This is a genomic window from Pseudochrobactrum sp. Wa41.01b-1, assembly GCF_019464455.1.
In the GTDB taxonomy this organism is placed as follows: domain Bacteria; phylum Pseudomonadota; class Alphaproteobacteria; order Rhizobiales; family Rhizobiaceae; genus Pseudochrobactrum; species Pseudochrobactrum saccharolyticum.
This window is the reverse complement of the sequence record NZ_CP080493.1, coordinates 1,037,003-1,152,345: the sequence shown is the minus strand read 5'-3', so window position 1 is coordinate 1,152,345 and position 115,343 is coordinate 1,037,003. Positions and strand designations below refer to the sequence as shown.

Annotated in this window: 103 protein-coding genes, 1 tRNA gene, 1 other RNA gene and 3 pseudogenes (1 of these 108 cut by a window edge); 60 read left to right on the top strand and 48 right to left on the bottom strand. The window is 51.6% G+C overall.

The features are described from left to right. The first annotated feature begins 76 nt into the window (after positions 1-76). From K1X45_RS05465 to K1X45_RS05435, 7 genes are all read left to right on the top strand, one after another. Entirely contained in the window at positions 77-229 is a 153-nt protein-coding gene (locus K1X45_RS05465) for a hypothetical protein (protein ID WP_213598538.1), read from the top strand. A 353-nt stretch (positions 230-582) separates the two neighbouring features. After that, the gene (locus K1X45_RS05460; protein ID WP_022710120.1) at positions 583-2,451 is read left to right on the top strand and encodes an ABC transporter ATP-binding protein; all 1,869 of its coding nucleotides are present in this window, start codon (positions 583-585) and stop codon (positions 2,449-2,451) included. 214 nt (positions 2,452-2,665) lie between these two features. Continuing rightward, entirely contained in the window at positions 2,666-4,543 is a 1,878-nt protein-coding gene (locus tag K1X45_RS05455; RefSeq protein ID WP_213598536.1) for an ABC transporter ATP-binding protein, read from the top strand. 581 nt (positions 4,544-5,124) lie between these two features. After that, positions 5,125-5,688, top strand: a complete 564-nt coding sequence (gene petA / locus K1X45_RS05450; RefSeq protein ID WP_028233437.1) for a ubiquinol-cytochrome c reductase iron-sulfur subunit — start codon at positions 5,125-5,127, stop codon at positions 5,686-5,688. Positions 5,689-5,708: 20 nt separating this feature from the next. Beyond that, positions 5,709-6,986: a cytochrome b N-terminal domain-containing protein gene (locus tag K1X45_RS05445; protein WP_022710124.1), complete on the top strand. Its 1,278-nt coding sequence runs from the start codon at positions 5,709-5,711 to the stop codon at positions 6,984-6,986. Between the two features lie 29 nt (positions 6,987-7,015). Then, positions 7,016-7,876: a cytochrome c1 gene (locus tag K1X45_RS05440; RefSeq protein ID WP_022710125.1), complete on the top strand. Its 861-nt coding sequence runs from the start codon at positions 7,016-7,018 to the stop codon at positions 7,874-7,876. A 203-nt stretch (positions 7,877-8,079) separates the two neighbouring features. Next, the gene (locus tag K1X45_RS05435) at positions 8,080-8,625 is read left to right on the top strand and encodes an adenine phosphoribosyltransferase (protein WP_116087828.1); all 546 of its coding nucleotides are present in this window, start codon (positions 8,080-8,082) and stop codon (positions 8,623-8,625) included. A gap of 79 nt (positions 8,626-8,704) precedes the next feature. Here K1X45_RS05435 and K1X45_RS05430 read toward each other — a convergent pair whose 3' ends face one another. The 5 genes and pseudogenes from K1X45_RS05430 to rplY all read right to left on the bottom strand — a co-directional run. Then, positions 8,705-9,190: a MaoC family dehydratase gene (locus K1X45_RS05430; RefSeq protein WP_122093919.1), complete on the bottom strand. Its 486-nt coding sequence runs from the start codon at positions 9,188-9,190 to the stop codon at positions 8,705-8,707. Positions 9,191-9,192: 2 nt separating this feature from the next. Further along, positions 9,193-9,654, bottom strand: a complete 462-nt coding sequence (locus K1X45_RS05425; protein ID WP_116087827.1) for a MaoC family dehydratase — start codon at positions 9,652-9,654, stop codon at positions 9,193-9,195. Positions 9,655-9,830: 176 nt separating this feature from the next. Beyond that, positions 9,831-10,934: a redox-regulated ATPase YchF gene (gene ychF / locus K1X45_RS05420; protein WP_116087826.1), complete on the bottom strand. Its 1,104-nt coding sequence runs from the start codon at positions 10,932-10,934 to the stop codon at positions 9,831-9,833. Between the two features lie 194 nt (positions 10,935-11,128). Further along, positions 11,129-11,869: an aminoacyl-tRNA hydrolase gene (gene pth, locus K1X45_RS05415; protein ID WP_220160038.1), complete on the bottom strand. Its 741-nt coding sequence runs from the start codon at positions 11,867-11,869 to the stop codon at positions 11,129-11,131. 124 nt (positions 11,870-11,993) lie between these two features. Then, positions 11,994-12,287 (bottom strand): annotated as a pseudogene (rplY, locus tag K1X45_RS05410) (50S ribosomal protein L25); the annotation flags it as partial. Between the two features lie 373 nt (positions 12,288-12,660). On the opposite strand from rplY, the gene K1X45_RS05405 reads away from it, so the two are divergent. After that, positions 12,661-14,175: an ATP-binding protein gene (locus K1X45_RS05405; RefSeq protein ID WP_220160036.1), complete on the top strand. Its 1,515-nt coding sequence runs from the start codon at positions 12,661-12,663 to the stop codon at positions 14,173-14,175. Here K1X45_RS05405 and K1X45_RS05400 read toward each other — a convergent pair whose 3' ends face one another. The 7 genes from K1X45_RS05400 to lgt form a co-directional block, all read right to left on the bottom strand. Further along, positions 14,176-14,796 (bottom strand): glutathione S-transferase family protein, encoded by a 621-nt coding sequence (locus tag K1X45_RS05400; RefSeq protein ID WP_220160035.1) that lies wholly within the window; start codon positions 14,794-14,796, stop codon positions 14,176-14,178. It abuts the gene before it with no gap. A gap of 108 nt (positions 14,797-14,904) precedes the next feature. Beyond that, a complete protein-coding gene (locus tag K1X45_RS05395; RefSeq protein ID WP_075656032.1) occupies positions 14,905-15,837 on the bottom strand; it encodes a ribose-phosphate pyrophosphokinase in 933 nt (310 codons plus the stop codon). 396 nt (positions 15,838-16,233) lie between these two features. Next, positions 16,234-16,824, bottom strand: a complete 591-nt coding sequence (locus K1X45_RS05390; protein ID WP_220160034.1) for a hypothetical protein — start codon at positions 16,822-16,824, stop codon at positions 16,234-16,236. A gap of 15 nt (positions 16,825-16,839) precedes the next feature. Then, complete coding sequence (locus K1X45_RS05385) at positions 16,840-17,991, bottom strand: Xaa-Pro peptidase family protein (protein ID WP_220160033.1); 1,152 nt, start codon at positions 17,989-17,991, stop codon at positions 16,840-16,842. 90 nt (positions 17,992-18,081) lie between these two features. Beyond that, positions 18,082-18,861 (bottom strand): peptidoglycan editing factor PgeF, encoded by a 780-nt coding sequence (pgeF, locus tag K1X45_RS05380; RefSeq protein ID WP_220160032.1) that lies wholly within the window; start codon positions 18,859-18,861, stop codon positions 18,082-18,084. 25 nt (positions 18,862-18,886) lie between these two features. Further along, positions 18,887-19,987 carry a class I SAM-dependent methyltransferase gene (locus K1X45_RS05375; protein ID WP_220160031.1) on the bottom strand — a complete coding sequence of 367 codons (1,101 nt, stop codon included), beginning with the start codon at positions 19,985-19,987 and terminating at the stop codon, positions 18,887-18,889. Positions 19,988-19,990: 3 nt separating this feature from the next. Beyond that, complete coding sequence (lgt, locus tag K1X45_RS05370; RefSeq protein ID WP_220160030.1) at positions 19,991-20,833, bottom strand: prolipoprotein diacylglyceryl transferase; 843 nt, start codon at positions 20,831-20,833, stop codon at positions 19,991-19,993. Positions 20,834-21,097: 264 nt separating this feature from the next. Here lgt and K1X45_RS05365 point away from each other — a divergent pair, with 264 nt between their 5' ends. The 4 genes from K1X45_RS05365 to K1X45_RS05350 all read left to right on the top strand — a co-directional run bounded on the left by K1X45_RS05365 (position 21,098) and on the right by K1X45_RS05350 (position 23,293). Beyond that, a complete protein-coding gene (locus K1X45_RS05365; protein WP_022710141.1) occupies positions 21,098-21,391 on the top strand; it encodes an accessory factor UbiK family protein in 294 nt (97 codons plus the stop codon). 462 nt (positions 21,392-21,853) lie between these two features. Further along, positions 21,854-22,354, top strand: coding sequence for a YbjN domain-containing protein (locus tag K1X45_RS05360; RefSeq protein WP_022710142.1), 501 nt, complete (start codon positions 21,854-21,856; stop codon positions 22,352-22,354). 63 nt (positions 22,355-22,417) lie between these two features. Then, on the top strand, positions 22,418-22,765 hold the full coding sequence (locus K1X45_RS05355) for a tRNA-binding protein (protein WP_220160029.1): 348 nt from the start codon (positions 22,418-22,420) through the stop codon (positions 22,763-22,765). Between the two features lie 129 nt (positions 22,766-22,894). After that, the gene (locus tag K1X45_RS05350) at positions 22,895-23,293 is read left to right on the top strand and encodes a DUF4354 family protein (RefSeq protein WP_220160028.1); all 399 of its coding nucleotides are present in this window, start codon (positions 22,895-22,897) and stop codon (positions 23,291-23,293) included. Positions 23,294-23,376: 83 nt separating this feature from the next. Here K1X45_RS05350 and K1X45_RS05345 read toward each other — a convergent pair whose 3' ends face one another. The 3 genes from K1X45_RS05345 to K1X45_RS05335 all read right to left on the bottom strand — a co-directional run bounded on the left by K1X45_RS05345 (position 23,377) and on the right by K1X45_RS05335 (position 26,130). Continuing rightward, on the bottom strand, positions 23,377-24,672 hold the full coding sequence (locus K1X45_RS05345) for an ATP-binding protein (RefSeq protein ID WP_220160390.1): 1,296 nt from the start codon (positions 24,670-24,672) through the stop codon (positions 23,377-23,379). Between the two features lie 89 nt (positions 24,673-24,761). Then, complete coding sequence (locus K1X45_RS05340) at positions 24,762-25,469, bottom strand: response regulator (RefSeq protein ID WP_022710145.1); 708 nt, start codon at positions 25,467-25,469, stop codon at positions 24,762-24,764. Positions 25,470-25,608: 139 nt separating this feature from the next. Then, on the bottom strand, positions 25,609-26,130 hold the full coding sequence (locus K1X45_RS05335; RefSeq protein WP_220160027.1) for a MarR family winged helix-turn-helix transcriptional regulator: 522 nt from the start codon (positions 26,128-26,130) through the stop codon (positions 25,609-25,611). A gap of 310 nt (positions 26,131-26,440) precedes the next feature. On the opposite strand from K1X45_RS05335, the gene K1X45_RS05330 reads away from it, so the two are divergent. Then, positions 26,441-26,722, top strand: coding sequence for a hypothetical protein (locus tag K1X45_RS05330; RefSeq protein ID WP_022710147.1), 282 nt, complete (start codon positions 26,441-26,443; stop codon positions 26,720-26,722). Positions 26,723-27,032: 310 nt separating this feature from the next. Continuing rightward, positions 27,033-27,674, top strand: coding sequence for an MBL fold metallo-hydrolase (locus tag K1X45_RS05325; protein ID WP_220160026.1), 642 nt, complete (start codon positions 27,033-27,035; stop codon positions 27,672-27,674). Positions 27,675-27,750: 76 nt separating this feature from the next. Here K1X45_RS05325 and K1X45_RS05320 read toward each other — a convergent pair whose 3' ends face one another. The 9 genes and pseudogenes from K1X45_RS05320 to K1X45_RS05285 form a co-directional block, all read right to left on the bottom strand. After that, a complete protein-coding gene (locus K1X45_RS05320) occupies positions 27,751-28,242 on the bottom strand; it encodes a BA14K family protein (protein WP_075656380.1) in 492 nt (163 codons plus the stop codon). A gap of 530 nt (positions 28,243-28,772) precedes the next feature. Continuing rightward, a complete protein-coding gene (locus K1X45_RS05315) occupies positions 28,773-28,988 on the bottom strand; it encodes a cold-shock protein (protein WP_220160025.1) in 216 nt (71 codons plus the stop codon). Then, the gene (locus K1X45_RS05310; protein WP_139316403.1) at positions 28,970-29,305 is read right to left on the bottom strand and encodes a hypothetical protein; all 336 of its coding nucleotides are present in this window, start codon (positions 29,303-29,305) and stop codon (positions 28,970-28,972) included. The genes K1X45_RS05315 and K1X45_RS05310 overlap by 19 nt, the downstream gene beginning before the upstream one ends. A gap of 309 nt (positions 29,306-29,614) precedes the next feature. Beyond that, positions 29,615-30,538, bottom strand: a complete 924-nt coding sequence (locus K1X45_RS05305) for a lytic transglycosylase domain-containing protein (RefSeq protein ID WP_220160024.1) — start codon at positions 30,536-30,538, stop codon at positions 29,615-29,617. 239 nt (positions 30,539-30,777) lie between these two features. After that, positions 30,778-30,969, bottom strand: a pseudogene (locus tag K1X45_RS16055) (hypothetical protein); the annotation flags it as partial. Positions 30,970-31,014: 45 nt separating this feature from the next. Then, a pseudogene (gene uvrB, locus K1X45_RS05300) lies at positions 31,015-33,519 on the bottom strand (excinuclease ABC subunit UvrB); the annotation flags it as partial. A gap of 210 nt (positions 33,520-33,729) precedes the next feature. Then, positions 33,730-34,269 (bottom strand): SH3 domain-containing protein, encoded by a 540-nt coding sequence (locus tag K1X45_RS05295; protein WP_075656049.1) that lies wholly within the window; start codon positions 34,267-34,269, stop codon positions 33,730-33,732. Positions 34,270-34,627: 358 nt separating this feature from the next. Further along, positions 34,628-35,803, bottom strand: a complete 1,176-nt coding sequence (locus K1X45_RS05290; RefSeq protein ID WP_022711702.1) for an alpha/beta hydrolase — start codon at positions 35,801-35,803, stop codon at positions 34,628-34,630. Positions 35,804-35,996: 193 nt separating this feature from the next. Beyond that, entirely contained in the window at positions 35,997-36,923 is a 927-nt protein-coding gene (locus tag K1X45_RS05285) for a DMT family transporter (protein WP_220160022.1), read from the bottom strand. Positions 36,924-37,731: 808 nt separating this feature from the next. Between K1X45_RS05285 and greA the strand changes: the two genes are divergently transcribed. Together greA and K1X45_RS05275 are read left to right on the top strand one after the other, a co-directional pair. Beyond that, positions 37,732-38,205, top strand: coding sequence for a transcription elongation factor GreA (gene greA, locus K1X45_RS05280; protein WP_022711704.1), 474 nt, complete (start codon positions 37,732-37,734; stop codon positions 38,203-38,205). 3 nt (positions 38,206-38,208) lie between these two features. Further along, complete coding sequence (locus tag K1X45_RS05275) at positions 38,209-39,288, top strand: glycosyltransferase family 4 protein (protein WP_220160021.1); 1,080 nt, start codon at positions 38,209-38,211, stop codon at positions 39,286-39,288. Between the two features lie 48 nt (positions 39,289-39,336). Here the strand turns inward: K1X45_RS05275 and K1X45_RS05270 are convergent, their stop codons facing one another. Both K1X45_RS05270 and K1X45_RS05265 read right to left on the bottom strand, forming a co-directional pair. Beyond that, a complete protein-coding gene (locus K1X45_RS05270; RefSeq protein WP_022711706.1) occupies positions 39,337-39,807 on the bottom strand; it encodes an Lrp/AsnC family transcriptional regulator in 471 nt (156 codons plus the stop codon). Positions 39,808-40,060: 253 nt separating this feature from the next. Beyond that, positions 40,061-41,461 carry a TrkH family potassium uptake protein gene (locus tag K1X45_RS05265; protein WP_220160389.1) on the bottom strand — a complete coding sequence of 467 codons (1,401 nt, stop codon included), beginning with the start codon at positions 41,459-41,461 and terminating at the stop codon, positions 40,061-40,063. A 378-nt stretch (positions 41,462-41,839) separates the two neighbouring features. Between K1X45_RS05265 and trxB the strand changes: the two genes are divergently transcribed. Continuing rightward, complete coding sequence (gene trxB / locus K1X45_RS05260; protein WP_116087810.1) at positions 41,840-42,799, top strand: thioredoxin-disulfide reductase; 960 nt, start codon at positions 41,840-41,842, stop codon at positions 42,797-42,799. 340 nt (positions 42,800-43,139) lie between these two features. Continuing rightward, a complete protein-coding gene (locus K1X45_RS05255) occupies positions 43,140-44,045 on the top strand; it encodes a LysR family transcriptional regulator (RefSeq protein ID WP_022711710.1) in 906 nt (301 codons plus the stop codon). Between the two features lie 417 nt (positions 44,046-44,462). Here the strand turns inward: K1X45_RS05255 and K1X45_RS05250 are convergent, their stop codons facing one another. Beyond that, a complete protein-coding gene (locus K1X45_RS05250) occupies positions 44,463-45,665 on the bottom strand; it encodes a pyridoxal phosphate-dependent aminotransferase (RefSeq protein ID WP_220160020.1) in 1,203 nt (400 codons plus the stop codon). Between the two features lie 475 nt (positions 45,666-46,140). Beyond that, entirely contained in the window at positions 46,141-46,350 is a 210-nt protein-coding gene (locus tag K1X45_RS05245; protein WP_022711712.1) for a cold-shock protein, read from the bottom strand. A gap of 70 nt (positions 46,351-46,420) precedes the next feature. Here K1X45_RS05245 and K1X45_RS05240 point away from each other — a divergent pair, with 70 nt between their 5' ends. After that, entirely contained in the window at positions 46,421-46,720 is a 300-nt protein-coding gene (locus K1X45_RS05240; RefSeq protein ID WP_220160019.1) for a hypothetical protein, read from the top strand. Positions 46,721-46,735: 15 nt separating this feature from the next. On the opposite strand, the gene carB is transcribed toward K1X45_RS05240, so the two are convergent. Continuing rightward, entirely contained in the window at positions 46,736-50,227 is a 3,492-nt protein-coding gene (gene carB / locus K1X45_RS05235; protein ID WP_220160018.1) for a carbamoyl-phosphate synthase large subunit, read from the bottom strand. Between the two features lie 322 nt (positions 50,228-50,549). On the opposite strand from carB, the gene K1X45_RS05230 reads away from it, so the two are divergent. After that, complete coding sequence (locus K1X45_RS05230; RefSeq protein ID WP_116087806.1) at positions 50,550-51,461, top strand: neutral zinc metallopeptidase; 912 nt, start codon at positions 50,550-50,552, stop codon at positions 51,459-51,461. Between the two features lie 212 nt (positions 51,462-51,673). Here the strand turns inward: K1X45_RS05230 and carA are convergent, their stop codons facing one another. Next, complete coding sequence (carA, locus tag K1X45_RS05225) at positions 51,674-52,894, bottom strand: glutamine-hydrolyzing carbamoyl-phosphate synthase small subunit (protein WP_220160017.1); 1,221 nt, start codon at positions 52,892-52,894, stop codon at positions 51,674-51,676. 616 nt (positions 52,895-53,510) lie between these two features. Between carA and K1X45_RS05220 the strand changes: the two genes are divergently transcribed. Next, positions 53,511-53,966: a GatB/YqeY domain-containing protein gene (locus K1X45_RS05220; RefSeq protein ID WP_022710976.1), complete on the top strand. Its 456-nt coding sequence runs from the start codon at positions 53,511-53,513 to the stop codon at positions 53,964-53,966. 54 nt (positions 53,967-54,020) lie between these two features. Here K1X45_RS05220 and K1X45_RS05215 read toward each other — a convergent pair whose 3' ends face one another. Continuing rightward, a complete protein-coding gene (locus K1X45_RS05215) occupies positions 54,021-55,697 on the bottom strand; it encodes a Na/Pi cotransporter family protein (protein ID WP_075656065.1) in 1,677 nt (558 codons plus the stop codon). 530 nt (positions 55,698-56,227) lie between these two features. Here K1X45_RS05215 and dnaG point away from each other — a divergent pair. The 6 genes from dnaG to K1X45_RS05185 all read left to right on the top strand — a co-directional run bounded on the left by dnaG (position 56,228) and on the right by K1X45_RS05185 (position 62,395). Continuing rightward, positions 56,228-58,201 carry a DNA primase gene (gene dnaG / locus K1X45_RS05210; protein WP_022710978.1) on the top strand — a complete coding sequence of 658 codons (1,974 nt, stop codon included), beginning with the start codon at positions 56,228-56,230 and terminating at the stop codon, positions 58,199-58,201. Between the two features lie 459 nt (positions 58,202-58,660). Then, positions 58,661-60,682, top strand: a complete 2,022-nt coding sequence (gene rpoD / locus K1X45_RS05205) for an RNA polymerase sigma factor RpoD (RefSeq protein ID WP_220160016.1) — start codon at positions 58,661-58,663, stop codon at positions 60,680-60,682. A 56-nt stretch (positions 60,683-60,738) separates the two neighbouring features. Then, complete coding sequence (locus K1X45_RS05200; protein ID WP_220160015.1) at positions 60,739-61,032, top strand: HlyU family transcriptional regulator; 294 nt, start codon at positions 60,739-60,741, stop codon at positions 61,030-61,032. A gap of 113 nt (positions 61,033-61,145) precedes the next feature. Continuing rightward, positions 61,146-61,592, top strand: coding sequence for a YcgN family cysteine cluster protein (locus K1X45_RS05195; protein WP_051139026.1), 447 nt, complete (start codon positions 61,146-61,148; stop codon positions 61,590-61,592). A 112-nt stretch (positions 61,593-61,704) separates the two neighbouring features. Then, positions 61,705-62,070, top strand: a complete 366-nt coding sequence (locus K1X45_RS05190) for an antifreeze protein (protein WP_220160014.1) — start codon at positions 61,705-61,707, stop codon at positions 62,068-62,070. Positions 62,071-62,318: 248 nt separating this feature from the next. After that, a tRNA-Ile gene (locus K1X45_RS05185) sits at positions 62,319-62,395 on the top strand. 25 nt (positions 62,396-62,420) lie between these two features. On the opposite strand, the gene K1X45_RS05180 is transcribed toward K1X45_RS05185, so the two are convergent. Both K1X45_RS05180 and K1X45_RS05175 read right to left on the bottom strand, forming a co-directional pair. Then, entirely contained in the window at positions 62,421-62,696 is a 276-nt protein-coding gene (locus tag K1X45_RS05180; protein ID WP_220160013.1) for a hypothetical protein, read from the bottom strand. A gap of 15 nt (positions 62,697-62,711) precedes the next feature. Continuing rightward, positions 62,712-62,909, bottom strand: a complete 198-nt coding sequence (locus K1X45_RS05175; RefSeq protein ID WP_220160012.1) for a hypothetical protein — start codon at positions 62,907-62,909, stop codon at positions 62,712-62,714. Positions 62,910-63,034: 125 nt separating this feature from the next. Here K1X45_RS05175 and K1X45_RS05170 point away from each other — a divergent pair, with 125 nt between their 5' ends. Beyond that, the gene (locus K1X45_RS05170; protein ID WP_116087801.1) at positions 63,035-63,394 is read left to right on the top strand and encodes an MmcQ/YjbR family DNA-binding protein; all 360 of its coding nucleotides are present in this window, start codon (positions 63,035-63,037) and stop codon (positions 63,392-63,394) included. 29 nt (positions 63,395-63,423) lie between these two features. Here K1X45_RS05170 and K1X45_RS05165 read toward each other — a convergent pair whose 3' ends face one another. The 6 genes from K1X45_RS05165 to K1X45_RS05140 form a co-directional block, all read right to left on the bottom strand. After that, a complete protein-coding gene (locus K1X45_RS05165) occupies positions 63,424-63,795 on the bottom strand; it encodes a hypothetical protein (protein ID WP_151159828.1) in 372 nt (123 codons plus the stop codon). A 230-nt stretch (positions 63,796-64,025) separates the two neighbouring features. Further along, positions 64,026-64,712, bottom strand: coding sequence for an outer membrane protein (locus tag K1X45_RS05160; RefSeq protein WP_220160011.1), 687 nt, complete (start codon positions 64,710-64,712; stop codon positions 64,026-64,028). A 179-nt stretch (positions 64,713-64,891) separates the two neighbouring features. After that, positions 64,892-66,073, bottom strand: coding sequence for an NAD(P)/FAD-dependent oxidoreductase (locus K1X45_RS05155; RefSeq protein WP_220160010.1), 1,182 nt, complete (start codon positions 66,071-66,073; stop codon positions 64,892-64,894). Between the two features lie 108 nt (positions 66,074-66,181). After that, on the bottom strand, positions 66,182-66,796 hold the full coding sequence (gene pncA / locus K1X45_RS05150) for a bifunctional nicotinamidase/pyrazinamidase (protein WP_022710989.1): 615 nt from the start codon (positions 66,794-66,796) through the stop codon (positions 66,182-66,184). Between the two features lie 67 nt (positions 66,797-66,863). After that, positions 66,864-67,946 (bottom strand): hybrid-cluster NAD(P)-dependent oxidoreductase, encoded by a 1,083-nt coding sequence (locus tag K1X45_RS05145; RefSeq protein ID WP_220160009.1) that lies wholly within the window; start codon positions 67,944-67,946, stop codon positions 66,864-66,866. Between the two features lie 109 nt (positions 67,947-68,055). Beyond that, a complete protein-coding gene (locus K1X45_RS05140; RefSeq protein WP_220160008.1) occupies positions 68,056-69,300 on the bottom strand; it encodes an SRPBCC family protein in 1,245 nt (414 codons plus the stop codon). A 373-nt stretch (positions 69,301-69,673) separates the two neighbouring features. Here K1X45_RS05140 and K1X45_RS05135 point away from each other — a divergent pair, with 373 nt between their 5' ends. Next, positions 69,674-70,363 carry a D-lyxose/D-mannose family sugar isomerase gene (locus K1X45_RS05135; protein ID WP_220160007.1) on the top strand — a complete coding sequence of 230 codons (690 nt, stop codon included), beginning with the start codon at positions 69,674-69,676 and terminating at the stop codon, positions 70,361-70,363. A gap of 7 nt (positions 70,364-70,370) precedes the next feature. Here the strand turns inward: K1X45_RS05135 and K1X45_RS05130 are convergent, their stop codons facing one another. After that, positions 70,371-71,300, bottom strand: a complete 930-nt coding sequence (locus tag K1X45_RS05130; protein WP_220160006.1) for an alpha/beta fold hydrolase — start codon at positions 71,298-71,300, stop codon at positions 70,371-70,373. 259 nt (positions 71,301-71,559) lie between these two features. On the opposite strand from K1X45_RS05130, the gene ettA reads away from it, so the two are divergent. From ettA to K1X45_RS05115, 3 genes are all read left to right on the top strand, one after another. Next, complete coding sequence (gene ettA / locus K1X45_RS05125) at positions 71,560-73,209, top strand: energy-dependent translational throttle protein EttA (protein ID WP_022710994.1); 1,650 nt, start codon at positions 71,560-71,562, stop codon at positions 73,207-73,209. Between the two features lie 179 nt (positions 73,210-73,388). Continuing rightward, positions 73,389-74,162 carry a trans-aconitate 2-methyltransferase gene (gene tam / locus K1X45_RS05120; protein WP_220160005.1) on the top strand — a complete coding sequence of 258 codons (774 nt, stop codon included), beginning with the start codon at positions 73,389-73,391 and terminating at the stop codon, positions 74,160-74,162. Positions 74,163-74,168: 6 nt separating this feature from the next. Then, positions 74,169-74,783 carry an MOSC domain-containing protein gene (locus K1X45_RS05115; RefSeq protein ID WP_220160004.1) on the top strand — a complete coding sequence of 205 codons (615 nt, stop codon included), beginning with the start codon at positions 74,169-74,171 and terminating at the stop codon, positions 74,781-74,783. 39 nt (positions 74,784-74,822) lie between these two features. Here the strand turns inward: K1X45_RS05115 and K1X45_RS05110 are convergent, their stop codons facing one another. From K1X45_RS05110 to K1X45_RS05100, 3 genes are read right to left on the bottom strand one after another with little or no spacing between them, the layout of a single operon-like run. After that, positions 74,823-75,410 carry a hypothetical protein gene (locus K1X45_RS05110; RefSeq protein WP_220160003.1) on the bottom strand — a complete coding sequence of 196 codons (588 nt, stop codon included), beginning with the start codon at positions 75,408-75,410 and terminating at the stop codon, positions 74,823-74,825. Between the two features lie 30 nt (positions 75,411-75,440). Next, positions 75,441-75,962 carry a hypothetical protein gene (locus tag K1X45_RS05105; RefSeq protein ID WP_220160002.1) on the bottom strand — a complete coding sequence of 174 codons (522 nt, stop codon included), beginning with the start codon at positions 75,960-75,962 and terminating at the stop codon, positions 75,441-75,443. Between the two features lie 54 nt (positions 75,963-76,016). Then, a complete protein-coding gene (locus tag K1X45_RS05100; RefSeq protein ID WP_220160001.1) occupies positions 76,017-76,334 on the bottom strand; it encodes a DUF2293 domain-containing protein in 318 nt (105 codons plus the stop codon). 141 nt (positions 76,335-76,475) lie between these two features. Here K1X45_RS05100 and K1X45_RS05095 point away from each other — a divergent pair, with 141 nt between their 5' ends. Both K1X45_RS05095 and metF read left to right on the top strand, forming a co-directional pair. Further along, positions 76,476-77,462 carry a metalloregulator ArsR/SmtB family transcription factor gene (locus K1X45_RS05095; RefSeq protein WP_220160000.1) on the top strand — a complete coding sequence of 329 codons (987 nt, stop codon included), beginning with the start codon at positions 76,476-76,478 and terminating at the stop codon, positions 77,460-77,462. Between the two features lie 175 nt (positions 77,463-77,637). Beyond that, positions 77,638-78,534 carry a methylenetetrahydrofolate reductase [NAD(P)H] gene (gene metF, locus K1X45_RS05090; protein WP_022711001.1) on the top strand — a complete coding sequence of 299 codons (897 nt, stop codon included), beginning with the start codon at positions 77,638-77,640 and terminating at the stop codon, positions 78,532-78,534. 365 nt (positions 78,535-78,899) lie between these two features. On the opposite strand, the gene K1X45_RS05085 is transcribed toward metF, so the two are convergent. The 3 genes from K1X45_RS05085 to K1X45_RS05075 all read right to left on the bottom strand — a co-directional run bounded on the left by K1X45_RS05085 (position 78,900) and on the right by K1X45_RS05075 (position 81,551). Beyond that, a complete protein-coding gene (locus K1X45_RS05085) occupies positions 78,900-79,142 on the bottom strand; it encodes a hypothetical protein (protein WP_220159999.1) in 243 nt (80 codons plus the stop codon). A 148-nt stretch (positions 79,143-79,290) separates the two neighbouring features. Further along, positions 79,291-80,565: a lytic murein transglycosylase gene (locus K1X45_RS05080; protein WP_220159998.1), complete on the bottom strand. Its 1,275-nt coding sequence runs from the start codon at positions 80,563-80,565 to the stop codon at positions 79,291-79,293. Positions 80,566-80,723: 158 nt separating this feature from the next. Further along, positions 80,724-81,551: a GH25 family lysozyme gene (locus K1X45_RS05075; RefSeq protein WP_220159997.1), complete on the bottom strand. Its 828-nt coding sequence runs from the start codon at positions 81,549-81,551 to the stop codon at positions 80,724-80,726. Positions 81,552-81,867: 316 nt separating this feature from the next. On the opposite strand from K1X45_RS05075, the gene K1X45_RS05070 reads away from it, so the two are divergent. From K1X45_RS05070 to K1X45_RS04945, 26 genes are all read left to right on the top strand, one after another. Continuing rightward, positions 81,868-82,293: a hypothetical protein gene (locus K1X45_RS05070; protein WP_220159996.1), complete on the top strand. Its 426-nt coding sequence runs from the start codon at positions 81,868-81,870 to the stop codon at positions 82,291-82,293. Positions 82,294-82,459: 166 nt separating this feature from the next. After that, positions 82,460-83,197: a DnaJ family molecular chaperone gene (locus K1X45_RS05065; protein ID WP_022711008.1), complete on the top strand. Its 738-nt coding sequence runs from the start codon at positions 82,460-82,462 to the stop codon at positions 83,195-83,197. Further along, positions 83,187-84,017 (top strand): N-acetylmuramoyl-L-alanine amidase, encoded by an 831-nt coding sequence (locus tag K1X45_RS05060; protein ID WP_220159995.1) that lies wholly within the window; start codon positions 83,187-83,189, stop codon positions 84,015-84,017. The genes K1X45_RS05065 and K1X45_RS05060 overlap by 11 nt, the downstream gene beginning before the upstream one ends. Positions 84,018-84,260: 243 nt before the next feature. Next, on the top strand, positions 84,261-84,962 hold the full coding sequence (locus K1X45_RS05055) for a lytic transglycosylase domain-containing protein (protein ID WP_220159994.1): 702 nt from the start codon (positions 84,261-84,263) through the stop codon (positions 84,960-84,962). Positions 84,963-85,176: 214 nt separating this feature from the next. Beyond that, positions 85,177-85,589: RNase P RNA component class A (gene rnpB / locus K1X45_RS05050), an RNA gene on the top strand. Positions 85,590-85,983: 394 nt separating this feature from the next. Beyond that, positions 85,984-87,078: a 16S rRNA (cytosine(1402)-N(4))-methyltransferase RsmH gene (gene rsmH, locus K1X45_RS05045; protein WP_255560642.1), complete on the top strand. Its 1,095-nt coding sequence runs from the start codon at positions 85,984-85,986 to the stop codon at positions 87,076-87,078. Continuing rightward, positions 87,075-87,512, top strand: a complete 438-nt coding sequence (locus tag K1X45_RS05040) for a hypothetical protein (RefSeq protein WP_255560640.1) — start codon at positions 87,075-87,077, stop codon at positions 87,510-87,512. Before rsmH ends, K1X45_RS05040 begins: the two co-directional genes overlap by 4 nt. After that, positions 87,509-89,323: a penicillin-binding protein 2 gene (locus K1X45_RS05035; RefSeq protein WP_022711359.1), complete on the top strand. Its 1,815-nt coding sequence runs from the start codon at positions 87,509-87,511 to the stop codon at positions 89,321-89,323. The genes K1X45_RS05040 and K1X45_RS05035 overlap by 4 nt, the downstream gene beginning before the upstream one ends. 87 nt (positions 89,324-89,410) lie before the next feature. Further along, on the top strand, positions 89,411-90,865 hold the full coding sequence (locus K1X45_RS05030; protein WP_220159993.1) for a UDP-N-acetylmuramoyl-L-alanyl-D-glutamate--2,6-diaminopimelate ligase: 1,455 nt from the start codon (positions 89,411-89,413) through the stop codon (positions 90,863-90,865). Continuing rightward, a complete protein-coding gene (locus K1X45_RS05025) occupies positions 90,862-92,301 on the top strand; it encodes a UDP-N-acetylmuramoylalanyl-D-glutamyl-2,6-diaminopimelate--D-alanyl-D-alanine ligase (RefSeq protein ID WP_220159992.1) in 1,440 nt (479 codons plus the stop codon). The genes K1X45_RS05030 and K1X45_RS05025 overlap by 4 nt, the downstream gene beginning before the upstream one ends. Positions 92,302-92,449: 148 nt before the next feature. Continuing rightward, positions 92,450-93,532, top strand: coding sequence for a phospho-N-acetylmuramoyl-pentapeptide-transferase (mraY, locus tag K1X45_RS05020; protein WP_022711362.1), 1,083 nt, complete (start codon positions 92,450-92,452; stop codon positions 93,530-93,532). 126 nt (positions 93,533-93,658) lie between these two features. Beyond that, entirely contained in the window at positions 93,659-95,068 is a 1,410-nt protein-coding gene (murD, locus tag K1X45_RS05015; RefSeq protein WP_220159991.1) for a UDP-N-acetylmuramoyl-L-alanine--D-glutamate ligase, read from the top strand. Then, positions 95,068-96,219 (top strand): putative lipid II flippase FtsW, encoded by a 1,152-nt coding sequence (gene ftsW, locus K1X45_RS05010; protein WP_022711365.1) that lies wholly within the window; start codon positions 95,068-95,070, stop codon positions 96,217-96,219. Before murD ends, ftsW begins: the two co-directional genes overlap by 1 nt. A gap of 69 nt (positions 96,220-96,288) precedes the next feature. Beyond that, a complete protein-coding gene (gene murG / locus K1X45_RS05005) occupies positions 96,289-97,422 on the top strand; it encodes an undecaprenyldiphospho-muramoylpentapeptide beta-N-acetylglucosaminyltransferase (RefSeq protein ID WP_370627076.1) in 1,134 nt (377 codons plus the stop codon). Further along, positions 97,419-98,825: a UDP-N-acetylmuramate--L-alanine ligase gene (gene murC, locus K1X45_RS05000; protein ID WP_220159990.1), complete on the top strand. Its 1,407-nt coding sequence runs from the start codon at positions 97,419-97,421 to the stop codon at positions 98,823-98,825. The genes murG and murC overlap by 4 nt, the downstream gene beginning before the upstream one ends. 291 nt (positions 98,826-99,116) lie before the next feature. Further along, positions 99,117-100,082 carry a UDP-N-acetylmuramate dehydrogenase gene (gene murB / locus K1X45_RS04995; RefSeq protein WP_151159848.1) on the top strand — a complete coding sequence of 322 codons (966 nt, stop codon included), beginning with the start codon at positions 99,117-99,119 and terminating at the stop codon, positions 100,080-100,082. Positions 100,083-100,629: 547 nt separating this feature from the next. Further along, positions 100,630-101,556, top strand: a complete 927-nt coding sequence (locus K1X45_RS04990; RefSeq protein ID WP_220159989.1) for a D-alanine--D-alanine ligase — start codon at positions 100,630-100,632, stop codon at positions 101,554-101,556. After that, positions 101,544-102,482: an FtsQ-type POTRA domain-containing protein gene (locus K1X45_RS04985; RefSeq protein ID WP_370627075.1), complete on the top strand. Its 939-nt coding sequence runs from the start codon at positions 101,544-101,546 to the stop codon at positions 102,480-102,482. Before K1X45_RS04990 ends, K1X45_RS04985 begins: the two co-directional genes overlap by 13 nt. After that, complete coding sequence (gene ftsA / locus K1X45_RS04980) at positions 102,479-103,801, top strand: cell division protein FtsA (protein WP_022711371.1); 1,323 nt, start codon at positions 102,479-102,481, stop codon at positions 103,799-103,801. The genes K1X45_RS04985 and ftsA overlap by 4 nt, the downstream gene beginning before the upstream one ends. A gap of 237 nt (positions 103,802-104,038) precedes the next feature. Continuing rightward, positions 104,039-105,802: a cell division protein FtsZ gene (ftsZ, locus tag K1X45_RS04975; RefSeq protein WP_075656143.1), complete on the top strand. Its 1,764-nt coding sequence runs from the start codon at positions 104,039-104,041 to the stop codon at positions 105,800-105,802. A 157-nt stretch (positions 105,803-105,959) separates the two neighbouring features. Further along, positions 105,960-106,820 carry a UDP-3-O-acyl-N-acetylglucosamine deacetylase gene (gene lpxC / locus K1X45_RS04970; protein WP_220159988.1) on the top strand — a complete coding sequence of 287 codons (861 nt, stop codon included), beginning with the start codon at positions 105,960-105,962 and terminating at the stop codon, positions 106,818-106,820. A gap of 385 nt (positions 106,821-107,205) precedes the next feature. After that, positions 107,206-108,042 (top strand): outer membrane protein assembly factor BamD, encoded by an 837-nt coding sequence (locus K1X45_RS04965; protein WP_051139041.1) that lies wholly within the window; start codon positions 107,206-107,208, stop codon positions 108,040-108,042. Positions 108,043-108,161: 119 nt separating this feature from the next. Then, a complete protein-coding gene (recN, locus tag K1X45_RS04960; RefSeq protein WP_220159987.1) occupies positions 108,162-109,841 on the top strand; it encodes a DNA repair protein RecN in 1,680 nt (559 codons plus the stop codon). Positions 109,842-109,911: 70 nt separating this feature from the next. Further along, positions 109,912-112,065 (top strand): NAD-dependent DNA ligase LigA, encoded by a 2,154-nt coding sequence (gene ligA, locus K1X45_RS04955; RefSeq protein ID WP_220159986.1) that lies wholly within the window; start codon positions 109,912-109,914, stop codon positions 112,063-112,065. A 165-nt stretch (positions 112,066-112,230) separates the two neighbouring features. After that, on the top strand, positions 112,231-113,019 hold the full coding sequence (locus K1X45_RS04950) for an AzlC family ABC transporter permease (RefSeq protein ID WP_255560921.1): 789 nt from the start codon (positions 112,231-112,233) through the stop codon (positions 113,017-113,019). Further along, positions 113,019-113,318, top strand: a complete 300-nt coding sequence (locus tag K1X45_RS04945; RefSeq protein ID WP_022711379.1) for an AzlD family protein — start codon at positions 113,019-113,021, stop codon at positions 113,316-113,318. Before K1X45_RS04950 ends, K1X45_RS04945 begins: the two co-directional genes overlap by 1 nt. A 54-nt stretch (positions 113,319-113,372) precedes the next feature. On the opposite strand, the gene K1X45_RS04940 is transcribed toward K1X45_RS04945, so the two are convergent. Next, the gene (locus K1X45_RS04940) at positions 113,373-115,196 is read right to left on the bottom strand and encodes an aminopeptidase P family protein (protein WP_220159985.1); all 1,824 of its coding nucleotides are present in this window, start codon (positions 115,194-115,196) and stop codon (positions 113,373-113,375) included. 39 nt (positions 115,197-115,235) lie between these two features. Next, on the bottom strand, positions 115,236-115,343 hold the 3' portion of the coding sequence (locus K1X45_RS04935) for a 50S ribosomal protein L11 methyltransferase (protein WP_220159984.1). The gene runs 771 nt beyond the window's last position; 108 of the gene's 879 nt are visible here — the last part of the coding sequence; the start codon falls outside the window, past its right edge; the stop codon is at positions 115,236-115,238.

Below are 115,343 nucleotides of genomic sequence, written 5' to 3'. Positions count from 1 at the left end.
CAGTGACTAGCCGGTAAAATAACATAGTGCTATACGGATCATCCATTTTATCAGATTGACTATGAAGGAGGCTGTGATGAATATTAAGATTTCTTTGAATCTTTGCCCAGTTGCAGCCGCACCTGTATCCGGCGTGATTAACCCCGCTCCGGTAGCTTTCATGGCGGGTACCGCACCAATCGAAGCTGTGGTATCTTTTCCCGAATTGTTTTTGCGGGCGTTGCGCTGAACGGGACTGTTAAAATGAGCGTATATATCAGATTGCTGTAGCAAACCACCTGATAGCCTGAAACCGATGATGAGTTGTGCCGTCGGATCCGCAGGTCAAATACGATTCTTCCATCTATCTTCCGGTTAAGTGTACTCACGCATTTAATCCTCAAACCGCATCTGAGTGTTTCGGGTTCTGTGCCCGTTGATTTTCCGATGCTTTAAAAATGCTGAAATTCTGCCTCATATTCAGTTGCTGAAGTGAATGGCAGAACCCAAATGAATCAAAACTGACCCCTGCCGTCTTCGTTTTACGAAAATGATGCGGGGGAATTGGTTTTCGCACGGGATAGCCCGTATTTGAGGTCGAAAATGTTTCGTTGGTTCGAAAAGAAGCTGAACGCCTATCCGGATGTTCCGCTTGAACAACCGCCGAAGGGCTTGTTCAAATTCTGTATGTATTACAGCCGCGGCGCGTGGGGCTGGATTATTGTGATGGCCTTTCTGACAGCGCTGATCGCAATCTTTGAAGTGTCGCTGTTTGCTTTTCTCGGCAATGTCGTGGACTGGCTGAGTGAGCATAATCGTGAAACCTTCCTGCAGCAGGAGGGCTGGAAACTGGCGCTGATCGGCGGCGTTGTTCTGGTGATTTTGCCATTGATTGTTTTGCTGCAATCTCTGGTTCTGCACCAGACACTGATCGGGAATTTCCCGATGCGCATACGCTGGCTGATGCACCGTTATCTGATCCGTCAGTCGATGACATTCTTTCAGGATGAATTTGCCGGACGCATCTCCACCAAGCTGATGCAGACAGCATTGGCTGTGCGTGAAACGGTTATCAAACTTGCGGATGTGATGGTCTATGTAGCGGTCTATTTTACCGGTACAATTTTCATCGCAGCCACGGCTGACTGGCGCCTGATGATCCCGTTCATTGTCTGGCTGCTGGCCTATGTCGGTCTGCTTCGCTATTTCATTCCGCGCCTGCGGGTGATTTCCGAAGCGCAGGCCGATGCCCGCTCCGAGATGACCGGCCGTATCGTTGACAGCTATACCAATATTGCCACGGTCAAACTGTTCTCGCACACACAGCGCGAGGAAGGGTATGTCCGTGACAGTCTTGAGCAGTTTCAGGGTACAGTAAACCGCCAGATGCGTATGGTGACGCAGTTCTTCGGTTCACTCTATTTCATGAATTCTTTGCTGCTGTTCTCAGTCGGTGCATTGGGTATCATGCTGTGGATGGACAATGTTGCTTCTGTAGGTGCGGTGGCCATCGGTATTGCGCTGTGTTTGCGTCTGAACGGTATGTCCCAGTGGATCATGTGGGAAATGTCGGCACTGTTCGAAAATATCGGCACAGTGGAAGACGGTATGCGTTCGATCGCACAGCCGCGCAAAGTGATCGACCATGAAGGTGCAAAGCCGCTGCATGTGCGTTCCGGTGAGATCACCTTTGACCGCATCGGTTTCCACTATGGCAAGGGCAAAGGCATCATCAATGATCTGTCGCTGAATATCCGTCCGGGTGAGAAGGTTGGTCTTGTCGGCCGCTCCGGCGCGGGTAAGTCCACACTGGTCAATCTGCTGTTGCGTTTCTACGATCTGGAGCAGGGCAAAATCCTGATCGACGGTCAGGACATTTGCAAAGTCACACAGGACAGTCTGCGCGCCAATATAGGTATGGTGACGCAGGACACCTCGCTGCTGCATCGTTCCGTCAGGGATAATGTCGGCTATGGCCGTCCTGATGCAACGGATGAAATGATGCTGGAAGCGGTTGCACAGGCGCAGGCCGATCAGTTCCTGCCGCATCTGACTGACCCGAAAGGCCGTCAGGGCTTTGACGCGCATGTCGGTGAACGTGGTGTGAAACTATCCGGCGGTCAGCGCCAGCGTGTGGCAATTGCCCGTGTGATCCTGAAGGATGCGCCGATCCTTATTCTGGATGAAGCGACATCTGCGCTTGATTCCGAAGTGGAAGCGGCAATTCAGGACAGCCTGTACAGGCTGATGGAAGGCAAGACTGTGATTGCCATTGCCCATCGCCTGTCGACCATTGCCGCGCTTGATCGTCTGATCGTCATGGATCAGGGACGCATTATCGAAGACGGCACCCATGAAGAACTGATTGCGCAGGGCGGCATTTATGCTTCGTTGTGGGCGCGTCAGTCCGGCGGGTTCCTCGGCTTTGATGATGAGGAAGAAAAACAGGCACTGCCTGAGCCTGCTGAATGATTACTGTTCAAGCAGAGAAAAATACCTGCCGCCGTTCTACTCGAGCGGCGGCGGGTACGTTTTCAGTCTTTTAAAGATGACGTCCGGCGTTAATCGCGGACGGAAAGTTTTTTATTTTATATATTAAAAACATCAGCAACTTGCTTGCCGATTCTGTTTTGCATGCGCCTTCCTGCCTGTAATGATTGCGGGATGCTGCGGAAAGGCCTTCCCGATGAATATGATTTACCGTCTGTTTGAAAACTGGATTGATCCGTTGCAGGATTTCGACGGTAAACGCCCGCCGCAAACCACAATGCGGTTTCTCTGGCATTATATTTATCAGGCGCGCTGGCCTTTGCTGCTGGCTCTGATCGTTGGTGGTATTCTGCCGCTTCTGGAAGCAGGCCTGTTCTATTTTACCGGACGCATTGTTGATATTCTTGACCAGAGCGCAATGGAGCGTAGCTGGCACGGTCTTTATATCAGCGCCGGTTATGAATTGCTGGCGATGGGGTTTATCGTGCTGGTGGTGCGGGTGCTGATGACCGCGCTCAGCTCCTTGCTGGATGACCAGACAATCACGCCCGGATTTTACAATCTGATCCGCTGGCAGGCCAATTCCTATGTGTTGCGTCAGTCCTATGCGTTTTTCCAGAATGATTTTTCAGGGCGTATCGCTACCAAAGTCTGGCAGGCAGGGCAGGCGGCCGGTGATCTGATTACCAGTTTCATTCAGGTTGTCTGGTTTATGATTATTTACAGCATCACAACATTGCTGCTGTTCGGTCAGCTCGACTGGCGGCTTGCGGTACTGGTGGTGGTATGGATGGTGCTGTTTGCATGGATCGCACGTCTCTATCTGCCGACTATGCGTAAACAGGCTGAGGCCAGTGCTGAGGCCGGCTCGCTGATCAACGGCCGTATCGTCGATAGTTATACCAATATTCAGACCATCAAGCTGAATACGCCGGATATGGATCAGGCCTATCTGCGGTCAGGCTTTGCCAGCTATATCAAGACCATGCTGCCTTTCATGCGCACGCTCACAGGAATGCGTGTTTCCATGACTGCACTTTCCAGCCTGATGATTGTGCTGGTTGCGGCATTCTCGATTGATTTGTGGACCAAAGGTCAGGCGACAGTGGGTGAGGTGGCTTTTACGCTCGGTCTGGTTCTGCGTCTGAATATGCTGCTTGGCCGTTTGATGATGCAGATGAACGGTATGCTGCGTTCCTATGGTGTGATTGAAAACTCCATGCGGCTGATCTCTGCACCGCTTGGCATGGAAGACAAACGCGATGCCAAACCGCTGCAGGTGACCTCCGGTGCTATTGATATTGAGCATGTGACTTTCCGTTATGGCTCCGAGAATGAAAACAAGATGAAGGCCGGTGTGCTGAGTGATATCAGCCTTGCCATTCGCGGCGGCGAGCGTGTCGGTCTGATCGGTCACTCCGGTGCTGGTAAAACCACGCTGATAAATCTGATGCTGCGGCTCTATGATGTAGATACCGGCTCTGTACGCATTGACGGGCAGGATGTGCGCGATGTGACGCAAAGCTCATTGCGTGCGGCTTTTGCGGTGGTCAGTCAGGAGACGGCACTGCTGCACCGCTCTTTGCGGGACAATATTATGCTGGCAAAAGCCGATGCATCTGAGGAAGAGCTGCGTTTTGCCGCCAGTCAGGCCGAAGCTGAGGAATTTATCGGCGCCTTGGAGGATTACAAAGGTCGTAAAGCCTATGATGCTTTTGTCGGCGAGCGCGGCGTTAAATTGTCTGGCGGACAGCGACAGAGAATCAGTATTGCCCGTGCCGTTTTGAAAAATGCGCCGATTCTTATTCTTGATGAGGCCACATCAGCTCTCGATTCAGAGGTCGAGGCAGCCATTCAGGAAAATCTGGCACGGCTGATGGCGGGTAAAACCGTGATCGCTATTGCGCATCGCCTGTCGACAATTGCACAGCTGGATCGTCTGGTTGTGCTGGATCATGGCCGGATTGCCGAAAGCGGCACACATGACGAGCTGATTGCTTCCGGCGGTATTTATGCCGGTTTATGGGCGCGTCAGTCCGGTGGCTTTCTTGGAGAGGCCGATGAGGAAATCTGAATGGCGGGGAGAATTCTCCCCGCGTGAACTTTGCGCGTGATCAGTCAAAACAGAGTTCTTATGCCGGTTGATGACGGAAATGCAGCGTTTTATGACGTTTTTGTAACTCTTTATGCGGTTGTTGCATCTGCGGCCTGCCGGTTCTTATTTTATATTGCATATCAGTAAACCGGATTTCCTGACTGGTTCGGGCAGAGTGCCGCTTTCTTTTAAAAACTGTTCGCAGGTAATTTTATACAGGCGTGAAACTGCCGTTTGCCTGTTCTGCCCCGTGTGATTTTGCACGAAATGGTCACAGGTGCTTTGCCATTGATACGGGTGAGGAAAGCCGTTTTTTGACCATTGTGCGGCCTTCACTTTGCCGGTTTCCATGCCTGCGACATGGTGCCGTAAGTGCCTCAGATGACTGGACAAGCTTTTTTATCATGCCTAAACCTTGAACAAGGTGGGGGAGTTATGTCCGGTTTGTATCTGTTTTCAGGTCTTACAGCTCTCAGCACAAAACGTCACATAATTACGGACGAATGTGCTCGCGGACAACAGAGGACAGTTCAACATGCAAGTCAAAAAGGAAGTGGTACGTGAGCGCACACGACACAGCTGAGCCGACACGGCGTGATTTTCTGTACATAGCGACGGGAATGGCCGGCGTAGTCGGTGCTGCCGGCTTGGCATGGCCATTTATCGACCAGATGCGGCCGGATGCTTCAACCCTTGCGGCGGCATCCATTGAAGTGGACGTTTCGTCCCTCGCGGAAGGCGGATCGCTGACAGTAAAATGGCGCGGTAAGCCGGTATTTATCCGTAACCGTACGGCTAAAGAAATCGAAGATGCCAAAAACACGCCGATGTCTGCATTGAAGGACCCTCTGGCGCGTAATGCCAATCTGGCAGCAGACGCACCGGCTTCGGATCTGGAACGCACTGCCGGTGAAGGCAAAGAAAACTGGATAGTCATGATCGGCGTGTGCACCCATCTGGGTTGCGTGCCGCTTGGTGAAGCCGGTGAATTCGGCGGATGGTTCTGCCCGTGCCACGGTTCGACTTATGATACGGCTGGCCGTATCCGCAGCGGTCCGGCACCGGAAAACATGCACATTCCGGAATTTGCATTCATTTCCGATACCGTCATTAAAGTCGGTTGAGTGGTCTGAGGAGAAATTTTATGAGCGGCGGACACTCTTCATATACGCCAAAGACCGGTATCGAAAAATGGGTTGACGCAAGGCTGCCTCTGCCGCGCCTCGTCTATGACTCGTTTATTGCTTATCCGGTTCCGCGTAACCTGAACTATATGTATACATTCGGCGGCATTCTGGCCTTCATGCTGATCGCTCAGCTGTTGACCGGTATTGTGCTGGCTATGCATTATGCAGCATCCACCCAGCTGGCTTTCGGCTCGGTTGAAAAGATCATGCGTGATGTCAATTCCGGCTGGTTGCTGCGTTATATGCACTCCAATGGTGCATCCTTCTTCTTTATTGCGGTTTACCTGCATATCGCCCGCGGTATGTATTACGGTTCCTACAAGGCTCCGCGCGAACTGCTGTGGATCCTCGGCGTGGTCATTTTCCTGCTGATGATGGCAACCGCATTCATGGGCTATGTGCTGCCATGGGGACAGATGTCTTTCTGGGGTGCGACCGTTATCACCGGCTTCTTTACGGCGTTTCCGATTATCGGTGAACCGATCCAGCAGCTGCTGCTTGGCGGTTTTGCCGTGGATAATCCGACACTGAACCGTTTCTTCTCGCTGCACTATCTTCTGCCGTTCATGATTGCCGGTGTTGTTGTGCTGCACGTATGGGCACTGCATGTGACCGGTCAGACAAACCCGACCGGCATTGAAGTGAAAACGAAGACAGATACACTGCCATTCACACCTTATGCGACGATCAAAGATGCATTCGGCGCAGTCGTGTTCTTCATCTTCTTCGCCTATTTCGTCTTCTATATGCCGAACTATCTCGGCCATCCGGATAACTATATTGAAGCAAATGCGATGGTAACCCCTGCGCATATCGTTCCTGAATGGTACTTCCTGCCGTTCTATGCGATGCTGCGTGCGATTACCTTCAATATCGGCCCGATCGACTCCAAGCTCGGCGGTGTTCTGGTGATGTTTGGTTCGATTGCTATCCTGTTTGTGCTGCCATGGCTTGATACATCGAAGGTACGTTCGGCGGTTTATCGTCCTTGGTTCAAGATGTTCTTCTGGGTATTTGTCGCCAATGCGATTTTCCTCGGCTGGCTCGGTTCCCGTCCTGCTGAGGGTGTCTATACCCTGATGGCACAGATCGGCACGCTGTATTATTTCGCATTCTTTATCATCATTCTGCCGGTACTCGGTTTGGTTGAAAAGCCGAAGCGTATACCAAACTCCATCACTGAAGCGGTTCTCGGTTCGGATGATGAAGTTGCAAAAGCAGATGCTAAAGCCTGATTGCAGCACCAGATAGGAAGAGTACAGTTATGAAAATGTTCTTTACCGGTCTTGCTGCTTTCGGTCTGGCCACAGCGCTCACACTGGGCGCTGTACAGGCTGAGACTGCGGGCAGTGAAGCAGAACCGGCACATTACCCGATCAAGCATCCGACACAGGAAAGCTGGTCATTCGCAGGGCCTTTCGGCACTTATGACAAGGCACAGTTGCAGCGCGGCCTGAAAATCTACAAGGAAGTCTGCTCTGCCTGTCACTCGATGAAACTGGTACCGTTCCGCACGCTGAGCGATCTTGGTTATAATGATGACCAGATCAAAGCTTTTGCTGCGGAATATGAAGTGCAGGACGGACCGAATGCTGACGGTGAAATGTTCACCCGTGCTGCACGTCCGGGCGATTATTTCCCGTCACCTTTCGCGAATGCGGAAGCCGCGGCCGCTGCCAATAATAATGCAGTTCCGCCGGATTTCTCGCTGATCGCCAAGGCGCGCGGTGTTGAACGTGGTTTCCCGACATTTGTGTTTGATATTTTCACGCAATATGCGGAAGCGGGTCCTGATTATATTCATGCCCTGCTGACCAGCTATGATGAAACACCACCTGCAGGTATGCAGATTCCGGAAGGTACGCATTATAACCCTGCCTTTATCGCCGGTAAGTCGCTTGCTATGGCCAAGCCGCTCAGCGATGGTCAGGTGACCTATGATGACGGTTCGCCGGAAACAGTTGAACAATATTCGCGCGATATTTCTGCGTTCCTGATGTGGGCTGCTGAGCCGCATATGGAAGATCGTAAGAAAACCGGTTTCCGCGTTATCGTGTTCCTGCTGTTGCTGGGTGCAATTGTTTACGCAACGAAACGTCGTGTTTTTGCGGGTATTAAGCACTAATTGGCTTCACACTGATCGTGTGATCCTATAAATAAGAAAAAGGGCGCTTAAGGCGTCCTTTTTTATGTGAAGTTTGATCTGTTTTATCTGCTTACTGTGCGTAGCCGGTAAACAGAGCGCTATAACGCCGGATGGCGATTATCTGTCTCAACAGAGGATTGAACGGATAGAGCCAACCAGAGAGTTACAAATGAGGATTTGCCATGAATGATGAAACCAAAGAGTTTCTGAAGGCTTCGTTGCGTACAATTCCGAATTATCCGCATCCGGGCGTGATGTTTCGTGATGTAACAACTCTGATGGGTAATCCCCAAGCGTTTCGTCGTGCGATTGATGAACTGGTATTTCCTTTTGCCGGTGGCAAGGCTGACAAGATTGCCGGCGTAGAAGCCCGTGGCTTTATTCTCGGCGGCGCAATGGCGCATCAGTTGTCGGCCGGTTTCGTGCCGATCCGTAAAAAAGGCAAGTTGCCTTATGAGACTGTGCGTATTGCCTATAGTCTGGAATATGGCCTTGATGAAATGGAAATGCATAGCGATGCGATCCATCCGGGCGAACGGGTCATCCTCGTTGACGATCTGATTGCAACCGGCGGTACAGCTGTTGCTGCGGTCAATCTGCTGCGTCAGATGAAAGCTGAAATTGTTGCTGCCTGTTTCATTATCGATCTGCCTGATCTTGGCGGACGCAAGAAACTGGAAGAGCTCGGTGTGCAGGTTCGCACCTTGCTGGAATTTGAAGGCGATTAAGTCTGCTTATCTGTGAAATTAATAAGAAGCCTGCCTGAGCAATCAGGCAGGCTTTTTTATATTTCTAATATACTTGTGATCAGGGCAGCTTTACCAGAGCGGCACCGTCAAATTGCATTACGCGCTCGCCATGCTGATTGGTGCCTGTGGAGTGATGGCTGAGCATAGACCAACCCGGCTTCGTCGCCAGCGGGCGAATACCGGTGATCTGTGCGGTATAGGCGATCACATCGCCTGCAAAGACCGGATGCTCCCAGCGCAAATTTTCAAAACCGGGTGAGGGGCCGAAAACCGGCGGTGTTTCTCCGCGCTCCATGCAGGTTTTAACTATACCAATCATGGACTGCACGTTGAGTCGCATCCACACAGCAGTGGTGTGCCAGCCTGAGGCGCAGAGCGCACCGAAAAAACTCTCTTTGGCTGCAACTGGATCGGTATGAAAGACCTGCGGGTCATATTTTTCTGCAAAGCGGATAATTTTCGCCTCGGTAAATTCATAAGAGCCGATGGTAACTGTTTTGCCGATATTCTCTTCAAGAATGGATGGCTTGCTGGTCTTTTCCATCATCACGCCTCCTGAATATTTACGCGCATGAAAATTGAACCCTGTGCTTCACAAACCGGAATATCATTCTGATTGGTGATTTTGTGGTTCAGCCGGATGATGCCGAGTGCAGGCTGCGAGCGAGAGATACGCTTTTCCAGCACTGTTGTGGTTGCGCTGATTGTGTCTCCGGCCAATACAGGTTTCAGCCATTTGACATATTCCACGCCGGGTGCACCCTGACTGTCGGAATTACTGATAAACCGGTCAGCCATCATGCGCATCAGCATGGCACAGGTATGCCAGCCGGAAGCGGAAAGCCCGCCGAGAATTGACGCCTTGCCTGCTTCTTCGCTCATATGAAAAGGCTGCGGGTCAAACTCGCTGGCAAAGGCAATGACTTCTTCCGCAGTTACCAGCTTGGAGCCGAGTTGCAGGCTGTCGCCGACGATAAAATCATTATAGGTGAAATGGGGCTGGCTCAACGGCACTCTCCTCCGTTTATATGACAAGCTGCCGTGCAATAGTGATATGTGGCTGCTTTGCTTTCGGTGTTGTATCCTATGATCTTTTACGTAAACGTCAAATGATGTTTTGTGAAATTGCACAGATACAAAAAAAGCCCTGCAGAGCAGGGCTTTAAATTCGGCGATATATAAAATCAGGTGTTGAACTTGAACAGCATCACATCGCCGTCCTGCACCACATATTCCTTACCTTCATCGCGGGCTTTACCGGCTTCTTTGGCGCCGACTTCACCTTTAAAGGTAACGTAGTCATTAAACGCGATAGTCTGCGCGCGGATGAAGCCGCGTTCAAAATCAGTATGGATCACACCAGCTGCCTGCGGAGCTTTAGCACCGCGATGCACAGTCCATGCACGGGTTTCTTTTGGTCCGGCAGTGAAATAAGTAATCAGATCAAGCAGGCTGTAGCCCGCACGGATCAGACGGTCGAGACCTGGCTCTTCCAGACCCATTTCGCCAAGGAACAGCTGTGCATCTTCGTCAGGCAGCTGCGAAACTTCCGCTTCAATCGCTGCGGAAATGATAACAGTTTCCGCCCCCTGTTCTTTTGCCATTTTGGCGACAGCTTCGGTGTGCTCGTTGCCGTTTGCTGCATCGCTTTCAGCGACATTGCAGACATAAAGCACAGGCTTTGAAGTCAGCAGGTTCAGGCCTTTGAGGATCAGCAGATCATCCGGTGCAATGCCTTTCAGCAGCATGCGAACCGGCTCACCATTCTGAAGCAGCTTCAGGGATTCTTCCATCATCGGCAGAACGGTTGTTGCTTCTTTGTCTTTGCCGGTGGCGCGCTTGCGGATCTGGACGATGCGGCGTTCAAGACTTTCGAGGTCGGAGAGCATCAGTTCGGTTTCAACAGTCTGCGCATCGGAGACCGGATCAATACGGCCTTCAACATGGGTGATGTCATCATCTTCAAAGCAGCGCAGCACATGAACAATGGCATCTACTTCACGGATATTGGCGAGGAACTGGTTGCCCAGACCTTCACCCTTGGAAGCGCCGCGTACCAGACCGGCAATATCAACAAAGTTGATACGGGTCGGGATCAGTTCTTTTGAACCGGCAATATCTGCGATCTGGCGCATGCGGCTGTCCGGTACTGCAACTTCACCGGTATTCGGCTCAATGGTGCAGAAAGGATAGTTTGCAGCCTGTGCGGCAGCTGTTTTGGTCAGTGCGTTGAAGAGGGTGGACTTGCCGACATTTGGCAGGCCAACGATACCGCATTTGAAACCCATGGTAGAACCTTATCCGGTCTGGAGCGAATTTTAAGAACGACCGGCAATGGCGCGGTTCAGCCCTTATCCTTCAGCATGAAACGTAATGAATATTGCTATTGCCTATGCGCTATGGGGCAAGCACAGGTCAAGGGCAGTGGCGTAAATTGCGGGAAAAAGCCGCTGAAAATTGCAGCTTGCAGCGCGTTTTGTGGTTAGTCGCCCTTTTTGCCAAAGAGTTTGGCCAGCATATCGGCCATAGGGCCGGTTGCGGGAACTTTGGGGGCAATTGTATTATTCTGCCGTGCCTGACGGATATGGCTCTGGGCTTTGGGTGCAGCTTTTACCGGTGCCTCTGCTTTGGCATCCTGCTTGCCACCCATGACAAGGGAGAGCTTATTCATGAAGCCGTTATCGTCTTTTTTGACGAGATAGGACAGATTGTCAGCAATGCCGGTAAAGAGCAGATCCAGCCATTCATTATCGGCTTTGGCAAAATCACCCAGCACATAATGATGCACCAGATCTTTCGAACCCGGATGGCCGATGCCAAGGCGCATACGGCGATATTCCTTGGAGTTCAGCAACCCGTGCATATGCTGGTCAATGGACTTGATACCATTATGGCCATTGGCACTGCCACCGGCTTTGACCCGCAATTTGGCAGGGGGCAGATCAAGCTCGTCATAGACTACAATGAGATCGCTGATTGCCAGCTTATAGAAACGCATCGCTTCGCCGACAGACTGACCGGAAAGGTTCATAAAAGTTTGCGGCTTGAGCAGCAGTACCTTTTCACCATCAATCATGCCTTCGGAAATCAAGCCCTGAAACTTTTTCGACCATGGCGAAAAGCGATGGCGGGAATGAATTTCATCCACGGCCATAAAACCGATATTATGACGGTTTCGCGCATATTGCGCACCGGGATTGCCGAGGCCGGTTATCAGCAGCATGGTCGTCTCCGAGAATAAGATATGGCAAGCGTTTTATCAGGCTGTGCTGGTATCACAAACAAAAACATCTCCGGTTTGCACCGGAGATGTTTGATAAATCAGAAGCCTGAAGGCTCGAAATTTATGCTACGCGGATGAAGTCTACGTGCAGAGGCGTGTCTTTAACGCGATCCATCTGGTAGTCTTTAGGCTGAACTTTGATGATCTGGCCGTCAACATCAATGTTGAAAACGGTAGACTTGAAGCCGCCACCATAGATCAGGTAGTAAATGGTTTTATAGTCGATAGCGACCGAAATAGCAGGCTGCTTGTCACCATAGATGACTGCTGGAATCTGACCGTTGTCGCGAAGTGCACGGGAGGACCCCTTACCAGCCCGTTCGCGTTTTACGGCCTTGAGAGTTTTAACTTCGCTCATGGCTTTTCCTTATCAAGTAATTTGGAGTGTTCCGCAAAATCAGGTGAGATTCCGAAACATGATATATCCGCGAAATACGCAGCAAAAACAGCGATGATGCGGGCATATCATTCCGCGTTGCCTCCAAGGGTGTCTACGCGGATGCGCTCTCATAAGCGATAAAACCCGTGAGTGCAAGTTTTTGTGCACAAGACAGGCATTTTTGAACCTTATAGGGCCTGTCGCTGTGTATTCCGCAGCAGCCGTGCTAAATGCGCACGCTTCGTGGCTTGGTGTTATGATACATAGCTGATAGACAAGTTCCATATCCCGAATCTTATTTTATCACACCCGTTCATCAGGGTGTTTTTTCACGTGTATTTCAGGAGGTCATATGAAGGTCGGCATCGACATGGGAGCCACAACGAACGGCACCGCGGCTATGCTCGATCTCGAAGAGCTTCTGGCCACACGTCTGCTGGTTCAGGGTAATTCCGGTTCCGGTAAATCCTATCTGCTGCGCCGCTTGCTGGAGCAGAGCGCGCCGTGGGTGCAGCAGTGCATTATTGATCCTGAAGGCGATTTTGTCACGCTGGCCGATGTTTACGGCCATGTGGTGGTTGATGCTGCACGCACCGAGGCTGAACTGACGCGTATTGCCCAGCGTATCCGCCAGCACCGTGTGTCTGTGGTGGTTAATCTCGAAGGTCTGGATATTGACCAGCAGATGAAAGCCGCTGCCGCATTTCTCAATGGTATGTTCGATGCTGACCGTGATTACTGGTATCCGATGCTGGTGGTTGTCGATGAAGCGCAGCTTTTTGCACCTTCTGTCGGTGGTGAGGTTTCGGATGAGGCGCGTAAAATCTCGCTGAGCGCCATGACCAACCTGATGTGCCGCGGCCGTAAGCGCGGACTGGCCGGTGTGATTGCCACGCAGCGTTTGGCAAAGCTTGCCAAGAACGTGGCGGCTGAAGCTTCCAACTTTCTGATGGGGCGTACATTCCTTGATATTGATATGGCGCGTGCAGCCGATCTGCTGGGTATGGATCGCCGTCAGGCAGAACAGTTCCGTGATTTGCAGCGCGGTCATTTTGTGGCGCTGGGACCTGCTTTGTCGCGCCGCCCATTGTCGGTGAAAATCGGTAAAGTGGAAACATCTGCACGCTCATCCAGCCCGAAGCTGATGCCATTGCCGGATTCTCCGGTTGATGCGGCTGATCTGATTTTTACGCCAAGTGCGGCTGAAGCGAAGATGATTGTGCGTCGTCCGCCACCACCGCCTCCGCCGCCGCGCCCGATTGCTGAAATTCTGGAGCAGGTGGTGAAAGCCAAACCGGAAGCCGAAGTGCCGGATGAGCCGCTGTTTCCGGGCTTGGTGGAAGCCGAACGTGAAGAGCTGCTGGATAAGGTGATGACCGAGATCATTGAAGATCCGGAAGCCGCCTATCGTACTGTTGCGGTGCTGTATCAGGATTTTCTGGTGCGCTGCCGTATTCATCGTGTGCCGGGGGAGCCGCTTGCACTGCCTGCATTCCGTCGTCGTCTTGCTGTGGCGCAGGCCAGCGGCGGGGATGAGCTGATTGATGATGAGAAATGGCAGACTGCACTGCAATTGTCAGAAAGCCTGACCGATGATGTGCAGGGCGTGTTCCTGATTGTGGCGCAGGCTGCGGTCAAAGGTGCGCCATGTCCGTCTGATGCCACATTGGCGCGTGCCTATGGCAGTCACTCCACCAGCCGCGCCCGTCGTCTGCTGACTTATTTTGAAGAGCGCGGCCTGCTGGTTGTGCGAAATGACTTCAAGGGTATGCGTATTGTTGCATTTCCCGATATGGGCTGTGAAACCGCAGCCGGTGATCCGAACGGGCCGGATGAAAGCGCAGACGGCGCTGAGGCTGCAGAATAATCAGGCTTTCATTTTCGCCATGTCGGCATCATCGAGCGCTGTTGCCCGTTGCAGGGCAGGGCGTTCCAGAAGTCTTTGGCTGTAAGCGATAAAGCTCGGGCGTTTTTCAATTGTATTGAACCCCAATCCGAAATTTACTTGCGCACCAACATAGACATCGGCTGCGGTAAAGCGGTCGCCGGTGATGTAGGGTGTTTCTGACAGTGCCTGATCCAGCACATCCATAACGGTTTCATAGGAGCCGTATCCGATAAACCGGCCTTGTTCCTCTGTCGGATTAAAGCCGCTGGCATGGTTGCTGACAGCCGCTTCCACAGGTCCTGCGCCGAAAAACAGCCAGCGATAATATTTTGCCCGCTCGTCTGCGGTTGGCGCCAGTTTGGCATCCGGAAAAACATCAGCCAGATAGGCGATGATAGCAGCGGTTTCGGTGATGATATGATCGTTATGCTGAAGTGCCGGTACTTTGCCCATCGGATTGATTGACCGGTATTCCGTATCTTTCATAACCGGACCGAAAGGGATGAGCTGCGTTGTGTAGGGAGAGCCGGTTTCTTCCAGCATCCAGCGAGCAATACGTCCGCGCGACATCGGATTCGTATAGAGTATGGGGTCTGACATGATGCATTCTCCTCCGTTTGAGAGAAAGAATGCACTGTCTTTGTGAAGAAGAAAACAAAAAAGCCGGATCACTGATCCGGCTTTTTCAATTCATATGACTGACAGTTGTTAGTCAAACAGGCTGGATACGGATTCTTCCGCAGCGGTGCGGGCAATCGCTTCACCGATCAGACCGGAGATCGACAGAACGCGGATATTGTGTGCCTGATCGATTGCAGCAGTTGGCTGAATGGAATCGGTGATAACCAGCTCTTTCAGCTTGGAATTGGTGATACGGGCAATCGCGCCGCCGGAGAGAACACCATGGGTGATATAGGCGGTAACGCTGGTTGCGCCTTTGGCCAGCAGGGCTTCAGCCGCATTGCAGAGGGTGCCGCCGGAATCAACGATATCGTCGAACAGCAGGCAATCTTTGCCGGTCACGTCACCGATAACGTTCATCACTTCCGATTCACCCGGACGATCACGGCGCTTGTCAACGATTGCCAGCTGCGCATCAATGCGCTTGGCCAATGAGCGGGCGCGTACCACACCGCCAACGTCAGGCGAAACCACCATCACATTGGATGTGTCGTAATTGGCTTTAACATCGCGGGCGATAACCGGAACGGCATAAAGATTGTCGGTCGGGATATCGAAGAAGCCCTGAATCTGACCGGCATGAAGATCAAGGGTCAGAACGCGGTTTGCACCGGCTTCAGTGATGAGATTGGCAACCAGCTTGGCGGAAATCGGTGTGCGCGGGCCTGGTTTACGATCCTGACGGGCATAGCCGTAATAAGGCAGCACTGCAGTGATGCGGCGTGCTGAAGAGCGACGGAATGCATCGATCATGATCAGCAGTTCCATCAGGTGGTCATTGGTCGGATAAGAGGTGGACTGCAGAACGAAAACGTCCTCACCACGCACATTTTCCTGAATTTCCACGAAGATTTCCTGATCGGCAAAACGCTTCACAACGGCTTTGCCGAGCGGAATATTCAGATGTTTTGCGACGGATTCTGCTAGGACACGATTGGAGTTGCCCGCGAAAAGTTTCATGCTTTTTTGCCTCTGGCGCTGGTTTGCCTAGCGCATAAACCTTGAATGCATTTTGCATTGGTCATGCGCGGATTCCCTGTATCCGGGTTTGATTGTGAGAGTTCAGGGTCTGCAACCCGTCCGTCTCATAGAATTTCAACTTCAGCAGCTATGCATCATTTCTTCATACAACACTGGCTGGATGAGCGGCCTTTTACAAAGCTTGGCCAGTATTGCAAGGGTACAAAAGCCGCAGGGCAGCATTAATGCCCCGATATTTCACAAAAGCTGCATTTTCATGCTCTCTATAGGCCAAAAAGACACGTTTGTGTGAAGTTTCTGAGAACAGGCTTAACATGACCGGCAGGATCAGGTGAAACTGAGTCTCACCTGATGTTTGATCGCGATTGAAGCTATTTACGGAGCGTTGGACGAGACCCAGCGGAAATAGTCCGCCAGCGTATCATCGGCAATTTTACCCATCACAGTCGCAGGAACGGAAGACCAGCCGTTTTTGCCGGAGACTTTCTCCTGACCTTGCAGGCGATGTACGCGATTGCCCTGCTTATCCATAACATCCCAGACATAAAGCACAGAAGTCTGATTATTCTCGGTGAGGTTAGACAGATAGCCTTTGAGAATATAATCGGCTTCGGTTTCCATATTCGAGGCGAGAGTGATGGATTGTGTTTTTATGATTGTGTCAAAACGCAATGAGAGCGGTGTCACAATCTCCAGCGGTGCGCCGATGATCGGTGCAATATAGAGTTTGTAATTACGCACCTTGGCCATATTCAAAGGTGCCTGAGCAGCCTGTGCGGGCTGACCAAAATCAGAGGTCAGCGGGGCAAGCGCCGCGCTTTTCTCACTGGTCGTCTGCGCGGAGCAGCCAGCCAGCAGAAGGACTGATGCCAGCAACGGTATTGTTGCGGAAGACTTAAAAAGCAACAGCGGTGTTGCTTTCCGTTTTAAAGAAGCATCAACAGAGGCAGATAAAGTAACCGGCATCGGCTTCAGTTCCCGTTAAATAATCACCAGATCAAGACTGCTCTTCGACAGGCTTTCGGCAGGGCCGTTGGTGGTCAGATAGGTCTGGCCTAAGGTCATGGCCGTATTGGTTTCAGAATCCATAATAATCATATGGGCAAACAGCGTCATATCCGGCTCAATACGCTCGGTATTGCCCGCATAGAACATCTGCGGATCCATCCATGACGGTGTGAAGCGCGCACCAACAGAATAGCCGCAGGCATTGAGGCGGTGCCGCGTCAGGGAATGGGCTTCCAGTGCTTTGGCATGGGCTTCAAAAACATCACCGAATGTTGAAGCCGGGGTCAGAGCAGCTTCAACAGCCATCAGGGCTTCATGTGCTGCCTCATACAGTTCCTCATGGCGCTTGGTGGCTTTGCCGGTCAGTACTGTACGCATCATCGGCGCATGGTAATGGCGGTAGACACCGGACCATTCCAGCGTGAGCTGGTCGTTTTTGTGCAGCTGCCTGCGGCCGGATTTATAACGGCAGAGAAGAGCATCGGGGCCGGAGCCGATAATATATTCATTGGCCGGAAAATCGCCGTCGCCGAGGAAGTTTGCTTCCATCATTGCGGCAAGAATATTCGCCTCATTGGCATTGCTGCGTACCTGCTCCAGCGCCGCATCATAAATGGCATCGCTCAAGGCTGCAGCCTTGCGGGCATAATCGGCTTCTGCAGGGCTTTTCAGCAGGCGCAGGCGATCAACCATGCCGGAAGCATCAATCACCTTGGCAAAGCTGTTCAGCTGCTCATCCAGTTTGCGGCCATTGGCTGCAGTCAGTCCGTGGGTCTGGTATTCAACGCCGATGCGGGCACCAAGCAGGTCCATATCATTGAGCAGATTGCGCAGATCAACCGCAGGATTGGCGTTTTCGCGATCTGTCCATTGCACGATATGTTCAATCGTAGAGGTGTGGCGCGCCTGACGCAGGTCGGCGGAGCGTGTCATCAGCACCATGCTGCCGTCCTGTTTGACAACCAGACACTGGAAAAAACAGAAACCGAAAGTGTCATAGCCGGTCAGCCAATACATGCTTTCCTGGGAGAACAGCAGCAATGCATCAAGCTTGTTCTCAGCCATGCAGAGCATCAGCCGGTCACGGCGTGCCGCAAATTCTTCCGGTGCAAAATGAAGTGCCATAATTATCTCCGCATTGAACAAACGACTGTGCCGCTTGCCACTCTGTGAGCAGCTCAGCAAGATCATCTATGTTTTCAGAACCGGAAGCGCTTACTTCCGGATGGCAATCGCGGCGATCTGGCGTCCGTAATCCGGTTCCTTGCGATGGGTGGTGCGGCGATAAGAGAAAAACCGCGCTTCATCGGCATAGGTACAGAGATCAAGAGACGCTGTCTGGATACCGCAGGCTGACAGACGATCAACGATAAAGCTCCAAAGATCAAACATTTTACGTGCCGGATCGCTCGATGGGCGGAAATATTGTTCATAAGTCTGATCGCGGGCAGTGAATTCCGCAACGAATTCAGCGCCGACTTCATAATTGTCCTGACCAATGCACGGCCCCAGAACTGCGCGGATTTTTGACCTTTCACCACCCAGATTAATCATGGCTTCCACGGTGTTTTCCAGAACACCGGCAAGCGCACCACGCCAACCGGCATGTGCGGAGCCGATAATGCCCGCTTCCGGCTCACAAAACAGCACAGGACCACAATCGGCGCTCAATGCCCCCAGAATCAGTCCCGGTACATTGGTCACCATCGCATCGGCTTGCGGCCGTGGCGAAGGCAGGGCTTTAGTGATGGTCAGAACGGTTGGTGAATGCACCTGATAGAGAGTTTGCAGATCTTCCGGCTGGAGGTCGAAATAGGCCGCTACGCGACGGCGGTTTTCTGCAACAGCATCAGGATCATCTTTAGAACCTGCGCCGACATTGAGACTGTCATAAATGCCGGAAGATACGCCGCCGAGACGGGTGAAAAAACCATGTGCGATGCGGTCATTGGTTTCGAGCAAAGGAGAGCGGATCGGATCAGGCATATTGGTCATGATAGTCTCTCTGGAAAATGAAATATCAGATTGTTTTCAGGTCGGGATAAGTGACGCTTAAGACTTTAAACAGGCTGCCCATCTGGTTTGGCGCAGCCAGCCGCTCGACATCATCACGGATTTGCTCCTGCACGCTGGCTGATTTACCGGCACCAAGCTGACCGGCACGGCTGAGCAGCCCCATTCTCAGCAGGAAGTCGCTCTGTTCCTCAGCTTTTGTCGTGCAGCCAAGGCCAGAAGCGATTTGCGCGAGAGCGGCAAAATCCACATGGGTAGTAATGTCGGCCTGACCGGGAGCGATGAACACATCCTGATAGGCATGCTGATAGAGCGCCTGCAAGGTGTCGCCGAAACCGGCTTCATGAGAGCCGTAGTCAATCAGCAGTGCCGCACCTTTGTGCTTGCGGATATGTTCGCTGATTTGCTGCATCAGCGCAGAACGCGCCGGTGAGGCCTCGAAAATTGTGCCTTCCGGTGCTGCTTCATGGCCTTGAGGCAGAAGGGCAGGATCAATGCCGCCGGTTCCGGTGGTAAAGCAGAGTTCCGGTTCTGCCTCATTACAGGTGGCTACCATGCGCTCAACAAAGCGGCCCTCATGTTTGACATATTGATGATCCGGCAGGGCATCGAACAATTCATTGGCGACGAGGATCAGCGTGTTTTGCGGGACTTCCCCGAAGCTTTTATACCAAGCCATGTGAGGCGCGGCACCCTCAAGCTTTTTCTTTTGCACGCCTGTCAGGCGGTCGCTGGTTTCCACCATCGCAATATGGGCGGTACGCAGCAGGTCCGGTGCCAGTTTGCCAGCCGCGCGCAGCAGATCGCTCATCAATGTGCCGCGACCACCGCCAATTTCGCAAATGGTGCAGTTTTCCGGTTTGCCTAAAGCTTCCCAATGGCTGACGACCCAGATACCGATCAGTTCACCGAACATCTGGCTGACTTCCGGTGCAGTAATGAAATCACCTTTCGCCCCGAACGGTTCACGGGTCATGTAATAACCGCCGTCATGATCGGCGAGGCAGTAAGCCATATAATCTGCCACGCTGATCGGCCCGCCATTGGTAATCAAGCGGATCAGACGCTGTTTCAGCTTGTCTGCGGCGGGGATTGTCGTTTCTGCCATTGTTTATGCCTTTGCCGCAGCACGGTTTCCGCGCCACATTGCCCAGACACCAAGCAGCACCATTGGTACGGACAGAACCATGCCCATGGTCATCCAACCGCCGACGAGATAGCCGAGTTGTGCGTCCGGCTCGCGGAAAAACTCCACCAGAATACGCGACAAGCCGTAACCGGCGACAAAGGCACCGGCAATGAAGCCCGGAGCTTTGAGCTTGTTGCCCTTCCAGATCATCAGAGCGAGTACGCAGAACAATACAAAACCTTCGAGCGCTGCTTCATAAAGCTGACTCGGGTGGCGTGGCAGCGGCCCGCCATTCGGGAAATAGACCGCCCATGAAACATCGCTGACACGACCCCAGAGTTCGGAATTGATGAAATTGGCAATGCGCACAACGCCAAGGCCGATCGGTACACCGGCGGCGATAGTGTCGAACATGCTCCAGACAGGAATGCCGCGCTTGCGGGCAAACAGGATCATCGCAACGGTCGTGCCGAGAATGCCGCCATGGAAAGACATGCCGCCGTCCCAGACGGCCGGTATTTCCAGCGGATTGCTGATATAGAAACCGAAATTATAAAACAGCACGTAACCGAGACGGCCGCCGATTACGACACCAAGCGCTGCCCAGAGTACAAAATCATCCAGCGCCAGCGGATCCATTGGCGCATTATTGTTCGGCCACAGACGCGCATTGTTGACGAGCTTTTTACCATACCACCAGGCAAACAGAATGCCGATGACATAGCCGATACCATACCAGTGCACGGAGAGCGGCCCTATGGAAAACAGCACAGGATCAATATTCGGGAAGGGCAGTGCAGCCATCATGATCTGCGGTTCGGTCATTCTTCACTCCGTTATGGCTGCGTCTTCTATCATGCGTTCAGCACTGGTTGATGCTGTTATGCATGAGGCATAGCGAATTTTTGTTCAGGATAAAAGTCCGTTGCTTTTATGGCTTTATTCGGGTTTTAGCCTTAAGCTGGTCTTAAATCTCCGGCAAAGTCGTTTTGTTTTTAAAGCTTCGCAGTCTTGCATCATTTATAATGCGGGCTTATCTCAGCATTAGAGATTTATTTCCGCCTGTGGCGGCTAAAAAGAGGTGATCCAATGAGTAATGCAACCGGTAAAGTTCTTGATGAACTCGCAAAACTCGTCACTGATGCTGCGGGTGCCGCGCAGGGCGTGCGTCGTGAAGTCGAGACAGCAATGCGCTCTCAGGGTGAAAAGCTGCTTAACACTTTGGATGTTGTGCAGCGTGAAGATTTTGAAGCCATGCGTGAAATGGCAGTTAAAACCCGTACCGAAAACAGTGCCCTGACGGTCAAAATTGCCGAGCTCGAAGAGCGTATTGCTAAAATCGAAGCGGCACTGGCAGAAAAACCAGCGAAAAAAGGCGCTTAAGGTCTAAAAATCTCAAAGATTTTTTAACTTTTTATTCACAGGGGCGAATGCCTAAAAGCCCTTATTCCAGAATCGGTTACAGCGGCGCCCACTCGGGCGCCGTTTGTTCTTTCCACATGGTTTCTTAGAGTTTTGACAAAAAGGACTGGTACTCTGACTCAGCATCAATAGACTGAAAACACTGCATGATTCGTAATTGAGTCATGAAGCATGGCAGAAACGGGGAGTGGCAGGACAATAAGTTCAGCCGCACAGATCCGGTTGATGCGTCAGTGTAACAGTCATGTGTTTGCGCGTGTGTTGGAGGCGGGGTTGCAGCGTTTGGCAACATTTGTCTCGGCCTATTAACCAGTGTGTCTTTTTTGTGGCGATTGCTGCGGGGGATACATTCCGGCTGCGTGTTTATGACAGCCGGAATCCGGGTTTTACTCTTGCGGGTAAGCCCAAAAACAGGGAACGAACATGAACCTTCTTGAGCTCGATATCGCTCGCGATGCACATCCGGTGGATGTCATTGAACAGGTTGCGCATGCCAATGACTGGGCTTTTGACCGTACCGGTGACGATGAGATTGCAGTTTCTGTTGTCGGTAACTGGACAGATTATCACCTTTCATTCTCGTGGATGGAAGAGTTTGAAGCGCTGCATCTGGCCTGCGCCTTTGATGTAAAGGTGAGTGAGCCGCGCGTGAATGAAGTCATGCGTCTGCTCTCTTTGATTAATGAGCAGCTGCTTATGGGGCATTTTGATCTGTGGCGTCAGGAAGGGGCGATTATGTATCGTCAGTCCCTGTTGCTGGCGGGCGGCGCTAAGCCAACCAGCCGTCAGGTCGAAGTATTGCTGGCCAGCGCTCTGGAAGCCTGTGAATGCTATTATCAGGCTTTCCAGTTTGTAGTCTGGTCGGGTGTGCCGGCGAAAGAAGCTTTGCAGGGCGTGCTGTTTGAAACAGTAGGCCGAGCTTAAGGTGATAAAACAAGCGCTGCCTGTTTAAAAAGGCAGCGCTATAAGTATGAGCAGGGGGGCGGCGTGTCTGAGCAGCAGGAAATCAGTTTTGCGGATTTTGAAAAAATCGACATCCGCACCGGTACGATTGTTGAAGCGGAAGTTTTCGCCAAAGCCCGCAAGCCTGCCTATAAGCTGAAAATTGATTTCGGTGATGTGATCGGCATTAAAAAATCATCCGCACAGATTACTGTTCATTATACGCCGGAAACGCTGGTCGGCCGTCAGGTTCTGGCCGTTGTCAATTTCCCGCCGCGCCAGATCGGCCCGTTTATGTCTGAAGTACTGACGCTCGGATTTGCTGATGAAAATGGTGATATTGTGTTGGCAGCAACAGAGCGAAATGTTCCGAACGGGCAGAAGCTGATGTAATATTATGGATTCAAATAATATAATTATCACTTTGAACTATATTATTTGATGTTTTTGTTTTTAAATTAGCAATCTTAAATATGACATGAATTTCTTTAATAAATCCGGTGTCTATATCGGAGTTATTTTATGATTAATAAAAAAGTTATTTTATTTTCTGTTTTATGCGCGTCTGTAGCTGGTAGTGCTTATGCTACACCTAAATCATTTAATGAAGCGGATGCAGTTATTGTGAATTCCAAACTGCGCAACCAGTCAGTTATGGCTGTTGGTGACAAACTGCAGTTTTCCAAGACATTCGATGTCATTATTATGAATGGCAGCGCCAAGCCGCTCAATCTTTCGGCCGGATGCTTCAAAGCGGTAATGCCTGACAAAACTGAACTTCCGGTTGATACGATTGAGAAAGTTCTGATGAAAGGCACTCTGAAACATGGCGAGAACCTGAAAGGTTTTGTCAGTTTCTCATCGCCCGATGAAAGCGTTTACAATGCTCAGGCTGTGAAGTTTCTGCCGTCGTGTAAGTAAAGCTGTGCTGCAGATCAGATAGAATTAATTCAGGTGCCGGATACAATTGTGTTCAGTACCTGAATTTATTTGGAGAGTTTCCATCAGGCAGGAATACTGACAATGGCACGCAGGCCGCCTGTCGGGCTGCTGTCCAGTGTGATATCGCCACCGTGATTGCGGGCGATGTCGCGGGCAATCGCTAAGCCCAGACCGGTGCCGCCTGCATCCTGATTGCGGGCTTCATCCAGACGGACAAAGGGTTTGAAAACTTCTTCCCGCTTGTCTTGCGGTATGCCTGCGCCGTCATCATCGACGACAATGGTCAACCAGTCATTCTCATGGGTTGCCGTTAAATGCACGGATTGCGCATAGCGGAAAGCATTGCCGACGAGATTGCTGACCAGCCGTGTGAACGCATTCGGGCGGACGTGAATATTGCTGTTGCCGTGCATTTCGGCGGAGAAACCGCGATTGCGCAGCCGCGCTTCTTCTTCCAGTTTTGTGATGAGGATTTGCAGATCCAGCACACCTTGCTCTTCACTGCCTTCACCGCGTGCAAAAGCCAGATAGCCTTCCAGCATATTCTGCATGTCGGTAATATCCTGATTGAGCGGCACCGTATCAATCTTGCTGCCCGCAATGGCCAGCTGCAGTTTAAAGCGCGTGAGAATGGTGCGCAGATCGTGACTCACGCCGCTGAGCATGGCTGTGCGCTGTTCAATCTGCCGCTCAATTCGTTCGCGCATCTGAATGAAGGCAATGCCCGCCTTGCGCACTTCTTCAGCACCATGAGGCCGGAAACCGGCAGGCATCGGCTGGCCTTTACCAAAGCTTTCAGCCGCTTCTGACAATTGCTGGATCGGTTTGATCTGATTGCGCAGGAAGGCAATCGCAATGGTGAGCAAGACCAGAGCGGTGCCAATCATCCATGTGAGGAAGATCAGCGTATTGGATGCATAAGCCTGACTACGCTTGGCAAAAACACGTAAGACTTTGTCATCCAGCTGAATGCGGATTTCTACCAAGTCAGAATCGCCGACCGTATCAATCCAGAACGGGCGATTGATCTGGCGGGTGATTTCCTCATTGAGAAAATAATCAAGGATGGAGAAAAACGGCTTTGGCCCCGGCGGCGGTAGCGGCGAGGGCGGCAGAACAGATACGTTGAGATCCAGCCGCTGTTGCGCAATGCGGATGATATTCGCGTAATCGGGTTCCTGCGGATAGGTTTCCAGAATATCAATAATAGCAGAAATATCGCGCACGACCGCAGTGGACAGACGCTCTGTCACCATCTGCCAGTGCCGCTCCATAAAAACGAAGGCAATAACCGACTGCAACAGCACCATCGGAGCGATGATGATGATGAGCGAGCGCGCATAAAGCCGCTTGGGCATACGCAATGCCAGCCAGTCGGAAAACCTTTTCCAGAGCAACTGCTATTCTCTCCTGTCCATCAGGATTATGTTATTGGCGACGAGCGCTTTTATTGCTCAATACTCAGCTTGTAGCCGATGCCGCGCACTGTTTGCAGCCAGATCGGATTGGCAGGATCGACTTCAATCTTGCGGCGCAGACGGTTGATCTGCACATCGATTGTTCTTTCTCCGACTTCCCCGTCCTGACCTGTCAGCTCATGACGCGGCACTGTCTCACCGGCGCGTTCAGCGAAGATCGTCATTATATCCTGTTCACGATCCGTCAGTTTGATAACTTCGCCGCCCTGTTTGAGTTCCTTGCGCGGAATGGAAAAAGTGTAAGGGCCGAAAACAATCTGCTCAATAATATGTTGTGTCGGCTGGGCACCGCGGCGCAGAATATTATTGATACGCAGGGTCAGTTCACGCGGATCAAACGGTTTGGAGAGATAGTCATCGGCACCGGCTTCGAGGCCGCTGATGCGGCTGTCAGTTTCTGAAAGCGCGGTAAGCATCAGAATGGGCACATTCTTCTGTTCACGCAATGAGCGGGTCAGCTCCACACCGCTTTCGCCCGGCATCATGACGTCGAGAATAATGAGATCGAAATCAATGCCTTCGAGCTTGCGGCGGGCTTCCTGCGCATTGGCTGCCATTGTGACACGGTAACCGGTGGTGCTCAGATATTGCGAGAGCAGGCTGCGGATACGGGTATCATCATCAACCACCAGCAGGTGCGGGGCATCGTCGGACAGAATTGTGTCTTCGCTGGTCATTGGTTTACCCTTTCAGTACAGAGCTTTTCCTGCCTCAGGCGAGGCGTGTATTCAGCTTGTTATCTCGGCTTCTGCAGTCTGTTTATCTGTGTGCACGGCCTTCGGATATACACACTATGTGAATGAAGGCTGTTTATATTTACCGGCTGAGCGGCAGGCTGTCGATCTGATCGCGCTGGTCGCTGTTGACCATGGCTTTCAGGAAATTCTGGATAATCTTTTTTTCCGCGACATTGCTTTCAGCCAGAGCCGCGGCAATGCGGTTTGACTGTGGCTGTGTCAGCGAAAGAATAAGCTTGCGGCCGGAAACAGTCGGATATAATTCCCGCTGGCGGCGGTCGGTTTCACCGGTCAGCTGGATAATATGGCCGTTATCGACCAGTTGTTTCAGAACACGGGCAAGGCTCTGCTTGGTGATTTTCAAAACATCCAGCAGTTCCGCAACACTCATGCCGGGCTTGCGGTTGACGAAATATAACACACGGTGATGCGCGCGGCCGAAGCCCATGGTTTCAAGCTGCTTATCGGGATCTGCTGTAAAATCGCGATAGGAAAAGAACAGAAGTTCAATGATGCCCAGATCGTTGACCTCATCTTCTGAGAGGGCGGCACGAATAGTAGTATCATTGTGATTGAAACGCACGTCCGGTCTCCGGTTCATTCATATTTCGGCCTGCTAGTTCTATCAGCCTGTTTGTTATGCGGATAGATTATCTGCATCTTACTTTCCATTATCCGCTTTAGAAACAACCATGGCAATATTTTGCGGCGCAACATGCTGCATTTTCACACTATCTGCCGTTTAAATCTGATTCTGTGTGAAATCGCATGATTACGGGCAGCGCCGAGGGATGAAACATGCTGAATTTAACAGGTAATAATTATAAGAATTGACAGTCTCCTTTTTCTTGTCATCATCAAGATGTCAAGGCGTTCTACTTTGATGTTTAACATTAATTGGGGTGACAATTATGGATGCCATTATTCCTATTCTTGTGCAGTTAGTCGCCGGTGCTGTCGGCGGCAATCTGGCCGGCGCAGTTAAGAATCTCAGCCTTGGAACAACAGGCAATACAGTTGCCGGTGGTATCGGCGGTCTGATCCTCGGTCAGCTACTGCCAATGCTGGCCGGTGGCGGTGTCGATTCTGCATTGAGCGGTATTGTCGGACAGTTGATCGGCGGCGGTGCCGGTGGTGCCGTTCTGACAGCCGTAATCGGTCTGATTAAAAACAGCATGGCTAATAAAGCCTGACCATAAAAACTCGGGATTAATTACCTTATGACCGGCAGGGCGGGATGTCGTGCCGGTCTTATAAATATGTTTTTCTTCAAGTGGTGCGTGTTGCACTGCTTTTTTGATTTATCCGGCCTATATAAAGGACAGCTCCGGCTGTCCTTTTTGTTTGCACCAGAGCGTGCCACGCTTAATTATACGCATGGCACTTACTCTGGATCCTTCTATGGTCGCATGTTCGCGGGAGCTCAAATGGATCCATTTGAACCAGACATGTTCCAGTTAAACGAAAACCGGTCAGAGCACGCAAACGATAATCGGGTGATAAATGAGCAAGCTTCAGGCAATCATAGTGGCAGTCACGCCTTTCCGGCAGAATTGTACAATCCTGTTCGATAAGGACAGTAAAAAAGGTGTTGTTGTTGATCCGGGCGGTGATGTTGATGTGCTTAAGGAAGTGATCGAGAACAATCAGCTGAAAATCGAAGAGATCTGGATCACCCACGGTCATGTCGATCATATCGGTGCTGCCGCTGATCTGCGTGATGCTTTGCAGGTGCCGATTATCGGCTCACAGGAAGAAGATGCGTTTCTCTACGATAATGTTGAAGCCTCGGCGGCCAAATTCGGTCTGGGAGAAGGCTTCCGCAATTTTCAGCCGGATCGCTGGCTGAAAGAAGGTGATGTTTTACAGGTTGCCGGTGAGGATTTTGAAGTTCTGCATTGCCCGGGACACTCGCCGGGACATGTGGTTTTCATCAATAAAGCCATGCATTTTGCAATTGTCGGCGATGTTTTGTTCAACGGATCAGTGGGCCGGACGGATTTGCCGGGCGGCGATCATGAAACATTGATCCGCTCCATCAAGGAGAAACTGCTGCCACTTGGCGATGAATTCAGCTTTATCTGCGGCCATGGCGCAGGCAGTCGCTTTGGTGATGAGCGCAGAGGCAATCCGTTTCTGGTGTGAATGAGTTGCCACGGGCACCTAAAACTCTAATAAAAAAACCGCCGGAGTGACCGGCGGTTTTTTCATCTGAACGGGATCAGTTTGCGACGCAGAAGTGATCCTGACCATCATAGCCACGGAATGTACCGGACTGCGCATTGAAGGAGCGGTATTTCTGGGAGCACCAGTTATACCATTCGCGTGTCCATGGCTGGTAAGAGCCACGGTAGTCGCGGCCATAATTTCCGCGTGCCGGCTGGGCCGGGTAGAAAGTCTGTGGTGGCGGTGCATTGTAAATCGGTTCACGATAAACAGGCTGCGGTTGCGGCTGCGACATGGCACCGGCGATAATCGCACCGGCTGCAAGGCCAAGCACGCCTGCGGCTATCGCATTGTTGCGATCACGGCGACGGTCGCGGCGATCCCAGTCTCTGTCACGGTTGCGCCAGCCATTATCATGATTCCAGCCGCCATTGTTCCAGCCCCCGTGGCGGCGTCCCCAGTCATCAGCGGATGCAACTGAAAGATTGCCGGCTATCGTGGCAATGGAGAGGCCTGCGATCAGAGCGGTCTTGGTCAACTTATTCATCATAATCTGTGCCTCCTTACGAAGCTATACGCATTCGATAATACCGGTTTTGGTCTTCTCTCAGCAGCAACTTTATGTGCTGTGATAAGATGATGACCAATCATTAGAGCAGGGCATATGAATGCTTGCTGAACAGAAAATAGGGGGAATGTTCAGCTTTTTAAATATCTCCGTATGTCACGATTAATGACAAGCAGCGTGGATTTGAAAACATGGCTTCATGTGCCTTGAGAGTGTGCGGACACATTGCTTAAACGTAATCAGGCTTCAGCTGTAAGACATTCATGAAAACAACGGGATAGGAGGCTCTCTAATGAAAGGATCAATCCCGTAATGCTCTGCGTGCTGGTTTGAGCCGTCTTTTTTGGTTTTCAGACTGTATCAGAAAGTGAACAGCGAACGCTCACAGGAGCCGCTCTGCAGATAATAAAAAACCCCGGCGGAACCGGGGTTTCTGGATAAAGCACTGCTTGCAATCTGACTTCTGTGAGAATGTCACGCAGAAATCGTATATAGGCAGTTGGTGCTTTTTACTCGGTAATGCTGATGTCTACAGCTTTAGGGCCTTTGCCGCGACGATCCGGTTCAGTTTCGAAAGAAACTTTCTGATTGTCAGCGAGGTTTGTGAGGCCGGAAGCCTGAACAGCAGAGATATGTACGAAAATATCTGGTCCGCCATTATCCGGTTTGATAAAGCCAAAGCCTTTTTCACCATTAAAGAATTTGACTATGCCGGTTTGTGCCATGGGATACGTTCCTTTTCCTTGGCGCCGTCTTGGCCTTTCAGCCGCAACGGAATTTTTCGAACCGCTATGCGCACCACACGCCCAGCGGTAGGGGTATGCAGGCAGTTATCGAAATCAGGAAAGGAGCCGATCATTGTCAGTTGCCTGACCCGGAGCTTATAGCGGTTCCGGCGCGCCGTTCTTCCAGTCTTCCATTGTTCGCCAAATGCCCGAACATTTGAAGACTGATCTATAGAGAGGTATTTGGCAAGCAAATTTTTGTTATGACGCTGTTTTTTCTTTGCCAAGATGGGCTGTAATAAAAAATAAATAGTCATAAATACAAAGATACTTCACTAAAAAGAAATTCAAGATGACTTAAGTTTTATTTAGTTTTGAAAATTGTTGTATAATAACTGAATTATGTAGTTCTTTATGGTTGGAAGAAGTCGGATCACTTAAAAAATCGTATATTTTGAGAAAAAAATACACGAAAAGGCTGCGTTCGATTTTAAAGAGCGTTGTTTTCACTGCTGAAATTGAACAATTGCTGGCATTCCGGTTGTGTATTCGCGTTGTCGCTTATTCCGGAAAGTGATGCAGCCCCGTGTATTTCACTTTCATTGTCGCCAAAGGCTCTGAAAGTTTCAGCGGTTTCTGCGAATGATGCACGAGCCGCCACTGATTCTGATGGTCTGGCAGAGATTATCCGCTGTCTGACGGCTATTCGCACCGAGGCGGGCGACATAGATTCCTCTTCTGCCGATCGGGCTGCGGACACGGGAAATATAGATTTCCCGACCGGCAAACAGTTTCGGATTCTGTTTGCGCAAACGGTTCCATTGTGCGCTGACAACACTTTGACGGAAATTTCCTGCCACCTGAACCGCCCATGGAAACGGATTAAGCTGTGCCATAGAGATTGAGCGGGATTTGATGACGGGTAAAAGCTGGCAGGCTTGCTGAAAGGGCAGTTTGTCATCCAGCGGCGTGTCAGTCAGCTCTTGTCCGGTACTGAAATGATCCACGCTTTTTCCGGTAATGGAGAGAACATAATTTTCTGTCTCCAGCGGCAGAAAACCGCCATTCTTCATCCAGTTGGACAGGCGTGTCGGCCCTGCATTATAGGCCGCTGCTGCCAGCCCCCAATTGCCGAAACTGCCATGCAGATCTTTCAAAAACGATGCCGAGGCGGGCAGAGCCAGTTCAATATTAAAAGCATCGGTCAGGCCGCGTTCTTTAGCTGTATAGGGCATGAATTGCGCAATACCCTGCGCACCGACAGGGCTGACAGCCAGATGGTCAAAGCGGCTTTCTTTCCAGATCAGGCGGGCAAAGAAATTCGGCGGAATGCCATGTTTTTCAGCCGATCCGGCAATCAGGCGGCAGATTTGCGCAACATCCGGCGCAGGTTTCGCAGCGGTGTCAGACTTCTCGCTCTGTTTTTTCTCCGTTACGGGAGGGGCGGATTCGGTTGGTTTTTCCTGCTGCTGCTGTGCAAAGGCAACAGACAGACCAGAGACCGGAACAGACAGCATGAGTGCAGCAAATAATCCGGCCGGAAGGCGCATAGGCTGATCCTGTCAGAATATATCGCAAAAGTCCTGCGCGGGTTTTGAGACATATGTTAATGCCAGAGCATAATTTCTTAAACTTGAATGAGTTTAAGGTAAAATTATGCTGCAAATATAAAGTGTTAGAGCGATTTTTGTGCGCCCGAAAGGACGCGCGGCGCTCTAAGAAATGGAAAACGCACATCGCTTTCATGCGTTTTCCGTCTTGTGCTGTCAATACGGTCAAGAAGCAGACGCTATTTGCCGGGACGTCCGGTCTTGCCGGAGCGGCGGGTTTTACGCTTTACATCTACCGGATCTTCATAGGAGCCTGCACCGGCACGATGCCGCCTGACAGGAGCCGGATCGTCGTCGCTCTGCGGGCCGAGCGGTTTCGCCATATCTGTTCCGGGTCCCATATTGTCGAGCGACGGTTTTTTAAACAGTGATGGTGATGGCGATGTTCTGCCACCTCTGGACGGCCGTTCAAGAGACAGTTCCGCTTCGCGCGCCAGTGGATCATCGGCAATGGCCAGTTCTTTTTCACGCAGACGTTTGATTTCGTCACGCAGTCTTGCAGCCGTTTCAAAATCAAGATCAGCTGCGGCGTCACGCATCTTCTTCTCAAGATGCTCAAGATGTGCTCCGAGATTATTGCCGACCATGCCGCCTTGTTCTGCAAAGCCGCTAATATCCGCGCGCACATGATCCCGCTCATAAACGGAATTGAGAATATCCGAGATATTCTTGCGCACCGATGCCGGTGTAATGCCATGTTCGGTATTATAGGCAACCTGCTTCTCACGGCGGCGGCTGGTTTCCTCCATCGCGCGCTGCATGGAGCCGGTGATCGTATCAGCATAAAGAATAACGCGGCCATCGACATTTCGCGCTGCACGGCCGATTGTCTGCACCAGTGAAGTTTCTGAGCGCAGGAAGCCTTCTTTATCCGCATCGAGAATAGCGACGAAACCACATTCCGGAATGTCCAGACCTTCGCGCAGCAGGTTGATCCCGATCAGCACATCAAATGCACCAAGGCGCAGGTCACGGATAATCTCGATACGCTCCAGCGTATCAATATCCGAGTGCATATAACGAACGCGCACACCCTGTTCATGCAGATATTCTGTCAGGTCTTCGGCCATGCGCTTGGTAAGCACTGTGACCAGCGAGCGGTAGCCGTTCTTTGCGGTTTCGCGGATTTCCCCCAGCACATCATCGACCTGCGAACGGGCTGGACGCACTTCAACCGGCGGATCAATCAGGCCGGTCGGACGGATCAGCTGCTCGGCAAATACACCGCCGGATTGCTCCATTTCCCATTTGCCCGGCGTTGCTGAGACAGCAATGGTTTGCGGGCGCATGGCATCCCATTCCTCAAAGCGCAGCGGGCGGTTGTCCATGCAGGATGGCAGGCGGAATCCGTATTCCGCCAGTGTCGCTTTACGGCGGAAGTCGCCGCGATACATGCCGCCGATCTGCGGAACGGTAACGTGGCTTTCATCAATGAAAACCAGAGCATTATCAGGAATATATTCAAACAAAGTCGGCGGCGGCTCACCCGGTTGGCGGCCGGTGAGATAACGTGAATAATTTTCAATACCGGCGCAGGAGCCGGTTGCCTCAAGCATTTCCAGATCAAAGGTTGTGCGCTGTTCAAGACGCTGAGCTTCGAGCAGTCGGCCGGCATTATTCAGTTCGACGAGGCGGTGCTTCAGCTCTTCCTTGATGGATTTGATCGCCTGATTAAGTGTCGGGCGCGGGGTCACATAGTGCGAATTCGCATAGATTTTGACGGATTTGAGATCGCCGGTTTTCTGACCGGTCAGCGGGTCGAACTCGGTGATGGTTTCAATTTCATCGCCAAAAAGCGAGATACGCCATGCACGGTCTTCCAAGTGGGCAGGGAAGAGTTCAATCGTATCGCCGCGCACACGGAAAGAACCGCGCACGAAATTGATATCCTGCCGCTTATATTGCTGTGCAACGAGATCGGCGAGCAATTGGCGCTGATCGAGACGGTCGCCGATCGTCATTTCAAAGGTCATCGCCGTATAGGTTTCGACGGAACCGATACCGTAAATACAGGAGACCGAGGCGACGATAATCACATCATCGCGTTCCAGCAGTGAGCGGGTTGCGGAGTGGCGCATCCGGTCGATTTCTTCATTGATCGAGGATTCTTTCTCGATGAAGGTATCGGAGCGCGGCACATAGGCTTCCGGCTGATAATAGTCATAATAGGAAACGAAATATTCGACCGCATTATTCGGGAAGAAGCTTTTGAACTCTCCGTAAAGCTGGGCGGCCAGTGTTTTATTCGGCGCGAGGATAAGAGCAGGGCGCTGGGTGCGCTCAATAATATTGGCAACGGTAAAGGTTTTACCTGAACCGGTCACGCCGAGCAGTACCTGTGTCTGATCGCTGTTTTCAATACCTTCTACCAGATCGGCGATGGCTGTCGGCTGGTCACCGGAAGGGGTATATTCGGTTTCCATTTTAATCTGGATGCCGCCCTCAGATTTGGCAGGGCGTTCCGGCCGGTGCGGTGTCCAGAGTTTACCATTTTTGAACAGCGGATTGCCGGATTCAATCAAAGCAGACAGAGCTTCCACGGTTGCGGTGGCACCGCTGGAAGGCATATTGGCTGCATCTTCCATGGTGATATCCATGCCGGAGACAGGATTAAGTCCTGCCGCGACGCGTTCTTTCAGCGTGGCTGCCTTGGCGCGAGATGAAGGTGCTTTTTTCGCTTCTGTCTTTTTTGCTGCCGTTTTTTTAGCGACTGGTGCGGAAGGCATAGTTTCCGGCTGTTCCGCCATTTCACTGATCATCCGCGACCAGTCTCCGACCGAAGAGGAGAGCGGAATGCCGGAAAATTCTGCCTGAGGTGTTTCACCGAAACCATCAACTTGCGGTGCTTCGCCGAAACCAGCGTCCTGTTTCTGCTTGTTCAAATCAGCAGGGGGCTGTGATGACTTATCTTTTTTGGACATGTCAGAACTCTCTCGGCAAGCAGAAGCGAAGGACAGGTGATGGATACAGCCAGTCTGTAACCCGATCACAAGAAAGCGGGTAGTCAGACATTAGCGAATATAGGCATATAAGTATAGAACGAAAAGGGTACGTTTTCATTCTGGTCGATAATTATCAGAAACAAAAAAACGCCGCAGAAAATCCCTGCGGCGTTTTTAGAGGCTCAGTGATTACTGGCCGTGCGGACCATCACCGCCGCGACGCGGGCGGTTCCAGTGAGGGCGTCCCGGACGATGGCCGTTTTCCCAGCCCGGACGACCCGGACGGTATCCATCCCAGCCCGGGCGATAATTCGGCCTGTAATATGGGCGGTGCGGGCGATAATATGGACGATCCCAGCGGTCATACCTGTCATTGTTGATCGCCGAGCCGATAACCACACCGGCAATCAGCGGAATGCCGATAGCGGCAGCCGTATTGCCGAAATTATTATTACTGTAGTTGCCGGATGATCCTTCACGCACTGCGAGATAGCGTGAGGATGCCCAGCCGGAGCGTCCTGCGTAATTGACCCGACACCAGCCATAGCCGCTGGTGCAGCCGTTCACATCAACGCGTGCACCATTCGGAATAGAGCCGAGCGTGCGATAATTCGTGCCAGGGCCGGTACGCAGATTAAGATTGGTTGTTACAATCGCATTCGCAGCCTGTGCGGCTGTGGCGGAGAATAAAGCAAGGGCAATAATTGCCGATTTGATACCAAGTTTCATTTTTCGGTCTCCCCGTGATGAATTGTCTGTTTTTGCAGCAGAACAATCTGCGCGCTTTTCATGTCAGAGGCTTTCTGAGCTCAGAGCATCAAAGGGCGCCATGAATTATAAACGAATAAGCACCTGTTCCGGTTCCGTCATGCATTCATTCGGAATGTGGACGGATGGATAGCGGAGCTTTTTCGTTTGTCAGAATCTATACGGAATTATGTGAATACAGCCTGAATGCTTACTGGCTCAATATAGGCTTTTATTGATAGGGATAAAATCAATATTGCAAAATGTGGTTACTGCAGAAAACAGATTTTACACCACCCCCGAAGTCAAAACAGGTCGGGGATGGTGTGAGAGCTTGACACTATTGCTGAAAGCCTGTGGCAGCCGCAGTTAAAATACGTCCCGGCAGATAGATAACCATAGAAGCGGCACCGGTAATCACATTTGTACCATCGGCCAATATGGCCTGACCGGAGGTCTGACCTTCGCCTTTCAACGTATTGAAGGACAGGCTGCCGTCACTAACCAATGCCATCAGCGTTGGCGAAGAGGCAAAGACACTGTGATCTCCGCCGTCAACCGTGCTGGCATCCAGCACGGCAATGCCATATTTCTGCAGTGTTTCAATGCTGGAACCGTCGCCGACGCGGGAATGTCCGCCGGTAATGCGGCCTGAAATATTGAGCGCGCTGTCATTACGCGAAACCAGAACGGCCATAGGAGGCAGAGGCTTCACATCTTTGACCTGCTTTTCAAATACGTCCAGATCAATATCAGGAGCGGCCAGCAAAACATTGGTCAGACGGTTCAGTGCAGTCCGCTCTTCATTGAGTGCCAATGTGCGCAGGGCTTCCATGGTGACAAAACTGCCCATGGAGTGCCCAACCAGCAAAATCCTTTTGGCTTTGGTCTTTGATGCCAGTTTCAGCAATTCTGCCAGACCGTCGCGTGCAAAATTGGCGCTGTCGCGGTCATAAACATAAAGGCCGAGCGAGGCCGCAGACGGCCATGCATAATGCACGGTCACGGATTTTAACCCGTAATCATGGGTAAACTGGGCAGCGCGGAACGTGCTGTCCGCAAAATTATTGTTATAGCCATGCACAAAGATCAGCAGTTCCTGATCTTTTGCCGAGTGCTGATCCAGAGCCTGATTCAGCTGATTGACGAAAATCTGGCTGTTATCAAAAGGCTGGAAGCTGACTGCCGCGAAATGCTTGGCCGGATCCGGCTTATAGCCGGTCTTTTCCACAACGCCTTTCACATGGGATTTCGGGATGCCGATATCAACGCGTGAAAAATTCAGCTTGTCTGAACGTTTCGCATTGTAAGGCATTGAAAAATCATCACTGCGCTGACGGCTTGTGGCTACATAAACAGGGACAACGGAAGCTGGCTGAGCCGGTTTGATGATGGCAGCATTGGCCGCAGCTACAGAAGCCGGATTGGAATTGGGGCCGTGCCAGAGCACTGCGCGGGAGCCGGTGCAGCCGCTGATAATGATGGAAACGAATGCCAGAAACAAAATACGAGTCATTCGCTGCTCTATCCTTGCCAAGCCTGTTACTGTTCAACCAAGCGGAACATCTTCCGTGTACGTAACCGGATGTTCAGTGTTTTTAAAAGCAGTAATTAACAAGTCTGGCAATCTGTAAAACTAAACCGCACAGATAAATCCGGCGGTTTAACGTGCTGTCGTGTCTTTTAAACCATAGCTGTAACGGCTTGCCTTACAGGTTTTCTGCCGGAACCTCTGAAAGACTTGTCTTGCCAGCTGTCGGTTTTTTGAAGCGCAGACGGGGTACAATTTCGACCATCAGCATGGACAGGAAAATCAGCGCACAACCGGCAAGGCCGATAAATGGCAGGCGTTCACCGAGCAGAATTGCGCCGAACAGGGCTGCGAATAACGCTTCGGAAGACAGGAAAATAGCCGCCTGCGGTGCGCTGGTGTAACGGGTGCCGATGGCTTGCAATGTAAATGCCACGCCGGATGAGAACATGCCGGTAAACAGAATTTCCGGCGCTGCGGCCTGAATGGTTTGCCATTCGATCTGTTCAAAAATCGCAGCGCAAACAATGCCGGCAAATGCAACGACTGCGAACTGAACGCAGGCCATGGTAACCGGTCTGCCGATACGCAATGCATAGCGGGCAATGAACAGCCCTTGCAAAGCCCAGAAAAATGCACCGGCAATCATCAGCCAGTCGCCTTGGCTGAAACCGTCAAGCGAACCGCCGGACAGCATGAATATGCCTGTAAGGCTGAGCACGGCGCAAATCCAGACGACCGGATGCGGCCATTGGGAAAATAAAATCACGCCTAAAATCGGCACCAGCACAACATAAAGACCAGTGAGAAAGCCTGCATTGGTGACTGAAGTGGTGAGCAGGCCGGTTTGCTGCAGAACCATACCGGAAAATAACATGCTGCCGAGAATCATGAAGGCTTTATGATCGGAAAAGGACAGCGGTTTGGATGCGCGTCCGGCTTCCATAAAAGCAAAAGGTGCAACTGTTGCTGTGGCCACGATAAAGCGCAGACCGATAAAGGTCAGCGGGCCGATATTTTCCATGGCAGTTGACTGGGCAACAAAACCAAGCCCCCAGATCAGGCCGGCAAAAAGAAGCAATAAATTAGCGCGTGACTGGGTCATGATATGCCTGCGGAATGCAATAAACGTAGATCGTTACAGTTCAGATCATGTTTGTCTTGGGGAAGACGGAACTGTCCGGCAGGCCGGAACTGCTTTTCTCTGTATGATACGCGACAGAGCTGAGGGCAAACCGGATCTGAGCAGGCTGAGACTATGTGCTGAACCGCGGTCACTATGCTGTATTATTGCAGGAAAGCAAGCCGGATTTCAGCATAATATATGATGTTACAACGTATATCCAAAATGATTCTCACGCTGTCAGCTGTAGTTTTTTTGAAATTTTCGGACTTATAATACTTTATACTGAAGTCTTATATATTGTTTCAGCGTTTTCATGCTGTTGTGTTCATGTAAAAGCTGTCACAGGTTTTTAGTAAAAAAGATCTGTTTTTTTTAAAAAATGTTTCAGAAAAGCTTGGCGCGGGGCGGGCAGGCCCCGAGTTTTTCACAAGTTTTTTGCCGATGCTTTTTGCTCTTTCTTTTTGTTTGCAAAGCTGGCACGATAACTGAAACAGATGATGAATGATGAACGGTTCCGAAGCACCGCTTCGGCGACCGTTTTATTTTTGAGTCTCGGGGGTGTTCTCCGGCTGCTGCAGCATAATTCCTTAAGCCTGAAACCGCTTAAGGTAAAATTACGCTGCAAATATAAATGTTAGAGCAACCTTTGTGCACCCGACAGGGCGCATGGTGCTCTGCAAGCCGGAAGATAGTCTCATTTTTTGTTTCTGCATTTTCGTGGTTTTATGACTGCGGGGTGCTTTAGCGCGATTGAAGACCGCGCATCAGGCATGAGAAAGGACAGGGCATGGAAAAGTTCCCTATGACACAGGCTGGCTTCGATCAGCTGAAAGAGGAACTGCGCTGGCGTCAGCAGGAAGAGCGTCCGCGCATTATCGAGGCGATTTCGGAAGCGCGCGCGCACGGCGATCTTTCTGAAAATGCCGAATATCATGCAGCCAAAGAAGCACAGAGCCTCAATGAAGGCCGTATCGGTGAAGTTGAAGACTTCATCGCCCGTGCTGAAGTGATCGATATTTCAAAGCTGACAGGTACGACCATTAAATTCGGCGCGACTGTTACGCTCATTGATGAAGACACCGAAGAAGAGCGCATTTATCAGATCGTCGGCGATCAGGAAGCGGATGTTAAAAAAGGCCGTATTTCTATCTCGTCACCGATTGCGCGTGCCTTGATCGGTAAAAGCGCAGGCGATACTGTGGAATTCAATGCACCGGGCGGCGCCCGTTCCTATGAAATCCTTGGTATGAGATTTATTTAACCAGTGCGCGTATCCCTTTCTGACACTGATATTCTGGCTCCGAATTTTAAAAAGCGTCTCTCCGGCGTCACCTCGACGATTGTCCAGCTGGTGCCGGTGCAACGCAAAATGGGGATCAGGATTGCAGCTGTCGGGCGGGGATTGCCGGATGATCTTCCGCATGTGAATTTGCGTGATCTTGTCGGATTATGGCGCAAACCTGCGTCCGGCAAAAAATTCCGCATCTGGCATGCCCGCCGCAATGTTGAAATGCTGGCCGGTATTGTGATGCGCGATGTGCTGCGGATGAAGCTGAAGGTGATTTTTACCTCGGCTTCACAGCGCCATCATAAGAAATTTACCAAATGGCTGATCCGTCGTATGGACGGTGTTCTGGCAACCAGTGGCCGCACGGCGAGCTATCTGGACGTGCCGAATACTGTCAGCATGCACGGTATTGATCTGGAACAGTTCCGCCCGCCGCAAAGCACGCAGGATCGTTTCGCGGCAACCGGTCTGCCCGGAAAATATGCCATTGGCTGTTTTGGCCGTGTGCGGCATCAGAAAGGCACCGACCTTTTTGTCGATGCGATGATCGAGCTGTTGCCGCGCTATCCTGACTGGACGGCCGTGGTGGCAGGACGTGCTACAGCCGAGCATGTTGGCTTTGAAAAAGAACTGCAGGAAAAGGTCAGAAAAGCGGGGCTGGCTGACCGGATTATTTTTCTGGGTGAGGTGCCGTTTGTCAGTGCCGATCCTGCGGGCGACAGTATCAGTGCATGGTATCGCCGTCTGGATGTTTATGTGGCGCCGTCTCGCACCGAAGGTTTTGGCCTGACGCCGCTTGAAGCCATGGCTTCACGAACCGCAGTCGTGACCAGCGATGCCGGTGCCTATCCGGAAATCGTGATTGAAGGTGAAACCGGTTATGTTGTGCCGTCCGGTGCGACTATGGCACCTGCGATTGAAAACTATCTGCGTGACCCCGCACTTGCCGCACAACATGCGGAAAAAGGCTTGCAGCGGGTGCGTGAGTTTTTCCCGCTGGAACGCGAAGCGAAGACAATCGGTGATTTCTACCAACGGATTTTCGAGCAGACATAAATAAAGCCGGTTTTCACCGGCTTTTTCATTTTCTGAGATGTGTCGTGCTTAAATTGCGATCAGCACTTCGTCTTTGACCGGTTTGATGGTCAGTGCTGTGCGCACTGAATCCACATTCGGCGTAGCGGTCAGTTCTTCAATCACAAAAGTCTGGAACGCGTTGAGATTTGGTGCAACGCAATGCAGCAGAAAATCGGATTCACCGGACACCATCCATGCGCGGCGCACCAGCGACCAGGATTTGGTTTTCTCGGCAAAGGCTTTCAATTCGCCATCGGACTGGTGTTTCAGGCCGACTGAGCAGAAAGCCACCAGATCCTGACCGACAGCTTCACCTTTAATGATCGCCTGATAGCCCTGAATGATGCCGCTTTCTTCAAGCTTGCGCACACGGCGCAGGCATGGCGGTGCCGAGATGCCGACGCGTTCCGCCAGCTCGACATTTGTCATCCGCCCGTCATTTTGCAGTTCCCGCAGAATTTTCCAGTCAATATCATCAAGATCAACCTTAATCGGCATAGGAACTCCGTAAGAGGGTGGCAATAAAAGGGCTGTGAACTGCCGGAGGCAGAATGGAAGTCTCAGAAGTGCATAAAGCAATTATATAACAATAATGCAAGGCTCAGTGCCTGTGACGGGCTTTCCAAGAATTACTTTAGAGTCATTGCATTATATCATGAATGAAACAATGAGAATGGTTAATTGAAATTATCAACCATTCTGCATCATTTTCTTTTCCGGAACCGGATCAGTTTTTCGTGATTGTCACTGTTCAGCGTACCCAAAAGGCGCGGGTGAACAGAATGACCACAGTAATCAGCTCCAGACGTCCGGCGAGCATCAGATAGCTCAGCACCCAGAGCGCATTGTCATTGATGGTGGAGAAGTTGCCTGCAGGGCCGATGGTTTCGCCAAGGCCGGGGCCGACATTGGAGAGAGCGGTAAGCGCGCCGGTAAAAGCAGAGACAAAATCCAGCCCGAAGATTGACAATGCCATTGTGCCCAGTACCAGCGAGGCAAAATACAGAAACAGATAGAGCAGGGCGCTCTGGGCAATATCCGGTGTGATTTCCGATGAGCCGTAGCGGGCTTTGACAACAGCGTGAGGCATGACCAGACGGGTGAGGCTGGCTTGTGTGGTGCGCCACAAAATGATGATGCGGTTGATTTTCATACCGCCCGATGTGGAACCGGCACAGCCGCCGATAAAGGAGGCAAGAAAGAATACGCCGACCGCCGCAGGGCCCCAAAGTGTGTAATCCTCCATTGCAAAACCGGTGGTGGTGATAACGGAAATGAAATGGAAACCCGCGGTCAGCAAAGCAGTACCGAAAGGCATATCGGAGCTGATGCGCAGCATCACTGCCAGCCCGAATGTGAAGATAAGGATCAATGACAGGAAAAGCTTGACCTGCGGATCAAGCAGATTGGGCATTTGCTGCGGAATGACGGCTTTGATGAAAAGAATGAACGGCAGGGAGCCGAGCGTCATAAAGACCATAGCCACAATCAGAATGGCTTTATTACCGTCAAAAAAGCCGAAAGAACTGTCATGGGTCGAATAACCGGCTGTGGAGATCGTGGTCAGCCCGTGATTGATGGCATCAAACATGCCCATTCCGGCGGCAAAATATGCAACAATGCACAGGATAGTCAGGCCGCAATAAGCGACAATGATGCCGATCGCCAGCTGATTGACGCGTGGCAGAATTTTCTCGGACTTGTCCGAGGATTCCATATGGAAAAGCTGAACACCGCCAATGCGCAGAGACGGCAGCAGCAACAGCGCCAAACCGATAAACCCGATACCGCCGATCCAGCATAGCAATGAGCGCCAGATCAGAATACCGCGTGGCATCTGGTCGAGACCGGTCAGTGCTGTAGAGCCGGTGGCGGTAATGCCGGATGTGGATTCAAACAGGGCTGTCGCAAAGCTGATCGGCAGATGGGAGAAGTAAAACGGGATGGAGCCGAGCAGAGCAGCCGTTACCCAGAGCGAAACAGTGAGCAGAAAGCCGAGACGCGGCGAAAAGCGGACATGGCTGTTTTGCGTGGAGAGAAAGACCAGTGACGATACAACGGCGGTAAACAGGGAGGAGCGGATGAAAATCAGCCAGTCCGGTGTGCCGTCGCGCAGGTCAAACATTGCAGGAAACAGCATGGCGACGGCCATCATCATGCCTAAACGCGCGCAAATATTACTAACGAAGCGAAATATGATCCTGCCCTCTCGGCTGTAATAACTCTTCCCGTCAGCAGGACTGCCTGTTTATGCGTTAAGCAGCACGGGTTTGGTAACTCTATAGGAAAACTATAGGAATCTAGCAAAATTTTTATGCATTTCCTATGGGGGGGCAGACACAAAAGCCGATTTGTGACTTCTCAGAAACACACGCGCGGTTTTCTGGCCGATGGATAAACTTGCCTGTGATTAAGCCCCGCTTCAGCTTGTAATCGGAGACTGCGAAACCTAGTTTCACACTATCTGGGTGCAATACGGATTTCATTTTGTAATGCGCGGCAATGAAGTTACGCGGAAAGAGAAAAGTCTATGACACAGCGCCATGTTCCTGTCCTCATTATCGGTTCAGGACCTGCCGGTTACACGGCAGCTATTTATGCGGCTCGTGCCATGCTGAAACCGGTTATCATTACCGGTCTGGAGCAGGGCGGTCAGCTGATGATTACCACCGATGTTGAAAATTATCCGGGCTATGCAGAAACCGTGCAGGGGCCGTGGATGATGGAACAAATGGCCAAACAGGCTGAAAATGTCGGCGCTGAAATTGTCTATGATCTGGTGTCGGAAGTTGATCTGTCGAAGCGCCCGTTTACGGCGAAAACCGACAGCGGCGCGGTGTTTACCAGTGATGTTGTGATTATCGCGACCGGGGCTCAGGCCAAATGGCTCGGCCTTGAAAGCGAGCAGCATTTCATGGGCGGCGGTGTGTCTGCCTGTGCAACCTGTGATGGTTTCTTCTATCGCGGCAAGGATGTGATTGTTGTCGGCGGCGGTAATACTGCTGTCGAAGAAGCACTGTATCTTTCGCATATCGCTAAATCAGTTACTGTTGTGCATCGCCGTGACAGTTTCCGTGCCGAAAAAATTCTTCAGGAACGTCTGCTGAAGCGCGAAAATGTAAAAATCATCTGGAATCATGCGGTTGAGGAAATCACCGGTAATCCTGCCAATCCGCCGATGGGGCCGGTTGTAACCGGCGCAAGGCTCAAAGATACGGTGAGCGGTGCGATTACCGAGGTGAAAACTGATGGTGTGTTTGTCGCAATCGGCCACGCACCGGCGGTGTCATTGTTCAAAGATCAGCTGAAGATGAAGGATAGCGGTTATTTGTGGACTGCACCGGATTCAACCGCGACAAGCATTGAAGGTGTATTTGCTGCCGGTGACGTGACGGATGATATTTTCCGTCAGGCTGTGACTGCGGCAGGTATGGGCTGTATGGCTGCGCTTGAAGCTGAACGCTGGCTGGCGGCACAACCGGAAGCCTGAGTGGTTAAGCTCATGGTTTAAACAACCGGCACCTGATAATTCTGCACTGCAGAGCGGTTTTGAATGACCCTGAATCGCAAAATCGCTCTGTTTCATTGTTTCAGCTACATTTTCTTTGCAAAACCGGTTTTCGTTTTTGTTGAAAATGCTCTGGCTCTTTAAAGTTGCCACAAAATTTAGTTCTTTGTCTTGTGGCAGTTATAAGCTGATTCTGATTTACTGTCGGGCATCGGCGAGAAGTTGAAATGGGAAGTGCATAGCGGATGAACCGCATTGTGCCGGAGGATGAAAAGCAATGTCCGTTGCTATAAAGGCGGGCATTGCATGAAAAGGGGATAGTGTGGTGGCACCACTTGACTGGGATAAGCTACGCATTTTTCATGCCGCTGCTGAGGCCGGCTCGTTTACCCACGCGGCGCAGACATTGCATTTGTCGCAATCTGCGATCTCGCGTCAGGTCAGCGCGCTTGAGCAGGATGTCGGTGTGGCGCTGTTCTATCGTCATGCGCGTGGCCTTATTCTGACTGAACAGGGCGAAGTTTTGTATCGCACAGCACATGATGTGCTGATGAAGCTGGAAAATGTCCGCTCCAAACTCAATGAAAACCGTGAAAAGCCTTCCGGTCGCCTGCGTGTGACGACAACGGTCGGGCTTGGTTCCGGCTGGCTGATCGAGCGGATGGAAGAATTTGCCGATCTCTATCCGGATGTGCAGGTGCAGCTCATTCTCGATGATGAAGAGCTCGATCTGACCATGCGTCATGCGGATTGTGCTTTGCGTTTGCGCCAGCCGCAGCAGCCGGATCTGATCCAGCGCCGCATGTTTACCGTGCATATGCATGTTTATGCATCTGAAGGCTATATTGCCAAATATGGTAAGCTCAATGCTATTGAAGAGCTGGATGAGCATCGTATTGTAACCTTTGGTGAATCTGCGCCGTCCTATCTGATGGGGCTGAACTGGCTGGAAACAGCAGGCCGCACTGATGGCGGTGCGCGCATTCCGACCTTGCAGGTCAATAATCTGCTTTCCATTCGCCGCGCGGTTCTCAGCGGTGTCGGGATCGGGGTTCTGCCGGATTATATGGTTGATAAAACATCAGGGCTGGTGCGTTTGTTGCCGGCTTTGGGAGAGATTCCTTCCTTCGATACATTCTTCTGTTATCCGGAAGCGTTGAAAAATGCGGCCAAGCTGCATGTTTTCCGTGATTTCATTTTCTCCAAAGCGAGAAACTGGTCCTTCTGAAACAGACCAATTGACGCTAAAAAGAGCCGGTTTTACCGGCTTTTTTGTTGTTTAATACCCATCTGTGCAGAAAAACCGGTTTCAAGATGCTGAGCTATCTGAAAATGCATGGCTGCCTTGCAATATCGGGCGTTGTGAAATCAGGCTTAAAGGAGCATATACAACTCATCTTAGTGATGCGTCTCCTCCTCCCATTGCGCATCCTAAGTGTTCCCCTCTGAAGGCTTGTCCATATGACGCCTTCAAAATTCCAAGCCGGGCTTATGTCCGGCTTTTTTTTGTCCAAATTTCAGGGCGACAAAAGCCATCCCTTTTTTCGTATTCTATCTGACCCTGTTTATGCAGGCAGAGTTTTGTGCGTAATAAAAAAGCCCCGAACGATATGTTCGGGGCTTCAGATACTTTATGCGTTTCGTATTAGCGCAGAGAAGCGCAGAAACGCTGAATGCGGATGCAGGCCTCTTCCAGCAACTCTTCTGAAGTCGCATAGGAAATACGGAAGTTTGGTCCGAGACCAAAGGCTGAACCGTGAACAACGGCTACGCCTTCAGCTTCCAGTAATTCAGATACGAAATCTTCGTCGGTTTCGATAACCTTGCCCGAAGGTGCGGTTTTGCCGATCAGACCTGCGCAGGACGGATAGACGTAGAATGCGCCTTCCGGTGTCGGGCAGGTGATGCCGCTGGCCTGATTGAGCATGGAAACAACGAGATCGCGGCGACCCTGAAAGATTGCCTTGTTCTTTTCGATGAAATCCTGCGGGCCGTTGAGAGCTTCAACCGCTGCCCATTGTGCGATGGAGGAGGCACCGGAGGTCTGCTGCCCCTGAACCATATCCATAGCTTTAATCAGCTGCAGCGGGCCTGCTGCATAACCGATACGCCAGCCGGTCATGGCATAGGCTTTGGAAACGCCGTTCATGGTCAGTGTACGGTCATAGAGCTTTGGCTCAACCTGCGCAGGGGTCATGAATTTGAATTCGCCGTAAACGAGATGCTCATACATATCGTCGGTCAGAATCCAGACCTGCGGATGACGCAGCAGCACATCGGTCAGCGCTTTGATTTCGCCTTCAGAATAAGCAGCACCTGTCGGGTTGGAAGGCATGTTGAGGATCAGCCATTTGGTTTTTGGCGTGATCGCAGCTTCCAGATCGGCAGCCTGCAGCTTGAACTGGTTGTCCATTGTGGTTTCAACAGTCACCGGTGTTGCGCCGCACAGGGCAACGATTTCCGGATAGCTTACCCAATAAGGCGCAGGGATGATAACTTCATCACCCGGATTGAGGGTTGCCATCAATGCGTTGAAGAGGATCTGCTTGCCGCCGGTGCCGACAATGGTCTGTTCCCAGGTGTAATCCAGACCGTTTTCACGCTTGAACTTCGCAGCAATTGCCTTGCGCAGTTCAGGAATACCGGAAACAGGGGTGTATTTGGTTTCGCCGCGGGTGATTGCGTCGATGGCTGCCTGCTTAATATTATCAGGGGTATCAAAATCCGGCTCACCTGCACCAAGGCTGATAACATCTTTGCCCTTAGCTTTCAGCTCACGTGCTTTCTGGCTGACAGCGATTGTGGCAGATGGTTTTACGCGGGACAGTGCGTCGGCGAGGAATGCCATGATCATTACTCCTGAATGGAACTGGCGATCCGGCTGAAGAGCCGGAGGATAAAAGAAAACCTAAAACACAGCGCAATCTCCTCAACCGCGTGTGTTTAAGCGTTGCTGCCGGTGCCTGAGCAGCCGCTATAGCGACGTTGTTGAGCCCTTCGCGAGCGCAGATTGATCTGGTCGCATATGATATCCGGGGAGTTTACAGTTTTGAGGCTGTTTATGCCGGTGGGGAGCAACGCTGATATAGAGCCGGACTGTTCAGTCAGAGGCTACAGCTTTATGTCGCAATCACAGGCAAAGTGCAAGGAAAGCTTTTGCATCGCAGCGTAATTGCGGCGTTTTATATTTGGGATGTACAGAAAAAAGAAAAGGCGGGAAAACCCGCCTTTTATTCGATCCCAGATTGTCAGTCAGTGTGACCTCAACGCCCTGTATCTCAACCCTGAGCCGCATGAAATGCAGCTCTTAACCTTATCGCAAATTACATTGCAACGAGGTTGTCGGCAGATGAACGACCAGAGCGGCGGTCCTGCACGATTTCATAGGTGACTTTCTGGCCTTCATCGAGCTGAGCCAGGCCAGCGCGCTGTACAGCGGAGATATGAACGAACACGTCTGTGCCGCCCTGATCAGGCTGAATAAAACCGAAACCCTTGGTCGTGTTGAACCACTTAACTGTTCCCGTAGCCATGGGAAATTCCTTCAAGTTCATAGTAAATTCAGGTTCGCCTTGCGACGTTCCCGGTGGATCGAAGTTGTTGATGGAAGATCATGAGAAGCAAGGCGTTGCCGTGCGGGCCGCAAAATCACTCGACCGAAAATTCGATGAACTCAACATATGCGACATTTTTGACCAATACAAGGCGGCTTCTCAGGAAATCGCACATGGACAGAGAATAAATCTCCGGGAAACCTTTACAAAGCGCGAGAATATTTCTGCAAATCACCGCTCTCCGAAAAGTATCTCTGTAGAGTTCGATGCAGAGGCACGATGTATCCGGAGCAGGAATTACAGTGCTCAAAACACAAAAGGCAGCCTGATAAGGCTGCCTTTTGTTTGATTGTTTATGTGCTTATCAGGCTTTCTTGAAGTAATCCTGCAATGGACGAACCTCCAGTGATCCGGCCTTGAGCGCGGCAATCGCTTCAGAAACCGCCTCTGCACCAGCCAGTGTGGTGTAATATGGCAGTTTGTGCATCAGGGTCGCACGGCGGATCGACTTGCTGTCGGATACGGCGCTGACGCTGTCTGTGGTGTTGAAGACGATATGCACCTGACGGTTACGGATGGCGTCTTCAATATGCGGACGGCCTTCCAGAACCTTGTTGACCTTGGTGGCTTCGATGCCCTGTTCAGCCAGATAGCGCTGTGTGCCGCCGGTTGCCAGAACTTTAAAGCCGAGGTCTGCCAGACGCTTAACAGGCGCTACGATACGCGCTTTGTCTTCATCACGGACGGAGACAAACACTGTACCGTCGCGTGGCAGATCAACGCCTGCACCGAGCTGTGATTTTGCAAAGGCCAGAGCATAGTCATAATCAAGGCCCATGACTTCACCGGTCGAGCGCATTTCAGGTCCGAGCAGGGTGTCCACACCCGGGAAGCGGGCGAACGGGAACACGGCTTCCTTCACGGCGATGTGGCGCTGTGCTTTTACATCAGGCTTGCCGCCATAGGCAGCCAGTGCCTGTTCAAGGCTTTCACCGGCCATAATGCGTGCTGCAACCTTGGCAATCGGTGTGCCGTTGGTTTTAGCCACGAAAGGCACGGTACGCGATGCACGCGGATTGACCTCAAGCACATAGACTACATTGTCTTTGATCGCATATTGCACGTTCATCAGACCGCCGACATTGAGCGCCTTGGCCATGGCAATGGTCTGGCGTTCGAGTTCAGCAACGATTTCATCGCTCAATGTGTGAACCGGCAGGGAGCAGGCTGAGTCACCGGAGTGAATACCGGCTTCTTCGATATGTTCCATGATACCGGCAACATAAGCGTCTTTACCGTCGCAGAGGCAGTCGACATCCACTTCGATAGCATCGGTCAGATAGGTATCGAACAGCAGCGGGTTTTTGCCCAGCAGTGTGTTGATCTGGCCGGTTTTATCATTCGGATATTTGGCTTTAATATCTTCGGTCACCAGTTCAGGCACTGTTTCCAGCAGATATTTCTGCAGCATACGCTCATCATGAATGATCTGCATGGCGCGGCCACCCAGCACATAAGACGGGCGAACCACCAGCGGGAAGCCGAGGTCGGCAGCGATCAGGCGAGCCTGTTCAACGGAATAGGCAATGCCGTTTTTCGGCTGATTGAGGCCGAGCTTGATCAGCAGCTTCTGGAAGCGGTCACGGTCTTCAGCAAGATCGATAGCATCCGGTGAGGTGCCGAGGATCGGAATATTGGCTTTTTCCAGTGCATTGGCGAGTTTCAGCGGGGTCTGACCGCCGAACTGTACGATCACGCCGTGCAGAGTGCCTTTTTCCTGCTCTTTGCGCAGAATTTCGATCACATCTTCATCGGTCAGCGGTTCGAAATACAGACGGTCCGATGTGTCATAGTCCGTGGAAACCGTTTCCGGATTACAGTTGATCATGATCGCTTCATAACCGGCATCGCTCAGCGCGAAAGCCGCATGGCAGCAGCAATAATCGAACTCGATACCCTGACCGATACGGTTAGGACCGCCGCCGAGGATCACAACTTTTTTGCGCTCGGAAACATCCGCTTCACAGGCTTCAACACCTGCAAACGGCGTTTCATAGGTTGAATACATATAAGCCGTTGGCGAAGAGAATTCCGCAGCGCAGGTATCAATGCGCTTGAAAATCGGATGCACGCTCAGTTCTGCACGATGTTTGGCAACATCCTTGGCATCTTTGCGGATCAGGCTTGCAAGGCGGCTGTCTGAGAAGCCCATGGCTTTCAGATAGCGCATATTTTCCGCATCCTGCGGCAGGCCATGTTCACGGACGCGATCTTCGGTCGCGACGATCTCGGCCATCTGTTCAAGGAACCAAGGATCGATCTTGCAGGCTGCATGAATTTCGTCAAGCGGCATGCCGAGACGCATGGCCTGTGCAACCATACGCAGACGATCCGGTGTCGGTGTGCCGATAGCTGCGCGGATTGCGCCTTTTTCATCGCCGTCTTCAATATTCGGGATTGCGATTTCATCCAGACCGGTCAGACCGGTTTCCAGACCGCGCAGAGCTTTCTGCAGGCTTTCCTGGAAGGTACGGCCGATAGCCATCACTTCACCGACCGATTTCATCGCGGTGGTCAGAACATTGTTGGCGCCCGGGAATTTCTCGAAAGCGAAACGCGGGATTTTGGTAACAACATAGTCAATGCTTGGTTCAAACGAAGCAGGTGTTGCACCGCCGGTAATATCGTTTTCCAGCTCGTCCATGGTGTAGCCGACAGCCAGCTTGGCAGCGACTTTAGCAATCGGGAAGCCGGTTGCTTTGGATGCCAGTGCTGATGAGCGGGACACACGCGGGTTCATTTCAATAACGATCAGGCGACCGTTTTCAGGATTAACCGCGAACTGTACGTTCGAGCCGCCGGTTTCAACGCCGATTTCGCGCAGAACTGCAATCGAAGCATCGCGCATGATCTGATATTCTTTATCAGTCAGCGTCAGGGCAGGGGCAACAGTGATACTGTCACCGGTGTGAACGCCCATCGGGTCGATATTTTCGATCGAGCAGATGATAATGCAGTTGTCCGCTTTGTCGCGTACAACTTCCATTTCATATTCTTTCCAGCCGAGCACGGATTCTTCAATCAGCACTTCGGTGGTTGGCGATGCATCGAGACCGCCTTCAACGATTTCAAAGAATTCCGAGCGGTTATAGGCAATGCCGCCGCCGGTGCCGCCGAGGGTAAAGCTCGGGCGGATAATGGCCGGCAGGCCGACATGATCAAGCGCCTGTGCTGCCAGACCCATAGCATGGGTCATGTAGCGCTGCTTGCGGTCAGTTTCGCCGAGCTGCCATTCGGTTTCCAGCTTGTCGAGTGCTTTGTCGAGATCGTCGCCGGAGAGCTTGGCTTTCAGATCTTCACGTTTGATCTTATGGGCTTTGCGGTCTTCGTCTTTTACATCCGTGGCATTGGCCAGCATGGACTTTGGTGTTTCGAGGCCGATTTTAGCCATGGCTTCGCGGAACAGCGCGCGGTCTTCGGCTTTATCAATCGCTTTGGCATCAGCGCCGATCATTTCCACATTGTAGCGGTCAAGCACGCCCATGCGCTTCAGCGATAGCGCGGTGTTCAGTGCAGTCTGGCCGCCCATGGTTGGCAGCAGCGCATCAGGGCGCTCTTTGGCGATGATCTTGGCAACAACTTCCGGTGTGATCGGCTCAATATATGTAGCATCCGCCAGATCAGGATCTGTCATGATTGTGGCCGGATTGGAATTCACCAGAATGATCCGGTACCCTTCTTCTTTCAGGGCTTTACAGGCCTGTGTGCCTGAATAGTCAAATTCACATGCCTGACCGATAACAATTGGTCCCGCTCCGATAATCAGAATCGATTTGATGTCTGTGCGTTTTGGCATGGTCTCATCCTGTGTTTAGCGCTTATTCGGCTCTGCGACAAAAGCCCGAACGGTATGACCGTCGGGTTCAGAGGCTATATGATGCGTCTGGGCTAAGCGTGTCTTATAGGTAATCAATTTGCGGAAAGTAACCCCTTAAATACGTTATTTGGGAGAAAATATGCGTTTATAACAATTCTTATTGAAATTTGACCGGTTGTCAGCCTGTTTTGAAATGTCCTGTGTTTTATCTTTGCTAAATAGACCGCGGGCAGAGTAGCGGGCAGAACATTTCCGTTTTATTATAGCTGCCACAGAATTATGTAAAATAAGGAGAGCGCTGATGCGCTGGCAAGGTCGCGAAGAGAGTGACAATGTTGAGGATCGCCGTGGGAATGGCGGAGGTGGTCTGAGAGGCGGTGGCGGACTCGGCGGGCCGGGTTTCCGTGTTGTGCGCGGCGGCGGGCTTTCCGGCATTCTTATTCTGGGTGTGATGGCACTTGTTTTGTGGATGGCCGGTATTAATCCGCTGCCTATCCTTTTCGGTGACGGCTCCATCCAGAGCACGCAGACGTCGGGCGGCTCTTCCAATATTGGTGCTTCCACGCCGCGTGCCGATGATGAAGCGGCCAGTTTCAGTCGTGTTGTTTTGAAAGAAACAGAAGAAGTCTGGAGCGGTATTTTCCAGTCTGCCGGTCAGACCTATAAAAAGCCGGTTCTGGTGCTGTTTGACGGTCAGGTAAGATCCGCCTGCGGTTTTGCTTCTGCTGCCTCGGGGCCTTTCTACTGCCCGGGCGATCAGAAAGTTTATATCGATCTGAGTTTCTACCGTGAACTGGATAAGCGTTTCGGCGCTTCCGGCGACTTTGCCCATGCCTATGTGCTGTCGCATGAAGTCGGCCATCATGTGCAGAACCTGCTCGGTATTCTGCCGAAATTTAACCAGATGCGCCAAAGTATGAGCGAAGCACAGTCCAATGCCATGTCCGTGCGCGTGGAATTGCAGGCTGATTGCTTTGCCGGTGTCTGGGGTAAATTCACCGAGCAGAAAGGTCTGCTGGAGCAGGGCGATCTCGAAGAAGCTCTGAACGCCGCCCATCAGATCGGGGACGATACTTTGCAGAAGCGTTCGCAGGGCTATGTCGTGCCGGAAAGCTTCAACCACGGTACCTCTGAACAGCGTGCCAAATGGTTTAAGCGCGGCTTCGATACAGGACGTGTTGATGCCTGTGATACTTTCAACAACCCAATCTAGGGTATCCAAGCCCTGACGGTCTGCAAATGGTGTTTATCTCAACTTCCGGTGCTCACGTACCTTAAGTACGCTCCGCTCCGGTTCTCGATAAACATCATTTTCGCCACGTCATCATCTTGGATACAATGTCGCGTTTGATAGTAAAATACGAAGAAATGAAAAAGGCCGGTGAAAATCACCGGCCTTTCTTATTCGTGTCCTGCTTTGGAAGCTCAGGCCGCTTCGCGTTCCGGCAGAGGCTCCTGACCCTTGCGTGCGCGGATCAGGTTGATAAAGCGGCGGAACAGGTAGAACGAGTCTTCTGGACCCGGAGAAGCTTCCGGATGGTGCTGTACCGAGAAGACCGGCTTGCCGATAATCCGCAATCCGCAATTTGTACCGTCAAACAGCGAGATGTGGGTTTCCTCCACGCCTGAAGGCAGGCTGTCCGCATCCACTGCAAAGCCGTGGTTCATCGATACGATTTCAACTTTACCGGTTGTGTGGTCTTTCACCGGATGGTTGCCGCCGTGATGACCCTGATGCATTTTCACAGTCTTGCCGCCTGTTGCCAGTGCCAGCATCTGGTGGCCGAGGCAGATACCAAACAGCGGAATATCAGTTTCAATCAGCTTTTTAATGGTTGGCACTGCATATTCACCGGTAGCCGCCGGATCGCCAGGGCCGTTGGACAGAAATACGCCGTCCGGATTGTGCGCCAGAATATCTTCAGCGCTTGCAGTAGCCGGAACAACCGTTACCTTGCCGCCGAGATCTGCAAACAGACGCAGAATGTTACGTTTGATACCATAGTCAACCGCAACGACATGGAACTGTTCTTCTGTCTGGCTGCCATAGCCTTCATTCCAGACCCATGACTTTTCTGTCCATACGGAAGACTGGCCGGAAGTAACATCTTTGGCGAGGTCGAGGTCTACGAGACCTGCCCAAGCGCTAGCGCGTTTTTTCAGAGCAGGAATGTCGAAATTGCCGCTCGGATCATGAGCGATCACGGCATTGGCTGCGCCTTTTTCACGGATCAGGGCGGTCAGTGCGCGTGTATCAACATTGCTGAGGCCTATAATGCCGTGCTGCTTCAGCCACTCGTCGAAATCCTGAGTGGCGCGGTAGTTTGAAGGGGCAGTAATATCAGCCTTAATAATTGTGCCGACTGCGCCGGAGCGGCTGGCCGGATTAAGGCGCTCGCTGTCTTCTTCATTGGTGCCGACATTGCCGATATGCGGGAATGTGAAAGTTACGATCTGGCCTGCATAGGACGGATCGGTCAGAACTTCCTGATAACCGGTGAGGGAGGTGTTGAAGCAGACTTCCGCTTCAATCGCGCCGACTGCGCCGACACCTTTGCCTTCGATCACTGTGCCATCCGCCAAAACAAGAACAGCTGTTGGCTTGGAAGTCGTCCAGGGTGCGGTTTTGGGTGTGGTTTCGGTCATTGAGGCACTCCTGATCAAAATTGCGCGCTGTGCTGTGGGGCGTGTCGCGTCCGGAACCGGCTTTGTGGTCGGCCATCTGAACGGCAACTATGTGTTATATGTGCAGATGCAACCCGGTATGATAAACACCAGATGTGCAAAAACGCGCCGGATACAATGAGCTCCGTCGCGAGAATGAAAAAAATCTTCTGCTAAGATTAATAATGTAAAGAAATCTTGCCCTGCGGTCAATTGCTGTGACGGATATTTTCGCGGGAAAAGCGGCGGCCTGTACGCGGCCAGTAATTTGGGCTTATCAAAACAGTCAGAAAAAGCCGGTTTCTGCTTGCATATTGCGGAGGCATAATGAGGTTGCGCGAAGAAAATAAGCTGATGGTTTTGCCAAGGCTGCAAATTGCGCTATAAGGCCTTTGATTTGCTTATTCCGGCCAGCTTTATTGCATTCAGGAGCGTATCGCCTTTATTCTGTTTTGTGCGCACGCTCTGATTTCTGTAAAATTTGCATCATGCGCGTGTTTATAAAAAGACAACTGACCGCGCCTTGCTCTGACCGGATTTTATAAATTTAACAGGCCGGATATGAATATATAGTGCTGTCCTGCCAAGGAGATAAGAAATGCTGCGTCAGGAAATTTCGCAAGCTCTGACAACGGCTATGAAAGCCCATGAAAAAATGCGTGCTTCAACGCTGCGCCTGATTATGGCTGCTCTGAAGGATCGCGACATTGCCAATCGCGGTGCAGGCAAAGATCCTGTATCGGATGATGAGATTCTGGCAATTCTTGCCAAGATGATCAAGCAGCGTGAAGAATCCGCCAAAATGTACGAAGAAGGCAATCGTATTGAACTGGCTGAAAATGAACGCGCTGAAATCGAGATCATCAGAGAATTTCTGCCTCAGCAGTTGAGCGATGAAGAAATCCGCGCCAACAGCGCCGCTGCCATTGCCGAAGTCGGTGCGGAAGGCCTGCGCGATATGGGTAAGGTAATGGCGGTTCTGAAGGAGCGTTATACCGGCCAGATGGATTTCGCTAAGGCCAGCGGTGTGCTGAAAGAACTGCTCGGTAGCTGATCCTGAATAATTGAGAAAAAGAAAAAGCCCGCGATTAACGCGGGCTTTTTTGTTTCAGCTTTCCGTTACTGTTTTCAGGCGGGTGCCGCCGAGCATGCCTTTTTCTTCCAATACCGGATAGGCCATTGAAGCCAGCAGCGAATTGATCTGCTTGAGATCGCGGATCGTATCCAGATGGATCGAACTGGTCTCGACACTGCGCACAGTTCCTTCACGCAGGCGCTGGAAATGCATTTCGCTGGTGCGTTTCTCCATATCGCGCAGATGGTCTTTTTCATGCACGAGCTGGCGCGCCGTATAGCTGTCACGCGACACCAATACGTTGAAGGCCAGATGCGCATTGGAAACGACCATGGCGTGGAATTCGGTCAGTTCGTCCCAGCCTTCTTCTGTGAACTCCAGCTTACGATCCATCTTCTTCTGCACATGGGCAAGCATATTGCGCACAATAATATCGCCGACCTGTTCCAGCTTAACGCAGGCACCGAGTAGTTCCTGCGTGCGCAGAGCTTCATCTTCGCTCAGGTTTTTGGTCGCCAGTTTCGCCAGATAGAGCTTGATGGCGGCATGGCGGGCATCCAGACGGTCATCCAGTTTTGCCAGTTCATTAATGCCGACCTGATCCGGTTTTTCATAAAGATCCATAATCCGGCGCAGCATCACGTCAACGGTTTCACAGGTGCGTACAACTTCACGGGTTGCATTGCCGAGGGCAAGCGGCGGGGAGTTGATGACGCTCATATCCAGCGCGCTGATTTCCTGCGTGAATACAGTTTCTGCCGGTGCTTCCGGTTTGGCTTTAAGATTGACCAGTGCTTCCGTGGCGCGCAGCACAAGTCCTGATAGCGGAATGCCTGCAATCAGAATAATCGTATTGAACAGGATATGCGCATTCACAACCTGACTGACCGGATCGGAGCCGAGAAACTCGACCGGCGGTTTAAAGGACAGAAACAGGATCAGAATAACCAGTGAGCCTGCGCCGCGCATCAGCAGATTGCCGAGCGGCACCACGCGGGTTTCCGGCGGGGCATTGCGTGTGAGCAGGGGGGCGATGATAGAAGAGCCAAGATTGACGCCGAGCACCATCACCACCGCCAGATCCGGCTGAATGAGGCCGCGTGAGGCGAAAGATGTGAGTAGGATGATGGCGGCGATTGATGAATGGAACAGCCATGTCATCAGCGCTGCAAGCAGATAGGTGGTAACCGGATCGCTTGCCAGATAATTGACAATCACCGGCAGCAACTGACTGTCGCGCAATGGTGTTGTCGCTTCACCTGTGAGTTCAAGCGAGAGAATAAGCAGGCCGATACCGACCAGAATCTTACCATTCTGCCGCCAGAACAGCCGCTCGGAAGACATGGAAATGAATGTGCCTGCCACAAGCGCCAAAGGCACCAGCAAAGTCAGGTCATAGCTCAGGATTTTAACGACAAGGGCAGAGCCGAGCTCGCCGCCGCGCACGGCCATAAGGCCGGCCACGCCGCTGACAAAGCCTGCGCCGACAAAAGAGCCGACCAGCAAAGTGACGGCCGTGGAGCTTTGTAGGGATACAGCCAGCAAAACACCGAAGCTGACCGCCAGAAGCGGTTTTTGCATATATTTGCGCAGTCGTCGGCGTAAACGGTCGCCATAGGCGCTTTCAACGCCTGCCCGAACCATACGGGTTGCCCATAAAAGCAACGCGACTGCCCCTGCAAGATGCAGGAGGACGACTGAACCATTCAAATGCGTATTCCTTTTTTATTACCGGATGATTAGCTCATCCTTTGTGGTTCCCCGGATTGTCTCCGGATGCTCCGTTCCTGTTCGCGCATGCACAACATTGCTGCAGTGATTTGGCGGAATGATCAGGACGGATAAAATGCAGTGCGAAAATCATGCACTGGCTAATCAATCTAGGCACATTATGCTTAATTTGGAAGAGGGATTTTACCTCTAACAGATGGTATTTAAAGTTTTTATGACAAATTTATGACAGTTAGCCGACTAAATCAAAATCCTGCATTTTCAGGTGCTGAAGGATAATATTGCTGTCCCGTTGTATAAGATGATAAGCGATAATTATGACAACTGTGCTACCCGCTTATAGGAGAGGCTGCACTTGCACAGGAGCGGGCATGTGAGTATCGGGGAAAGATGCGTTGTTGAGGCGTGTTTTTCTGTATTCCGTGCTATTAAGGTGAGGGGGCAAGTCTGATGTCCCCCCGAAGTCAGTATTGTTCTGGCAAGAGAACTGAGAGAGAATTTAAAGGCGTATGCGTTTCCCCCCGTCCTTCCTTGATGAAATCCGCGACCGCGTTCCGATATCGTCTGTGATCGGGACACGCGTGAGTTTTGATCGCAAGAAAACCAATGCGTCCAAGGGGGATTTCTGGGCGTGCTGTCCTTTTCATGGTGAAAAAAGCCCGAGCTTTCACTGTGAGGATCGCAAAGGCCGCTATCATTGTTTCGGCTGTGGTGTGACGGGCGATCATTTCCGTTTTCTCACCGAGCTTGAAGGTTTGAACTTTCCTGAGGCGGTCGCACGTATTGCTGATATGGCCGGTGTGCCGATGCCGGTTATGGATGCCGAGCAGCAGAGACGCGAAGAAAAGCGCGGCACGCTCTATGATGTGATGGAACTGGCCGCAGCATTTTTCGAAGATCAGTTGCAGGCATCAGTTGGTGCGAAAGCCCGTTCTTATTTGCGTGACCGTGGCTTAAATGCGCAGACGCAGGCTGAGTTCCGCATTGGTTATGCGCCGGAAGGCCGCAATATTCTGAAAGAATATCTGGCCTCTAAAGGCGCAACCCGCGAACAGATTGAAGCATGCGGCATGGTTGTGCATGGTGAAGGCATTGCAGTGTCTTATGACCGTTTTCGTGACCGCATTATGTTTCCGATTACTGACAGCCGCAATCGCGTAATCGCCTTTGGCGGACGTGCAATGTCACCGGATGCACCTGCGAAATATCTCAACTCACCGGAAACCGAACTGTTTCATAAAGGTCGTGTGCTCTACAATATGGTGCGCGCGCGTCGTGCCTGTCAGGCGCAAAATGGCGAAGAAGCCAAGCCTGTGATTGCGGTTGAAGGCTATATGGATGTGATCGCACTGGCGCAGGCCGGTTTCAACGAGGTTGTAGCGCCGCTTGGTACAGCGCTGACCGAGGAGCAGATGGCTTTGCTCTGGCGGATCAGCCCTGAGCCGGTTTTGTGCTTTGACGGTGATCAGGCCGGTCTTCGCGCAGCCTATCGTGCGGTGGATACCGGTTTGCCGAATTTGCAACCGGGCAAATCACTGGCTTTTGCCTTGTTGCCTGAGGGCAAGGATCCTGACGATCTGGTCAAGGAGCAGGGTGCTTCCGCATTTCGTGTCGTGTTGCAGGATGCCAAGCCGCTGGCGGAAATGCTGTGGATGCGGGAAACGGCTGGCGGCAATTTTGAAACGCCGGAACGCCGTGCCGAGCTGGATGCACGGATGCGCACCCATGTGGCGCGTATCAAGGACGAGAGCGTCAAACATTATTACAGTCAGCATATGCGTGAGAAATCGCAGAGCTTCTTCGGCCCTAAATGGGGGCGGCAGAATGCCGGTAAGCAGGCAGGTGGCTTCGGCGGTAAGGGTAATTTCCAGCCGCAGCGCGGTAAAGGTAGCGGTTTCGGTGGTGGCTTTGGCAACGCGGCCTCAACCAAGGCTTCTGACAGTCTGACCCGTTCCGCGATTGTGAAAGGTGGTTCATCCGCACCAAGTCTGCGTGAGGCGACGATCGTTCTGACGCTGATTAATCATCCGGCGCTGATTGATGAGAATTTTGAGGTTGTAGCCACTTTGGAACTGACCCATGCGGGGCTGACGGCGCTTCATGCCGCGGTTCTGGATGTGATGGCCAGCCATCTTGCCGAAGACGGTAAGATGATGCGTAAAATCCTCAATGAAAACGGTTTTTCTGAATTGCTGGATGAGCTGGAGCTGGTGGTACGCCGTGCGCGTCTGTGGCCTGCAACGCTGCTGGCAGCCGAAGATGATGCCCGCGAAGCCCTCAAACAGGCGATGCACTTGCATCTGCGCGCACGGACACTACATAAGGAACTAAGAGCCGTAGAAGAAGCTCTTTCCACTGAAGCGTCAGCCGAGGTTTTTGCGCGTTTGATTGATATTCAGAGCGAAATTCGCAAGGCCGATGCAACCGAAGCGCTTATTGAAGGGTTCGGTCAGTCTTCAGGACGCCCGCCCGGCGGTTTCTGAGGATAAGCAGATACGTGAATAAGGTCGCCAAACAGAGATAATTTGAACAAAAACTGCTCAGAACTGCATTGTTCGGTGCTTAACCGGCGTCACTCTGTCGCGAATCTGCATAAATGATTCGCTTTTTCCATGCGAATCATATGAGTCGCATTCTTTAATTGTATCGGTGAGAGTTCGTTCGTCGCTGAAAGGCGATAATACACAGCATCTGAACAATGTCATTACCGGAGTTTATGACCGGTATGAGGTCAATACGGGGCTGAGAAGGCTCTGTAAATATGAAATTTGCAAACCGTTGTTTTAATTGCCGCAGCCGGTAATCAGCACGGTTAATCCGGTTTTAACGCGAAAGCGCTATTGCCGATACTATCGATAGTCACGGGGCATAACGCGAATCGTTTGTTTTGTTGTTCATTCTGCCCGATGGACAAAACAAACTGATCGTCTGGAGATAAATATATGGCAACGAAGGCAAAGGAAAACGAAGAAGCTGAAGTCGAGCGCGATGGCGCGCCCGATGGGCCGCTTCTCGACCTTTCGGACGACGCTGTCAAGAAGATGATTAAGCTCGCCAAGAAGCGTGGCTATGTCACGATGGACGAGCTGAATGCCGTGCTGCCTTCTGAGGAAGTAACATCCGAGCAGATCGAAGATACAATGTCGATGTTGTCCGATATGGGCATCAATGTTGTTGAAGATGACGAGCAGGATGCCGACGCAGAAGAGCGCGACGATGACAGCGAAGAAAGCGGCGGTGATCTGGTAGAAGCCGGCGGTACCGCGCTGGCGACAACGACCACCAAAAAAGAGCCGACAGACCGTACCGATGATCCGGTGCGTATGTATCTGCGCGAAATGGGTTCGGTTGAACTCCTGTCGCGTGAAGGTGAAATCGCGATTGCCAAGCGTATTGAAGCTGGCCGCGAAACCATGATTGCAGGGCTTTGCGAAAGCCCGCTGACATTCCAGGCTCTGATTATCTGGCGTGAAGCACTGAACGACCAGCAGATTTTGCTGCGCGAAATCATCGATCTTGAAACCACTTATGCGGGTCCTGAAGCCAAACAGGCGCCGGTGATCGAGCGTGTGGAAGAACAGCCTGCGCGCGGTGATGACAAGGGTGGCCGTCGCTCGCGCGATGACGATGATATCACCAATGTCGGCGGTGAAATTCAGGAAGAATATGACGAGGATGAAGACGATGAGGCCAATCTGTCGCTTGCTGCGATGGAAGCCGAATTGCGTCCTCAGGTCATGGAAACCCTCGATCTGATTGCTGATACCTATAAGAAACTGCGCAAATTGCAGGATCAGCAGGTTGAAGGACGTCTGGCTGCTGCCGGTGAATTGTCGACCTCTCAGGAGCGCCGCTACAAGGAACTGAAAGATCAGCTGATTAAGGCCGTTAAGTCGCTGTCGCTGAACCAGAACCGTATTGAATCGCTGGTTGAGCAGCTTTACGACATTAACAAGCGTCTCGTTCAGAACGAAGGTAAGCTCCTGCGTCTGGCGGAATCTTTCGGCGTGCGCCGTGAAGAATTCCTCAAAGAATATCAGGGCAATGAACTTGACCCGAATTGGACTGACCGCCTTGCAACTCTGACAGCCCGTGGCTGGAAGGATTTTGTTGCTAAGGAAAAACGCGGCATTGATAATCTGCGTTCGGAAATCCAGAATCTGGCCACTGAAACCGCGATATCGATCGGCGAATTCCGCCGCATTGTTAATCAGGTGCAGAAGGGCGAGCGCGAAGCAACCATTGCCAAGAAGGAAATGGTTGAAGCAAACCTGCGTCTCGTGATTTCCATCGCCAAGAAATATACCAACCGTGGTTTGCAGTTCCTTGATCTTATTCAGGAAGGCAATATCGGCCTGATGAAGGCGGTTGATAAGTTTGAATATCGCCGTGGTTACAAGTTCTCGACCTATGCGACATGGTGGATCAGACAGGCGATCACCCGTTCGATCGCGGATCAGGCACGTACCATTCGTATTCCGGTGCATATGATCGAAACGATCAACAAGATCGTTCGTACATCGCGCCAGATGCTCCATGAAATCGGCCGTGAACCGACACCGGAAGAACTGGCTGAAAAGCTGGCTATGCCTTTGGAAAAAGTGCGTAAGGTGCTGAAAATCGCCAAGGAGCCTATCTCCCTTGAAACACCGGTGGGTGATGAAGAAGATTCACATCTGGGCGACTTCATTGAAGATAAGAATGCGCTGCTGCCGATTGATGCGGCCATTCAGGCAAACCTGCGTGATACCACGACCCGTGTTCTGGCATCGCTGACCCCACGTGAAGAACGTGTTCTGCGTATGCGTTTCGGTATCGGTATGAACACCGACCATACGCTGGAAGAAGTCGGTCAGCAGTTCTCGGTTACCCGTGAACGTATCCGTCAGATCGAGGCGAAAGCACTGCGTAAGCTCAAGCATCCGAGCCGTTCGCGTAAATTGCGCTCGTTCCTGGATAGCTAAAAAGCATAAGAAAGTGCCGTCATCCCTGTGGTGGCGGTATTTTGTTAGGGGTTGTAATGTCTTTTCTTAAACGTCTTTTTGGTCTTGGCGGCTCAGAAGCTGCTGACAGCAAAGCACAGGCTGAGCCGGTCAGCAGTGAGCATAAAGGTTTTGTCATTCTGGCAACGCCGTTTGCCGAAGCCGGACAGTTTCAGACCTGCGGTCTGATCCGCAAGGAAATCGCTGGCGAGATGAAAGAACATAAATTCATCCGCGCGGATCGTTTCGCAACCATGGATGATGCGGTAAATATTACCCTCATCAAAGCCCGTCAGATTATTGACGAGCAGGGCGACAATTTATTTCGTTAAACCGAGGCGAAATTGACGAGACATAAGGCCCGGTTTACCGGGCCTTTTATTTTGAAATTGATTTATCCGGCTGCAGTAAATTTGCTAAAATGCTGCGGGAAGGTGAGGACGTTATGAAGAAACCATTCTGGCAAACCAAAACATTGCGTGAGCTGAACAAGCAGGAGTGGGAAAGCCTTTGTGATGGCTGCGGCCAGTGTTGCCTGCATAAATTGCAGGATGATGATACCGACGAGATTTACGGCACCAGTGTTGCCTGTACTTTGCTGGACGGTACAAGCTGCCAGTGCTCGGATTATCCGAACCGCAGAAAAACTGTGCCGGATTGCGTATTCCTGACACCGGAAATTATTGAGACCGTGCGCTGGTTGCCTGAGACCTGCGGCTATCGCCGTGTGTCTGAGGGCAGGGATCTGGAGTGGTGGCATCCGCTTGTTTCCGGCTCCAAAGAAACAGTGCATGAAGCCGGTATTTCCGTGCGTGGCAAGATCACTGCCTATGATCATGATCTGCCGGATGAAGAGGCATATCTGAAACATATGACCGGTCACATTGCCTGATAAAAAGTGATCAGATGAACTGCAAATGAATGATTGATTGCTGCTGCATTCAGAAATAGCCTGCTAAATATTGGATATCGCAACAAGCAAAGAATTATCCAAGGAGGACAATATGTCGGGTTTCTCAATGAAGGCAGCAATTGTTTCCGGCCTGATCGGTCTTGCCGGTGTTTTCTCGGCGGGTGCATCGGCACAGGCCGCATCGCCTGCAGTATCGCTCACTGTCAGTGGAGTGGCGACAACCGGTGCGCCGGTGGTGCAGGTGAACCATCGTCATGGCCATTATAACCGTCCGCAATATCGTCCGAACCGCTATTCCTGCACACCGCGCAATGCGGTCTCTAAAGCATCGCGTATGGGCATTCGCGGGATGCGTGTGCATAGCAACCGCTCAACGATCCGCGTCTCCGGTTATCGCCATGGCCGTCCGGTGAGTGTGCTCTTCGGTAAAGCGCGCGGTTGCCCGATCTTGCGCTAATCCGGCATTGACCGGTTGAATTGATTTCCTGTCAGGCTGTGAATCGAACAGATTCGCAGCCTGATTTTTTATGCGGATAAGAAGACGGCTTTTGGCGCTAAGATTACGGAAATATCTTGTTTTACAGAATGATATGCTGGGTCGCCGTCAATATCCGGTATGTCTTTAAACACTGATTGATAATGTTTTGGCTGATAAGCGAGTTAGTCTTGCGATCATGTTTCGATTCAGGTAGATCGGAATTGCGTGGGCCTGTAGCTCAATTGGTCAGAGCCGGCGGCTCATAACCGCTTGGTTGGGGGTTCGAGTCCCTCCGGGCCCACCATCCTCACTTGGATTTGTTAGCGTTATTATATGCGCATTATTGCCAGCGCAAAGCTGGTGATTGTTGCTGCGGCTAAAATCCAGTTGGTCACTGTGATTGTGAGTTCCTGCTTCCGGAGCAATCTTAAAACAAACCAGACCACAGCCCATGTTACGGCAGTACCGATAAATATGGCTCCGGTGAAGCTAATCAGTATTTCAGAGACATCTGTTCCCGAAACAACCTTCCCGAGAGCCTTGCTGCTTCCGTGCAGCAAAGCCAATATTATAAGAGTTGCAGCCGAGTTCATAACTGGTTTCATGGAGACGGCTTTTGCTTAAAGCGCGTCTTCCTCGTTTTCATCATCATCATCGGATTCAACAACATCCCATAGAAAGGCGCGTAGGCGTTCCTCAATGCTTTTTCGTGAAGCGCCGGATGCTTCCATGTCGCGCTTAATTTTGAAGAAACGGTCTTTGTCGGTGAGTGAAAGATATTTTGTTGCGGATTCTAGGTTTGATAATTCACTGGCCATAAATGTCGGATGCTTCTTAAATGGTGAAAAGGACGGGAGTGCGTAGTTTAACATCTTGGTGTTTAAAAACAGTAAGATATTATCTCTGTTCTGTGCAGATCGTTTTTTTGATGTGGTGAGTAGCTATGACTTATGACGAATATAATGCCTTTTGCAGCAGCTTGCCGGCAACAACTTATGTTGTTCAATGGGGTGGTTCACATGTCTGGAAAGTCGGCGGCAAGGTTTTTGTCATTGGCGGCTGGCATAATGACCAGCCGAGTTTCAGTTTCAAAGTCAGTCATATTGCATTTGAAATGCTGCAGGAGCAGCCGGGGTTGCGCCCTGCACCATATCTTGCCTCACGCGGCATGAAGTGGATACAGCATTATGCGGAGCCGGGTCTCAATGATGATGAGCTGAAGGATTATATCCTGCAATCTTACCATCTTGTCGCGCAGGGGCTGTCAAAGAAAAAGCAAAAAGAACTCGGTTTGCTGATATAGGCTTTGTGTTCGGGAAATTTGCGCCGATATTACCGCAGAGACCTTTTCATAATCAGAGGCTCATTGGATCTTGGCGCGGTGTAATTCATGACCACCCGTATTGTTCTGGATTTAACATCGGTTTTATTGGCGCAATCCAGAAGTGCCTGTTGTGCGCTGAGAGCAAAGACTTTGCCTGCTTCCCGCACAGGGCGATATTCGACAGTGATGATCTCCAATAACTCACCTTCCGCATTATAAGTGACTTCAAAAATGGCTGATGCTTTTTGATAGTCAATTTTCTCCGGCAATTTCCAGCATTTACCTGCCATTTCGGCAATCACTTCGCCGATAGGGGCGGCATGAAGTGAAGACGGAAACAGGCTGCAAGCCAGAAGAATTGCGAAACAGGACTTATTCATATCTCTCCCGATACATCATAGTGCTGATGTATAGATAAGCATAAACCATGCCGAGGGGTAGGTGTCGGGGATTATAATATGGGTATGGTGATAAAGAATATGGGGGCTCGCCACCGGCAGGGAATTGTAAGACCTTTTGTGACGGCGTTTTTGCTGCCGGTTTGAGTTGGCTGTTCAGAAATAAAAAAGCCCCGCAATGCGGGGCTTTCTTTTTAGTTCGCAAATATGGATTAGAACTTGTAGTTCACACCAACGCGTACTGTGTGGAACGGAGCCTTAACTTCACCGAAGCGAACGCCGTTTACATCATCCAGTTTCAGCTTGCCGAGGTCGGTGTAGAGGTATTCGGTCTTCAGAGTTACGTTGTTTGTAACAGCGTATTCTGCACCGGCACCTACAGTGTAACCAACTTTAGTGTCGGACTGGGAGAAGCTGTTTACGCCATCAAAAGCGGAAGCTTTGATTTTACCGTAAGCAACACCACCTGTTGCGTAAACCATGAAGCGGTCAACCGGTGTGTAACCGAGACGAACGCGGGTTGTACCGAACCAGTTGATTTTGGCTTCTGCACCGGCAGTCTGGCCGTTGTAGCTCAGTTCTGCATCGGATTTCAGGTTGCCGCCCTGGAAGTCGGTTTCGATACCAACGATGGTCTGGTCGAACTGCCAGTTGTAACCGGCCTGAATACCGCCGAGGAAGCCGCTTGCATTGTCTTTAGCGGATACTGCGAAGTTGTCGTAACCGTTGAACTTGTTCTTGCCGCCTGCATAACCGGCGTTAAGACCGATATAGCCGCCTGTCCAGGAGAAAGTGTCAGCTACAACAGCAGGGGCTGGTTCGTTGTAAACGATAGCATCAGCTGCGAAAGCGCTTGTGGAGGAGAGAAGCAGAGCAGCTGCCAGAGTTGTATATTTCATGTGATGAACTCCTTTTAGATTTCGTTAGAAACATAAAATATAGCCTCGGAAATGTCTGTCACAAATATGCAACAGTAAGTTCTTATCGACTTGAAGTAAATGTGATCGCATTGACACTTTTCCGCCATAATGTAATTGTGCGCGCCGCTCACGAAAACGTGTGATTTGTCACGTAAATATTATGCGGCCTGACCTGCGCTGTGGCCCGATGCCCATGCCCATTGGAAGTTAAATCCGCCAAGCCAGCCGGTTACATCCACACATTCTCCAATGAAATAAAGACCTTGTACCTTTTTGGATTCCATCGTCTTTGAGTCGAGCTCATCAGTGCTGATACCGCCGAGTGTAACTTCCGCCGTGCGATATCCTTCGGAACCTGCCGGTTTGATATGCCAATCCTGAATTGCGGCAACAAGATTTGTTAAAATCTTGTCAGACAAATCAGCCAGAGGCTTGTTCAATTGTGTCTTTTCCGTGAAAAACTGGGCTAAACGGCGGGGCAGCTTTTCTGCAAGAGCCGTCTGGACAGATTGTTTGCCATTCGTTTTTCGTGCATTTTTTAACAATGCGAGAAAGTCAAAGTCCGGTTCAATGGTCAAAACGACCTCATCACCCTCGCGCCAATAGGATGAAATTTGCAGAATCGCAGGGCCGCTCATGCCGCGATGAGTGAAAAGCAGTGCTTCGCGGAATCGGGTTTTGCCATGTTTAAGCTCGGCATCGACGGCTATCCCTGAAAGCGGGCTGAGCTGTTCCAGCAGATTAGGCTCCAGCGTCAAAGGCACAAGGCCGGGGCGGGGTTCAATCAGACTGTGACCAAACTGACCGGCAATAGTGTAAGCAAAGCCAGTGGCGCCCATTTTCGGGATGGATTTGCCGCCGGTGGCAATGATCAGCGATTGCGCTTCGATTTTGCCATAGCTTGTTGTGATCAGAAAACCGTCTGTGGTTTTGCTGATGTCCGAAACTGTGGTGTTGAGGTCAAGCCGCACATTGGCCTGCTGCATTTCCGTGCGCAGCATATTGATAATGTCTTTGGCGCTATGGTCACAGAATAGCTGCCCCAATGTTTTTTCATGCCAGCTGATGCCGTAGCTATCGACCATGGCGATGAAATCCTGCGGCGTGAAGCGTGCCAGCGCGGATTTACAAAAATGCGGATTGGCGGACAGGTAGTTTTTTGCCGTTGCATGAATATTGGTGAAGTTGCAGCGGCCGCCGCCGGAAATGCGGATTTTGTCACCGGGGGATTTCGCATGGTCAATCAGTACGACGGAGCGACCCCGCTGACCGGCACGGATTGCACACATCATTCCGGCTGCGCCTGCACCGATAATTACAACGTCTTTTTTCTCAATCACGGTGAGGCTTTCTGTTCCGGAAAACGGGTAGGAGGATAAAGGCGTCTATATAAAGCAAAAAAGGCAGCCGTCGAGCGCTGCCTTGTTAATTGCGGAGTGAAAGCAGTTTTAACGGAACGCTACGCCCGCATTGCGCATCTGGCTCATCATGGTTTGCAGCGAGCCGCCAATATCAATCGCGCGGCTTAAATCCGGCAATACGGTGACTTTGAAACCTTGAGCTGCGGCATCCAGTGCTGAATAGGCCACACAGAAATCAGTGGCCAGACCTGCGAGTGTTACATGTTTAATGCCGCGCTCGCGCAAATAGCCGCCAAGACCAGTCGGGGTCATGTGGTCATTTTCGAAGAAAGCGGAATAGCTGTCGATAGCTTTACGATAGCCTTTGCGGATCACCAGCTCGGCCTTTGTCCATTGCAGGTCTTTATGAAACTCCGCGCCATGGGTTCCCTGTACGCAATGATCCGGCCACAAAGTCTGTTTGCCATAGGACATCGTCACCATTTCATAAGGCTCACGGCCTTCATGGGTCGAAGCGAAGCTGGAATGTCCTGCGGGATGCCAGTCCTGTGTCAGGATGACATGGTCAAAGTGCTCAATCTCCTGATTGATGCCTGCAACGATACTGTCCCCGCCGGCTACAGCCAGCGCGCCTCCGGGGCAAAAATCATTCTGAATATCAATCACAATAAAGGCGGAGTTTTTCTGATCGTGTTGTGGCATCCCATTCTCCCGCTGCGTCACGTCCGAGAGCGATCAGTGACGAAAGCACGCGGAAAGGTCAAGAGGATCAGGCTTCGATTTCCACCCGACCCAAAGGATGCGAGCAGCACGCAAGAATATAGCCTTCTTCAATTTCATCATCACGGATACCGCCATTATGATTCATAACGGTTTCGCCACTGAGGCATTTGACTTTGCACGTACCGCAGACACCAAACTCGCAGGCGCTTGGTATTTTCAACCCGCCGTTACGCGCTGCCAGCAACACAGTATCGGTCGGGCTGCACTGCACTTCCATGCCGGATAGTGTGAAAATAACGCTCGGCGCTTCTGTCTCCGCATCACTGGCTGCGGCTTCAAGCGCGGCAGGCACCGGTATAGCGGGCGCTTCCGAGGCCGGTTGAAAACTTTCCTGATGATAATTATCCATGTTGAAGCCATTAGCTTCAAGCATGTCACGCACGGCGCGCATAAACGGCTCGGGGCCGCAACAAAAGACTGTGCGGTCTTTGAAGTCCGGCGCGGAAATATCAATAATACTATGGCTGATACGGCCATGAACGCCGCTCCAGACATTGCGGGCGATGGAACGCTCAACAACCAGCTGCAGACGCAGATTATCCATGCGGCTGGCCAGCAGTTCCAGCTCTTTGCGGAAAATGATTTCATCCGGTGAGCGGGCACAATTGAGAAAAACCACATCGCTGGCCGGTTGCGTATCATAAAGGAAACGGGTCATCGACATCATCGGTGTGATGCCGGAACCGGCAGAGATGAAAAGGTATTTTTTGCCCGGATGCGAAACGAGCGAGAAGTCACCGGCTGGGCCAAAAGCTTTCAGCTGCATGCCCGGACGCATATTATCCAGCATCCAGCGGGTGCCGATACTGCCTGCCTGTGCCTTAATGGTGATGGATACGGAATAAGGGCGCGACGGCGTGGAGGACAGCGTATAGGTGCGCATGACCGGTTCCGGTGCGGCCGGTATCTCAATCGTGATGAACTGACCCGGCATATAGCGGAACCAGTTATTATTCTCCGGCGTGCGGAACGAGAAAGTCATCACGTCCGGCGCTTCTTCAATCGCCGCATCACATTCCAGAACCTGAAGCCTGTCGTTCCACGGCAGCATTTCATCAAGATATTTCATTCGTGCTGCTCTTCACCTGAAGGGGGGCTTGAGGTGGGTTCATACTGAACCTGCCTGTCATGATATTGTCCGGAGCGCTGTGTTGCGCTCCGGGATATTGCGTTGAGTATCAGGCCACGCGGCTGAGTTTAGCAACTTCGCCTTGCAGACGCGGGGTGATGAAATTGGCGTACCATTCAATAAATTGCATGACGCCGCCTTCATGCTCCACGGAATAAGGCCCCGGCTGATAGGCCGGTGAGCGGATGCCGCGGGCGTTTTCTTCCACAATCCGGCGATCCTGATCATTGGTTTCGATCCAGACATGGGTCAGTTCATCGAGATTGTAATCGACTCCCTCAACCGCATCTTTATTGACCATCCATTTGGTGGTGACCATGGTTTCCTCGGCGCTGACCGGCAGCACGCGGAAGGAAATTGCATGGTCAATCATCACATGGTTCCATGTGGACGGATAGTTGAACAGCAGCATCGCGCCGATTTTGGACGCTCTGACTTCAGAGCTCAGGCTTTTCGCCACAGCGGGCTTGCCGGACATTGTATAACTGTCGGCATCGCGCAGCAGCGGAATGCGGGCAATACGATACTGGCCGCTCTCGGACATGTTGAATTTAGCAGGCAGGCCGGTATCTTCACAGCGCTTCCAGAGCTGGTTGGTTTCCTCATCCTCCATCATGCCCTGTACGCCGGTGGCGCTTGGCGCTTCAGGATAGGTGCGGCACAGTTCCGGATGGTTGGCGGCGCAATGGTAGCATTCGCGGTTGTTTTCCCAGACCAGCTTCCAGTTGCCTTTTTCAATGATCGTGCTTTCAAAGGCGATTTTGGCATCTTTAATCTGATGGGGCGCCAGATAAGGCTCAACTGTTGCGCGGAAAGCGTTGAAATCCGGTGCTTCATCCGCGACGCATATATAAATATAGCCGGCGACCGTTTCGCAATGCACGGTTTTCAGGCCGAAATCCGCCGGTTTGAAATCAGGGCCAACCTGACGGGCAAACAATAACTTACCATCCAGATCATAAGTCCATTGATGATAAGGGCAGACGAGGCGTGCAGCGGTACCTTTTTCCGCTGTGCAGATACGTGAACCGCGATGGCGGCAGGTATTGTGAAAAGCGCGGATGCCGCCCTGACTGTCGCGCACGACAATCACCGGATAATCACCGATCTGCACAGTGATATAGCTGCCTGCTTTCGGCAGTTCACAATCATGGCCGACAAAAACCCATTCACGGTACCAGATATGTTCAAGATCCAGCTTGTAAAAGTCGGGATCTGTGTAGAATTTCTGTCCGAGACTGAAATTCGGGTCGCGCCCCAACAAGTCACTCAGCATCTGATTGCGGACGTCCATAATATGCCTCGCATAGCGTTGTTCATCGGGGGTGCCGGACTTTAAAATATGTCGCTGCCGGAGTGGCTTATGTGCGACATGAAAAAGCCTGATCCCGTATGGGTATTAAGATTGACGACAAGAGTTAAGTCTCAGAATATTTCTCAAAAAATCTGCTCTGATTATCCGTATTCAACCATTGAAATATGGCGGACGCGCATACGAAAACGACATGGGCTTCGCGTAAAGACGACACGCCAAACCGCCGCATCCGGAAATTTATCGGCGGCAATATTTTGTAGCCGAAAAGGGACTGGTCAGACGGGGCAGGCCGTGCTTTTCTGTTGCGCAGACAAGACCCGTATCAAACGGATGACCGCTGGAGGAAACATTTATGAAACGCTCGGAAATTAATGAAATTATCCGTGAAAGTGACCGCTTTATCCGGTCTTTCGGTTTTGTCATGCCGCCTTTTGCCTATTGGTCGCCGGAGGAAATGCGCACCCGTGTGAGCGATGACAGTGCAGCAATCCGTAATGCGCGTCTCGGCTGGGATATTACTGATTACGGGCAGGGGCGTTTCGATGAAATGGGACTGTTCCTGTTTACCGTGCGCAACGGACAGGCCGAAGATCTGCAAAAAGGCACCGGTATGCTTTATGCGGAAAAGATCATGATCTCGCGCGAGAACCAGCTGTCGCCGATGCATCGCCATGTGGTGAAAGCTGAGGATATTATCAATCGCGGCGGTGCCAAACTGGTGCTGGAAATGTTCAATTCCAATCCAGATGGCTCGATTGATGATAAAAGCGACGTGGTTGTTGCCTGTGACGGGCGTATCAAACGGCTGTCTGCCGGAGGTTTACTGAAGCTTGATCCGGGTGAAAGCGTGACCCTGATGCCCGGTAACTGGCATGCTTTCTGGGGCGAGGGTGGTGATGTGCTGATCGGCGAGGTTTCAACCGTCAATGATGATCTGACGGATAATATCTTCCGTGAACCGATCGGCCGGTTCTCTGATGTGGAAGATGATGTCCAGCCACTGCATTTGTTGGTGTCTGATTATGACAAGTGGCTGGCTTAAAGTTCTGTCAGGCGATTGCCTTTAATGCCCATGCTGTAAAGTCCTGCATGAAACGCGCACGATCTGTTTCATGCAGGCTTTCATGACGCATATCCGGATAAATCTGTGTGGTGATATTGCTGAAGCCGGAGGTTCTCAGTCTTTTCTCCAGTGCAAGCAGGGATTTTCCGCCTTCAGTCGAAGGGTCCTGTCCGCCACCCTGTAAATAAAGTGGCATATGCAACGGTATCGCTTGTTGCGGTGCAGGATTGTTGCAGCGACGCATAAAGCGGAAAACATCGATCCACATACTGACCGACGGATCATAGCCGCAGAGCGGATCATTATTATAAAGCGCAACCTCCGCTGTATCATGGGACAGCCAGTCAAATTGTGTCTGATAATTTTTCACCTGCTTTGCCCATGTGCGGAAAGTCATGGCTGGCAGGAAATGGCTGGGAACATCGGAGCCGAGAAACATGCGCTCGGCTTTGAGTAAAGTGAAAGCCAGTGATTGATTCAGCACATTGGCAAAATTGGAATTGCAGATGGCTGCCGCATCGGGCGTACAGAATTTTCCGCATAAAGCAGCGAGTGTTACCAATCCCCCCATGGAATGGCCGAATATTATGAGCGGCAGTTGCCCATGTCTTTCGCGGATTGTCTTTTCAACAAAGCCGATATCCTGCAGCACTTTTTCATCGCCATCTCTGGCTGTGAACTGACCGAGCGGTGCATCAGGTGCGCTGGTAAGCCCGTGTCCGCGATGGTCATGGGCATAGACGTTAAATCCATGCTCCGCGAGATAATCCGCAAATTCCTGATAGCGGGCAGCATGTTCGGCAAGGCCGTGGCTGATCTGTATATTGCCGATTGCCGTTTTCTTCGCCGGTTGAAAACGCAATGCCAGTTTTGCACCGGTCGGACTTAACAGGATTTCAGGATTATCAAACGGCATTGTGAAACCTTGTTTCAGGAGTGCGGAGACTATACTTGTAATAATAATCAGCTATTCAGAGTCTGATCCAAAAGTCGCCCACTTGGCTGCAAATGGTGATTTTTTATTCAGACCCTCAGAGGTTAAACAGGGGAAGATGCTTATCGCGCCTGCTTCGCCTCTGTTCTGGCATTGCCCCTGCGCAATATTTAGCCTAAATAGCGCATCAAAGCGAATTCCCACACATTACGGGCTCAAATTCTCGGAGAACAGCCACCCAATGGCACGTCAATTTATTTATCATATGTCGGGTTTGAATAAAAACTACGGCACAAAGAAAATTCTCGAAAATCTGCACCTGTCATTTTATCCTGATGCGAAAATCGGTATTCTCGGCCCTAACGGCGCCGGTAAATCGACAATCCTCAAGATTATGGCTGGTCTCGATAAAGAGTTTACAGGTGAAGCATGGCTCGCCGATGGTGCGACCTGTGGTTATCTGGCTCAGGAACCGCATCTCGATCCTGAAAAGACTGTTTTCGGCAATGTGATGGAAGGTGTGGCTGACAAGCAGGCCATTCTTGACCGTTATAATGAGCTGATGATGAATTATTCTGATGAAACTGCTGACGAAGGTGCGGCACTTCAGGATATTATTGACAGCCAGAACCTCTGGGATCTGGAAAGTCAGGTTGAAATGGCGATGGAAGCACTGCGCTGCCCGCCTGCCGACGCTGACGTAACCACGCTTTCCGGTGGTGAGCGCCGCCGCGTTGCACTTTGCAAGCTATTGCTTTCCAAGCCAGATTTGCTGCTGCTTGACGAACCGACCAACCATTTGGACGCTGAAACCACTGCATGGCTGGAAAAGCACCTGCGTGAATATAAGGGCGCTGTGCTGCTCATCACGCATGATCGCTACTTCCTCGACAATGTGACTGGCTGGATTCTCGAACTCGACCGCGGTCGTGGTATTCCTTACGAAGGCAACTATTCTGCCTATCTGGAAGCCAAGGCCAAGCGCATGATTCAGGAAGGCCGTGAAGACGATTCCCGCCAAAAAGCGCTTGAGCGTGAACGCCAGTGGATTGCAGCGAGCCCTAAGGCACGTCAGTCCAAGTCGAAAGCCCGTATTAAAGCTTATGACAAGCTGGTGGAAGCGGCTGAAAATCAGCGTCCGGGCGATGCACAGATTCTCATTCCTGCGGGTGAGCGTCTTGGTCAGGTGGTTATCGAAGTTGAAAACCTGTCCAAATCATTTGGCGATCGTTTGCTGATCGACAACCTGACATTCAAACTGCCTCCGGGCGGTATCGTTGGTGTTATCGGGCCGAACGGTGCGGGTAAATCGACCCTGTTCAAAATGATCACCGGTCAGGAACAGCCGGATACCGGTTCTGTCCGTATCGGTGATACTGTTAAGCTCGGTTATGTTGACCAGAGCCGCGATCATCTCGACCCGAACAAGAATGTCTGGGAAGAAATCTCCGGCGGTAATGATATTATCAAGCTCGGCAAGTTTGAAATGAACTCCCGCGCTTATTGCGGTGCGTTCAACTTCAAGGGCGGCGATCAGCAGGCTAAAGTCGGCAATCTTTCCGGTGGTCAGCGCAACCGTGTGCATCTTGCCAAGATGCTGCAGACGGGCGGCAATGTGCTGCTCCTCGACGAACCGACCAACGATCTGGATACAGAAACACTGGCGGCGCTTGAAGATGCGCTGGAAAAATACGCTGGCTGCGCTGTTATTATCTCGCACGATCGTATGTTCCTCGACCGTCTGGCCACGCATATTCTGGCTTTTGAAGGCGACAGTCATGTGGAGTGGTTCGAAGGTAACTTCGAAGATTACGAAGCAGATAAGGTACGTCGTCTCGGACCTGAAAGTGTCAATCCTAAGCGGGTTACTTATAAGCCGCTCACACGATAAAATTTCTGGTTCACAAGCCGCATACAGGGCTGCAAATAGCACTGCCTGCCGTTTTTGACTGCAGAGCTGAAGTCATAGAAACGCTCTCCGAAAGGAGGGCGTTTTTGTTTGTAAAGTGCTTGGCAAAATGCACCGGTGCTATAGATTGCTTGTTACGGGTAAGACAGAGGAGCATCACGATGAAAGACTGGTCGGCACAGCAATATCTGAAATTTGAGGATGAGCGCACAAGACCGGTTAATGATCTCATCGCCCGTATTCCGCTGAAAGATCCTGCCATCATTGTTGATATTGGGTGCGGCCCCGGCAACTCTACTGAGGCATTGAAAAAGCGCTGGCCGCAGGCGCAACTATCCGGTTTTGATGCGTCGCCGGATATGATTGAAAAGGCGCAGGCTCGTTTGCCTGATGTGCCGTTTTATTTAAGCGATGTAACGCAATGGCAGCCGGATGCGGATGTTGATCTGTTGTTTTCCAATGCGGTGTTCCAATGGATTCCTGAGCATATTCAGCATTTGCAACGCCTGTTGAAAGGGCTGAAATCAGGTGCCGCTTTGGCTGTACAAATGCCGGATAACTGGAATGAACCGTCCCATCGTATGATGCGCCAGGTGGCAAAAGACAGTCGCTGGATTGAACGTCTCAATAAAGCGCCCCGTCCGCCAATGCCGAGTGTGAATGCTTATTATGATGCTCTGATACCGTTCGCATCCCATATTGATATCTGGCACACGATTTATAATCACCCGCTTGAGGGACATGCGGCAATTACTGAATGGGTAAAAAGCACCGGCCTGCGTCCGTTCTTAAATCCGCTCAATGAAGATGAGCAGCACGATTATCTGGAGGAATATACGGAACGCTTGGCAGAGCATTATCCGCTGACGGTGGATGGCAAGGTGCTGCTGCACTTCCCGCGCGTATTTATGGTTGTTGTGCGCGGTGAAGATTGAGCCGTGATGACAGATTTGTTCAATAACATTCATGGCAAACGCATAGCGGCACGCAAGGTTACAGGTCGTGTCCGTGGACTTTATATTGCTTCAGGGCAGGATTTTGTAACGCAAGCAATAGACAAATTGCAATGTGACCATGGTGGCATTATCGGTGATTATCATTATGGAATGACGCGTAGAGCCGGTGGCCGCGAGCCGTGGTATCAGCGGGGCACGGTGATCCGTAATGACCGTCAGCTCTCTCTGATTTCTGTCGAAGAATTGGAAAAGATTGCTGCGGCAATGGGGCTTGATGCGATCAGGCCGGAATGGATCGGGGCCAATATTGTGGTGGAGGGCATCGCAGATTTCACATTGCTGCCTGCCGGTACGGTGCTGTTTTTTGACAGTGGTCTGACACTGAAGCTGAACGGGCTGAATGCACCGTGCAAAATCGCCGGAACATCAATTGCACAGCATATTGGCGCTCAGAATGAGGCTGTGTTGGCGCTTAACTTTGTAAAAGCAGCGAAATATCTGCGTGGTCAGACCGGCTGGGTAGAGCGGACGGGCGGTGTTGAGGTTGCAGATAAAATCACTGGACGGATACCGGAACAGTTGTACTACGCGCCGGATTGAAGCGCGTAGCTTATAACATTATCGTTGAGAATGGATTTTTTAGGCAGATGGAATTGCAGCCGTAGCTATTTTTTCAAATCTCCATTCCAAGAAGTACTGTTCTCCTGAGTCATCGGGGGTAGCTGTTGGGTAGTAACAAATTGTGTGATTTACCTCATCATATGCAAGGTAATGTTTGGTATCAATCGTTCCGTTACCTGCTGCATTTGGGGTTTTTACAATCTTATAAATATAGCAAGCTCCAAAAGCGTTCAGAGCAAAAACATTGAATTTATCAACACTGTTCGGGGATAAGAAAGTCGAGCTTCCTACAATGGTTCCGTTAGCATTTGTTGCGTCACCTGTCTGCTGGCCTGTCGTGTTTAAGAAACCGCCAGACCAAGGATTATAAAGCGGGAATTCAGGAATATTTACCCTTTCCCCAAAGGTGACAGCTGTCCAATCCGGGAAACTGTCAACCACAAAATACTGTCCCCTGTCTGTGGCGTCAGGATAAAACGGGGATACTGCTTCGGCTTGATATTCCATTAAAAGCAGATTGTTGCCGTCGCCAATATAATCGATAGCAAGCTGGTATTTGCTGATTGCTCTATAGTCGTACAGAAATATATTTAAATATTGTGACATTTTAAAAGCCTTTTATTTAAAAAATAAGAATTAAGAAATAGCCGTGATTATCCATTTGTCGTCTACATTAAGTCCGTCGCGAAGTATTTCTGCGTCTGTAATTAATACTCGACTTGAATTGGTTTTATCCATAACAAGTTTTTTTGTAAGCGTTGTTTTATCTGTTATGCGGTAGTCATCGATAAAAATTTCGTATTGTGAACCTACAAGTTTGAAAATAAATCTTGGCGATATATCCGAGGTTGTAAAATTAAAGGCGCCAGCAACCGATCCAGTTTTTCCTTGGTTAGGGGATTTCATAGGAATTATTTGCTCGCTATCGCCAAAGAAAAGATTTTCCTTTGGGTTGTACATGAGTACTGGTTGACTTAAATCCGCTGTTAGATGCTTTGGATCTGTCTTTGAAACCCAGTATGTTTCTGCATTTTTATTGTTTCCTGCTTTATCTATTCCCTGTATTGTGTAATTAATAAAGCTGTTTTTTAAGGCGCTTGTTTTAGGGACGATATAGTTTTGATTTAATGATGACTGTATTTGGAATGTATAAGGCATTTAAAAATCCTTTTAGTGATTTAAATTACATTTTTAATCTCCCACATATTTATTTTATTGGTCACTGTAATTACTGTCAGGCAGTAAACCCGTTGCTTGCCATTCTCTGATTTTTTTTGAAATCTGATCTTGAATCCAATAAAGTGCGCTGTCTTTATCCAGTCCTTCGTCGCGCAGTCTGTCGTAGTCGGTGTAGGTGTGGCGGATATAGGCGAGCAGTGTCAGGCGTACGGCATTTTGTGCAGTGAGGCTGCGCATATGCGGTGCGGCAGCTGCTTCGCGGATTTGCTCTGCGTCAAAATACGGCGTATGTGGTGCCAATAAGCGGAGCGTCAGTTCAATCTCTTTGCGGCGTTTTGCGGATGCGGCCATGGAAGCTTCCTGTATGTGCTTTGCCGTGATTATGCTTAAATCAAATATGGTATTTTAAAACTTTTATCAGTCGATTTTAGTTGCAATAATCGCATAGATCACATAAACATATCTTTATGTGTTTTAAATGCGGAGTGCGGTATGATTGGCAAGCCTTTGGCCCTGGAAGAAATGGTGGAAGTGCTGAAGGCTGCGGCAGAGCCAAGCCGGTTGCGTATTCTGACGCTGCTTGCCGGTGGTGATCTGACAGTCTCTGATCTGACATCCATTCTCAACCAGTCTCAGCCGCGTGTATCCCGCCATCTCAAATTGCTGAGTGAAGCCGGTTTAATCAGCCGCTATCAGGAAGGGTCATGGGCCTATTTCCGCCTGTCGGAAACGCCGATCCATCAGGGGCTTTCCCGTGCGCTGATCGGCTGGCAGGATAATCAGGATCCGCTGCTGCTGCGCGATCAGGAGCGTCTGGCGCAGGTGAAGGCCGAGCGCCATGAGCGTGCGACTGCCTATTTCAGCGCCAATGCAGAAAGCTGGGATCAGATCCGCTCGCTGCATATTGACGAAACAATGGTTGAAGATGCGCTGCGCGGTATTGTCGGTGAACAGGCTTTCCAATCGATGCTGGATATCGGCACCGGTACCGGTCGTTTGCTGGAAATGTTCAGCCCGCTTTATGTGCGCGGTGTGGGCATTGATATCAATCGCGATATGCTCACAGTTGCGCGCACCAATCTGGATCAGGCCGGTGTTGCCCATGCGCAGGTGCGTCAGGGCGATATTTATGCGCTGCCGGTTGACCGCGATGGTTATGATCTGGTTACAATCCATCAGGTGCTGCACTTCCTTGACGAGCCGCAATCGGCCATTCGTGAGGCTGCGCGTGCGCTGCGCCCGCAGGGGCGTTTGCTGGTGGTGGATTTTGCGCCGCATGATCTGGAATTCCTGCGTGACGAACATGCCCATTTGCGGCTTGGTTTCAGCGATGAGCAAATGACCGGCTGGATGAGAGCCGCAGGGCTTGAACCGGAGAAAATTGAAGCGCTTGAGCCGCAGGGCGGGCAGGCTTCCGGACTGGTGATTAAACTGTGGCTTGCGCGTGATCCGCGAATGCTGATCGCCGATGCTGCCTGAGGCGCACTTTGAGACGCACTTTGAGGGCACCGGCAATATTGAGTAGCATTCCAATGTTTAGCTTTGCGCCATTCAGGTGCGGGCAGGCGCAGTTGTGATTTTCTTCATGGTGACGTGGCCATGAATATTTGCCCCATGGTGCAAACTATGACGGCAAGAATAACGGAGATTTCCGATGTCTAGTTTTGGCCAGCAGCGCCGTTCCGAGAGCGCGCATCCGATCCGTGTATCCTTCGAGTTTTTCCCGCCGAAAACCGAAGAGATGGAAGATCGTCTCTGGGAGACAGTTACACGTCTGGCACCGCTTAATCCGGCTTTTGTTTCGGTGACCTATGGTGCGGGCGGTTCGACCCGTGAGCGCACCAATAAAACCATTGCCCGTATCATCAAAGAAACATCCATTACACCTGCCGCGCATCTGACCTGCGTGGATGCAACCAAGGAGGAGGTCAATTCGATTGTCCGCTCCTTTGCCTCTTTGGGCGTGACGCGCTTTGTGGCGCTGCGTGGCGATCCTGCAAGCGGTATCGGTGAAGCCTATCAGCCGACACCGGGCGGCTATCAGAATGGTGCTGATCTGGTGGCCGGTCTTAAATCCATTGCCAATTTTGATATCAGCGTTTCTGCCTATCCCGAGAAGCATCCGGAAAGTCCGGATTTTGCTACTGATATTGAAATGCTGCGACGCAAAGTCGATAATGGTGCAACCCGCGCGATTACGCAGTTCTTCTTCGATAATGATCTTTATGAGCGTTATGTGGAGCGTGTGCGCCGCGCAGGCATTTATATTCCGATTATTCCGGGTGTCTTGCCGATCCATAATTTCAAACAGGTGGCGAATTTCTCCAAGCGTGCAGGAACGCGCATACCGGCATGGCTGGCAGATCGTTTTGACGGACTGGAGAATGATCCGCAGACACATATGCTGGTGTCAGCGGCGCTTGCAGCCGAACAGGTGAACGATCTTATTGAGCGCGGTGTGAATGATTTTCATTTCTACACCATGAACCGCTCGGATCTGGCTTTTGCGATTTGCCATTTGCTTGGGGTGAGGGCACCGGTCGCAGCTTAAAATATATGGGATGAAACGAAAAAGCCCTGCGGAAAAATGTTTCCGCAGGGCTTTTCGTTTTTAAAAATGACAGGACTTGATTTATCTACTTTTGCGGAATGCCAAATATGCCGGTGGTATCTGTAAAAGTGATGCCTGCAAAATGTCTCTGATTAAGACCGTAATCTGTATATTTTCTGATTATGAAACCGAAATGCAGATATCAGGTCAGCATCTGAAATTCAGATGGTGAATATGCGAGGTCAGGGAAATACACCGACAATCATTGCTGCGACAAAAACAAAAGCTGCGCAAAATACCAAGGCATTGATTGAACGCGTTAAACCCATATGGATTGCCTCCTGAGCAGGTTGTAAGTTCAGTTTTCAAATGCCGTATGAACAACATTCAAAGGCCGGAAAGTCACTCCTGACAGAACCCGATCTGAGGGAATATGCCGGAGCCGCTTCTCTTAACTCTAAACCGGAAATGTCGCTTCCAGTCTCTTTAACCACCCATGCAAGAGGCATGGTCTCACGATCAAATTGACTGTTTTTTAACTGTGTCAGCACATTTCCCGTTTGTGTCATTTTATCGACATAAACGGCCAAAGAAAAGTCTAATTTCATGGGAGGGCGCTGGGCGGAGCGGTGAAGGCGGCTTTCGCAATCAATGCAGAATTTTAAACTTGTAAAAAATACAATATGTTAGGCAGGTGTCAAAAGTTTTGATGCCGCCGTAAAATTTTTTACAGACGGCATCAAAATCCCACTAAATTTATAGCTTTTCGAGCAATTCACGTGTCGGCCATGAATCGGCAGGCATGCCCAAACGGAGCTGTTCAGTGCGCACGGCATCTCTGGTCATGGTGCCGAAAACACCATCGATTCGACCCATGTCATAGCCGCGTACAACGAGCTTGTTCTGCAGCTCTTTCAGCTCTTCTGTTGAAAGACCGGCTTCCGGTGTGCCGAGCAGGAATGGCTCGCCGCCAGCCAGACGCGCTGCGAAATAAGCGGCGGTCGTGGCATAAACGATGGATTTGTTCCATTCGACGAAAATATCAAAATTGCGGTAGGAGAGGAATGCCGGTCCTTTGCGTCCCATAGGGATGAGCAGGGAGGCGTCACCGTCATCAGCGCCGAGTGCATTGCCATTGACAGACTTTACGCCCCAGCCGCTCCATTTCGAATGGGGCAGGCGATAGGTGCGGATGGAATTTTCCCATGGCAGATCCTGTGTCAGCTGCACGGTTTCCAGCCAAGGCTCGCCGCGCTGCCAGCCGAGTTCAGACAACATACGGGCTGCGGTCATCACCGCATCAGCCACGCTATTGCGCAAATCTACCTTGCCGTCATTGTCGCCATCGACGCCGCGTTCCAGATAATCTTTCGGCAGCAATTGCATCTGGCCGATTTCGCCTGCCCATGCGCCCATGGTACCGGCATCAACAACGCCTTTATCCATCAGTTTCAGCAATGCGATCAGCTGCGGACGGAAAAGCTCCGGACGGCGGCAATCATGAGCCAGCGTAACGAGCGAGTTCAGCGTGTCAAAATCGCCCTGAATAGCACCGAAGTCTGTTTCCAGTCCCCAGAATGCAGCAATCACCGGCCCCGGAACGCCATAGGTGTCTTCGGCCTTTTTGAAGACATCCGCATATTTCACGAGATTTTCGCGGCCTTTTTTCAGGCGCTGTTCGGAAATCAGGCGTTTGGAGAATTCGGCAAAGGTCAGGTTGAAAACGGTCTGCGTGCGGTCACGCTTCAATGTGCGTTCATCAAGCTGGGCTTTATGCAGTTCTGCAAGTGCCTTGTCTGAGATGCCTGCGGCTTTGGCTTCAGTCACCACGCCTTCAAGCCAGACATTATAATCACCGCCGCAGGCCGGTTTTTCAATCGCGACAGCGGCCGGTGCGGATGGTGCTGCTGAGGGAGCCGCAGGCTGCGTTGCTGTAGCAAAAGCAAAGCTTGCAGTAGAGAGAAGAGTAGCGGCAGTCAGAAGTGGTTTAAAAACTGATCTGAAGGCAGACAGGGAAGCAGGGCGTGACATAACTCAGTTCTTTCTGCAGCAAACCTCGGTAAGGTCTTGCTGTTTTGGTTGATCGGGCCGGTTTTGACCAGAGCGTTCAAGTTTTCTGAATTATGTCCTGCATAAACATTTTGTGAAAAAGAAGATGGTAAAGTCAGATTCACGCAGTAAAGGCGATTTTATCTGACTTTGTTGCTTTCCAGCCACTTTCTCCACTGGGCATGATTGCCCGCGAATACGTTAATATCAGCGTCACCCTTGATGCCGGGAATTGTACCTGTTCCGGTATATTGCCAGAAGACCCACGGGTGAGGGCCGTATTTTTCATCCGGATGACCGGCCGTAGAGCGCAGCCAGAACGGATAATCGCTGAAACTGCGCAGATCATTGTCATCGAAGAAATCAACCGTTGTATAGATGACCGGCTTCTTGCCGTAATGACGCTCGATCATGGTCAGGAATGTGCGCATTTCCTTGCGCACAACAGCCGGATCAGGACGAAGTTTACAGGATGGTGACAGCGGGTTCCATTCCATATCAAGAACCGGCGGCAAGGCGTTCGGGTCTTTCGGTACATTGCGGATATACCAGCGTGCCTGATCGGCTGCACTGCGGCAGAAATAATAGAAATGATAGGCGCTGCGCGGAATACCGGCTGCGCGTGAACCTGCCCAATGTTCCGCAAAGCGGTCATCAATGCGGTCGCCGCCTTCTGTTGCTTTAATAAAGACAAAAGAAATGCCGCTGTTGCGCACCTGCTGCCAGTCAACTTTGTCCTGATATTTGGAGACATCCGTACCATGGATCGGATAATGCCACGGGGTTTTACCGGTATAGTCATGGGGCTTGCGATCGTAGAAGCGCGGCGCCTTGGCGCTGGATGAAGGAAGAGCAATCCCTGTGCCGGAGACAGAACCTGCCGACGGTTTCACATCTGAAAAATCATAATCCACAGATGTACATGCACTCAGCACAAGGCTGAGAACGGCAAGTGCTGCTGGCTTCATCGGGTATCATCTCACAACAATCACAGGGAAATCATGAATGCTTTCTTACTGCAAAAGGTTAAATTTTTCCTTTAGAGGAATAAGGATAATTCCTCCCACCAGCGGGATGCGGGCGGACGCATTTTGTCTCAGCCGGTCAATGTCTCGTGCCAAACTGTTTGATTTATAAATATTTTTTGATTAGTTGGGTCATAACTTATACAGGTTTGACGGGGATACTGTCAGAATTGCCGGAATAAAAAGCGGAACAATTAAATATTTCCGGCATTAACGAGAGATTGTAAGCCGCCTTGCTGAAGGCGGTTGAGGAGGTCAAATGTATCGTCTGCTGGCTTTTATCCTTGCTGTCGGTGTACTGACCGGTCTGGTCTTTTCCGGCGGATTTTTGACGCATGACAAGACTGCACAAAAACAACCTGACAGTGTCGCAGCCGTTATTGCTCATTCGGAGCAGGAATTGCAGTCAAAGGCCGATCAGGAACTGGCTGAAATTGACGCCAAAGCTGCACAGAACAGTGTTGCAGGTCCTGCTGTGCTTTTGCCGGAACTGAAGAAACCACTCACAGAAGAAGATGTGAGAGTTGCGGTGCAAAAAGCAGGTGAAGATGCAGAGAAAACCGCTCTGAGTGTCGGCCAGTCTGCAGATCAGGCGGCGGCAGCTAAGAAAACTGCAGAAGACTTCGTGCGTGTGCGTATGGAAAGTCAGATGCGTGCGGAACAGTCATCTGCAAACTCCATGTAAAATTATAAGAGCATTCCGGCTTTCGTTTGCATTGCCGGAAATGCTTTCTCTTTCTGTGCAATGTCCTTAGCGTTCCGGTGCTGGCTGTCAGCAATGTCAGCTGAATTTCATTCAACTCTTTGCGCTTGATGGTTTTCATCAGAGTTGTTTTGAATTACATAAGCTTATGTCGATTTGGTCCAGTATCGCTGATTTTTTAACGCAGACGGCTTACAGTGCGTTTTCCGGAGTGATTGAAGCCGTCCGTACCTATTTTGAGGGCGATGCGGAAACGCGCCGCCGTGTTGCTTTTTCCATCGCCATGATCGCGCTGTCTGCCAAAATGGCCAAAGCTGATGGCATCGTCTCGCAGCATGAAGTGCGGGCTTTTCAGGATATTTTTGAAGTACCGGAAAAAGAGGCGGATCACGTCTCAAGATTGTATAATCTTGCCAAGCAGGATGTGGCCGGTTTTGAGAGCTATGCCCGTCAGATTGCTTCGCTGTGCCGCTCTTCCCAGCAAAACGGCGCGGAAGAGCCTTGCGGTGCGCTTTCCGATGTTCTCGATGGTTTGTTCTATATCGCCAAAGCCGATGGCTATGTGCATGATAAGGAAATGCAGTTCCTGCGGCGTGTGGCGGAAATTTTCGGTATTGAAGAAGACGAGTTTTTGCTGATCGCCGGAAGGCACGTCAATCTCGGCCCTTCCGATCCCTATGCTGTTCTGGGTTTGACGCGCGGCGTAGGATTTACCGAGGCCAAGCAGCATTACCGCAAACTTGTGCGTCAGAACCATCCGGATCTGGTGATTGCCCGCGGTATGCCCTATGAATTTCAGAAAATAGCCAATCACCGTCTGGCTGCAATCAATGCGGCCTGGGCGACACTTGAGAAACAATTGGGTCAGCATGACTATGCAGGATAATTCAACACCGGAAGCCGGTTTGGCACAGAATAATCAGGCCGCCCCGCGCGCCTTGCTGAGCAAAGCTGACTATGAGGGCGCTGTTATTGATGCATCTGCCAATTTCGGCCCGCGTAAAGACGGTAAAGAACCGCGTTTTCTGATCCTGCATTATACGGGGCTTGCGACTGCGCAGGAGGCTCTGGATATGCTCAAATGTCCTGAACGTGAAGTCTCGGCACATTATCTCGTGCATGAAGATGGTCAGGTTGTGCAGATGGTCGCGGAAAGCGAACGCGCATGGCATGCAGGTAACAGCTGCTGGAAAGGGGAGCGGGATATCAATTCTGCTTCTATCGGCATCGAGATTGTCAATCCGGGTGTGCTGGAGAATTTTCCTCCTTTTCCTGATGCGCAGATTTCATCTGTGATCTCTCTCTGCCGCTCGATTTGCGAACGCTATAATATTGCGCCGGAGAATGTGCTTGCCCATTCGGATATTGCGCCGGAACGCAAGATTGATCCGGGCGAGAATTTTCCGTGGGAGACCCTGTTTAAAGCAGGGATCGGTCATTGGGTTGAACCGGCTCCGATCCGCGGCGGACGGTTTTTTGCCATGGGCGATCAGGGGCAGCCGGTTGAGGCCTTGCAGTCCATGCTGGCTATGTATGGCTATGATATCATCATCAATGGTGAGTTTAACGAGCGGACCAAAGTGGTGCTGAGCGCATTTCAGCGCCATTTTCGCCCGATTCAGATTGATGGTGTGGCGGATATCTCGACAATTGAGACACTGCACAGGCTTATTTCTACGAATTTGCGTGAAACCGTAACCAGCTGATTTTTAAAAAGACCTTATTGTTGGCCGCAAGAAATAATCCGCTAATGTTACAGGTTTTTGCAATCTGTGACTTGCTCCGACAATCTTCGGCTGCATTTCCCCGTCAGATACAACCTCAATTTCCTTGAGCAAGTCTGGTGATGGGGCGGACTGTTTCCCAGAAGGAAGGGCGTTGAAAGCTGTTTTTGCATGTCTTGCAAAACCTTTCGACGGATTATGCAACAGTTCCAACGGTTAAGGTTTATGATTAAAAAAATTGGATTTTTATGCGCTCTCAGCGGGGCGGTGGTTTCGTTCGGTCTGACACCAGCCATGAGTGCACCGGTACTTGAAAAAACAAATCTTGTAGACATCCTGAAAGCGAAAAAAGAAGCTTCAGAAAAGACTGCAACAAAGAAGAATGAAGCGACTAAAAACAAGGCTGATACCAGCCGTACTGCCTATCAGAAACAGGCTTCCGGTACTGCCAAAATGCCGGTTATTGAGCGTCGTTCCGCTCGCACCCGCATTGATCTGAATAATCAGATCAGCGGCAAAGCAGAAACCAAGCAGGCGCAGACAGACAAGTCAGGCAAGCCTTATTCCGGCATCATTGCCCGTTATGCATCTTCCTATGGCGTGCCGCTGGCACTGGCTCATGCGGTTGTGCGCAATGAAAGCAATTATCAGGCACATGTTCGCGGCAGCGCCGGTGAAATCGGCCTGATGCAGATCAAGCTCGGTACAGCACGCGGTCTGGGTTATACCGGTTCGGCAAAAGGCCTTTATGATCCGGCAACCAATGTGCAATATGGCATGAAATATCTTGCGCAGGCTCAGAAGCTCGGCGGCGGCACAACCTGCGGCACAATTCTGAAATATAATGCCGGTCACGGTGCCAAGCGTATGAACCCGACATCTGCAAAATATTGCAGCAAAGTTAAAGACTTCATGCGTTCATTCTAAGAGCACAATTGCGACCGTTAACTGAGGTCAGTTAACTGCAATTGCTCTATGCCTGTTTATATTCAGGCTCTGGCGGGACAATTTGTACGCCATAACCTAAATCTAAACAGCCCTTACACAGCAGGGCTGAGATTTTTTACAAAAGCTGGGTTTCCGTCGTCGGAGCCCAGCTTTTTTATTGCGTTTTATGACAGATCAAGCCTATAGACGCATGTCAGCCGGTCGGGCAGCCGCGCTTGTTCAATACCGAAAGGTGGCAAGTGAGGAAAGTCCGGGCTCCATGGAAACACGATGCCGGGTAACGCCCGGCGAGGGTGACCTCAGGGAAAGTGCAACAGAGAGCAGACCGCCTGCCATCGCCCGTAAGGGTATCGGGCAGGTAAGGGTGAAAGGGTGGGGTAAGAGCCCACCGCGCTGCCGGTAACGGGAGTGGCACGGTAAACCCCATCGGGAGCAAGACCGAATAGGGACGGCGTATCAGGCTTCGGTCTGGTAATCAGTTTCCGGATAGCCGTCCGGGTGGGTTGCAAGAGGCGGGTGGCGACATCCGTCCCAGATGAATGGCTGCCGCGTCGGGCTGGAAACAGCCCGGCCATACAGAACCCGGCTTACAGACCGGCTGACAATTCTGTTTAAATTATTTCGGCAAAAGATGCTGCACAAAGCGTCATTTTAACCGCTGATAAATCATAACTGTGCCCATATAATAACCCTTCCTTAATATTAATATTGGATAAATTTATTCACGGCGTATTGCGTGTCCGGCCGGCTGCGCAGTCGCAAAAATCGATAATATGGCAACGTTCGGAGCGGTTTTTGCGCCTGCGTTGACGCCTACCTTACCCCGGTGGTATTTCTTAATGCAGTTTGTTGCGTCCAGACTTTGTTCAGTTTCCAGACATTTTGTGCTGCATACGGCATTGGCCGGTATGCAAAATGCTGAAATCTGCAGCCGCGGTTTAACCGCTGGCGGGCAAGGATCTGCCGTTCTCACGCTGGGTCCGCTGAAGAAAGCAAAACAATGACAGGACCGAAGGAAATTATGGTTCCGGAAGCGCAGGCAGACAAACTGACACAGCACGCTGATACTCCGGCGGGCGCATCAGAGCATGAAGACTATTCCCGTCATATTCCCGTGATGCTGGAAGAGGTTGTCAGTGCTTTGCAGCCTGAAGCCGGTAAACTTTATGTGGACGGCACTTTCGGTGCCGGCGGCTACACAAAACGAATTCTCAAAACCGGTGCCGAAGTTCTGGCCATTGACCGCGACCCGAATGCAATTGCTGCCGGACAGGCGGTGGTTGCAGAATATCAGGGACGTTTGCGTCTGGTGCAGGCACGCTTCTCCCAGATGGAAGATGTGCTGAGCGATGTGCAGCCTGATGGTGTTGTACTGGATATCGGCGTTTCCTCTATGCAGATTGACGAGGCTGACCGCGGTTTTTCTTTCCAGAAAGACGGGCCGCTGGATATGCGCATGTCCTCACAGGGGCTGAGCGCTGCTGACGTGGTTAACCAATATAAAATGGGAGATCTGGCACGCATCTTTAATTTTCTCGGTGAGGAACGTCATGCCGGACGCATTGCGCGCATGATCGAAAAGCGCCGCGAGAGTGAACCTTTCAGCCGTACCCGTGATCTTGCCAATGCGATTGAAATGCTGGTCGGGCGTCATCCGAAAGACCGTATTCATCCGGCGACCCGCGTTTTTCAGGCGCTGCGTATTTATGTGAATGACGAGCTGGGTGAACTGGCGCGTGCATTGATTGCTGCAGAACGTTCGCTGAAGCCGGGTGGTCGTCTGGTTGTTGTGACATTCCACTCGCTGGAAGACCGTATTGTGAAGCGTTTCTTTGCAGACCGTGCGGGCGGCGGCGGCGGCTCGCGCCATTTGCCGGAAGCGCATATGCGTCAGGGCAGCTTCGCGCCTGCAGTCAAAGGCGCGGTGGGTGCCAGCGAGGAAGAGGCGGAGCGCAATCCGCGCGCACGTTCGGCCAAGCTGCGTGCCGGTATCCGCACAGAATATCCGCCGCTTAAAGCGGATTATAGTATTTTCGGCCTGCCAACCCTGCCTGTTTTGCCAGAAACTGATAATGCGAAGAGGAAATCATCATGATGCGAACTCTGGATATTATATTGATCGCAGTCATGCTGGTGGCGGCAACCGTGACCTATAAGATCAAACATGATGCTGAAAAGCAGGTGGTTGAGATCAAGAAAATTCAGCGTCAGATCGCTTTTGAAAAAGACACGATCAATCTGCTGAAAGCAGACTGGAGCCTTATGACCCAGCCGAACCGTTTGCAGCGTTTGTCTGATATTTATCAGTCACAGCTGAAACTGCAGCCGGTTGATGTGACGCAGATCGGTCTGTTCGATGATATTCCGATGAAACAGGCTGATGATATTGAAAAACTGATCGGTGGCAGTGCCGATCTGATTGCATCTGTTGATACGATGAGCACAGGCAGCGTTGCGCAAACTGCACCGGCGGGTGCGGTTTCAAATGCGGCACCGCTACGTGTTGTGGTTCCGGGAGTGCGGCCATGAGCGGAAAAAGCAGCTGGTTCCGGCGTAAAAACAAAAAATCCTCATCAGATGATGCTCCGGTTCTGGGGCAGGCACCTGAATTTGACAGTGCCGCGCTTGAGAGTGAGCGCGGCATTGCCACGTCTCCACTCAATGACAGTGTTGCCTTTGCCGGAAACCGCAAAAAACACGGAAACCGCGCTCGTAATCGTCTGATTATGGCGATTTCCTGCTTTGTCGGTATTTATGCGGTGATTGGCGGCCGTCTTGTTTATTACGGTATGCAGGGCGGTGATAATGAAGGTTATCGCGCCGGTGCGGCCAGCACGCTTGCAGCACGGCCGGATATTCTTGACCGCAATGGCGAAGTGCTGGCAACGGATATTAAAACCGCTTCGCTCTATGCCGAGCCGAAAAAGATTGCCGATCCGGACGAAACTCTGGAATTGCTGGCAACGGTTCTGCCTAATCTTGACTGGGAAAGCACCTATCGCCGTCTGAAAAGCGGTGCGGGTTTTGTATGGATTCAGCGCGGTCTGACACCGCGTCAGCAGAGCCAGATCATGGCGCTGGGTGTGCCGGGTATCGGTTTCCGCACAGAGAAATCCCGTTTCTATCCGGGCGGGCCTACGGCTTCGCATATTGTCGGTCTGGTTAATATCGACAATCAGGGCATTGCCGGTATGGAAAAATATATCGACAGTCAGGGCTTAAGCGATCTGCGTATGGCAGGCCTTGCCCAGCCGGATAATCTGGAACCGTTCCGCCTGTCGATTGATCTGCGCGTGCAGCATATTATGCGCGACGAACTGGTTCGCGCTGTTGAAAAATACCGCGCGATTGCTGCCGGAGCCGTGGTGCTGAATGCCAAGACCGGTGAAGTGGTTGCTATGGCTTCGGTGCCGGATTTCGATCCGAATAATCCTTATAATGCGCTGGAAAAAGATCGTCTGAACCGGATGTCAGCCGGTACTTATGAAATGGGCTCGACAATTAAGAGCTTCACCACAGCGATGGCGCTGGATTCCGGCAAGTTCAATCTGGAAAGCAAGTTTGATGCGACCCGTCCGATCACGATCGGCCGACAGACCATCCGCGACTTCCACGGTAAAGCCCGCTGGCTGACACTGGCAGAAGTGTTTATTTACTCCTCCAATATCGGTTCGGGTAAGGAAGTTGACGCGATAGGTATTGAAGGTCATCGCGAGTTTCTGAAGCGCGTTGGTTTGCTGGATCGTATGCAGACCGAACTGCCGGAAGTGGCGCGTCCTGTTGAGCCGCGCGTGTGGAAGAAGGTACACTCCATTACCATTTCCTATGGTCACGGTATGATGACCACACCTTTGCAGACGGCCGTTGCTGCTGCGGCGCTGGTCAATGGCGGCAAGCTTATTCCGCCGACATTCCTGCCACGCACGCAAGACGAGGCCAATGCTGTTGCCACGCAGGTGCTAAAGCCTAAAACCAGCGATGATATGCGTTATCTCTATCGTCTTAATTCCGAGATCGGTTCCGGTCGTCGTGCTGAGGTAAAGGGCTATCGCGTTGGCGGTAAAACCGGTACAGCGGAAAAGGTTATTAACGGCCGTTATTCCAAAGATGTCCGTTTTAATGCGTTTCTTGCTGCATTCCCGATGGATGACCCGACCTATGTGGTTCTGACCATTATCGATGAACCAAAACCGGAGGAAGGCAAACTTTCTGCGACCGCCGGACTCAATGCTGCCCCAATGGTTGCAAATATCATCCGCCGGTCAGCATCATTTCTGGGTGTGTCGCCTGACTTTGCGCAGGATAATGCACCAATTCTGGCAGCTTATGAGAATGACTGATCTGAGCAGGGGATCAATGTGACGTAATAATGCCTTGAGCACTGATTATGTCACATGAAATGAATTCAAAATCGGGATCTGAATGGCATGAAACTTCAAGATATCGCAGCCTATGTAAATGATATGGCGGACTCAGTCGCGCAGACTGAGATTTCCGGATTGAGTTCCGATTCCCGTAAGGTACAGAAGGGCAGCTTGTTTGCGGCTCTGAAAGGCGTGAAAAATGACGGTTCGGCCTATGCGGCTGATGCTGTTAAACGTGGTGCAGTTGCAATTCTGACCGATGAAGACATGAATGCCGAGGGCATCACTGTGCCTGTGCTGCGCAGCAAAGACCCGCGCCATGCGCTGGCAATGGCTGCTGCAACATTCTATGGCAAACAACCGCAGATTATGACTGCCGTTACCGGCACCAGCGGCAAAACCTCTGTTGCTTCCTTTACCCAGCAGATTTGGGCCTATGCAGGTTTTGCGGCAGCAAGCATTGGTACGACTGGCGTTTTCTCCCCGACACGGAATGAATATGGCTCGCTGACAACACCGGATCCGGTGGAACTGCAGAAACTTCTCGCAGAACTGGCGGATGAAGGTGTGACCCATGCCTGTATGGAGGCCTCATCGCACGGGTTGGATCAGCGCCGTCTGGACGGCGTGAAGCTGACAGCCGCAGCTTTCACCAATCTCGGCCGCGATCATATGGATTATCATCCGACGGTTGAAGATTATCTTGGCGCAAAAATGCGCCTGTTTGATACACTGCTGCCAAAAGGTGCTCCCGCGATTATTTTTGCTGATGATGTCTTTTCACCGCAGGCGATTGCAGCCGCTGTTGCTGCCGGTTCTGATGTGAAAACCGTTGGTCGTAAAGGCGATTTCATTACGCTGAAACGCGTGGAACACGAACGCCATCGTCAGCATGTTGAGCTGAGCCATGCCGGTAAGATTTACGAATTTGCTTTGCCGCTGGCCGGTGATTTTCAGGTCGCGAATGCACTGGTTGCAGCCGGTCTGGCAATTGTCTCCGGTGTGCCTGCGGATGCGGCTTTCCGAGCATTGGAACGTCTGAAAGGTGCGCCGGGTCGTCTGGATCTGGTCGGTTCGACTGAAGACGGCGTGCCTGTTTATGTGGACTATGCCCATAAGCCAGACGCGCTGGAAAATGTGCTGACTTCAGTTCGCCCGTTTACCACCGGCCGTGTGATTGTGGTGTTTGGCTGTGGCGGTGACCGCGATAAAGGCAAGCGTCCGATCATGGGGGAAATCGCCACCCGTCTGGCCGATGTGGTGATTGTCACCGACGATAATCCGCGTTCGGAAGTACCGGCTACTATCCGCTCTGAAATTTTGGCTGCGGCACCGGATGCACTGGAAATCGGTGACCGTCATGAAGCTATCCGCCATGCTGTGCTGCTCGCACAGGCAGGCGATACAGTTATTATTGCGGGCAAGGGACATGAAGAAGGGCAGACCATCAATGATGTGACGCTGCCATTCTCGGATCATGCAGAAGTTGCCCGTTCGCTTGAGGCGCGTTTTAAATGAGTGATTTGCTTTGGAAATCGTCTGACATGGTAAAAGCGATGGAAGGGCGGCCGGTCGGTCACCTTCCTGAAGGTATTACCGGTATTTCGATCGATTCCCGCACATTGCGAAAGGGTGAAGCCTTTTTCGCGATTAAAGGTGATGTGTTTGACGGGCATGATTTTGCAACCGCTGCTATGGCTGCCGGAGCAGGTCTGCTGGTTGTGACCGAAGCGCGTTTGCCTGCTCTGGGTAAATTACAGGTGCCGATGATTGTGGTGGATGATGTGCTGGCCGCACTGACCCGCCTTGGCATTGCTTCCCGCGCACGCTCCAAAGCGCAGATCATTGCTGTTACCGGTTCTGTGGGTAAAACCACCACCAAAGAAGCTCTGCGCCATGTTCTGTCTGATTGCGGAAAGGTTCATGCTTCCGCCGCTTCTTTCAATAATCATTGGGGTGTGCCGCTGACTTTGGCACGTATGCCGGAAGATACCGATTATGGTGTTTTTGAAATCGGCATGAACCATCATGATGAAATTCGCCCGCTGGTAAAAATGGTTCAGCCGCATGTGGCTGTCATTACGCTGATTGCGCCTGCGCATCTGGGGCATTTTGCTAATCTCGAAGAAATTGCTGTTGCCAAAGCGGAGATTTTTGAAGGCGTGCTGCCCGGTGGTTATGCGCTGCTGAACCGCGATGACAAACGCTTTAAACAGCTGGAAACGCTGGCTGTTGCGGCTGGGATTGAGCATATTGCCACTTTCGGTGAAAATGCCCGTTCAACCTACAAACTGCGTGATCTGGTGATGAAGACGGATTGCTCCTGCATCACGGTTTCGCTCGGCGGTCAGGAAGCGGCTGTGAAGATCAGCGCTCCCGGCCGGCACATCGTACAGAATATGCTGGCGGTGATGGGCGCTGCACATCTGGTTGGCGCGGATATGACGAAAGTTGTGCTGGCACTGGCAAGTCTGCAGGCTGAAGCCGGACGCGGCGCGCAATATCGTCTGCGCCACGGTGACGGTACATTCACGCTGATTGATGAAAGCTATAATGCCAATCCGGCATCCATGCGCGCGGCACTGTCGCTGCTTGAATCTACTGAGCCGCAAGGCGAGGGGATTGAGAAGGGGCGGCGCATTGCAGTGCTTGGCGATATGCTGGAACTGGGCAAGCAATCTTCCAAGCTGCATGGTGATCTGGCACGTCCGATTGTGGATGCACATGTGAATATGCTTTTCATCGGCGGCGCGCATATGAGTGCCCTGAAATCCGCAATGCCTGCAGAAATTCAGGTTGAGTATCGGGAAAGCGTTGACGAACTGCTTCCACTTGTAGTCAAAGCAGTGCGTCCCGGAGATGTGGTGATGATTAAATCGTCAAAGTCGATCGGCTTTGTGAAAATCGTCAATGCGCTGCTGAAAAAATATGCCGTCTCTGAGGCAGCAGAATAAACAGGCCGGTTTTATGCGCAAAGTATAAAACCGGATTTTCATATACAGTCATAGCTGGCTGCTAAAGAATAACAGGAACTAAGCACTGCATTTCTTGTGTAATGCGATGTGTTAAAGTGCCGATACCGACCTGAAGGGCATTCACCCGATGCTGATGTTATTAGCCAATGCTGCGGATCATCTGTCGTTTTTCAACGTATTCCGCTATATTACTTTCCGCACCGGCGGTGCACTGATTACATCAGCTTTGCTGGTCTTCTTACTTGGGCCACGCATTATTGACAGTCTGCGCGTCCGGCAGGGGCGCGGTCAGCCGATCCGTGCTGACGGCCCGCAGACTCACTTCAAGAAAGCCGGTACGCCGACCATGGGCGGTTTGATGATCCTGTTCGGAACATTGGCTTCGGTCATGCTCTGGGGCAATCTCAAAAGCGTTTATGTCTGGGTTGTGCTGCTGGTAACAATCAGCTTCGGTGCTATCGGTTTCTATGATGATTATCTGAAAGTGACAAAGCAGTCGGATAAAGGTTTTTCCGGTAAGGCGCGTCTCGGGCTTGAGTTCATCATTGCTGCAATTGCTGCCTATGTCATCATGCGCACCGGTCAGGAGCCGTTTTCGTCCTCGCTGACATTCCCGTTCCTGAAAGGCATGTTGCTGGATCTGAGCTGGTTCTTCATTCCTTTTGCCGCTTTTGTCATGGTTGGTTCCGGTAATGCGGTCAACTTTACCGATGGTCTTGATGGGCTGGCGATTGTGCCGGTGATGGTTGCCGCGGCTTCTTTCGGCTTTATTGCTTATCTGTCGGGTAACGCGATTTTTGCTGATTACCTGCAAATCCATTTTGTGCCGGGCACCGGTGAGCTGGCGGTTATTCTTGGTGCCGTGATTGGCGCCGGTCTGGGCTTCCTCTGGTTCAACGCTCCGCCTGCCGCGATCTTTATGGGTGATACCGGTTCGCTTGCGCTGGGCGGTATGCTGGGTGCGGTTGCGGTTGCGACCAAGCACGAAATCGTGCTGGCAATCATCGGCGGCCTGTTCGTTATGGAAGCACTGTCGGTGATTATTCAGGTTGGCTGGTTCAAACTGACCGGCAAGCGCGTATTCTTGATGGCGCCAATCCATCACCATTTTGAGAAAAAAGGCTGGACTGAGAGTCAGGTGGTTATCCGCTTCTGGATCATCGCGATTATTCTGGCGATGATCGGTCTTTCAACGCTGAAACTGCGTTAAAACTGAAAACAGATGAGCTGCCCGTAATACGGGCAGCTTCATTGTTTATAAAGATGCCGGAGCGATAATCCGGCGAAGTTGTTTTTACATATTTGACTGAACGCATTGTCGACTGGCGGCCTGATCATGATCCCAACCCTGACCCTGAAAGATAAGACTGTTGCGCTGTTTGGCCTTGGCGGTTCCGGTATTGCAACAGCTAAAGCTATGATCGCCGGTGGTGTGAAGGTTGTGGCATGGGATGACAATCCGGACAGTGTTGCCCGTGCGGTAGCGGAAGGCATTCTCACACAGAATTTGCGCGAGGCAGACTGGTCAGGTTTCAGTGCATTTATCCTCTCTCCCGGTGTGCCGCTGACCCATCCGCAGCCGCATTGGAGCGCGGAACTGGCACATCAGGCGCAGGTGCCGGTTATCGGTGATGTCGAACTGTTTTGTCGTGAGCGCAATGCAGTGCTGGCTGCAGGCGATGATGTGCCATTTGTCGCCATTACCGGTACCAATGGCAAATCCACTACAACCGCGTTGATTGCCCATATTATCAAAGCCTCAGGCCGTGATATGCAACTCGGCGGCAATATCGGTACTGCTGTATTGTCGCTTGAAGTACCGGCAGATGGCCGTAATTATGTGGTTGAGTGTTCGTCCTATCAGATTGATCTGGCGCCTTCACTCAATCCGACAGCGGGTATTTTATTGAACTTGACGCCCGATCACCTCGACCGTCACGGCACGATGGAAAATTATGCCGCCATTAAAGAACGTCTGGTTGCAGGCAGTGATACGGCGATTGTCGCCATTGATGATGCTTATTGTGTTGCCATTGCTGACCGGCTGGAAAAAGCTGGCAAAAAGCTGATCCGTTTCTCCAAAGATCAGGTTTTGCAGAACGGTTATTATGCGCAGGGCGCACAGATTTATCGCGCACAGAATGGTAAGGCTGAATTGCTGTTGTCGCTGGAGGGCATCGGTTCTCTGCGCGGTGCGCATAATGCACAAAATGCTTTGGCCGCAATCATCGCCTGCCTGACTGTCGGTCTGAGCCTTGACCAGATCCGCGCCGGTCTGCGCAGTTTTCCGGGGCTTGCTCATCGTATGGAGCAGGTCGGCCATCAGGGCAAAACCCTGTTTATCAATGATTCAAAGGCAACCAATGCGGAAGCAACCGCGCCCGCGCTGTCGTCTTTCCCGCAACTTTACTGGATTGCGGGCGGTCTGCCGAAAAGCGGTGGCATTGAAAGTCTGCGCACCTTCTTTCCGCGGATTACCAAGGCCTATCTGATCGGTGAGGCGGCAGCGCAATTTGCGGCCACTCTGGGCAATGATGTGCCGTTTGAAATCAGCCATACGCTGGATGCCGCGATTGATCATGCAGCTTTGGATGCGGCACAGGATGCGGCTGATGAGCCGGTTGTGCTGTTGTCACCGGCCTGCGCCAGTTTTGACCAGTTTCCGAATTTTGAAAAGCGCGGCGCAGCATTCCGCGATAAAGTTATGACGCTGCAGGGATTTGCACCGATCGGGAGGGCAGACTGATGGTTAGCCGCGTAGACAGAGGCCCTGTCGCCAATTGGTGGTGGACGATTGACCGCTATTTTCTGGCTGCTTGTCTGGCACTGATGGGGCTTGGCATTTTGCTGTCCTATGCCGCCAGTCCTGCGGTGGCGGAGCGTATTGGTCTGGACAGTTTTCACTTTGTTGAGCGCCAGATCTTTTTTATGATCCCTGCGCTGATCGCTATGATCGGTACGTCATTTCTCAGCCCGCGTCTGGTGCGCCGTTTTGCATTGGCTCTGCTTGGTATTTCTCTGTTGCTGATGGTTGCAGCCCTGTTTTTCGGGATCGAGGTCAAAGGTGCGCGGCGCTGGGTCTCTCTGGCCGGAGTTTCCATCCAGCCGTCCGAGTTTATGAAACCGGCTTTTGTGGTGATTTGTGCATGGTTGTTCTCCGAACAGGAGCGCAGCGGGGATATGCCGGGCAGTTTCATGGCGCTTATCCTGTTCGGTCTGGTTGCAACACTGCTGATGGCACAGCCGGATTTCGGGCAAACCACGCTGACAGCCGTGAGCTGGGGCGCTATGTTCTTTCTGGCGGGCATGTCATGGATGTGGATTGTCGTCTTTGGCGGCGGTGCGGTCGTGTTGGGCTTGGGTGCCTATACATTCCTTCCCCATGTGGCGGGTCGTATTGACCGCTTTATGACCGGTGAAGGTGATACGTTTCAGGTTGATACCGGCCGCGAAGCAATTATCAGCGGCGGCTGGTTCGGGCAGGGGCCAGGTGAAGGGACGATCAAACGTATTATCCCTGACAGTCATACGGACTTTATTTTCTCGGTGGCTGCGGAGGAATACGGTATTATTCTATGTATTCTGATTATGCTGCTGTTTGCCTTTATCGTTATTCGCGGGCTTGTTGTTGCCATGAGAGAGCGTGATGCTTTCTCGCGTCTGGCCATTTCCGGTATCGTGATTTTGTTCGGCTTCCAGTCGATCATCAATATGGCTGTGAATCTGCACCTGATGCCTGCCAAAGGGATGACTTTGCCGTTTATTTCCTATGGCGGTTCATCGTTGGTGGCGATTGCAATTACGATGGGTTTCCTGCTGGCGCTGACACGTCAAAATCCTGAGCGCCGTATGTCTGCCTCGCTGAAAGGTGCAGGCGAACGTATTCCTGTGCTTTAAATTATTAGACGAATTGCGCAGTTCCGGTGAATGATTGTTCGGGACTGCCTGTTAAAAAATACAGAACGGATGATGATGACAAAAGGTGTTATCGTTTTGGCGGCGGGCGGTACCGGCGGGCATTTATTTCCTGCTGAAGCGCTCGCGCATGAACTGACAAATGACGGTTATGATGTGCATCTGGTAACCGACAAACGTGCGCAGCGTTTTGTTTCCGGTTTTGATGAAAACCATGTCCATGTCGTGCGTTCCGCAACCATTGCCGGTAAAAATCCGATTGCATTGGCGAAGACATTTTACAGCCTGTGGCAAGGTAATCTCGATTGCGGCAAGCTTTTCCGCCGTCTGAACCCAAAACTGGTTGTTGGTTTCGGTGGCTATCCGACCTTGCCGCCGCTCTATGCAGCATCACGCATGAATATTCCGACCATTATCCATGAGCAGAATGCGGTGATGGGACGTGCCAATAAAGGCCTGTCCGCCCGTGTGACAGCGATTGCCGGTGGTTTCCTGTCGGCAGAGAGCGGCACTCATGCGGCTAAAACTGTGCAGACCGGTAATCCGGTGCGTCCGAGCGTTATGGCGCAGACCAATGTGGCTTATAAGCCTTCTGCAGAGCCGGATGTTTTCCGCTTGCTGGTTTTTGGCGGCAGTCAGGGCGCGCAATATTTTTCTACCGTGGTGCCTGCTGCAATTGCTCTGCTTGAGATTGACGAGCGTGAAAGATTGTTTGTCACTCAGCAGGCACGCCCTGAAGATGAAGTGATTTGCCGTAAAGCCTATGAAAAGCTCGGCGTTAAAGCGCAGGTCGCGCCATTCTTCGGTAATCTGCCGGAGATGATGGCGCAGGCGCATTTCGTTCTTTCGCGCTCCGGCGCTTCTACCGTTTCTGAAATTGCGGCTATCGGTCGTCCGAGCCTGCTGGTGCCGTTTCCGTTCGCGCTCGATCACGATCAAGCTGCCAATGCTGAAGCGCTGGCAAAGGCCGGTGGCGGTGAGGTTATCCGTCAGGCAGAACTGAAACCGGAAAAACTGGCAAAAATCCTGATTGCAGCGCTGAATGAGCCGCAAAGACTGGCAGATATGGCAGCGCGGGCAAAAAGTTCCGGTCGTCCTGATGCAACACGGTTGCTTGCTGATCTTGCAGAAGCTATTGCAGCGGGATTGTCTGTTTCTGAATACAAAGAAGGAAAACGCGCATGAAAATGCCTCTGAATATTGGTCTGGTTCATTTTATCGGGATCGGCGGCATTGGCATGAGCGGCATTGCGGAAGTGCTGCATAATCTGGGCTACAAAGTTCAGGGCTCAGATCAGGCTGACAGCGCCAATGTGCAGCGTCTGCGTGACAAGGGCATTGAGGTTTTTGTCGGTCATAAAGCTGAAAATATCGGCAAGGCTGATGTGGTTGTTGTCTCTACTGCTATCCGTCCGAATAATCCGGAGCTGGTTGAAGCGCGGGAAAATCTGCTGCCAATCGTGCGTCGTGCGGAAATGCTGGCCGAGCTGATGCGTTTCCGTCAGGCAATTGCCATCGGCGGTACCCATGGCAAAACCACCACGACCTCGATGGTTGCTACCCTTCTGGAAGCCGGTCATCTGGACCCGACCGTTATCAATGGCGGTATCATCAATGCCTATGGCACCAATGCCCGCATGGGTGAGGGTGAGTGGATGGTGGTTGAGGCCGACGAGAGCGACGGTACTTTCCTTAAATTACCTGCTGATATTGCGGTTATCACTAATATTGATCCGGAGCATCTCGACCATTACGGCTCGTTCGATAATGTGCGTGCTGCTTTCCGCCAGTTCGTTGAGAATGTGCCGTTCTATGGTTTCGGCGTTATGTGTCTTGACCATCCGGAAGTTCAGGCGCTTGTCAGCCGTATCGAAGACCGCCGCGTGATTACCTATGGTGAAAACCCTCAGGCGGATGTGCGTTTCTCCAATCATCACATGGATGGTGCGGTTTCTGTTTTTGACGTTGTCATTCGCGACCGCAAGGGCGAAGTCGTCGAGATCAAGGATCTGCGTCTGCCGATGCCAGGTCGTCATAATGTGTCCAATGCGACTGCGGCCATTGCTGTGGCGCATGAGCTTGGTCTGACTGCGGATGATATCCGCAAAGGTCTGTCGGGCTTTGGTGGTGTTAAGCGTCGCTTCACCCATACCGGCTCATGGAACGGCGTTGAAATTTTTGACGATTACGGCCACCATCCGGTGGAAATCAAAGCTGTGCTGAGAGCTGCCCGCGAAGCCGCGCCGAAGCGCGTGATTGCGATTGCCCAGCCGCACCGCTTTACGCGTCTGGCGAGCCTGTTCGACGATTTCTCCACCTGCTTCAATGATGCAGATACAGTGATGATTGCGCCGGTTTATACCGCTGGTGAAGATCCGATTGAGGGCGTGACCTCGGAAGCCTTGGTCAGCAAGATCAAAACTGCCGGTCACCGCGATGCACGCTATCTGGAAGACCCTGCGCATTTGCCTGAAGCGATTAAAACACTGGCACAGGAAGGCGATTTTGTCGTGTTCCTCGGTGCAGGCAATATCACACAATGGGCATATGCATTGCCTAAGCAACTCGGCGGCACTGCTGCTGTCTGAGTGTCTGATCCAAAAGTCGCCCGACTTGGCTGCAAATGGCAATTTTCTCCGCTTCCGTACTCACGTACAATATGTACGCTCCGTTCGGATGCTCTAAAATCACCATTTTCGCTTGCGTCTGCCGCTTTTTGATTCAGACACTGAAATGTAGCGGACTTAAAAAAAATACCGGTACGGATCAGGGGTAATGCCTTGATCCTGCCGCCTTTCTCCTGACCTTATCCGAATTGTTGCGATGCTTATAATCCGGAAAATTTGAAGTCCGGATCGATTTAAGAGAGATGGTTGAAAATGGCTGTAAAGCTTGATGGTGAAGCGCTGTTAAAGCAGCTTGAAAAACCTTTGTCCGGTATTCGCGGACGCCTGACACCAAATTCCGGCATGGATAAGATCACATGGTTTCGTGCCGGTGGCCCTGCGGAAGTTCTGTTTCAGCCTGCGGATGAAGATGATCTGGCAGAATTCCTGAAAAATGTGCCGGAAGAAATTCCGGTGATGACTGTCGGTATCGGCTCGAACCTGCTGGTGCGTGAAGGCGGCATTCCCGGCTTTGTGGTGCGTTTGTCTGCCAAAGGCTTTGGTGAGGTCGAGCGGGTGTCGGATACGCGTCTGCGTGCCGGTACGGCAACGCCTGACAAACGTGTGGCTGCGGCAGCGCTTGAAGCTGAAATTGCCGGCTTCCATTTCTATCACGGTATTCCGGGCGGTATCGGCGGTGCATTGCGCATGAATGCCGGTGCCAATGGTGTTGAAACCTGTGAGCGTGTTGTCGAAGTGCGCGCGCTTGATCGTAAAGGCAATCTGCACATTCTGAGTAATGCGGATATGGGCTATGCCTATCGCCATTGTTCCGCGCCGAAAGACCTGATTTTCACCAGTGCGCTGTTTGAAGGACCGCGCGGCGAAGCGGCTGCAATCCGCGCTGCCATGGATGAAGTGCAGAACCATCGTGAGACTGTGCAGCCGATCCGCGAGAAGACCGGCGGCTCAACTTTCAAAAATCCTGAAGGCACATCTTCGTGGAAAGAGATCGATAAAGCCGGTTGCCGTGGTTTCACTGTCGGCGGTGCGCATATGTCGAATATGCACTGCAATTTCATGATTAATGGCGATAATGCCACCGGTTATGATCTGGAGCTGCTGGGTGAAACTGTGCGTAATAAAGTGCGTGCGAATTCCGGTATTAATCTCCATTGGGAAATCCGTCGTCTCGGCCAGTTCCTCGAAGGACGCGAAGTCACCGAATTTCTCGATTAATCTTTTGCGCTTTTGCATTGGTCGTTCTGTTTTTGGGAAGGCCGCTGAAGTTTTGTAAAATCACCGCTGTTTTCTCTGATTTGGGAGGGCAGCGGTGATTTGTTTTTGAGGGGCGTTTTACGCGGTTTTGCGGGTGATTTGCCCCTGTCAAGAGTCCTGTCTTTGCATTTTGCTAAAATAAATTTCCGCACAAACTAATTATCAAAAAACCATAATAAATCAGTAGTTTCACCCGAATCTGATTCGGATCTTGCAGGCGTAATTTTTTGTAAGGGCTTGCCATAGAATCAACTCTCTGATTCTTATAGTGAACAAGCGTTAGTGATTTGGGTCGGCAAGTTAATTTTGCCTTGGGGTTCTGCGGAAATCTTCCGCCGGAGCGCTGTATGATTGTCTGAATTTTGGTTCAGTTTTTTGATTATGCGGCGTGCCAGGGAATATTTTTAATGTGTTTTGCGTGTCTGTTCGACATGCGGCTCAGCTCCGGCGGGCTCAGAGTTTTTGTTTTATGTGTATCAGCGTTGCTGGCAGAGGGGACATGGTTAAAATGACAGGTAAACATGTTGCTGTCTTGATGGGCGGGTTTTCATCGGAGCGTCCGGTCAGTCTTTCCTCGGGTGCTGCCTGCGCCAAAGCGCTTGAAGAGCAGGGCTATCGTGTTGCGCGTGTTGATGTCGGCCGTGATGTGGCTGCTGTTCTTGCTGAGTTGAAGCCTGATGTTGCGTTTAATGCATTGCACGGTCCTTTTGGTGAAGACGGTGCCATTCAGGGTATTCTCGAATATCTGCAAATCCCTTACACGCATTCCGGTGTGCTGGCCTCGGCGCTGGCAATGGATAAAGCCCGTGCCAAGCTTGTTGCCGGTGCCGCCGGTGTGGCTATCGCGCCATCGCGCGTGATGAGCCGTTTTGATATCGGTAATCAGCATCCGATGCAGCCGCCTTATGTGGTGAAGCCGGTGCGTGAAGGTTCCAGCTTCGGCGTGGTGATCGTGCGCGAAGGGCAGAGCGCTCCGCCGCAGATTCTCGGCTCGGATGAATGGAAATACGGCGATGAGGTTATGGTTGAGCGCTATGTCGCCGGACGTGAATTAACCTGCGCTGTGATGGGTGATCGCGCCCTTGGTGTGTGTGAGATCATTCCGCTGGCACATTCCTTCTACGATTATGACTCAAAATATGCAGATGGTGGCTCGCAGCATGAATGTCCTGCGAAAATTTCACCAAATATTTACCAAAAAATACAAATAATGGCACTTCAGGCACATCAGGCAATCGGATGTCGCGGCGTGAGTCGTTCCGATTTCCGTTTTGATGAGAGCGGCTCCGGTGACGGTGAGCTGATCTGGCTTGAAGTGAATACACAGCCGGGCATGACGCCGACCTCTCTGGTGCCGGATATTGCCAAGGCTGAAGGGTATTCATTCGGTGAGTTGTTGAGCTGGATGGTGGAGGATGCCTCGTGCATGCGATAAAGGCGAGATCTGACAGAAGTAATCGTGATGCGATGATGTCCCGTACATCACTTTCGCACGGTGGTGCTTTTGTTCTTCCGCGTTTTCTGCGCAAGCCTTTCCGTATTGCCTCGCGCCTGTTCGGCGGCGGGGTTAATGTTCCGCGTTATGCGGGCACTTTCGGCATGATCGGTTTTCTGAGTGCGACCGGTATTTACGGTATGGTCATCGGTAACCATACGCATGAGGTTGTGAAAGCAACGGCATCAACTTTCGGTTTTGCTATCGAGAAGGTGAGCGTTGCCGGTAATAATGAAACCTCTGAAATTGATATTCTTGAAAAGCTAGGACTGGACGGAGAGACATCTCTGATCGGTTTCAATGCGGATGAGGCACGTCAGGCGATTGAAACCTTGCCTTGGGTCGCCGGTGTTGAAATCCGCAAAGTCTATCCGGGTTCTGTTGTGGTTTCCCTGCAGGAGCGTAAGGCATTTGCAGTCTGGCAGTCCGGCCGTGATTTGCTGCTGGTGGATGAAGAAGGCAAGCCGATCGTTCCGCTGAACGGTTCCCGTTATGCCTCGCTGCCGCTGGTGGTGGGCGAAGGTGCGCAGAAGCGCGGCAAGGCTTTTATTGAAACAGTTGCAGCCTATCCTGATCTGGCCGCCAAAGTGCGTGCCTATGCGCGGGTTTCTGACCGCCGCTGGGATCTGCTGTTTGATAATGGTGTGCGGGTTTTGTTGCCTGAGCAGGATGTAAAGCGTGCTCTGGCAGAGGTTGAAACCCTGCAGCGGACTAAAAATATTCTTGGTCGGGATATTCTCAGCCTCGACATGCGTCTGGATGACCGTGTGACTGTACAGCTCACACCGACCGGCATGGAAAGCCGTGAGAAAATGCTGAAAGACCGTGAAAAAGCTGCCAAAGCGGCAGCGGGTAGGCGCGTATGAGTATCTGGTCTGCAAAAAACACTTCCGGTTCGTCCTCTTCAGGTCGCCGTACGCGGCTTCTGACAGTGCTTGATGTCGGATCGAGCAAGGTTTCCTGTGTGATTGCGCGTCTGCGCCCGCGGGATGAAAGTGCGTTTCTGCCGGGTCGTACGCATCGTATGGATGTGCTGGGTATCGGCTATCAGAAATCCCGCGGCGTTAAATCCGGTGTGGTGATTGATCTGGATGCTGCCGAGCAGTCGATCCGTCTGGCTGTAGATGCGGCTGAGCGTATGGCCGGTCTGACCGTTGAATCGCTGATCGTCAATATTTCTTCCGGTCGTCTGAAAAGCGAAACCTTCAATGCGAGCATTGATCTGGGCGGCCATGAAGTAGAGAAAACCGATATTCGCCGTGTGCTTGCTGCCGGTGCCAAACAGGCGCTGCAGGCTGAGCGTCATCTGGTTCACTCGCTGCCGATCGGTTACACACTCGACAGTGAACGCGGTATCCGCGACCCGATGGGTATGCTGGGCGATTCACTCGGCGTTGATATGCATGTACTGACCGCAGACAGTGCACCTTTGCGCAATCTCGAATTGTGCATCAATCGCTGCCATCTCTCGGTTGAAGCGATTGTCGCCACACCTTATGCGAGCGGTCTGGCGGCTCTGGTGGATGATGAAGCGGAAATGGGCGCGGCCTGTATTGATATGGGCGGTGGCACCACAACAATTTCCGTATTCTCGGAAGGTAAATTTATCCATGCTGACGCCATTGCCATTGGCGGTATGCATGTAACAATGGATGTGGCACGCGGGTTCTCCACCCGTATGGAAGATGCTGAACGGCTCAAGGTTATGTATGGCTCGGCGCTGCCAAGCGCTGCCGATGACCGCGATCTGATCAGCGTTCCGCCGATCGGCGATGACGATCGTGATGTGCCGAACCAGTATCCGCGTTCAGTTCTCACCCGTATCATTCGTGCCCGTGTTGAAGAAACACTGGAGCTGGTTCGTGACCGGCTGAATGCTTCGGGGCTGGGTCATATTGTCGGTAAGCGTGTTGTGCTGACAGGTGGCGCAAGCCAGCTGACCGGTATGCCGGAAGTTGCCCGCCGTATTCTGGCGCGCAATGTCCGTATCGGGCGGCCTTTAGGAATTGCGGGATTGCCGGAAGCTGCAAAAGGTTCGGCATTTTCGGCAACAGTAGGCCTGCTGATTTATCCGCAGGTAGCAGGCATTGAAGAACGGTCTGTTCGTGCTGCCTCCGGTGGTCGTCTTATCGGCTCCGGCGGACGTATTTCACGGGTCGGCCAATGGCTGAAAACAAGTTTTTAGTAAGAAAGAGCTGCAGCTTTCCTGAGGAGTAAAATTGAAGGAAAGCAGTTTTGAAACAAGGGTTTGAGATTTTTTATTTCTGACCCGATTACACTCTGGGCTTTTTGCCAAATCATGGTAAACGACCGGATAATTTCAAAATGATAACGCGGTTCCTTCCGGGGTATGCGTACAAAAAATAAATCAGAATACGGCACCGCGGCGGCGAAGCGGTGAAAGGCAAAAGGAACGAAACTGATGACAATCAATCTGCAAAAGCCGGATATCACCGAGCTGAAGCCGCGCATCACCGTTTTCGGTGTGGGCGGGGGTGGCGGTAACGCTGTCAACAACATGATTAACGCCGGTTTGCGTGGCGTAAATTTTGTTGTGGCCAATACCGACGCCCAGGCTCTGACTATGTCCAAGTCTGAACGTATTATTCAGCTGGGTGCAGCTGTGACCGAAGGTCTGGGTGCAGGTTCGCAGCCGGAAGTCGGCCGCGCAGCTGCTGAAGAGTGCATTGATGAAATCATCGATCACCTGAACGGCACACATATGTGCTTTGTAACCGCCGGTATGGGCGGTGGTACAGGTACCGGTGCCGCGCCGGTTGTTGCCCGTGCAGCGCGCGAAAAAGGTATTCTGACCGTTGGTGTTGTCACCAAACCTTTCCACTTCGAAGGCCAGCGCCGCATGAAAACGGCTGATATGGGTATCGAAGAACTGCAGAAGAATGTCGATACTCTGATCGTCATTCCGAACCAGAACCTGTTCCGTATTGCCAATGACAAAACCACTTTTGCCGACGCTTTTGCGATGGCCGATCAGGTGCTGTATTCCGGTGTTGCCTGCATCACCGACCTGATGGTTAAAGAAGGTCTTATCAATCTTGACTTTGCTGACGTTCGCTCGGTTATGCGCGAAATGGGCAAGGCCATGATGGGCACCGGTGAGGCCTCCGGCGACGGTCGTGCGATTGCCGCTGCTGAAGCCGCTATTGCTAACCCGCTGCTGGATGAAACCTCCATGCGCGGTGCGCGCGGCCTGTTGATCTCGATCACAGGTGGCCGTGATATGACACTGTTTGAAGTTGACGAAGCTGCTACCCGTATCCGTGAAGAAGTCGATCAGGATGCTATGATCATTCTCGGCGCGACCTTCGATGAAGGTCTCGAAGGTGTGATCCGTGTTTCTGTCGTTGCTACCGGAATCGATAAGCAGATCGGAGACGCGGCGCCTGCGCCGCTGGAATTTCGCCAGCCAGCGAAACCAGTAGCTAAACCAGCTCCGCAGCCAGCCGCTCAGGCTCCTGTTCAGCAGCCTGTTGCTCAGGCTAAACCTGTTGAACATGCCGCTCCGGCTCAGCAGTCCCTGCATCTGGGTGAAGGTGAGCAGCGTTCTTATGCGCCGCCAGCCGCCACTAATGATGCTGCTTTCCAGCCGCAGAGCCGTATTTTTCAGGCACCTGCACCGGATATGATGGAAATGCGTCAGCAGCCAGCCGCTCCGCGCCCGCAGATGCAGGCTCCGGTTCAGCCGCAGATGCAGCAGCCAGCGCATAATCTGGCACCTCAGCCGCAGTTCCAGCCGCAGCAGCACATGGATCCGGCTCTGGCTCCGCAGCAGCCGCGTCAGGCTCCGCGTATGCCAAGCGTATCGGACTTTCCTCCGGCTGTTCAGGCGGAAATGAATGCCCGTCGCGCACCAGCTCCGCAGCCGGCACAGCAGGCACATGAAGAACGCGGTCCGCTTGGTCTGCTGCGTCGTCTGACTGCCAGCCTGTCCCGTCGTGATGACGAACAGCCGACTGCCCGTCTGGAACCTGCTCAGAAACGTGAAATGCCGGCCGCTCCGATGCAGGCTCGTGCCCCTGAACAGCGCCGTCCGCTGTCGCAGGATGCCTCGATCTATGCACCGCGCAACGGTCAGCTTGACAGTCAGGGTCGTGCACAGCCGCGCATGGCTTCTGAAGATGATCAGCTTGAAATTCCGGCGTTCCTTCGCCGTCAGGCCAACTGATCTGATAAAATACCTTTTGCTTAAATTTCACCGCGTTCTCATCAAGGACGCGGTGTTTTTTTGTTTTAAGGCTGCTGTTTTATCGGGGAACAAGATTGAGCCTTGAGGCTGAGCGTCCTATATGAAACTGGCAGATAAGACAGGAAACAGGATTGTTATGAAAACTATGCAGCAAACAATAGCCGGTTCATTCCCGCTCTCTGGATTTGGTGTGCATGGCGGCAAACCTGTTACGCTGGATATCAGTCCGGCGCCTGTGAACCACGGTATTGTTTTTATTCGTCACAATAGTGAGGGGCGACGCGAGAGCATTCCTGCATTGTCTGTCTCGCTTGGTTCGACAACGCTGAATACGTCCATCGGCTCTGCTGATTTCGGTGTCAGCACGATTGAACATTTGATGGCAGCGATTGCAGCGCTTGGCATTGATAATCTGACCATTGCAATTGACGGTCCTGAAGTGCCGATCCTCGGTGGCGGTTCGGCTGAGTTTATCAGTGCATTCCGCAAGGCCGGATTAGTGAAGCAGGATGCCCCGCGTCAGTATCTGACTATTTTGAAACCTGTACGTGTGGAAGACGGACAGAACTGGGCAGAGTTTATACCGCATAACGGTACCCGCTATGAGGTGGAAATTGATTTTCCTGTCGCCTCTATCGGCCGCCAGTCTTTCAGCTTTGACCTTGATGCGGATGTTTTTGAGCGTGAAATTGCCAAAGCACGCACCTTCGGCTTCATGCGTGATGTAGAAAAACTGCGCTCCATGGGACTGGCGCTTGGCTCGTCGCTGGAAAATTCTATTGCTATCGGCGATGAGGGTGATGTGCTTAATCCTGACGGGCTGCACTATCCGGACGAATTCGTGCGTCACAAATTGCTGGATTCTGTTGGTGATCTGGCATTGGCAGGTCATCCGTTTCGTGGCCTGTTCCGCTCCTATCGCGGCGGTCATAAGCTGAACGCGCTTCTGGTAAAGGCATTGCTGGAAAAACCGGATCACTATCGGTTGGAAAGCTGAATTTTTGTTATCTGAAGAACACAGCATACAGCTATAAATGATAATCAGGACAAATTACTCAATGATTCTTTGAGAGTCTGTTCTGTCAGCCTTAATTGAGCCGCGAACACATGCAGTGTGATGGCGGTTTGTAAGAGATTTTGCTGTTTTATGACTGTACGGGTTGAAAAAGTCGTGTCTGGCAGGCATTGCAGTCTCGAAGCAGTGCGAATAAACTTGTATTAACATTGCCGATTGTTCTCAGCTATGGTTTATGAACCCTCTGACACAGGAATGATTTGCCCATGATTTGTGTTGCCGAAACACCGGAGACAGCATGACGATTTCTAAATTCCCAGATACTGCAGCCAATATTACTGGTGCTGAGGGTTCTCAAATTCGTAAAATGACCAAGCTGGCTATGGCGACCAGTGCTGTCGTGCTGACAATGGCGCTTGCAGGTTGTGCCTCCGGTGACAAAGATGTTGACCTGTCCAAATATGTCGAGAGCATTGATCCGGCTGACAAGCTTTATAATGAAGGTCTTGCCAATCTCGAAGCCGGACGTCTGGACGAAGCGTCGAAGAAATTCGCCGCTGTTGACCGTCAGCATCCTTACACAGAATATGCGCGCAAATCGCTGGTGATGTCCGCATTCACCAATTACCGCAAAGGTAATTATGAAGAGGCCATTTCGATGGCTAAGCGCTACAACACGCTTTACCCGACTTCGGATGAATCCGCTTATGCCTATTACATTATCGGCCTGAGCTATTTCCGTCAGATTCCGGATGTAACGCGCGATCAGGCGGCAAGCCGCCGTGCGATTGCTGCGATGCAGGAAGTTGTCGATCGCTTCCCGAAATCGGAATATGTTGAAGACGCCAAGACCAAGATCCGCTTTGCCCGCGACCAGCTCGCCGGTAAGGATATGCAGGTCGGCCGTTACTATCTTGAGCGCAAGGAATATCTCGGCGCGATCAAGCGTTTCCGCAACGTGGTTGAGGAATATTCCAACACCCGTCAGGTGGAAGAAGCGCTGGCTCGTCTGACCGAGGCTTATTTTGCACTGGGTCTGACCTCTGAAGCGCAGACTGCTGCTGCGGTTCTGGGTAAGAACTTCCCGGACAGCCCTTGGTATAAAGATTCCTATAAGCTCTTGCAGGGTGGTGGTCTTGAGCCGCGTGAAAACACCGGTTCGTGGCTTTCCAAAGCATCTTCGCTCATCACTGGCGGCGCTTAATGAAAACAGAGCAAGTTGTGATTACAAGATAATTTCAGCTTGCTCTGCCTTATTGTTTCCCCGCATTTATACGATGCCAAATGTGGCCATTTGACTGTAAAATGCTATAAAAGGCAGCCATGCTAGCGCAACTGTCGATCCGCGATATTGTCCTGATTGAGAAACTCGATATCGAGTTTCAAAAAGGTCTGTCTGTCCTCACCGGTGAAACCGGTGCGGGTAAATCTATTTTGCTCGACAGTTTGTCTCTGGCGCTTGGTGCCAGAGGCGATGCTTCCCTTGTGCGCCATGGTGCGGAGCAGGGGCAGGTAACGGCGGTGTTTGATGTCGGCATCAATCATCCCGCCCGCAATTTCCTCAAAGATAATGAAATCAATGATGACGGTGATATTATTCTGCGCCGCGTGCAGAATAGTGACGGTCGCTCGCGTGTTTTCATCAATGATCAGGCGGCGAGTGTTGGTTTGCTGCGTGAACTTGGCCGCCATCTGGTGGAAATCCACGGTCAGCATGATGACCGTGCGCTGATCGACACAGATTTGCACCGCACATTGCTGGATGCTTTTGGCGGGCTGGACGGGCAGACTTTGCAGCTGCGTCGTTTGTATAAGCAATGGCGCGACAGTGAGAGTGCTCTGGTCAAGCATCGCGCTAAAGTGGAAGCCGCAGCGCGTGAGGCGGATTATCTGCGCGCCTCGGCTGAAGAGCTTGATAAGCTCAATCCGCAAGAAGACGAAGAAGATGAGCTGGCTGAAAAGCGCTCCATCATGATGAAGTCAGAGAAGATCGCGACAGATGTGAGCGAAGCCAATGACCTGTTGTCCGGTCATGAATCGCCGGTGCCGACTTTGGCCGCATTGGTGCGCCGTCTTGAGCGCAAAATGCCGGAAGCACCGCATCTGCTGGAGCCGGTGATTAAAGCGATTGACGAGGCGCTGGATCGCCTAGGTGATGCGCAGAGCGGTATTGATACGGCAATGCGCGAGATTGATTTTGATCCGCGTGTGCTGGAGACAGTGGAAGAGCGTCTTTTTGCGCTGCGTGCAGCTTCGCGTAAATTCTCTGTGCCGGTGGCCAATCTGGCAGCATTGCGCGACAAGATGGATGCGGATTTGCAGGATCTTGATGCCGGTGCGGAAAAACTGGAACAGCTGGAGAAGCAGGCTCAGGAAAACCGTGCAATCTACGATGCGGCGGCATCTGCATTGTCGGCAGAGCGTGTAAAGGTTGCACAATCGCTGACGCAGGCTGTGATGCAGGAATTACCGGCGCTGAAGCTGGAACGTGCGGAATTTATCGTCAATATCGAAACCGATGCGGAAAATCGCAGTGCTGAAGGTATTGATATTGTTGAATATTGGGTGCGTACCAATCCGGGAACACGCGCAGGGCCAATGATGAAAGTGGCCTCGGGCGGTGAATTGTCCCGTTTCCTGCTGGCGCTCAAAGTGGCTCTTGCTGATCGCGGTTCGGCACCAACACTGGTATTCGACGAAATTGATACCGGTGTGGGCGGTGCAGTGGCTGATGCGATCGGTCAGCGTCTCGCACGTCTTTCTTCCAATGTGCAGGTGCTTTCTGTCACGCATGCGCCGCAGGTTGCTGCACGTGCGACGACACATTTCCTGATCGCCAAGGCGCAAGGGGAGAGCGAACAGATGCGCACGTCTATCCGCACGATGGAAGTGGCCGAGCGTCAGGAAGAAATCGCGCGTATGCTCGCCGGTGCCAGTGTGACTGATGAAGCCCGTGCTGCAGCAGAACGATTGCTGCGGGAAAACGGCGCGCTGACTGTATAAAATTCAGTCTTGAGCGTTTGATTTTCATCACCTGTGTTATATTGAATCCGTAAACGGAGACGGGTTGAATATGAGTGAAATCAGCGTTGAAAATTTGAGCGAAGAACAGGCCGCAGCTGAGCTTGAATTGCTGGCTAAAACCATCGCTGAGCATGATTTTCTCTATAATACGCAGGATGCGCCGACAATCTCTGATGCGGAATATGATGCGCTACGCCGCCGCAATCAGGCAATTGAGCAACGTTTTCCGCATTTGATCCGCGAAGATTCGCCGTCGCTGAAAGTCGGCGCGGCGGTTTCCGAGAAATTCTCCAAAATCACCCATAATGTGCCAATGCTGTCGCTGGATAATGCTTTCAGCGATGAGGATGTGGGTGAATTTGTCGGACGTATTTATCGCTTCCTCAAACTCTTTCCGGGCAGCCCGCTCGGTATAACCGCAGAGCCGAAGATTGACGGGCTGTCGCTCTCGCTGCGTTATGAGCAGGGGCGGCTGGTGAGTGCTGCGACACGCGGCGATGGCTCTGTAGGCGAGAATGTCACCAATAATGCGCGTACAATTGCCGATATTCCGCAGGTGTTGAAAGGCGATGCGCCGGATGTGCTGGAAGTGCGCGGTGAAGTCTATATGAGCCATGCCGATTTTGCGGCGCTTAATGAAAAACAGGAAAAAGACGGTAAACCGGTTTTTGCCAATCCGCGCAATGCAGCAGCAGGATCGCTGCGCCAGCTGGACAGCAAAATCACCGCCAGCCGTGTGTTGCGTTTTTTCGCCTATGCATGGGGTGAGGTGAGTGAAATGCCTGCCGCCACGCAAATGGGCATGGTGGAAAAGTTCAAATCCTATGGATTCACAATCAATCCGCTGATGCGCCGTTTTGAGAGTGTGCCGGAACTGGTTGCTCACTATCACGCGATTGAAGAACAGCGTGCCACGCTTGGTTATGATATCGACGGCGTGGTCTATAAGATCGACGATCTGGCTTTGCAGCAGCGTCTTGGTTTTATTTCGCGCAGTCCGCGTTGGGCAATTGCCCATAAATTTCCGGCAGAGCGTGCTTTTACCATTCTCAAAGGCATTGATATTCAGGTCGGCCGTACCGGTGCGCTGACGCCTGTTGCGCGTCTGGAGCCGATCACTGTCGGGGGCGTGGTGGTGACCAATGCCACGCTGCATAATGAGGATTATATTCGCGGATTTGACCAGAAGGGCAATGTATTACGTGAAGGGCGTGATATCCGCGTCGGCGATACCGTCATAATTCAGCGCGCCGGTGATGTGATTCCGCAGATCGTGGATATTGTCGCCGATAAACGCCCTGCGGAGAGCGTTGCCTATGAATTCCCGCGTCTGTGCCCTGTCTGTGGCAGCCATACGGTGCGCGAAGAAGGTGAGGCGGTGCGCCGTTGCACCGGTGGTCTGATCTGCGAGGCGCAGGCAGTTGAACGCATTCGCCATTTCGTTTCGCGTAATGCTTTTGACATTGAGGGCTTGGGCGAAAAGCAGGTCGAATTCTTCTTCAATGCTGAAGATGAGAGTTTAAAAATCCGCACACCGGCAGATATTTTCACGCTGGAAAAACGCCAAGCTGAATCACCGCTGAAGAAGCTGGAAAATATTGAGGGCTTTGGCGCGACATCGGTGAAAAAACTCTATGCCGCGATTAATGAGCGGCGGGAGATTGCGCTGAGCCGTTTTCTGTTCGGGCTTGGTATCCGTCATGTCGGTGAGGTCAATGCCAAGAAACTGGCGCGCGCCTTTGGCTCTTATCAGAAACTGGCAGAGGTGACGCTGGCCGCTTTGGTGCCGCAGGATAAGAGCGACAAGGGCAATGATGCCTGGCGTGAATTGACGGATGTGGAAGGCATCGGCACGATTGTTGCTGAGGCGATTGTCGACTTCTATCAGGAGCCGCATAACACGGAAGTGCTGAATGCATTGCTGGCAGAAGTAACACCGCTGGATGAAGTTCACGAAATCGTGAGCGGCTCACCGGTTGCCGGTAAAACCATCGTTTTCACCGGATCGCTGGTGCGCATGTCGCGTGATGAGGCCAAAACTATGGCGGAGCGCTATGGCGCAAAAGCAGCGGGTTCGGTTTCAAAAAAGACAGATCTGGTGGTTGCAGGGCCGGGAGCAGGCTCAAAACTCACCAAAGCTGCCGAATTGGGCATTGAAGTGATTGATGAAGATGCGTGGTTTACGCTTGTTGGTGCGGATTAAATATTACCCTTTATGACAGGGCAGGTGTGTCTGCCCTGCACTTGATTGGTTTTATGCATCAGCCTATTCATAACCAGTGTGGGAACGGTGAGCAGTTTTCTGCTTTAGTCCATTCCTCAAATGTAAACGCGGGCTTTAAGGCGCGTTTGAAAAATACTGGTAATGATGATGGATGGATGTAATCCAAAAATCCTGTCTGGTACACAGACAGGTAAACTTGCACAATTCTGGGATGGTGCAAGACGCGGCGGGCCGGTTATGGCGGCGGTCGCGCCTTTTGGCATTTTGTTTGGTGTTGTTGCCGTTGATAACGGCCTGAATGTCAGTGAATCGGTATGGATGAGCGCGGCACTGTTTGCCGGTGCCAGCCAGCTGGTGGGCATGGAGCTGTTTGGCAAACATGTTGCACCATGGATGATCCTGCTGTCGATTTTCGCAGTGAATTTCCGCCATGTGCTCTATTCCGCAGGCACAGGACGGTTGATTAAGCATTTCACGCCTTTACAGCAGATTGTGGCCTTCTTTTTCCTGACCGATGTTCAATATGCGGAAAGTGAAAAGCAGGCGGAGCAGAAAAAGCCCATTACCTTTGTCTGGTATATGGGGCTGGCTATTCCGCTTTATCTGTCTTGGGTGATTGAAGCCTATATTGGTGCGACTTTCGGCGGGATGATCGGTGATCCGAAAGCCATCGGTCTTGATATGCTGTTGCCGATCTATTTCCTCGGGCTGGTGATGGGCTTTCGCTCCCGTACAAACTGGTTCCCGATTGTTGCGGCGAGTTCTGTGACTTCCGTTGCTGCTTATTTCTGGATCGGCTCGCCGTGGCATGTCACCGTTGGTGCAATCGGCGGTATTGTTATGGCTGTTGTGATTGCCAAGCCGCTGTCTGGCCGTGAAACTGTGATTACGCTGGATGATGAACCGGTGAAAACTGTGAAGGACGTGCGGTAATGTCTTCAACTGTATGGATTATTTTCGGCGCGGCTGTGCTGACCTATATTACCCGTATCGGCGGGCATCTCATTCTTTCGCAGTTTGAGCGTGTGCATTACCGTGTTGAGGCCGGTCTTAATGCCGTGCCTGCGGCGGTGCTGACAACGCTTGTTGCTCCGGCGGCTTTCAATGCAGGCTGGAAAGAGTTTCTGACTATGGTGCTTTGCACGCTGGCGGCATTCCGCATCGGTATTATTCCACTGTGTATTTTCGGCGGTGTGCTGATTGTGCTGCTGCGCCAATATATGCCTTTTTAAAATACAAAAAAAACCGGCGAAATCGCCGGTTTTTTATGTCTGTATGGCAGGGCTTTACAGGGCTTCGGTCGCAGCAATCAGCCAGCTCTTTTCGTCTTCCGAGCAATGCGGCAGCAGCTTGTCGCGTGTCTGGGCATGATAATCGTTAAGCCATGTTAGTTCGTCTGCATTGAGCAGTGAAACATCAATGAGACGACGGTCAATCGGGCAGAAGGTTAGTGTCTCAAACTCATGCATTGCGATATCGCCGCCATCAATTGCTTGTGGCTCTTTAACGATAATCAGGTTTTCAATACGGATGCCGAATTCGCCCGGACGATAATAGCCCGGCTCATTGGAGAGGATCATGCCGGTTTTGAGTTCCTGCGCACCGCGTTTGGAAATGCTCTGCGGCCCCTCATGCACAGCGAGATAGGAGCCAACGCCGTGGCCGGTGCCATGTGCATAGTCATAGCCATGCTGCCAGAGAGCGGCACGGGCAAAGGCATCAATATCCTGACCGCGTGTGCCGACAGGGAAGCGCAGACGTGACAGTGCGATTACGCCTTTCAGCACCAGTGTGAAAGTCTTCTTCTCAAAAGCAGAGACTTCACCAATCGCCACGGTACGAGTGATATCCGTGGTGCCGTCACGATATTGTGCACCGGAGTCAATCAGATACAGCTCGCCATCTTTGAGCTTGCGATTGGTATCGGTATTAACGCGGTAATGGATGATGGCGCCGTCAGACCCTGCACCGGAGATACTGTCAAAAGACAGATCTTCCAGAGGCTTCTGGAACATTTCGCCGACTGTGCGACGGCTTTCTTCCAGCTGCTGAGCGGCGCTGATTTCGTCCACGCTGCCGGCAGGCTGGCTATCGAGCCATGAGAAAAACTTGACCATTGCCACGCCGTCACGCTCATGCGCAGCACGGGAGCCATCCAGTTCGGCTTTGTTCTTCATTGCACGTGGTAGGCGGGCAGGGTCAGTGCCTTCAACCACTGTGCCATTGGCCTGCGTGATAATCATGCGCAGCTTTTCCGCAGCCAGTGCGGGATCAAGCATGAAACTTGCACCTTCACCTGCCAGTTGAGCCAGCGTGTTTTCCATCAGATTTGGCGCAGTGATTTTGGTCAGCTGCGTCAGATAGGCTTCGGTTTCAATCGGCAGCTTACGTTTATCAATGAACAGAATGTGCTGGCAGTCAGCCGCAATCAGCGCAAAGCTCAAAGGCAATGGTGTGTTGCTGACATCGCGGCCGCGAATATTGAATGCCCATGCGATGGAGGCGGGGTCTGTCAGAATAGTGGCTGAGGCACCGCTTTTCTCAACCGCTTCACTCAGGTTGTTCAGTTTGGCACGTGGCTCCTGACCGGCATATTGCAGCGGCTGAATAGTCACTGGTTCAAGCGGGGCGGCAGGCTGGTCAGTCCAGACCAGATCAACCAGATTGTCTTGCACCGGCACGAGCTGGCCGCCCTGTGCCTCGAGTGCTGCTTTTAGTGCGCGGGTTTCTGCAATTGTGTGCAGCCAAGGATCAAAACCGATGACCAGACCTTTGCCGTTTTTCTCCAGCCATGAGGCAGGCGGATTGTCGACCAGACTTTCAATGTCGAACACGGCTGGATCGGTTTGGGTGCGCACCTGCAATGTATAACGCCCGTCAACAAAGACATAGGCTTTATTCTTCAGGATCAGCGCTGCACCGGCAGAACCGGTGAAGCCTGTCAGCCAGCCAAGGCGCTGAGCACGCAACGGCACATATTCGCCCTGATGCTCATCGGCGCGTGGCACAAGAAAGCCGTCCAACTGCAGACGGTTCAGTTCCTCGCGCAATTTGGCTACACGCGGCGCACCGGTTGCCGGATTGCTGCTGACTTCAAAGTTCTGAAACATGAGATTCTGATCCTGAAAAAGGTTAGACCCTCATTATAATCAGAGCTTTGGCTTGAGGTGAAGAGCAACCCAGCTTTCTTTGTAAATAGTTTTGTGATGCTCAATGCCTGCTGCTTCATAAGCCGCAATCACGCTGTCGCGTTGGGT

What these genes read in the sequence shown, in the direction of transcription:
- K1X45_RS05465 (WP_213598538.1), top strand. Translation starts at nt 77, where the DNA reads ATGAATATTAAGATTTCTTTGAATCTTTGCCCAGTTGCAGCCGCACCT.
- K1X45_RS05460 (WP_022710120.1), top strand. Translation starts at nt 583, where the DNA reads ATGTTTCGTTGGTTCGAAAAGAAGCTGAACGCCTATCCGGATGTTCCG.
- K1X45_RS05455 (WP_213598536.1), top strand. Translation starts at nt 2,666, where the DNA reads ATGAATATGATTTACCGTCTGTTTGAAAACTGGATTGATCCGTTGCAG.
- K1X45_RS05445 (WP_022710124.1), top strand. Translation starts at nt 5,709, where the DNA reads ATGAGCGGCGGACACTCTTCATATACGCCAAAGACCGGTATCGAAAAA.
- K1X45_RS05440 (WP_022710125.1), top strand. Translation starts at nt 7,016, where the DNA reads ATGAAAATGTTCTTTACCGGTCTTGCTGCTTTCGGTCTGGCCACAGCG.
- K1X45_RS05435 (WP_116087828.1), top strand. Translation starts at nt 8,080, where the DNA reads ATGAATGATGAAACCAAAGAGTTTCTGAAGGCTTCGTTGCGTACAATT.
- K1X45_RS05430 (WP_122093919.1), bottom strand. Translation starts at nt 9,190, where the DNA reads ATGGAAAAGACCAGCAAGCCATCCATTCTTGAAGAGAATATCGGCAAA.
- ychF (WP_116087826.1), bottom strand. Translation starts at nt 10,934, where the DNA reads ATGGGTTTCAAATGCGGTATCGTTGGCCTGCCAAATGTCGGCAAGTCC.
- pth (WP_220160038.1), bottom strand. Translation starts at nt 11,869, where the DNA reads ATGCTGCTGATAACCGGCCTCGGCAATCCCGGTGCGCAATATGCGCGA.
- K1X45_RS05405 (WP_220160036.1), top strand. Translation starts at nt 12,661, where the DNA reads ATGAAGGTCGGCATCGACATGGGAGCCACAACGAACGGCACCGCGGCT.
- K1X45_RS05400 (WP_220160035.1), bottom strand. Translation starts at nt 14,796, where the DNA reads ATGTCAGACCCCATACTCTATACGAATCCGATGTCGCGCGGACGTATT.
- K1X45_RS05395 (WP_075656032.1), bottom strand. Translation starts at nt 15,837, where the DNA reads ATGAAACTTTTCGCGGGCAACTCCAATCGTGTCCTAGCAGAATCCGTC.
- K1X45_RS05390 (WP_220160034.1), bottom strand. Translation starts at nt 16,824, where the DNA reads ATGCCGGTTACTTTATCTGCCTCTGTTGATGCTTCTTTAAAACGGAAA.
- K1X45_RS05385 (WP_220160033.1), bottom strand. Translation starts at nt 17,991, where the DNA reads ATGGCACTTCATTTTGCACCGGAAGAATTTGCGGCACGCCGTGACCGG.
- pgeF (WP_220160032.1), bottom strand. Translation starts at nt 18,861, where the DNA reads ATGACCAATATGCCTGATCCGATCCGCTCTCCTTTGCTCGAAACCAAT.
- K1X45_RS05375 (WP_220160031.1), bottom strand. Translation starts at nt 19,987, where the DNA reads ATGGCAGAAACGACAATCCCCGCCGCAGACAAGCTGAAACAGCGTCTG.
- lgt (WP_220160030.1), bottom strand. Translation starts at nt 20,833, where the DNA reads ATGACCGAACCGCAGATCATGATGGCTGCACTGCCCTTCCCGAATATT.
- K1X45_RS05365 (WP_022710141.1), top strand. Translation starts at nt 21,098, where the DNA reads ATGAGTAATGCAACCGGTAAAGTTCTTGATGAACTCGCAAAACTCGTC.
- K1X45_RS05360 (WP_022710142.1), top strand. Translation starts at nt 21,854, where the DNA reads ATGAACCTTCTTGAGCTCGATATCGCTCGCGATGCACATCCGGTGGAT.
- K1X45_RS05350 (WP_220160028.1), top strand. Translation starts at nt 22,895, where the DNA reads ATGATTAATAAAAAAGTTATTTTATTTTCTGTTTTATGCGCGTCTGTA.
- K1X45_RS05345 (WP_220160390.1), bottom strand. Translation starts at nt 24,672, where the DNA reads ATGCCCAAGCGGCTTTATGCGCGCTCGCTCATCATCATCATCGCTCCG.
- K1X45_RS05340 (WP_022710145.1), bottom strand. Translation starts at nt 25,469, where the DNA reads ATGACCAGCGAAGACACAATTCTGTCCGACGATGCCCCGCACCTGCTG.
- K1X45_RS05335 (WP_220160027.1), bottom strand. Translation starts at nt 26,130, where the DNA reads ATGAACCGGAGACCGGACGTGCGTTTCAATCACAATGATACTACTATT.
- K1X45_RS05330 (WP_022710147.1), top strand. Translation starts at nt 26,441, where the DNA reads ATGGATGCCATTATTCCTATTCTTGTGCAGTTAGTCGCCGGTGCTGTC.
- K1X45_RS05325 (WP_220160026.1), top strand. Translation starts at nt 27,033, where the DNA reads ATGAGCAAGCTTCAGGCAATCATAGTGGCAGTCACGCCTTTCCGGCAG.
- K1X45_RS05320 (WP_075656380.1), bottom strand. Translation starts at nt 28,242, where the DNA reads ATGAATAAGTTGACCAAGACCGCTCTGATCGCAGGCCTCTCCATTGCC.
- K1X45_RS05315 (WP_220160025.1), bottom strand. Translation starts at nt 28,988, where the DNA reads ATGGCACAAACCGGCATAGTCAAATTCTTTAATGGTGAAAAAGGCTTT.
- K1X45_RS05310 (WP_139316403.1), bottom strand. Translation starts at nt 29,305, where the DNA reads ATGACTATTTATTTTTTATTACAGCCCATCTTGGCAAAGAAAAAACAG.
- K1X45_RS05305 (WP_220160024.1), bottom strand. Translation starts at nt 30,538, where the DNA reads ATGCGCCTTCCGGCCGGATTATTTGCTGCACTCATGCTGTCTGTTCCG.
- K1X45_RS05295 (WP_075656049.1), bottom strand. Translation starts at nt 34,269, where the DNA reads ATGAAACTTGGTATCAAATCGGCAATTATTGCCCTTGCTTTATTCTCC.
- K1X45_RS05290 (WP_022711702.1), bottom strand. Translation starts at nt 35,803, where the DNA reads ATGACTCGTATTTTGTTTCTGGCATTCGTTTCCATCATTATCAGCGGC.
- K1X45_RS05285 (WP_220160022.1), bottom strand. Translation starts at nt 36,923, where the DNA reads ATGACCCAGTCACGCGCTAATTTATTGCTTCTTTTTGCCGGCCTGATC.
- greA (WP_022711704.1), top strand. Translation starts at nt 37,732, where the DNA reads ATGGAAAAGTTCCCTATGACACAGGCTGGCTTCGATCAGCTGAAAGAG.
- K1X45_RS05270 (WP_022711706.1), bottom strand. Translation starts at nt 39,807, where the DNA reads ATGCCGATTAAGGTTGATCTTGATGATATTGACTGGAAAATTCTGCGG.
- K1X45_RS05265 (WP_220160389.1), bottom strand. Translation starts at nt 41,461, where the DNA reads ATGGCCGTCGCCATGCTGTTTCCTGCAATGTTTGACCTGCGCGACGGC.
- trxB (WP_116087810.1), top strand. Translation starts at nt 41,840, where the DNA reads ATGACACAGCGCCATGTTCCTGTCCTCATTATCGGTTCAGGACCTGCC.
- K1X45_RS05250 (WP_220160020.1), bottom strand. Translation starts at nt 45,665, where the DNA reads ATGGCATTCCTCGCCGACGCACTGTCCCGCGTAAAACCATCTGCCACA.
- K1X45_RS05245 (WP_022711712.1), bottom strand. Translation starts at nt 46,350, where the DNA reads ATGGCTACGGGAACAGTTAAGTGGTTCAACACGACCAAGGGTTTCGGT.
- K1X45_RS05240 (WP_220160019.1), top strand. Translation starts at nt 46,421, where the DNA reads ATGGAAGATCATGAGAAGCAAGGCGTTGCCGTGCGGGCCGCAAAATCA.
- carB (WP_220160018.1), bottom strand. Translation starts at nt 50,227, where the DNA reads ATGCCAAAACGCACAGACATCAAATCGATTCTGATTATCGGAGCGGGA.
- K1X45_RS05230 (WP_116087806.1), top strand. Translation starts at nt 50,550, where the DNA reads ATGCGCTGGCAAGGTCGCGAAGAGAGTGACAATGTTGAGGATCGCCGT.
- carA (WP_220160017.1), bottom strand. Translation starts at nt 52,894, where the DNA reads ATGACCGAAACCACACCCAAAACCGCACCCTGGACGACTTCCAAGCCA.
- K1X45_RS05220 (WP_022710976.1), top strand. Translation starts at nt 53,511, where the DNA reads ATGCTGCGTCAGGAAATTTCGCAAGCTCTGACAACGGCTATGAAAGCC.
- dnaG (WP_022710978.1), top strand. Translation starts at nt 56,228, where the DNA reads ATGCGTTTCCCCCCGTCCTTCCTTGATGAAATCCGCGACCGCGTTCCG.
- rpoD (WP_220160016.1), top strand. Translation starts at nt 58,661, where the DNA reads ATGGCAACGAAGGCAAAGGAAAACGAAGAAGCTGAAGTCGAGCGCGAT.
- K1X45_RS05200 (WP_220160015.1), top strand. Translation starts at nt 60,739, where the DNA reads ATGTCTTTTCTTAAACGTCTTTTTGGTCTTGGCGGCTCAGAAGCTGCT.
- K1X45_RS05195 (WP_051139026.1), top strand. Translation starts at nt 61,146, where the DNA reads ATGAAGAAACCATTCTGGCAAACCAAAACATTGCGTGAGCTGAACAAG.
- K1X45_RS05190 (WP_220160014.1), top strand. Translation starts at nt 61,705, where the DNA reads ATGTCGGGTTTCTCAATGAAGGCAGCAATTGTTTCCGGCCTGATCGGT.
- K1X45_RS05180 (WP_220160013.1), bottom strand. Translation starts at nt 62,696, where the DNA reads ATGAAACCAGTTATGAACTCGGCTGCAACTCTTATAATATTGGCTTTG.
- K1X45_RS05175 (WP_220160012.1), bottom strand. Translation starts at nt 62,909, where the DNA reads ATGGCCAGTGAATTATCAAACCTAGAATCCGCAACAAAATATCTTTCA.
- K1X45_RS05170 (WP_116087801.1), top strand. Translation starts at nt 63,035, where the DNA reads ATGACTTATGACGAATATAATGCCTTTTGCAGCAGCTTGCCGGCAACA.
- K1X45_RS05165 (WP_151159828.1), bottom strand. Translation starts at nt 63,795, where the DNA reads ATGAATAAGTCCTGTTTCGCAATTCTTCTGGCTTGCAGCCTGTTTCCG.
- K1X45_RS05160 (WP_220160011.1), bottom strand. Translation starts at nt 64,712, where the DNA reads ATGAAATATACAACTCTGGCAGCTGCTCTGCTTCTCTCCTCCACAAGC.
- pncA (WP_022710989.1), bottom strand. Translation starts at nt 66,796, where the DNA reads ATGCCACAACACGATCAGAAAAACTCCGCCTTTATTGTGATTGATATT.
- K1X45_RS05145 (WP_220160009.1), bottom strand. Translation starts at nt 67,946, where the DNA reads ATGAAATATCTTGATGAAATGCTGCCGTGGAACGACAGGCTTCAGGTT.
- K1X45_RS05140 (WP_220160008.1), bottom strand. Translation starts at nt 69,300, where the DNA reads ATGGACGTCCGCAATCAGATGCTGAGTGACTTGTTGGGGCGCGACCCG.
- K1X45_RS05135 (WP_220160007.1), top strand. Translation starts at nt 69,674, where the DNA reads ATGAAACGCTCGGAAATTAATGAAATTATCCGTGAAAGTGACCGCTTT.
- K1X45_RS05130 (WP_220160006.1), bottom strand. Translation starts at nt 71,300, where the DNA reads ATGCCGTTTGATAATCCTGAAATCCTGTTAAGTCCGACCGGTGCAAAA.
- ettA (WP_022710994.1), top strand. Translation starts at nt 71,560, where the DNA reads ATGGCACGTCAATTTATTTATCATATGTCGGGTTTGAATAAAAACTAC.
- tam (WP_220160005.1), top strand. Translation starts at nt 73,389, where the DNA reads ATGAAAGACTGGTCGGCACAGCAATATCTGAAATTTGAGGATGAGCGC.
- K1X45_RS05115 (WP_220160004.1), top strand. Translation starts at nt 74,169, where the DNA reads ATGACAGATTTGTTCAATAACATTCATGGCAAACGCATAGCGGCACGC.
- K1X45_RS05110 (WP_220160003.1), bottom strand. Translation starts at nt 75,410, where the DNA reads ATGTCACAATATTTAAATATATTTCTGTACGACTATAGAGCAATCAGC.
- K1X45_RS05105 (WP_220160002.1), bottom strand. Translation starts at nt 75,962, where the DNA reads ATGCCTTATACATTCCAAATACAGTCATCATTAAATCAAAACTATATC.
- K1X45_RS05100 (WP_220160001.1), bottom strand. Translation starts at nt 76,334, where the DNA reads ATGGCCGCATCCGCAAAACGCCGCAAAGAGATTGAACTGACGCTCCGC.
- K1X45_RS05095 (WP_220160000.1), top strand. Translation starts at nt 76,476, where the DNA reads ATGATTGGCAAGCCTTTGGCCCTGGAAGAAATGGTGGAAGTGCTGAAG.
- metF (WP_022711001.1), top strand. Translation starts at nt 77,638, where the DNA reads ATGTCTAGTTTTGGCCAGCAGCGCCGTTCCGAGAGCGCGCATCCGATC.
- K1X45_RS05085 (WP_220159999.1), bottom strand. Translation starts at nt 79,142, where the DNA reads ATGAAATTAGACTTTTCTTTGGCCGTTTATGTCGATAAAATGACACAA.
- K1X45_RS05080 (WP_220159998.1), bottom strand. Translation starts at nt 80,565, where the DNA reads ATGTCACGCCCTGCTTCCCTGTCTGCCTTCAGATCAGTTTTTAAACCA.
- K1X45_RS05075 (WP_220159997.1), bottom strand. Translation starts at nt 81,551, where the DNA reads ATGAAGCCAGCAGCACTTGCCGTTCTCAGCCTTGTGCTGAGTGCATGT.
- K1X45_RS05070 (WP_220159996.1), top strand. Translation starts at nt 81,868, where the DNA reads ATGTATCGTCTGCTGGCTTTTATCCTTGCTGTCGGTGTACTGACCGGT.
- K1X45_RS05065 (WP_022711008.1), top strand. Translation starts at nt 82,460, where the DNA reads ATGTCGATTTGGTCCAGTATCGCTGATTTTTTAACGCAGACGGCTTAC.
- K1X45_RS05060 (WP_220159995.1), top strand. Translation starts at nt 83,187, where the DNA reads ATGCAGGATAATTCAACACCGGAAGCCGGTTTGGCACAGAATAATCAG.
- K1X45_RS05055 (WP_220159994.1), top strand. Translation starts at nt 84,261, where the DNA reads ATGATTAAAAAAATTGGATTTTTATGCGCTCTCAGCGGGGCGGTGGTT.
- rsmH (WP_255560642.1), top strand. Translation starts at nt 85,984, where the DNA reads ATGACAGGACCGAAGGAAATTATGGTTCCGGAAGCGCAGGCAGACAAA.
- K1X45_RS05040 (WP_255560640.1), top strand. Translation starts at nt 87,075, where the DNA reads ATGATGCGAACTCTGGATATTATATTGATCGCAGTCATGCTGGTGGCG.
- K1X45_RS05035 (WP_022711359.1), top strand. Translation starts at nt 87,509, where the DNA reads ATGAGCGGAAAAAGCAGCTGGTTCCGGCGTAAAAACAAAAAATCCTCA.
- K1X45_RS05030 (WP_220159993.1), top strand. Translation starts at nt 89,411, where the DNA reads ATGAAACTTCAAGATATCGCAGCCTATGTAAATGATATGGCGGACTCA.
- K1X45_RS05025 (WP_220159992.1), top strand. Translation starts at nt 90,862, where the DNA reads ATGAGTGATTTGCTTTGGAAATCGTCTGACATGGTAAAAGCGATGGAA.
- mraY (WP_022711362.1), top strand. Translation starts at nt 92,450, where the DNA reads ATGCTGATGTTATTAGCCAATGCTGCGGATCATCTGTCGTTTTTCAAC.
- murD (WP_220159991.1), top strand. Translation starts at nt 93,659, where the DNA reads ATGATCCCAACCCTGACCCTGAAAGATAAGACTGTTGCGCTGTTTGGC.
- ftsW (WP_022711365.1), top strand. Translation starts at nt 95,068, where the DNA reads ATGGTTAGCCGCGTAGACAGAGGCCCTGTCGCCAATTGGTGGTGGACG.
- murG (WP_370627076.1), top strand. Translation starts at nt 96,289, where the DNA reads ATGATGATGACAAAAGGTGTTATCGTTTTGGCGGCGGGCGGTACCGGC.
- murC (WP_220159990.1), top strand. Translation starts at nt 97,419, where the DNA reads ATGAAAATGCCTCTGAATATTGGTCTGGTTCATTTTATCGGGATCGGC.
- murB (WP_151159848.1), top strand. Translation starts at nt 99,117, where the DNA reads ATGGCTGTAAAGCTTGATGGTGAAGCGCTGTTAAAGCAGCTTGAAAAA.
- K1X45_RS04990 (WP_220159989.1), top strand. Translation starts at nt 100,630, where the DNA reads ATGACAGGTAAACATGTTGCTGTCTTGATGGGCGGGTTTTCATCGGAG.
- ftsA (WP_022711371.1), top strand. Translation starts at nt 102,479, where the DNA reads ATGAGTATCTGGTCTGCAAAAAACACTTCCGGTTCGTCCTCTTCAGGT.
- ftsZ (WP_075656143.1), top strand. Translation starts at nt 104,039, where the DNA reads ATGACAATCAATCTGCAAAAGCCGGATATCACCGAGCTGAAGCCGCGC.
- lpxC (WP_220159988.1), top strand. Translation starts at nt 105,960, where the DNA reads ATGAAAACTATGCAGCAAACAATAGCCGGTTCATTCCCGCTCTCTGGA.
- K1X45_RS04965 (WP_051139041.1), top strand. Translation starts at nt 107,206, where the DNA reads ATGACCAAGCTGGCTATGGCGACCAGTGCTGTCGTGCTGACAATGGCG.
- recN (WP_220159987.1), top strand. Translation starts at nt 108,162, where the DNA reads ATGCTAGCGCAACTGTCGATCCGCGATATTGTCCTGATTGAGAAACTC.
- ligA (WP_220159986.1), top strand. Translation starts at nt 109,912, where the DNA reads ATGAGTGAAATCAGCGTTGAAAATTTGAGCGAAGAACAGGCCGCAGCT.
- K1X45_RS04950 (WP_255560921.1), top strand. Translation starts at nt 112,231, where the DNA reads ATGATGGATGGATGTAATCCAAAAATCCTGTCTGGTACACAGACAGGT.
- K1X45_RS04945 (WP_022711379.1), top strand. Translation starts at nt 113,019, where the DNA reads ATGTCTTCAACTGTATGGATTATTTTCGGCGCGGCTGTGCTGACCTAT.
- K1X45_RS04940 (WP_220159985.1), bottom strand. Translation starts at nt 115,196, where the DNA reads ATGTTTCAGAACTTTGAAGTCAGCAGCAATCCGGCAACCGGTGCGCCG.